The sequence below is a fragment of the Pelagicoccus sp. SDUM812003 genome, from assembly GCF_031127815.1.
Classification (GTDB): Bacteria; Verrucomicrobiota; Verrucomicrobiia; order Opitutales; family Opitutaceae; genus Pelagicoccus.
Genome location: NZ_JARXHY010000002.1, coordinates 173,015 through 288,357 on the forward strand (window position 1 = coordinate 173,015; position 115,343 = coordinate 288,357).

General features: G+C 58.0%; 97 protein-coding genes and 1 tRNA gene (2 of these 98 running past the window's edge). 54 read left to right on the forward strand and 44 right to left on the reverse strand.

Going from position 1 to position 115,343, the window contains the following annotated elements; genetic code table 11:
* The 4 genes from QEH54_RS02965 to QEH54_RS02980 form a co-directional block, all read left to right on the forward strand.
* Positions 1–2,942, forward strand: the 3' portion of a protein-coding gene (locus tag QEH54_RS02965; protein ID WP_309017132.1) for a TonB-dependent receptor plug domain-containing protein. It extends 634 nt beyond the left edge of the window; only the last 2,942 of its 3,576 coding nucleotides appear in the window; its start codon lies off the left edge, out of view; it ends in the stop codon at positions 2,940–2,942.
* A 248-nt stretch (positions 2,943–3,190) separates the two neighbouring features.
* The gene (locus QEH54_RS02970) at positions 3,191–4,447 is read left to right on the forward strand and encodes a VCBS repeat-containing protein (RefSeq protein WP_309017133.1); all 1,257 of its coding nucleotides are present in this window, start codon (positions 3,191–3,193) and stop codon (positions 4,445–4,447) included.
* An 8-nt stretch (positions 4,448–4,455) separates the two neighbouring features.
* Positions 4,456–5,835 carry a tetratricopeptide repeat protein gene (locus tag QEH54_RS02975; protein WP_309017134.1) on the forward strand — a complete coding sequence of 460 codons (1,380 nt, stop codon included), beginning with the start codon at positions 4,456–4,458 and terminating at the stop codon, positions 5,833–5,835.
* 1,152 nt (positions 5,836–6,987) lie between these two features.
* Positions 6,988–10,743, forward strand: coding sequence for a TonB-dependent receptor plug domain-containing protein (locus QEH54_RS02980; RefSeq protein ID WP_309017135.1), 3,756 nt, complete (start codon positions 6,988–6,990; stop codon positions 10,741–10,743).
* A gap of 81 nt (positions 10,744–10,824) precedes the next feature.
* Here QEH54_RS02980 and QEH54_RS02985 read toward each other — a convergent pair whose 3' ends face one another.
* From QEH54_RS02985 to QEH54_RS03005, 5 genes are all read right to left on the reverse strand, one after another.
* Entirely contained in the window at positions 10,825–11,745 is a 921-nt protein-coding gene (locus tag QEH54_RS02985; protein ID WP_309017136.1) for an aldo/keto reductase, read from the reverse strand.
* A 110-nt stretch (positions 11,746–11,855) separates the two neighbouring features.
* Positions 11,856–12,596, reverse strand: a complete 741-nt coding sequence (locus QEH54_RS02990) for a tetratricopeptide repeat protein (protein WP_309017137.1) — start codon at positions 12,594–12,596, stop codon at positions 11,856–11,858.
* 21 nt (positions 12,597–12,617) lie between these two features.
* Positions 12,618–15,044: an ABC transporter permease gene (locus tag QEH54_RS02995; RefSeq protein WP_309017138.1), complete on the reverse strand. Its 2,427-nt coding sequence runs from the start codon at positions 15,042–15,044 to the stop codon at positions 12,618–12,620.
* 130 nt (positions 15,045–15,174) lie between these two features.
* Positions 15,175–15,834, reverse strand: a complete 660-nt coding sequence (locus QEH54_RS03000) for a response regulator transcription factor (RefSeq protein ID WP_309017139.1) — start codon at positions 15,832–15,834, stop codon at positions 15,175–15,177.
* Positions 15,831–17,126, reverse strand: a complete 1,296-nt coding sequence (locus QEH54_RS03005) for a sensor histidine kinase (protein WP_309017140.1) — start codon at positions 17,124–17,126, stop codon at positions 15,831–15,833. The genes QEH54_RS03000 and QEH54_RS03005 overlap by 4 nt, the downstream gene beginning before the upstream one ends.
* 128 nt (positions 17,127–17,254) lie before the next feature.
* On the opposite strand from QEH54_RS03005, the gene nhaC reads away from it, so the two are divergent.
* The 3 genes from nhaC (at position 17,255) to QEH54_RS03020 (ending at position 19,876) form a co-directional block, all read left to right on the forward strand.
* Positions 17,255–18,655 carry a Na+/H+ antiporter NhaC gene (gene nhaC / locus QEH54_RS03010; protein ID WP_309017141.1) on the forward strand — a complete coding sequence of 467 codons (1,401 nt, stop codon included), beginning with the start codon at positions 17,255–17,257 and terminating at the stop codon, positions 18,653–18,655.
* Between the two features lie 108 nt (positions 18,656–18,763).
* The gene (locus QEH54_RS03015; RefSeq protein WP_309017142.1) at positions 18,764–19,243 is read left to right on the forward strand and encodes a hypothetical protein; all 480 of its coding nucleotides are present in this window, start codon (positions 18,764–18,766) and stop codon (positions 19,241–19,243) included.
* A gap of 153 nt (positions 19,244–19,396) precedes the next feature.
* The gene (locus tag QEH54_RS03020; RefSeq protein WP_309017143.1) at positions 19,397–19,876 is read left to right on the forward strand and encodes a hypothetical protein; all 480 of its coding nucleotides are present in this window, start codon (positions 19,397–19,399) and stop codon (positions 19,874–19,876) included.
* A gap of 41 nt (positions 19,877–19,917) precedes the next feature.
* On the opposite strand, the gene kdsA is transcribed toward QEH54_RS03020, so the two are convergent.
* On the reverse strand, positions 19,918–20,760 hold the full coding sequence (gene kdsA, locus QEH54_RS03025) for a 3-deoxy-8-phosphooctulonate synthase (RefSeq protein ID WP_345785636.1): 843 nt from the start codon (positions 20,758–20,760) through the stop codon (positions 19,918–19,920).
* 140 nt (positions 20,761–20,900) lie between these two features.
* On the opposite strand from kdsA, the gene orn reads away from it, so the two are divergent.
* Together orn and QEH54_RS03035 are read left to right on the forward strand one after the other, a co-directional pair.
* A complete protein-coding gene (gene orn / locus QEH54_RS03030; protein ID WP_309017145.1) occupies positions 20,901–21,491 on the forward strand; it encodes an oligoribonuclease in 591 nt (196 codons plus the stop codon).
* Entirely contained in the window at positions 21,491–22,696 is a 1,206-nt protein-coding gene (locus tag QEH54_RS03035) for a S41 family peptidase (RefSeq protein ID WP_309017146.1), read from the forward strand. Before orn ends, QEH54_RS03035 begins: the two co-directional genes overlap by 1 nt.
* Here QEH54_RS03035 and QEH54_RS03040 read toward each other — a convergent pair.
* From QEH54_RS03040 to trpD, 3 genes are read right to left on the reverse strand one after another with little or no spacing between them, the layout of a single operon-like run.
* Entirely contained in the window at positions 22,693–24,111 is a 1,419-nt protein-coding gene (locus QEH54_RS03040; RefSeq protein ID WP_309017147.1) for a hypothetical protein, read from the reverse strand. The two genes, QEH54_RS03035 and QEH54_RS03040, sit on opposite strands and share 4 nt — an antisense overlap.
* Before the next feature lie 14 nt (positions 24,112–24,125).
* Positions 24,126–25,481, reverse strand: coding sequence for a hypothetical protein (locus QEH54_RS03045; RefSeq protein ID WP_309017148.1), 1,356 nt, complete (start codon positions 25,479–25,481; stop codon positions 24,126–24,128).
* 6 nt (positions 25,482–25,487) lie between these two features.
* On the reverse strand, positions 25,488–26,531 hold the full coding sequence (gene trpD, locus QEH54_RS03050) for an anthranilate phosphoribosyltransferase (RefSeq protein ID WP_309017149.1): 1,044 nt from the start codon (positions 26,529–26,531) through the stop codon (positions 25,488–25,490).
* Between the two features lie 211 nt (positions 26,532–26,742).
* Here trpD and rpmF point away from each other — a divergent pair, with 211 nt between their 5' ends.
* From rpmF to QEH54_RS03100, 10 genes are all read left to right on the forward strand, one after another.
* Positions 26,743–26,922 (forward strand): 50S ribosomal protein L32, encoded by a 180-nt coding sequence (gene rpmF / locus QEH54_RS03055; RefSeq protein WP_191617571.1) that lies wholly within the window; start codon positions 26,743–26,745, stop codon positions 26,920–26,922.
* Between the two features lie 45 nt (positions 26,923–26,967).
* A complete protein-coding gene (gene plsX / locus QEH54_RS03060) occupies positions 26,968–28,002 on the forward strand; it encodes a phosphate acyltransferase PlsX (RefSeq protein ID WP_309017150.1) in 1,035 nt (344 codons plus the stop codon).
* 71 nt (positions 28,003–28,073) lie between these two features.
* Positions 28,074–29,072 (forward strand): beta-ketoacyl-ACP synthase III, encoded by a 999-nt coding sequence (locus QEH54_RS03065; RefSeq protein ID WP_309017151.1) that lies wholly within the window; start codon positions 28,074–28,076, stop codon positions 29,070–29,072.
* A gap of 58 nt (positions 29,073–29,130) precedes the next feature.
* Positions 29,131–30,240, forward strand: coding sequence for a tetratricopeptide repeat protein (locus tag QEH54_RS03070; RefSeq protein ID WP_309017152.1), 1,110 nt, complete (start codon positions 29,131–29,133; stop codon positions 30,238–30,240).
* Between the two features lie 37 nt (positions 30,241–30,277).
* Entirely contained in the window at positions 30,278–30,787 is a 510-nt protein-coding gene (lptE, locus tag QEH54_RS03075) for an LPS assembly lipoprotein LptE (protein ID WP_309017153.1), read from the forward strand.
* Between the two features lie 98 nt (positions 30,788–30,885).
* Entirely contained in the window at positions 30,886–31,548 is a 663-nt protein-coding gene (gene rpe / locus QEH54_RS03080; RefSeq protein ID WP_309017154.1) for a ribulose-phosphate 3-epimerase, read from the forward strand.
* Positions 31,545–32,120: a hypoxanthine phosphoribosyltransferase gene (gene hpt, locus QEH54_RS03085; RefSeq protein WP_309017155.1), complete on the forward strand. Its 576-nt coding sequence runs from the start codon at positions 31,545–31,547 to the stop codon at positions 32,118–32,120. The genes rpe and hpt overlap by 4 nt, the downstream gene beginning before the upstream one ends.
* Positions 32,121–32,163: 43 nt before the next feature.
* Complete coding sequence (locus tag QEH54_RS03090) at positions 32,164–33,024, forward strand: class I SAM-dependent methyltransferase (RefSeq protein WP_309017156.1); 861 nt, start codon at positions 32,164–32,166, stop codon at positions 33,022–33,024.
* A 150-nt stretch (positions 33,025–33,174) separates the two neighbouring features.
* Positions 33,175–34,032 (forward strand): polyphosphate kinase 2, encoded by an 858-nt coding sequence (locus QEH54_RS03095; protein ID WP_309017157.1) that lies wholly within the window; start codon positions 33,175–33,177, stop codon positions 34,030–34,032.
* On the forward strand, positions 34,025–34,474 hold the full coding sequence (locus QEH54_RS03100) for an NUDIX domain-containing protein (protein WP_309017158.1): 450 nt from the start codon (positions 34,025–34,027) through the stop codon (positions 34,472–34,474). The genes QEH54_RS03095 and QEH54_RS03100 overlap by 8 nt, the downstream gene beginning before the upstream one ends.
* 112 nt (positions 34,475–34,586) lie before the next feature.
* Here the strand turns inward: QEH54_RS03100 and QEH54_RS03105 are convergent.
* Positions 34,587–34,663 (reverse strand) — tRNA-Arg (locus tag QEH54_RS03105).
* 140 nt (positions 34,664–34,803) lie between these two features.
* Entirely contained in the window at positions 34,804–35,175 is a 372-nt protein-coding gene (gene raiA, locus QEH54_RS03110; protein ID WP_309017159.1) for a ribosome-associated translation inhibitor RaiA, read from the reverse strand.
* Positions 35,176–35,210: 35 nt separating this feature from the next.
* Here raiA and QEH54_RS03115 point away from each other — a divergent pair, with 35 nt between their 5' ends.
* The 3 genes from QEH54_RS03115 to QEH54_RS03125 all read left to right on the forward strand — a co-directional run bounded on the left by QEH54_RS03115 (position 35,211) and on the right by QEH54_RS03125 (position 38,637).
* On the forward strand, positions 35,211–36,035 hold the full coding sequence (locus tag QEH54_RS03115) for an SDR family NAD(P)-dependent oxidoreductase (RefSeq protein ID WP_309017160.1): 825 nt from the start codon (positions 35,211–35,213) through the stop codon (positions 36,033–36,035).
* 5 nt (positions 36,036–36,040) lie between these two features.
* Entirely contained in the window at positions 36,041–36,829 is a 789-nt protein-coding gene (locus QEH54_RS03120) for an RNA pseudouridine synthase (RefSeq protein ID WP_309017161.1), read from the forward strand.
* A gap of 461 nt (positions 36,830–37,290) precedes the next feature.
* On the forward strand, positions 37,291–38,637 hold the full coding sequence (locus QEH54_RS03125; protein WP_309017162.1) for an MFS transporter: 1,347 nt from the start codon (positions 37,291–37,293) through the stop codon (positions 38,635–38,637).
* On the opposite strand, the gene QEH54_RS03130 is transcribed toward QEH54_RS03125, so the two are convergent.
* From QEH54_RS03130 to lpxK, 9 genes are all read right to left on the reverse strand, one after another.
* Positions 38,634–39,677: a hypothetical protein gene (locus QEH54_RS03130; protein WP_309017163.1), complete on the reverse strand. Its 1,044-nt coding sequence runs from the start codon at positions 39,675–39,677 to the stop codon at positions 38,634–38,636. The two genes, QEH54_RS03125 and QEH54_RS03130, sit on opposite strands and share 4 nt — an antisense overlap.
* 149 nt (positions 39,678–39,826) lie before the next feature.
* Entirely contained in the window at positions 39,827–40,102 is a 276-nt protein-coding gene (locus tag QEH54_RS03135) for a hypothetical protein (protein WP_309017164.1), read from the reverse strand.
* Between the two features lie 47 nt (positions 40,103–40,149).
* Complete coding sequence (hrpB, locus tag QEH54_RS03140; protein ID WP_309017165.1) at positions 40,150–42,696, reverse strand: ATP-dependent helicase HrpB; 2,547 nt, start codon at positions 42,694–42,696, stop codon at positions 40,150–40,152.
* Between the two features lie 32 nt (positions 42,697–42,728).
* Positions 42,729–43,988, reverse strand: coding sequence for a diaminopimelate decarboxylase (locus QEH54_RS03145; protein ID WP_309017166.1), 1,260 nt, complete (start codon positions 43,986–43,988; stop codon positions 42,729–42,731).
* 74 nt (positions 43,989–44,062) lie between these two features.
* Complete coding sequence (menB, locus tag QEH54_RS03150) at positions 44,063–44,899, reverse strand: 1,4-dihydroxy-2-naphthoyl-CoA synthase (protein ID WP_309017167.1); 837 nt, start codon at positions 44,897–44,899, stop codon at positions 44,063–44,065.
* A 95-nt stretch (positions 44,900–44,994) separates the two neighbouring features.
* Positions 44,995–45,918: an RluA family pseudouridine synthase gene (locus tag QEH54_RS03155; protein WP_309017168.1), complete on the reverse strand. Its 924-nt coding sequence runs from the start codon at positions 45,916–45,918 to the stop codon at positions 44,995–44,997.
* The gene (locus QEH54_RS03160; protein WP_309017169.1) at positions 45,915–46,910 is read right to left on the reverse strand and encodes an adenosine deaminase family protein; all 996 of its coding nucleotides are present in this window, start codon (positions 46,908–46,910) and stop codon (positions 45,915–45,917) included. The genes QEH54_RS03155 and QEH54_RS03160 overlap by 4 nt, the downstream gene beginning before the upstream one ends.
* Positions 46,911–46,915: 5 nt before the next feature.
* Positions 46,916–48,028, reverse strand: coding sequence for an aminopeptidase (locus QEH54_RS03165; RefSeq protein WP_309017170.1), 1,113 nt, complete (start codon positions 48,026–48,028; stop codon positions 46,916–46,918).
* A gap of 107 nt (positions 48,029–48,135) precedes the next feature.
* Complete coding sequence (gene lpxK / locus QEH54_RS03170) at positions 48,136–49,371, reverse strand: tetraacyldisaccharide 4'-kinase (RefSeq protein ID WP_309017171.1); 1,236 nt, start codon at positions 49,369–49,371, stop codon at positions 48,136–48,138.
* A 390-nt stretch (positions 49,372–49,761) separates the two neighbouring features.
* On the opposite strand from lpxK, the gene QEH54_RS03175 reads away from it, so the two are divergent.
* Complete coding sequence (locus QEH54_RS03175; protein ID WP_309017172.1) at positions 49,762–52,269, forward strand: DNA topoisomerase III; 2,508 nt, start codon at positions 49,762–49,764, stop codon at positions 52,267–52,269.
* A gap of 45 nt (positions 52,270–52,314) precedes the next feature.
* Here the strand turns inward: QEH54_RS03175 and QEH54_RS03180 are convergent, their stop codons facing one another.
* Both QEH54_RS03180 and QEH54_RS03185 read right to left on the reverse strand, forming a co-directional pair.
* Positions 52,315–52,638, reverse strand: coding sequence for a hypothetical protein (locus tag QEH54_RS03180; RefSeq protein WP_309017173.1), 324 nt, complete (start codon positions 52,636–52,638; stop codon positions 52,315–52,317).
* Between the two features lie 193 nt (positions 52,639–52,831).
* Entirely contained in the window at positions 52,832–54,214 is a 1,383-nt protein-coding gene (locus QEH54_RS03185; RefSeq protein ID WP_309017174.1) for a UDP-glucose 6-dehydrogenase, read from the reverse strand.
* A gap of 246 nt (positions 54,215–54,460) precedes the next feature.
* Between QEH54_RS03185 and QEH54_RS03190 the strand changes: the two genes are divergently transcribed.
* The 3 genes from QEH54_RS03190 (at position 54,461) to QEH54_RS03200 (ending at position 56,304) form a co-directional block, all read left to right on the forward strand.
* Positions 54,461–55,234 (forward strand): M14 family metallocarboxypeptidase, encoded by a 774-nt coding sequence (locus QEH54_RS03190; RefSeq protein WP_309017175.1) that lies wholly within the window; start codon positions 54,461–54,463, stop codon positions 55,232–55,234.
* Positions 55,235–55,300: 66 nt separating this feature from the next.
* Positions 55,301–55,873, forward strand: a complete 573-nt coding sequence (locus QEH54_RS03195) for a sigma-70 family RNA polymerase sigma factor (RefSeq protein ID WP_309017176.1) — start codon at positions 55,301–55,303, stop codon at positions 55,871–55,873.
* A complete protein-coding gene (locus QEH54_RS03200) occupies positions 55,870–56,304 on the forward strand; it encodes a hypothetical protein (protein WP_309017177.1) in 435 nt (144 codons plus the stop codon). The genes QEH54_RS03195 and QEH54_RS03200 overlap by 4 nt, the downstream gene beginning before the upstream one ends.
* Before the next feature lie 5 nt (positions 56,305–56,309).
* Here QEH54_RS03200 and QEH54_RS03205 read toward each other — a convergent pair whose 3' ends face one another.
* Entirely contained in the window at positions 56,310–57,437 is a 1,128-nt protein-coding gene (locus QEH54_RS03205) for an LptF/LptG family permease (protein WP_309017418.1), read from the reverse strand.
* 194 nt (positions 57,438–57,631) lie between these two features.
* Between QEH54_RS03205 and rlmN the strand changes: the two genes are divergently transcribed.
* Together rlmN and metF are read left to right on the forward strand one after the other, a co-directional pair.
* The gene (gene rlmN / locus QEH54_RS03210; protein ID WP_309017178.1) at positions 57,632–58,735 is read left to right on the forward strand and encodes a 23S rRNA (adenine(2503)-C(2))-methyltransferase RlmN; all 1,104 of its coding nucleotides are present in this window, start codon (positions 57,632–57,634) and stop codon (positions 58,733–58,735) included.
* A gap of 130 nt (positions 58,736–58,865) precedes the next feature.
* Complete coding sequence (gene metF / locus QEH54_RS03215) at positions 58,866–59,756, forward strand: methylenetetrahydrofolate reductase [NAD(P)H] (protein WP_309017179.1); 891 nt, start codon at positions 58,866–58,868, stop codon at positions 59,754–59,756.
* Positions 59,757–59,793: 37 nt separating this feature from the next.
* Here the strand turns inward: metF and QEH54_RS03220 are convergent, their stop codons facing one another.
* Complete coding sequence (locus QEH54_RS03220) at positions 59,794–60,189, reverse strand: translation initiation factor (protein ID WP_309017180.1); 396 nt, start codon at positions 60,187–60,189, stop codon at positions 59,794–59,796.
* A 2-nt stretch (positions 60,190–60,191) separates the two neighbouring features.
* Entirely contained in the window at positions 60,192–60,575 is a 384-nt protein-coding gene (locus tag QEH54_RS03225) for a hypothetical protein (protein ID WP_309017181.1), read from the reverse strand.
* Positions 60,576–60,751: 176 nt separating this feature from the next.
* Between QEH54_RS03225 and QEH54_RS03230 the strand changes: the two genes are divergently transcribed.
* The 9 genes from QEH54_RS03230 (at position 60,752) to QEH54_RS03270 (ending at position 72,060) form a co-directional block, all read left to right on the forward strand.
* Positions 60,752–63,499 (forward strand): 2-oxoglutarate dehydrogenase E1 component, encoded by a 2,748-nt coding sequence (locus tag QEH54_RS03230; protein ID WP_309017182.1) that lies wholly within the window; start codon positions 60,752–60,754, stop codon positions 63,497–63,499.
* Positions 63,500–63,520: 21 nt separating this feature from the next.
* Entirely contained in the window at positions 63,521–64,771 is a 1,251-nt protein-coding gene (gene odhB / locus QEH54_RS03235) for a 2-oxoglutarate dehydrogenase complex dihydrolipoyllysine-residue succinyltransferase (protein ID WP_309017183.1), read from the forward strand.
* Positions 64,772–64,824: 53 nt separating this feature from the next.
* On the forward strand, positions 64,825–66,225 hold the full coding sequence (lpdA, locus tag QEH54_RS03240) for a dihydrolipoyl dehydrogenase (RefSeq protein WP_309017184.1): 1,401 nt from the start codon (positions 64,825–64,827) through the stop codon (positions 66,223–66,225).
* A 371-nt stretch (positions 66,226–66,596) separates the two neighbouring features.
* The gene (locus tag QEH54_RS03245; RefSeq protein WP_309017185.1) at positions 66,597–67,028 is read left to right on the forward strand and encodes a transcriptional repressor; all 432 of its coding nucleotides are present in this window, start codon (positions 66,597–66,599) and stop codon (positions 67,026–67,028) included.
* A gap of 32 nt (positions 67,029–67,060) precedes the next feature.
* Positions 67,061–67,825: a Fe-S cluster assembly ATPase SufC gene (gene sufC, locus QEH54_RS03250; protein WP_309017186.1), complete on the forward strand. Its 765-nt coding sequence runs from the start codon at positions 67,061–67,063 to the stop codon at positions 67,823–67,825.
* A 42-nt stretch (positions 67,826–67,867) separates the two neighbouring features.
* Complete coding sequence (gene sufB, locus QEH54_RS03255; RefSeq protein ID WP_309017187.1) at positions 67,868–69,277, forward strand: Fe-S cluster assembly protein SufB; 1,410 nt, start codon at positions 67,868–67,870, stop codon at positions 69,275–69,277.
* An 80-nt stretch (positions 69,278–69,357) separates the two neighbouring features.
* A complete protein-coding gene (gene sufD, locus QEH54_RS03260) occupies positions 69,358–70,686 on the forward strand; it encodes a Fe-S cluster assembly protein SufD (protein ID WP_309017188.1) in 1,329 nt (442 codons plus the stop codon).
* Positions 70,687–70,743: 57 nt separating this feature from the next.
* Positions 70,744–71,325 carry a putative Fe-S cluster assembly protein SufT gene (gene sufT, locus QEH54_RS03265; protein WP_309017189.1) on the forward strand — a complete coding sequence of 194 codons (582 nt, stop codon included), beginning with the start codon at positions 70,744–70,746 and terminating at the stop codon, positions 71,323–71,325.
* 156 nt (positions 71,326–71,481) lie between these two features.
* Positions 71,482–72,060 (forward strand): ATP-dependent Clp protease proteolytic subunit, encoded by a 579-nt coding sequence (locus tag QEH54_RS03270; protein ID WP_309017190.1) that lies wholly within the window; start codon positions 71,482–71,484, stop codon positions 72,058–72,060.
* Positions 72,061–72,154: 94 nt separating this feature from the next.
* Here the strand turns inward: QEH54_RS03270 and crcB are convergent, their stop codons facing one another.
* From crcB to QEH54_RS03305, 7 genes are all read right to left on the reverse strand, one after another.
* The gene (crcB, locus tag QEH54_RS03275; RefSeq protein ID WP_345785630.1) at positions 72,155–72,544 is read right to left on the reverse strand and encodes a fluoride efflux transporter CrcB; all 390 of its coding nucleotides are present in this window, start codon (positions 72,542–72,544) and stop codon (positions 72,155–72,157) included.
* Entirely contained in the window at positions 72,534–73,655 is a 1,122-nt protein-coding gene (locus QEH54_RS03280) for an N-acetylmuramoyl-L-alanine amidase (RefSeq protein WP_309017192.1), read from the reverse strand. Before QEH54_RS03280 ends, crcB begins: the two co-directional genes overlap by 11 nt.
* An 87-nt stretch (positions 73,656–73,742) precedes the next feature.
* Entirely contained in the window at positions 73,743–74,405 is a 663-nt protein-coding gene (gene infC / locus QEH54_RS03285) for a translation initiation factor IF-3 (RefSeq protein WP_309017193.1), read from the reverse strand.
* Between the two features lie 140 nt (positions 74,406–74,545).
* A complete protein-coding gene (locus tag QEH54_RS03290) occupies positions 74,546–74,917 on the reverse strand; it encodes an iron-sulfur cluster assembly accessory protein (protein WP_309017194.1) in 372 nt (123 codons plus the stop codon).
* An 86-nt stretch (positions 74,918–75,003) separates the two neighbouring features.
* Positions 75,004–75,918, reverse strand: a complete 915-nt coding sequence (pdxA, locus tag QEH54_RS03295) for a 4-hydroxythreonine-4-phosphate dehydrogenase PdxA (RefSeq protein ID WP_309017195.1) — start codon at positions 75,916–75,918, stop codon at positions 75,004–75,006.
* A gap of 6 nt (positions 75,919–75,924) precedes the next feature.
* Complete coding sequence (gene lpxA / locus QEH54_RS03300) at positions 75,925–76,713, reverse strand: acyl-ACP--UDP-N-acetylglucosamine O-acyltransferase (RefSeq protein ID WP_309017196.1); 789 nt, start codon at positions 76,711–76,713, stop codon at positions 75,925–75,927.
* A 46-nt stretch (positions 76,714–76,759) separates the two neighbouring features.
* On the reverse strand, positions 76,760–77,278 hold the full coding sequence (locus QEH54_RS03305; protein ID WP_309017197.1) for an NUDIX domain-containing protein: 519 nt from the start codon (positions 77,276–77,278) through the stop codon (positions 76,760–76,762).
* 93 nt (positions 77,279–77,371) lie between these two features.
* Here QEH54_RS03305 and QEH54_RS03310 point away from each other — a divergent pair, with 93 nt between their 5' ends.
* Both QEH54_RS03310 and ovoA read left to right on the forward strand, forming a co-directional pair.
* Complete coding sequence (locus QEH54_RS03310) at positions 77,372–77,827, forward strand: hypothetical protein (RefSeq protein WP_309017198.1); 456 nt, start codon at positions 77,372–77,374, stop codon at positions 77,825–77,827.
* A 295-nt stretch (positions 77,828–78,122) separates the two neighbouring features.
* Positions 78,123–80,255: a 5-histidylcysteine sulfoxide synthase gene (ovoA, locus tag QEH54_RS03315; protein WP_309017199.1), complete on the forward strand. Its 2,133-nt coding sequence runs from the start codon at positions 78,123–78,125 to the stop codon at positions 80,253–80,255.
* 199 nt (positions 80,256–80,454) lie between these two features.
* Here the strand turns inward: ovoA and QEH54_RS03320 are convergent, their stop codons facing one another.
* Together QEH54_RS03320 and QEH54_RS03325 are read right to left on the reverse strand one after the other, a co-directional pair.
* Entirely contained in the window at positions 80,455–82,155 is a 1,701-nt protein-coding gene (locus QEH54_RS03320) for a sodium:solute symporter (RefSeq protein ID WP_309017200.1), read from the reverse strand.
* A gap of 18 nt (positions 82,156–82,173) precedes the next feature.
* Entirely contained in the window at positions 82,174–83,337 is a 1,164-nt protein-coding gene (locus tag QEH54_RS03325; RefSeq protein WP_309017201.1) for an aldose epimerase family protein, read from the reverse strand.
* A 1,042-nt stretch (positions 83,338–84,379) separates the two neighbouring features.
* Here QEH54_RS03325 and QEH54_RS03330 point away from each other — a divergent pair.
* Entirely contained in the window at positions 84,380–91,366 is a 6,987-nt protein-coding gene (locus tag QEH54_RS03330) for a putative Ig domain-containing protein (protein WP_309017202.1), read from the forward strand.
* A 63-nt stretch (positions 91,367–91,429) separates the two neighbouring features.
* Entirely contained in the window at positions 91,430–92,857 is a 1,428-nt protein-coding gene (locus QEH54_RS03335) for an Ig domain-containing protein (RefSeq protein WP_309017203.1), read from the forward strand.
* Between the two features lie 82 nt (positions 92,858–92,939).
* Here QEH54_RS03335 and QEH54_RS03340 read toward each other — a convergent pair whose 3' ends face one another.
* Together QEH54_RS03340 and galK are read right to left on the reverse strand one after the other, a co-directional pair.
* Positions 92,940–93,629 (reverse strand): hypothetical protein, encoded by a 690-nt coding sequence (locus tag QEH54_RS03340; protein WP_309017204.1) that lies wholly within the window; start codon positions 93,627–93,629, stop codon positions 92,940–92,942.
* Between the two features lie 279 nt (positions 93,630–93,908).
* Positions 93,909–95,087, reverse strand: coding sequence for a galactokinase (gene galK / locus QEH54_RS03345; RefSeq protein ID WP_309017205.1), 1,179 nt, complete (start codon positions 95,085–95,087; stop codon positions 93,909–93,911).
* A 113-nt stretch (positions 95,088–95,200) separates the two neighbouring features.
* Here galK and QEH54_RS03350 point away from each other — a divergent pair, with 113 nt between their 5' ends.
* Positions 95,201–96,364 (forward strand): XylR family transcriptional regulator, encoded by a 1,164-nt coding sequence (locus QEH54_RS03350; RefSeq protein WP_309017206.1) that lies wholly within the window; start codon positions 95,201–95,203, stop codon positions 96,362–96,364.
* A gap of 125 nt (positions 96,365–96,489) precedes the next feature.
* The gene (locus QEH54_RS03355) at positions 96,490–97,614 is read left to right on the forward strand and encodes a TlpA disulfide reductase family protein (protein ID WP_309017207.1); all 1,125 of its coding nucleotides are present in this window, start codon (positions 96,490–96,492) and stop codon (positions 97,612–97,614) included.
* Positions 97,615–97,629: 15 nt separating this feature from the next.
* Here the strand turns inward: QEH54_RS03355 and QEH54_RS03360 are convergent, their stop codons facing one another.
* On the reverse strand, positions 97,630–100,110 hold the full coding sequence (locus QEH54_RS03360) for a DEAD/DEAH box helicase (RefSeq protein WP_309017208.1): 2,481 nt from the start codon (positions 100,108–100,110) through the stop codon (positions 97,630–97,632).
* A gap of 363 nt (positions 100,111–100,473) precedes the next feature.
* Here QEH54_RS03360 and QEH54_RS03365 point away from each other — a divergent pair, with 363 nt between their 5' ends.
* Positions 100,474–101,559 (forward strand): hemolysin family protein, encoded by a 1,086-nt coding sequence (locus QEH54_RS03365; RefSeq protein WP_309017209.1) that lies wholly within the window; start codon positions 100,474–100,476, stop codon positions 101,557–101,559.
* Positions 101,560–101,594: 35 nt separating this feature from the next.
* Positions 101,595–102,422, forward strand: coding sequence for a prolipoprotein diacylglyceryl transferase (gene lgt / locus QEH54_RS03370; RefSeq protein ID WP_309017210.1), 828 nt, complete (start codon positions 101,595–101,597; stop codon positions 102,420–102,422).
* On the opposite strand, the gene QEH54_RS03375 is transcribed toward lgt, so the two are convergent.
* Complete coding sequence (locus QEH54_RS03375; protein WP_309017211.1) at positions 102,419–102,922, reverse strand: phosphatidylglycerophosphatase A; 504 nt, start codon at positions 102,920–102,922, stop codon at positions 102,419–102,421. The two genes, lgt and QEH54_RS03375, sit on opposite strands and share 4 nt — an antisense overlap.
* 14 nt (positions 102,923–102,936) lie before the next feature.
* Positions 102,937–103,518: a CDP-diacylglycerol--glycerol-3-phosphate 3-phosphatidyltransferase gene (gene pgsA / locus QEH54_RS03380; protein WP_309017212.1), complete on the reverse strand. Its 582-nt coding sequence runs from the start codon at positions 103,516–103,518 to the stop codon at positions 102,937–102,939.
* Positions 103,519–103,695: 177 nt separating this feature from the next.
* Here pgsA and coaD point away from each other — a divergent pair, with 177 nt between their 5' ends.
* The 7 genes from coaD to QEH54_RS03415 all read left to right on the forward strand — a co-directional run bounded on the left by coaD (position 103,696) and on the right by QEH54_RS03415 (position 110,721).
* On the forward strand, positions 103,696–104,178 hold the full coding sequence (gene coaD / locus QEH54_RS03385) for a pantetheine-phosphate adenylyltransferase (protein WP_309017213.1): 483 nt from the start codon (positions 103,696–103,698) through the stop codon (positions 104,176–104,178).
* A gap of 27 nt (positions 104,179–104,205) precedes the next feature.
* Entirely contained in the window at positions 104,206–105,360 is a 1,155-nt protein-coding gene (locus tag QEH54_RS03390) for an iron-containing alcohol dehydrogenase (protein WP_309017214.1), read from the forward strand.
* 524 nt (positions 105,361–105,884) lie between these two features.
* On the forward strand, positions 105,885–106,397 hold the full coding sequence (locus tag QEH54_RS03395) for a hypothetical protein (RefSeq protein WP_309017215.1): 513 nt from the start codon (positions 105,885–105,887) through the stop codon (positions 106,395–106,397).
* Positions 106,398–106,413: 16 nt separating this feature from the next.
* Positions 106,414–106,923, forward strand: a complete 510-nt coding sequence (locus QEH54_RS03400) for a hypothetical protein (RefSeq protein WP_309017216.1) — start codon at positions 106,414–106,416, stop codon at positions 106,921–106,923.
* A gap of 71 nt (positions 106,924–106,994) precedes the next feature.
* Complete coding sequence (locus QEH54_RS03405) at positions 106,995–107,435, forward strand: hypothetical protein (RefSeq protein WP_309017217.1); 441 nt, start codon at positions 106,995–106,997, stop codon at positions 107,433–107,435.
* Between the two features lie 32 nt (positions 107,436–107,467).
* A complete protein-coding gene (locus tag QEH54_RS03410; protein WP_309017218.1) occupies positions 107,468–108,280 on the forward strand; it encodes a fimbria/pilus periplasmic chaperone in 813 nt (270 codons plus the stop codon).
* Positions 108,277–110,721 carry a fimbria/pilus outer membrane usher protein gene (locus QEH54_RS03415; protein ID WP_309017219.1) on the forward strand — a complete coding sequence of 815 codons (2,445 nt, stop codon included), beginning with the start codon at positions 108,277–108,279 and terminating at the stop codon, positions 110,719–110,721. The genes QEH54_RS03410 and QEH54_RS03415 overlap by 4 nt, the downstream gene beginning before the upstream one ends.
* A gap of 86 nt (positions 110,722–110,807) precedes the next feature.
* Here QEH54_RS03415 and recF read toward each other — a convergent pair whose 3' ends face one another.
* Genes recF through queC form a run of 4 tightly spaced genes read right to left on the reverse strand, consistent with a single transcriptional unit; the run spans position 110,808 to position 113,848 of the window.
* Positions 110,808–111,884, reverse strand: coding sequence for a DNA replication and repair protein RecF (recF, locus tag QEH54_RS03420; RefSeq protein ID WP_309017220.1), 1,077 nt, complete (start codon positions 111,882–111,884; stop codon positions 110,808–110,810).
* 30 nt (positions 111,885–111,914) lie between these two features.
* Entirely contained in the window at positions 111,915–112,610 is a 696-nt protein-coding gene (locus tag QEH54_RS03425) for a 7-carboxy-7-deazaguanine synthase QueE (RefSeq protein ID WP_309017221.1), read from the reverse strand.
* Positions 112,611–112,643: 33 nt separating this feature from the next.
* Positions 112,644–113,093 (reverse strand): 6-carboxytetrahydropterin synthase, encoded by a 450-nt coding sequence (locus QEH54_RS03430; RefSeq protein WP_309017222.1) that lies wholly within the window; start codon positions 113,091–113,093, stop codon positions 112,644–112,646.
* Between the two features lie 23 nt (positions 113,094–113,116).
* The gene (queC, locus tag QEH54_RS03435) at positions 113,117–113,848 is read right to left on the reverse strand and encodes a 7-cyano-7-deazaguanine synthase QueC (RefSeq protein ID WP_309017223.1); all 732 of its coding nucleotides are present in this window, start codon (positions 113,846–113,848) and stop codon (positions 113,117–113,119) included.
* A gap of 142 nt (positions 113,849–113,990) precedes the next feature.
* On the opposite strand from queC, the gene QEH54_RS03440 reads away from it, so the two are divergent.
* Both QEH54_RS03440 and QEH54_RS03445 read left to right on the forward strand, forming a co-directional pair.
* Positions 113,991–114,272 (forward strand): DUF2103 domain-containing protein, encoded by a 282-nt coding sequence (locus QEH54_RS03440; protein ID WP_309017224.1) that lies wholly within the window; start codon positions 113,991–113,993, stop codon positions 114,270–114,272.
* Between the two features lie 69 nt (positions 114,273–114,341).
* Positions 114,342–114,890: a redoxin domain-containing protein gene (locus QEH54_RS03445; protein ID WP_309017225.1), complete on the forward strand. Its 549-nt coding sequence runs from the start codon at positions 114,342–114,344 to the stop codon at positions 114,888–114,890.
* A gap of 20 nt (positions 114,891–114,910) precedes the next feature.
* On the opposite strand, the gene QEH54_RS03450 is transcribed toward QEH54_RS03445, so the two are convergent.
* Positions 114,911–115,343, reverse strand: the end of a protein-coding gene (locus QEH54_RS03450; RefSeq protein ID WP_309017226.1) for an alpha/beta hydrolase. The gene runs 470 nt beyond the window's last position; 433 of the gene's 903 nt are visible here — the last part of the coding sequence; the start codon falls outside the window, past its right edge — the gene reads right to left on this strand; it ends in the stop codon at positions 114,911–114,913.

The window sequence follows — 115,343 nt, forward strand, 5'->3', positions numbered from 1 at the left end:
CTCTAGATAAGAACTTCGTCATCTTGGAAGACGAGCTCGCGTTGCGAGTATCGGTTCTCGATAGCAATACCAAGTACCAGCAGGATCCCGCTTTCAACGAAGACCAGCGCATCTTCACCGCTGTCCGCTACGAACCAAAGTTCCTGCAGTCGGAAAGCATGTCGACGCAGTTGAATGTGAAGTACGAAAACGGCCAGATCGACGCGAACCGCCCTCGCATCATGCCGCCAGGAGACTTGATCTCACCATGGTGGACCAATGCGGATCTCGCAGCTGTTCGCCAAGCGGGAGGCATGAATCCCCTAACCCTGGGTGAAAGCGATGGACCGACCATTGCGGCCCTGCGCGCGGCGGGCGACCTCGGAGCAGGCATCCGCGGCGACAACTCCAAGTACTTCAACAAAGCAGTTGGCGCCTTCGGCCGAAACTACGGCGGTATCGTAGCTGTCTTCGATGATCCAACCAGCGGAGAGCACTCTCTGATGACCACGGATATTTCGAAGAACGTAACTTCAGTGGTCACCCTGCCATGGACGATCATGTCGGGCGTGATTGGCCGCAAGGATCTCGAGGGGACTTTGCAGACCGCCGACAACTACGACTTCTACAAGGACGAGCGTTTGCAGGACACTTCCATCTTCGACTTCCGCAACAAGCTGATCGACGGTCCCAACAAGAGCGAATGGTCGAACTTCGACGTGCTCAATGCGAGCTTCTCGCAGACATTCCTCAACAATAAGGTCGGCTACGATCTTGCTGTGTATGAGGAGAGTCTTGACCGCGGCCAGACCAACCTCACCTCCGATTTCGGGCAGGCCATCACCATCGACCTGAACAACCACCTCGTCGACGGTTCGGTCAATCCGAACTACGGACGCGCCGCAATGATCTCTGATCAGTTCGCCAACAACAGCTACGATTCGGAAAGGTCCGCTCAGAGACTCACCCTCTTCGGGGAGTTTGATGCCGTCGACAGCATGGGAGATAGCGCACTCTCGAACTTCATAGGTCGTCACGTGTTCACAGGCCTCCTAAGCAATGACGAGCACCAGTGGGAGAATCGCAACTGGTTCCGCTACGCCGCTCCGCTCGAATACGGATTGGAGTACATCGGAGGCGATCCTCTTCTCCGAAACAGAACCGTCAATGTGCTCACCTATCTATCCGACAATATAGCCGACCGATCGAGCATCCGAGGCGCCAACATCGGCCGCTTGTACGCTCCACAGATTCCTAAGAACGGTCCTCTGCCGGTCTTCGATCTGACTTGGAACTCAGACGTCGACCCGGACGCCGTGTGGGTCAACCAGTACGGAGATGAGTCAACACAGGCCCAAAATCCAGCAAACTACCTGGGTTGGAACGGTTCCGACTACATGCTCGACCTGATAAGCGACGTGGAAGGAGATCGCGATCTTCTCACGACCAACGCGTCGCTTAACAAGACAAAAACCGAGTCGTGGGCTCTCAACTGGCAAGGCTACTTCCTCAACGGGCACGTAGTTCCCAGCATAGGCATCCGTCACGACGAGCAGGAGTCCTACTCTCTCGGCGGCGGCGACTTGCCGCGACGAGCAAATGGCAGCGATACCATTGCGGTTGAATCTCCAGACTACCGTCTACCTTACTCGCCCGATGTCATCGTCGCGGACGACAGCGAAAGCTACAGCATGGTCGTTCACGTCCCAGATGCCTGGACTGAAGCCCTTCCATGGGACACCGGAATATCGTTCTCGTACAACAAATCCGAGAACTTTCAGCCGTCCGCCGGAAGAATCGATGTCTACGGCAACCCGATCGCTTCCCCGAAAGGCAGCACCGAGGACTACGGTTTCAGAATCTCTATGCTAGAGGATAGAATCTCGTTCCGTGCCACATGGTATGAGACCGACGTTTCCGACGCAAAACTCGACAGCTTCGGTGGCGCATACATGATCTGGGGCGCAGAGGCTTGGGGATATGGCTTCGCTCGAGGCAACCTCCTTCGCGCCAACGTTGGCGGATGGGCAAACTATACCGAAGGCTATGATCCACTCGGTATCGCTGGCGACGAAACACCTGAGGATGGATGGTCCGACGAGGATATTGCTTACGCTCAAGCCGTTGGCGACGCCATCACACAGGCCTACATGGACACCCGACTGGAAGACTCCTGGTATAAGCTCTGGGCAATCGACATCGCATCGGCCGACCAAGGCAACTTCATCGCTGGTTCAGAACCCAACGGCTTCACCGTAACTGGCGATACGCACTCCGAAGGTCTCGAGTTGGAATTCGCTGCTCAGCCCACCAACAACTGGAATATCACCGCGAACGCCTCCAAAACCGAAGCCCAGCGCATCAATATGGCGGGATCTCTGGTTGAATGGACGGAAAATCGCTACGAAATCTACAACACGCCAGTCATGCTCGACGGTGAGCAAGTCGGTGTCGTCGGTGACGTACGCTTCTGGAATGGTGGATACAATCCGAACGAAACCCTGCTGGGCAAATTCACTCGCGAATACATGTCGGGCTACTGGCTCTACCGAATGCAGGAAGGCGCCAACGTGCCAGAACTACGCCCATGGCGCTTCAACCTCATCACCAACTACTCGTTCGAAGACGGAGCTCTCGGCGGCCTGAACATTGGCGGCGCTTACCGTTGGCAGGACGGACAGGTCGTCGGCTACCCGATTCTCGACGGAGCGACGATCGACGATCCTCGCGCGTTCGATCTGACCGATCCGTATACCAGCCCTGCTGAAAAGAATATCGATATGTGGGTGGGCTACAGTCGCCCTCTCAATGATCGAGTCGATTGGAGGATCCAGCTTAACGTGCGCAACGTGCTCGACGATGACGACCTTATCCCGATCACGGTGCAGCCAGACGGCAGTCCCGCCGCCGTACGTATCCCCGAAGGAAGGACTTGGCAGATCTCCAACACCTTCACCTTCTAGGCGGCCCAAAGCGTATTCGAAAACCCTTTCAAAGACCCCTCGCGCGAGGGGTCTTTTTTCTTCGATCGCTTCAGCTAAAAAGCCCAGACAATCAAGCGCCACGATTGACAGGATTCCAATCCTCCAAGATTCTCGATTCACGATCGTCAGCCTGATACAACAAGGATGCGCCTGAATCGCACCATCTCCTACCCCCATTATACAAACGAATTCGCTGAACCTTCGTCATGACTCTTTCAATACACCGAATGCTCAAAGCAATATCCTTTCGCATCGTCGCAGGATTGGCCACGCTTCTGCTGGGCGGATGTTCTGCAGAGAAGCAGAATCACCAAGCGAAGTCCGGTGAAGATGGAGCGATCTCATACTCGAATCGAGAAGTGGGCATCCCCAGCACCGACCGGCCGTGGATTACCCATGTGAACGTGGTTGATCTCGATGGAGACGGCTTGACTGACATCCTCGCATGCGACGCCCAGACGAACACCGTCGGCTGGATACGCCAAACCGCTAAAGGGCGCTACCACGAGCGCATAGTCGCAAAGGACCTGCCCGGACCCGTGCATGTGGAAGCGGTCGATATGGACGGGGACTCCGATCTCGATCTACTGCTCTCCTGCATGGGACAAGTCTTCCCGAACAACGATCTTATCGGCTCCGTGATCATCCTAGAAAATCTGGGCAAGGAGACCTTCAAACGACACGACATCATCACCGACACCTACCGGGTAACCGACGTCCGAGCAGGTGACTTCACTGGTGACGGCCTGCTCGATCTAGCTGTAGGAAAATTTGGATACCAGCAAGGAGAAGTCACTTGGCTGAAAAACAACGGAGGCTGGAATTTCGAGGAAAACGATCTATCCAGTCTGCCCGGAGCGGTCAATGTCTGTATCGAAGATCTCAATGGCGATGGCTCACTCGATATTGTAGCTATTATTTCACAGCAGTACGAAGAGCTTCACCTCTTTGAGAATGATGGACAGGGCAGCTTTAGCGACCGAATAATCTTTGGGTCCACCAACGAAGACTTTGGAAGCAGCGGAATCAGCTTGTGCGATCTCAATCAGGATGGAAGCACTGATATCCTCTACACCAATGGCGACGGTTTCGACTACGCTCAGCCTGGCTCTCGTCCGTGGCATGGTGTGCAATGGCTTGAAAACGATGGAAAAGGTAATTTCCAGTATCATCGGATTGCCGACTTCGCCGGAGCGTACAGCCCCGTCGGCTCAGATCTGGATCTCGATGGAGATATCGACATTGTTTGCGTGAGCGGCTTCAACGATTGGGACAATCCAGCCTCAGTATCCATAACGGCATACATCAATGACGGAAATCAAACATTCACTCCACAAGTCATCGCCCATACTCCAACTCATCTTGTAAGCGTCGTCGCCGCCGATCTAGAGGGCGACGCGTATCCGGAATTTGTGACAGGTGGTTTTCTCGCCTACCCGCCATGGGGGCACGTCAGCCGTGTACACATTTGGAGCAAGAGATAGATTTTTGTATGCCTTTTTCTCGAAAGCCCAATCAATTTGTAGCGTGCCTGCTCGTTTCTCTTTTTGTCTTCGGGTGCGGAAACGGACCGGACTCTCGAAACATCGACACCCCCCTTCCCGAAGCTCTCTACCACTCCGAAGTTGAAGCGGCAAAAGAAAGCTCGCTAACCCCTGAGGGAAGACTCGAAGGTCTCAAACGTCTCGCACGCCTGTACCATGCTAATGGATACCAATCAAAAGCGATTGATGTCTACCGCGAACTCTGCGAGCTCGATCCTCGAAATCCGGTTTGGCCGCATTCCCTCGCAAACCTGCTCGCAGGGTACGGTCGCTTGCAGGAAGCGCTACCGCTTCAAGCCAAAGCTGTCGAACTCGCCCCAAACGAGCGAGCCCCCAGACTCCGACTCGCCGAAATGCGCCTCAAGAATAACCAGGTCGACCAAGCCGAAGAAATCCTTCAGTCCATCCTTGAGAGCGATCCAAATGAAAAATACGCGCTGCTCGGACTTGCTCGCTGCGACGTAGCGAAAGAGAACTGGGCATCCGCTCGAGGTCGCCTCGAAAACGCAGTCTCCATAGACCCGAATTTTACCGGAGCATGGGCCTTGCTTTCCACCGCGCTCGAGAAGCTGGGCGTGGATCAGCTTGCGGAAATAGCGCGCGTCAAATCGTTTGGCCGATACGTCGACTTTCCGGATCCCTGGCTGAACGACCTCTGGAAAGACTGCTTCGACCCCTACCAGCTCAGCGTGGCCGCCGCTGTCACTACCGATCGAGAACTCTCGAAATCGCTGCTCGAAAAAGCGATATCCCTCTCCCCTTCGTCAGGCGCCTACCACCGCCAACTTGGCAATATCCATCTACAGGAGGGCGAGATGCTGGAAGCGAAAAAACGCTTTGAAATAGCGGTTGAAGCCGACCCGAAGGATGCAGAATCTTGGTCGTCACTTGTCAACGTCTTGATGCAGCTTGATGACTACAAAGCTCTGAGCCTAGCGCTCGACACCGCCCTTCCGCTTTGTCCGAACTCCGCTTACCTGCACTACATGAACGGCAGGCGCTACGCTATGGTCGGTCTCTATCAGCAAGCTCAGCGTGAATTCGAAGAATCCAAACGCATCCAGCCACACGAGGGGCGCTCCTACGTTCAGCTCGCCATGATTTCTCTGATGCAGGGAAACCTTCTCGAAGCGAAGCGCGAAGCTGAGGCTGCAATGATGCGCGAACCTTCCAATCCCGACATTTACGTGGTGCTCGCTAAAGCTAGCATCATGGCCAAGAGGCGGGCCGAAGCGCGATTGTGGATCAGCAAGCTGATGGAGCTTCCAAATCACTCTCCTGAGGACCTCAGAATCCTTAAGGAAAATTTCGAGCAGGCATTCCGATAAACGCCTCCTGCTACACTCCCCCTTCACCTATGGGGCCCAAGGCTCCGCCTTCACGTCCCCTGCGTGCGACCATCGACGCTGCAGAGCCTACGATCATCTCAACGATCCCTGAAGGCAATGGTTTGTTCGTATCTTGTTTTTCGATACACAGGCATTCCTCCAAGTTCCCTATTCAACTGCAGGAACCAACCGTCGCTTTCACGTTGGAGGAGCTGAAGGAAAACCGCACGCAAACCTCCACCCAGCTTTCGATGCCGTAGGCTTCAAGGATCGGCGCCATTTCTTCCGCGCGCTTTTGCATGTACTGCGTCCAGGCCGCCCGGGCAGGTCTCGGAGCTTTTGGCACGGAGCGCCACATACCGGTCAGATGGAAGCAGTGTGTCTCTGGCTTGGTTAGGAATTGCAGGCCCCCACTCGTCGCACAGAGCAAACAGTTCTCAGCGAGACGGAAGCCCTATGCGGCTGCGAACTAGAAAGCCGTCTTTCAGCTCAGACTATTTCAAGGCGGAACAATCGCTCTTGTTGACACCGGGCCCGCTCATCGAAACGCAAACCCGGAGGAGCCCTCACTTCGCTCGCATTCAGGAAATATCCAGGCTCGGACCAATCTACTACGCCAGGAGGAAATCAGCCAATCACTACAGCGCCCGCCTTGTCACCGTAAAAAGACGCCTCGTCCAGCCGAGAGAAGAAACCAGATCCCGCTTCATGCCCGACCCGATTTCTACAAACAGATGCTCAATCGAGATCAAGAATTGTATGCCAGCAAATACTTATCTTCGAAACCGCGCTTTTCCGGGGAAGACCCTCGTTATTTCACTCTAACAATAGCTTTGACTTGCCGCATCTTTTCGGTGTTTTGATTTATCGTTATTCCATTGCAAAAGACTAATTTCTACTAGTACTTAGGTTATACTTCGATTTTTCGAAACTCCCCACCCCACGCTTGAAATATCCCTCTCCCGGCTCAGAAACCCACCGATTGAGCTAGCCTTGATAGCTTAAAGCAAATCTCTCCGCCTAGAGGGCGTCCCTTCCACTGTACCCCGTTTCGATTTAGTCATCCACATTCTACACCTTACTGATTTATCGCAACACCCCAATTTAGCGATATATTCCCCATCTCACCAGTCAGACACACAAACACAAAATATGAATAACAACCCATGCTACCCTTGGAAGAGCCGTTGCGGCTACTTCCTGCTGGCTTGCGCCGCCCCCTTTGCAGCGCAATTCGGCGTCGCGCAGGACGAGGTTGACGACGAAGATGAAATCTTCGAACTCTCGCCCTTCGAAGTCACGGCTGATGACTCTGCCGGCTATCGAGCCACAGCGTCCTTGGCCGGTACTCGTATCAAAACCGACCTGAAGGACATCGCTTCGTCAATCAGCGTCGTCACCAAGGACTTCCTCAAGGACACCAACGCGACCGACAACCAGTCGCTGCTGACCTACACCACCAATACTGAAGTTGGCGGCGTGGGCGGAAACTTCGCTGGTGTCGGCAACACCTACATCGATGGTGTGAGCGAAAGCGCCAATTTCGTAGCGCCCAACAACAACACCCGCGTGCGCGGTCTGGACTCCGCCGACAACACCCGCGACTACTTCCAGTCCGACATCCCTTGGGACTCCTTCAACGTGGAGCGCGTCGAACTTCAGCGTGGACCGAATTCCATCCTTTTCGGCATCGGCTCTCCAGCTGGCATCATCAATACCGGCATCAACCGGGCGTTCTTCGGGAACGAGACCATAGCGGAGCTCGGTTTCGGAAGCTTCGGCTCCATCCGCACCACCTTCGATATGAATAGAACCATCATCGAAGACGAGCTCGCTGTGCGCGTGGCCCTCCTGAACGAGAACCAGAAGTACCGCCAGAAACCCGCGTTCGAAGACGACAAGCGTATTTTCGTATCGCTTCGCTACAAGCCAAGCGCCCTGCAGACCGACAGCATCTCGACCCAGATCCGAGGCACCTTCGAAAGCGGAGAAATCGAGGCGAACCGCCCCCGAGTCCTCCCGCCCCAGGACCGCATCTCACCGTTCTTCGACCCTAATGCCATCAACAGGCAGACATGGGATCCCTACTACGCTTGGGAAGCGGGCATCATCGGCTACGCCACCACCACAATCGAAGGCGAGACTCAGAACTACTGGACCGTGCAGTACCCTGGTCCGGGCATTCAGTCCACGGCGAACCCGATTTTCACCTTCGACAGCTACGATTCCGCCAGCCCCTCCCGCTGGGAACAGGCCAGCGCCACGACCTTCTTCGGACTCGGGGCCAACGGTTCCTTGGACGCCGCCATTGACGGCTTCCCCTACGGCTCGAACATCGGTATCGGCAGCTACAACGAGTTTGCGAAAAACGCCAACCAGGCGGGCGTGCCAGGTTTCGAGTCGGCCGACTCCGGCTTCTACAAGACGAAGTCGCTCACCGATGACACCGTATTCGACTTCTTCAACGTGTTGATCGACGGACCCAACAAGAGGGAATGGCAGAACTGGGACGCTTACAACCTGTCCTGGGAGCAGACCTTCTTCAACAACAAGCTCGGTTACGAGCTCGTGCTCGACCGCCAGAAGTACGACGACGGCCAAACCCGCAATCTCAACGGCTCCTACATCTCCGTGGATATTCGCGAGAACCTCATGTACTACCCATGGTACATGGAGGATCAGGTCGTGCCGAATCCGAACGCTGGACGCGCCTTCGTCGGATCAAGCACCCGTGGAACCAACAGCGCTCGCCTCACCGATCGCGAAAACGATCGTTTGACCGCATTCGCCGACGTGGACTTCCGCGACATCATCGGTCAGGACGGGCTTGGCAAATGGCTCGGTCGCCACGTTTTCAACGCGGTCTACAGCGAAGAAACCTACGAGACGGAATCGCGCGACTGGGTACGCTACGGCGTTGAAGGCGACTGGATGGAAAACTACACCACCGTCGCTTCCAACAAAGGTCTCATCAACGGCGATACCATCGTCGACTGGATGACCTACCTCAGCGGCGACCTTCGCGGACGCAGCAGCGCCTCCGGACTCAACCTGCCAGGCGTAACCGCAAAGCAGTCCATCGGAGGCGTATACGATATTCCGTACTTCGATTCGCACTGGGACTCCAACGTGGATCCAGGAGCGCCTTGGACCGATGGCTCCATCATCAATGGCGAAAGCCAGGATAGCACTCAGGCCGAGAATCCGCTCAACTACGTCGGCTGGGTCTCGGAGCCTTTTAACATCCTCAACGCCGACGCAGGCGACATCGACAAGCTGTACACGAACATCTCGAAGAATGAAGTCACCACCGAGTCCAAGGGTATCACTTGGCAGGGCAAGTTCTTCGACGGTGTTTTGGTTCCCACCTGGGGCTACCGCGAAGACACGCAATCCCTGCGCGACGCCTCATCGTCCTCTTCCTTCCTGGATGACGGCAAGACTGAAAACCCATACGGCTACGCCCTCCCGGACCCGCGCTACCTGAAGAGCTCTTTCGAGGTCTCCGACGACAGCACGAGCTGGGGCGTTGTGCTGCATACGCCGAAGAATATCGCCGACATGCTCCCATGGGGTACCAGCATCTCCCTCTCCTACAACGAGGGTCGCAACACTCGCGTGCAAAACCGCTTCGGATTCGGCGGAGCCGCTCTTCCCAACTCGAAGGGCTACACCGAAGACTACGGATTCGTGATCAACACGCTCGACGATCGTCTGACCTTTAAGACGACCTTCTACGAAACCACCGTCACCGACGCGAACATCTCCAGCGTCAGCAGCGAAACTGCTACCCTCGGAAACAACACCTACTACCTCCGCAACCTCGAGGCGTGGGGCACCGCTTCCGCGCTGCTCGACCTCGCGGGACGCGAAGTACAGGCCAACCCAGATGCTTACACCGACGCGGAAAAAGGCGTTCTTGGATGGAACTGGTACTGGAACTGGGCTCTCGTCGACGGCAATTCCGTTGCCGGCGCCGAGGAATTCCCCGGAGCATGGGACGGCGCCTACAACGACGTCACCAGCGAAACCTTCCTGAACCACCCGTCGACGGTCAAGCAGACTGCCGCAATCGAAAGCTGGCTGTCCCAGATGAACGATCAATCCTGGTTCGACGCTTACGGTTTCCCGGTCGATGTGGACCTAGCTGCAGCAGGCGACTGGCAGGGAGCTATCAACAGCTGGACGCCAACGTCTGGCGTTGGCGGCGTGCAACCAGCAGGCGGCGGACGCATCAACGGCGTTTGGCCAACCGGTACCGTCGACTACGTATCCAAGGGGGTCGAATACGAGCTCCTCGGAAACCTCACCGACAACTGGTCCATCTCCGTGAACGCCTCCAAGACGGACGCCTATCAGACCAAACTCGGTGACGATCTGGTAGCCTACATCGAAGACGCGTACGAAAAGTACTCCAGCCCGGCAGGCGATCTCCGCCTCTGGTGGGGCGGCGACAACAGCCTCCGTACCTACTTCAACCAGAACATCTGGTCAGCCTACCAGTTCCAGCTCCAAACCAACGGCAAGCTCGCAGCTGAGCTTTCTCCTTGGAGCTTCAACATGGTGACCAACTACAACTTCACCGACGGCAAGTTCGCTGGCCTCAATGTCGGTGGTGGCTATCGTTGGAAAGACGGAAAGATCATCGGTTACGGTCTAAACGACGCGAAGGACAACCTCGATATCAACAAGCCACACTGGAGCGACGACGAGCAGCACTTCGACCTCTGGGCAGGTAAGGACTTCCGTCTCACCGACGGCCTCACCTGGCGCATTCAGCTCAACCTGCGCAATATCGGCGAGGAACCCGAGCTGAAGCCTCTCAGCGTTCAGCCAGACGGCTCTCCCGGCGTATACAGCATCCAGGAAGGCATGACCTGGCAGGTGACCAACACCTTTACGTTCTAAGCGGTAGCAAGCTATAGAACTCTCACGAAAGGCTCCTCCGTTCCGGGGGAGCCTTTTTGTATCCAGAATACCTGATCCACGCTACATGGTCCAAGGCTCCGCCTTCACGTCCACTTCGTCCGACCAGCGACGCTGCAAAGCTTCGATGCTCTCAACGATCTCCGAAGGCAACGGCTCGATCGTATCCTGCTTTCCGATACGCAGGTATTCCTCCAAGTTCTCCACTCGACTGCAGGAGCCCACCGTCGCTTTCACGTTGGGAAAACTGAAGGAAAACCGCATGCAAAACTCCACCCAGCTTTCGATGCCGGAGGCTTCAAAGATCGGCGCGACCTCTACCGCGCGCTCCTGCAAGTACGGCGTCCACGCCGCGCCGGGCACGTCCCGGAGCTTATGGACCGGAGCTCCGCATACCGCTCGCATGCCCACCACCGGAAAATTCCTCTCCCGTATCAGATCCCAAAGCCTGTTGTCGGCGAATCGCTGCAATGGATTGAGATAGAAAATGAAAGCGTCTATCAGCTCGTGCCCATGTCCCGACGCCAGGGCCTCGTACGGCGCCTCGGAAGTCCAAGGAAACACTTCGTAGAAGAACGAGCGCACCAATCCGTCCTCCTTGAGGCGACGCAGCTCGTCTTGCGCTTTGCCTCCCGTCGCAAAGGATTTCGCGAAATCTCCTCCAAGGCAGAGCTGCCCCACGTCGATGTGATCTACGCCCAACGGCTCTATGTTCTCTTTTATGGTATTGCGAATTTCATCGATGCTGTTGTTACCCAGCTTCACGATGAGTGGCGGCGCCTTGCTTCGATCCTCGTAGAAGGCCTTGCCCAGCGTCTCCAGCGCGTCGTCATACTGGCGGCTGGTGTGGAACCAGACGCCGGAGTCGATTGCCGCCCGAGCGATGCGCATGCGATCGCCCATCGCTACGTCGGCGTGGCCTAAACGCGTGGTGCCATAGACGAATTTGCTGAGCGGTGGAAAGTTTCGTTTCGATTCGTTCATATCCAGAGAGAGGGCTGCGAGAAGTCTTAAACCGACTCAGCAAACCCAGGCTCCGCGGACATGCAACGCCTCGACTCGCTATTACCTAAGAAGACCTTCGACGGGCGAGTCTAGCTGTTCTCCAGAGCTTCCTTCGCTTCCCGGTAGTCGGGATTCAGCTCCAACGCTCGCTTGAATTCGGAGACAGCGCCCTCCACATCCTCCAATTCCCGAAGCGATCGACCGAGCTGAAAGTGAAGCTCCGCGTCGTGGTCGTTCAACTCCACCGCCTTACGGAAAAGGCCGACGGCCTCTGCGTGCTGCTTCTGCAGCTGAAGCACCAATCCCTTTTCCTTGTATCCGAGAAACGGATTCAACCGAAGGACCTCTTCAGCATGGGCAAGCGCCTTTTTCATACTGCCACCGCCAATCGCTGGAGCGTTGCTATAGTAGCGACTCAGTCCGATGTGAGCGCTTAAGCAGTCGGGATCGATTGCGATCGCCTTCTTGTAGTCGTCCATGGAGCGCATGAAGACCGGCCCCGCAGCGAACATGTTCATACCCATCCCCTTGTAGGTCCTGGCGAGCGCCCGCTGCGAATAGGCGTCCGCGAAGCCTCCATCGACTTCAATTGAAGCGCCTAAGGTCTTGATCGCGTCATCGTACCTGCCGAGCCCGATCTCCGCCTTCCCTAGGATGTACAAGGCCATGGCGTTGTCCCCGCTTTCCACCAGTGGAGCAAGCGCCTCGGCCGCCTTGTCGAACGCTCCCGCCGCCACCGCTTCCTTAGCTTGCGATAGTATGGTTTCATCCGAAGCGGACAGGCTGAGGGAAGTGGCGAAAGCCAGCAGAATAATCGTCAGTGTTTTCATTTTGTATCGATGATTTGGATTCTAGTTGGATTTGATAATGTCTTGAGGGTTTGTCCGTGTGATGCGATCGGACACGAACCAGGTCGTGCCCACACTCGCCAAAGCCACCAGAGCGACCAACGCTAAGCCGCTAAGGTAGAACGCGGTGTCTAGAGTGCCTCCGAATCGACCGTAGTACCGAAACGCCCCTGCAAACAGGGCGACCCCGAGGGCCATGCCCAAACCGAGTGGTCCGATAAGCTTCAATACCACCAGGCGGTTCAGCTGTCCGATGCGGGCGCCCAGCACCAACCGGATTCCCCATTCCCGAGCGCGTTCCGATACGTTGAAAGCCATTTGCGAGCCAATTCCGAATAGTGAAAGAAAAAGCGTGATCAGCCCGAACGCCATGAATACAAGATACATCAGCGACTGGATGGAAAGGTGACGATCAAGCACGCTTTCGATGGTCTCGACGGTGATGCCCAGGTCCGGATAGCGATCGCTCATCTCGGTTCGGAATCGGTCCACACTGAACGTATCCAAGTTTCGAGCGCGCGCTAAAATCGTAGTGAAGATCCATGGGCTTTGCGTGGCAGGTACCAGCACTTGCGGCTTCGGCGGGTCGCTCACCGTGACCTGCGCGTAATCGTCCACCACTCCGACCACTTGGCGAAATCCCGGCGACATCCAAGGCATGATCTGAATCTGCTGGCTCAAGGGATCCGAGCCGTCGCTCAGAAACGCTTCCACAAAGGCTTGATTCACCATCGCTACGCGTTGCGACTCCAAGTTATCCCATGCGTTGAAGCTGCGGCCGTGGAGCAGTTTGATTCCTAGCGTATCGACGTAGTTCAAACTGACGCTGTTGTAACCGGCTGTGACTGCTTCGTCACGCTCCGCTACGAGATCCCTCCCCTGTAGTTGAAATCCGAATTCGAGTTCGATTCCCGTCAACGGAGCGCTCGAAGCGGAGGTCGTATTCAGTATCTCTTCACGCCCGCCGATCCATTCCTCGAGCTCGCGGTAGTATTCCGATAGCCCTGGCAGATCGAACATCCGGCTTTCCCCCGGAGATATGGTGATCATTACAAGGTTGTTTTCGTCAAACCCGAGATCCAAATCCCTCAAGCGCTGGTATTCGTACACCACCACCAATGCCGATAGCAGAATCGCGATCGCGATGCCGATTTGCGCCGCGAGCAGAGCGTTGCGGCTTCGGCCGCTCTCCTTGCTCAAACCGTGGCGAGCTTCCCCGCTTCTCAAGGCGTCGTTGGGATCGCCTCGGGTTACTTGTATCGCCGGCAATATGCCGAAACTGACGCTGGCGACCAACGCGATCACTAGGATTGTCCATCCCAAGTGATTCGAAATTCCCACCTCGTGCAAGCGAGGAAGAAACATATCGGGTAGCAGCGATCCGATATTCAGGAGAGTCAAGGAGGCCAGGAGCCAACCGAGACCGCACCCCAGCAGGCAGACTACGCTCGATTCGACGAACGCTCGGGTGAAGGCCTGGTGCACGCTTTCGCCGATGGCCTGCCGGATCCCTAGGTCCGTTTTCCGCTGCAGTCCGCTGATCATCTGTATGTTCGCGAGATTCAGACAAGTGGCCAGCATCACCAGACTCACCGCGACGAATATCAGGATCAGGGGCGTCGTGAAATCTCCTACGATTATGGTCTGCAAGGCGTCAATGGTGGCGCCTCGACCGCGATTGGTGGCTGGATACTGCTCGGCCAGATCGCTCGCGATCTGCTGCACGTCTCGCTTCGCCTCGGCCTCAGACACTCCGCTCTTCAGGCGACCTACGACGCTCCAGTATCGAGAATCTCTGATAAAATACTCGCCCGTCACATCGGGAAACGGAGACCAAACGTCGGCGAAGGATGGTTCGTTGAACGACTTGGGCATGACCCCGACAATGGTGTAGACCTCGTCATCAAACCAAATCGACGAACCAACAATATCCTCGCGGCCGGAAAACTCGTTCTGCCAGAGATCAAAGGAAATCACCGCGGATCGGGCGTTTTCGGAAGCGAAATCCTCCTCGCCAAAAAACGACCCCATTTCCGGGTGGATTCTCAATACCTGCGCGAAGTCGCGCGTCACCTTGGCTCCAAAGAGCTGGCGTGTGGTGCCGCCCTCTTCCTTGTAGTTCAAAAACTGCCCCCGATAAGCGAACAGACCATCGAAGCTCTCCTGGTTCTCTCGAAAGTCCCTAAAGTCAGCCAAGGCCATGTAGTTGACGATCTTGCCAGTCTTCTGGTCGACGGACTGGATTCCGTAAAGCTGCTCGCTTTGCGGAAACGGCAGTGGTTGTCGCACCACCGTGTCGGTGACAGTCCAGAGCACCGCCACAGCCGCCGTGCCAATCGAGAGAAGGATAATGGAAAAAAGCGCCTGCCAAGGCTTGCGCTTCCAGTAGCGAACGCTGTCGCGAAACAGAAGGTAAGGATGAATTTCCATGGGGAGGAAGGTAGATGATTGCGGGACAAACGACATGTGCCATTGGTCACGGCCAATGGTCACGATCCGGCATCTATCGCTTACCCGAAGCGTCGCTCCGGGTTACATTTTCCCTAAGTTCGGAAACGCTTCAGACCAACCCCAGCTCCCGCCCCAGCAAGGCGGCCTGCGTGCGATCGAGCACGCCCAGTTTTCCCAAGATATTGGATACATGGTTCTTCACCGTGCCCTCAGCGAGATCGAGCGTCGAAGCGATTTCCTTGTTGCTCTGCCCCTTGGCCAGGCAGCGCAGCACTTCGCGTTCACGACTCGAGAGCGATTCCACCATGCGAGGATCCGCCTTTGGAGTTTTCGGTTCAGCGAGACGATTGAATTCAGCCAGCACTTTCGCTGCGATGGACGGCTGGAGAAACGAATTGCCCGCATGCACAGTCTTGATGGCGTCCACCAGGCTCTCCGAAGGCGTATCCTTCAAAAGATAGCCTGCGGCTCCGGCCCGCAAGGCCTCGAAAACCCGCTCATCGTCGTCGAAGGTGGTCAAGGTGAGCACGCGACAGCGGGGAAAGCTCCCTGCGATCAGGCGCGTCGCTTCCACTCCATCCATTTCCGGCATGTTCAAATCCATCAGCACCACGTCCGGCGAAAGCTCCCCACATGCCTTCAAAGCCTCGCGCCCATTGGCCCGCTCTGCCACGACTTCGAGGTCCTGATGCAGGGAGAGCAAGGTCCGAAGCCCCTCCAGAAACAGCGGCTGATCGTCGACCAGCAAGACTCTGATCGCCCCACTCATCGCGGAAGATCGATGGTCAGCTTAAATCCATTTCCAGGACTGGTATCGATCTGAACCGTTCCCTTCAACAGATGAGTTCGCTCCTTGATGCCCATAATGCCAAATCCTCCATTAGTATCCACGCACCCGATACCGTCGTCTGCGATGACCAGTCGAACTGTTTGAGGGTGGCTACAGTCAAGCGTCACCTCGATCTGGCTGGCCTGCGAGTGCTTGCGAGTATTGGTCAGCGACTCCTGAGCGATACGATAGAGCGCAGCAGAAATCTTCGCATCCAGCTCCTTGAGCTCGCCTATCCGTCTAAATTCGGTACGTATTCCGGTGCTCTCAAGCTCCTCAAGCAAGCCCTCGATCGAAGCGGCCACTCCCTTGTCCACCAATCTCGCGGTGCGCAGCGAAGCCACCGACGAGCGCACCTCCGCCAAGCCGCTCTTGGTCATTTGCTGAGCCTTCTCCAAAAATTCCCTGGACTGGACGGGATCGCGCTCCAGGAGGGCTTTCGCCGACTCGATCTGCACGTTGACCACGGTCAGAGAGTGTCCCAGCGTATCGTGGATTTCGCGGGCGATTCGATTTCGCTCCTGCGTCGCCGCAAGCTCTTCCGCCTGGGCGCTGTAGCGACGCAACCGGGCGTTCGCCTGGTCCAGGCTTTGACTCAACGTCTCCGCTCGGAAGCGGGAGTTTCGCTCTCGCCGCAGCAGGATGAACATCATCATGGAGAAACCGTAGCCCGAAGCCGCGGTGAAGATATCGTCGATCCGCAGCCAGACATCCCACATGAAATAGGCCAGCAAAACCCAGCCGCCGATCTGGCCCACGATGTAGAGCACGCAGAACTTGAGCGGAAAGACGTAGACCGAGAAACTGGCGAGAATGAAAAAGTTCACGTAGTTGAAACCTAGATACCCAGTATTCTCGTGGGCGACGTACGCATAAAGAAAACAGGACGGAACAAATCCGAAGAGAAAGACAAGCATCTCGGCGACCGTCCCGTGCTCTCGCGGCGGGCGACCGTTTTTTGGCATTCCCACGAAGCCACTGCCCGAGCGCTCCATCATGCCGCCCAGAACGATCCAAGAACCGGCGAAACCGCCCCAGAGCAGCACCTGCAGCAGCGTCAGCCCAAACCGCATTTCCCGATCCGCGAAAACGAAAGGCAATACGAGCGAGAGCAGCATCATGGTTGCCGCAAAAGCACCGGCGATCATCCCAGTGCGCGCTTCGCGACTCATCGGCGCCTTCTTCCCGCCCTGCTCCACGCACGCGACTTCTCCTGTAGTGGCTGCTTGCATACTATTCGAAAAAGCTTAGCGCGATACGCATCTAGAAGTCATGTGCCAAAAGTCACGTTTCCATCATTTTCAACCACCAGATCTTGGTCGTGACCCGCGGCGCGCCTTTTGCTAGGATTAGCCGCTTCATGAAGGACGCCAAATCTCCCTCCCTCGGCCTTTCCATTCTCCCCACGCTCGCTTTGATCGCCTTTCTGGCCATCGGCGTGCTCGCGTTGAAAACTTCGCCTCACATTCCCTTGATGCTTGGATGTGTGGTGGCAGCCTGCTGTTCCCTGCGTCTAGGCCACTCGTGGGACGACGTGCTCAAAGCTTGCGTAAACGGAATCTCGCTCGCGATGCCTGCCATTCTGATCCTGATGGCAGTGGGAATCCTCATCGGATCGTGGGTGGCGAGCGGAGTCGTGCCCTTGCTGGTGAGTTACGGATTGAACCTGCTTTCCCCGAGCTTCTTTCTCGTCGCCGCCTGCTGCATCACCTCCATCGTGGCCTTCTCCACTGGCAGCTCGTGGTCGACCGCAGGCACTATCGGCGTGGCTCTTGTCGGTGTCGGACAAGGGTTGGGCATCGATTCCGCCATGGTGGCGGGCGCCATCGTTTCCGGAGCCTATTTCGGCGACAAGCTCTCTCCTCTGTCCGATACCACCAATCTCGCTTCAGGCGTCGTTGGCGTCCCCCTCTTCGAGCACATTCGACACATGCTCTACACCACGATTCCGAGCATGCTGATCGCTCTGTTGCTCTACGCCTTTATCGGACATGGCTCCACGGACGCGGCGAGCGACGCGAAGGTAGCGGAGCTGCTCGCCGCGCTGGATGAGCAGTTTCGACTCAGTCCTTGGCTGCTGCTGGCGCCTGCAAGCGTACTGGCTCTTATCGCATTTCGCGTGCCAGCCCTGCCGTCTATGCTGGGAGGAGCGTTCGCGGGAGCGGCGATCGGACTGACTACCCAAGACATAGGCCTGAGCTCCATGTTCGAAGCCATGCAGTCGGGCTACGTTTCGACGAGCGGAAACGCCCAGATCGACGAGCTCCTCTCCCGAGGCGGGCTGGAGAGCATGTTCTGGACGATCGGTCTGATCATTTGCGCCATGGCCTTCGGAGGCATCATGGAGCGCGCCGGCATGCTGAACCGGATCGCCAACGCGGTACTCAGCTTCGCGACATCCAGCGGCAAGCTGGTCAGCTCCACGCTCGCGACCTGCATCGGCATGAACATCGTGGCCCCAGACCAATACCTCGCCATCGTGGTCCCAGGCCGCATGTACCGCAGCGCCTTCGCAAAAAGCGGACTGGCTGCCAAAAACCTCTCTCGCTGTCTCGAGGATTCAGGGACCCTTTTCTCCCCCCTCGTGCCTTGGAACAGCTGCGGGGCTTTCATGATGGGAGCTCTTGGCGTCAGTCCGTGGCTCTACCTGCCCTACGCCTTTCTAAACCTATTATGCCCATTGATTTCCGCGATCTACGGATTCACCGGGTTCAGCATGGAAAAGACGGCCGAGAGCTCAGGTGACGAAGCCGAGCGTTGAAGCCCCTGTTCGAATCTCAAAAAAAAAACAAAAACAGTGAATAGCGACGCCGCTGGCCTCGTCTCAAGGCGCGAAACAACACTTTCAACCCCTGAGACCATGAGACCTATGAAAAGCATATCTATTCTGACCGCGATTGCGCTTTGCGCCGCCCTCCTTACTCCCAATACCGCCAAAGCCGGCGATAGCGAAGACGCCCTCATCGGCGGACTGGTCGGAGGACTGATCATCGGCGCCGTGCTCGCCGACAACGACGTCGACACTCGATTCGAAGTGGGCTACCGCTCTCATCGAGGCCACCACGATGGCTACTGGACCTGGGTCTCCCGCAAAAAGTGGGTGCCCGGCTATTACGAGCGTCGCCGCGACCATTGCGGCAACCGCATCAAGGTCTGGGTTTCCGGCCACTACACCTACGTAAAGGAAAAAGTCTGGGTATCGCATCGCGACCACCGAGGCCACGACCGCTACGACCGCTGCGACCGACGCGGCCATCACGACAACTGCAGAAGCTGTAGTCACGACAGCAGACACCGAGACGACCGCTATCGCGATAGACACCACCGCGACTACGCCAACCGCTTCTAGTCGCGAAAGCCGATTTGTCTCCCCTCAGGGCCCGCGGCCCACCAGATCTTTTCGGGTCGCGGGCTTGAAACGAGCCCGCTCGCGGCTTCATTCACCTTGCGCCGCATACCGAGCCCTCCTAGAACCACACACCCTGCCAAACGCATCAAAACCATGAACGAGTCGCCATCCATCGACAAACGGAAAGCCCAGCTTCTCATGACGCAGCTCATGGACGGGGAGCTTTCCGCGGCCGACGCGGATCGTCTCGAGCGCTACCTGAAGCAGCATCCGGAGGAAATCGATTGGATGGAGTCGGCCGATCTTTTGCGCCAGCTTCATCAGGAATGCCAAGCAACGACGATAGCTAAGGAGACTATCCAAGAAGCGGATACAGGCGGGACTCTGCTTTCCTTCGCCTCCTACCTGCGACCGCTCGCCGCCGCCGCTGCCATCGCCATCGTAGGCGTCGCCGCATGGATAGGGTTCGACCAGACCGAGTCGGCATCCGCTTCGATCGAACCCGCCGTGGTGGAATTCGTCTCCACCGACCTTCCAGACGCCAGCACCTTCGTCTACTCCGACGAGGAATCCGGCTGGACCGTGGTCTGGGTGGAGACCGATAACGCTCCTAAAACCGAAGATCACGGCTAGGACGGCTCAGCCCACGGCTCGCTCGGAACCCTACTCAGCGACTACTGGATCTCGATCTTAGGCTGACTCTTGACCAGATCGTCGATCTGCTTCATCTGGCTAAGAAACGGTTCCAACCGGTCGAGCGGCAACGCGCACGGCCCATCGCACTTGGCCTTTTCCGGATCGGGATGCGCTTCCAGAAACAGCCCAGCGATGCCCACCGCCAGCCCCGCTTTCGCCAGGTCGAATACTTGCTTGCGACGTCCTCCCGCGGCCGTAGCAGTCCCACCAGGAATCTGCAGCGAATGCGTCACGTCGAAGATAACTGGATACGTGGTCTCCTTCATGATTCCGAATCCCAGCATGTCCACTACAAGATTGTTGTATCCAAAACTTGAACCGCGTTCGCACAGCATGATCCTGTCGTTTCCAGCCTCCTTGATCTTTCGGATGATGTGCTCCATCTCTCGCGGGGCGATGAATTGAGCTTTCTTCACGTTGATGATCGCGCCAGTCTTGGCCATGGCGACGACCAGATCCGTCTGGCGGCAGAGAAATGCGGGGAGCTGAATAATGTCGCACACCTCAGCCACGGGGGCGGCTTGGTAAGGCTCGTGCACGTCGGTTATCACCGGCACGCCGAAGGTCTTCTTGATCTCCGCCAGAATCTCCAGCCCCTTCTCCATGCCCGGTCCGCGAAAGCTGGAGATCGATGAGCGATTGGCCTTGTCGAACGAGGCCTTGAAAACGTAGGGGATGCCGAGCTTGTCAGTGACCCGCTTGTACTCGCTGGCGATTTCGAGCGCCAGATCGCGAGATTCCAGCACGTTCATCCCAGCAAGGAGCGTGAACGGCATTTCGTTGCTGCATTTGATGTCACCAATTTCGATCACCTTGGACATGGAGCCGTTCTTCAGGCTTTCACCCATCTCGCCAACAAAAAACGCTCGGAAACGAAAAACCTTTTTGAGGTTGCCGTGTCGGTGGCTTTTCCAGTCCCTTAGGAGGCCAACGCACACCGCTCCCTCATCACTTCGCATCGATGTCTAAACGAAAATACTGCTGGATAGACCTGGAAATGACTGGGCTCGACCCTGAAACCGACCGTATCGTGGAAGCCGCGGTCATCGTCACCAACAAGCAGCTCGAACCGGTCTTCGAATGGGAGACCGCGGTGAAGCAGAGCCCCGAGACACTCGACGCCATGAACGAATGGTGCAAACACCACCACACCGAGAGCGGTCTCATCGAACGCATACCGTACGGCATCAGCGAAGAAGCTCTCGACGACAAACTCGCCGAAATCACCCTGAAATACTTCAAGAAGAAGAACCCGGTGGTCATCTGCGGAAACTCCATCGCCCAGGATCGCAAGTTCATAGATCGCTACTTGCCCAAGTTCGCCCAGCGATTGCACTACCGCATGCTCGACGTCTCCAGCTTCAAGATCGTCTTCCGCGAGATGCTGGGCCGCGAGTTCAAGAAGCAGAATACCCATCGCGCCTTGGACGACATACGAGAATCCATCGCCGAGCTGAAATACTACATGAGCGCCATCGACCCCAGCTGCCTCGCCCTCATCGACAATACGCCGAAAGCGGAACGCAGCGAAGAGGAAGCGGCCGCAAACTGATGCCTCGCGCCTCGCAGTTCGGCAGATTCGCCCTGCTCCTCTGCGCGGGGTTTTGCCTGGTCCTCTCGTTGGAAGCCAGGCCTGCTTTCGAGGAAAAAACGCAACGCCTCGTCGAGGCGATCGGAAAGCGACTGCAACGATCAGCCGTCGTCTTCGGACAGGATTTCTCCGACTGGGAGCAACACGTCGCCGCGAAGGCATCCGCCTTGAGCTCCGCAACGAGCGACGAAGAGATCGCCCAAACCCTTGGCGAAATTCTCGAAAGCTACGAGTTGAGCCACCTGGCGATCTTTTCGCCCGACTCCGCCAAGCTTCTGAAAAAAGGCCTTCGCTCCGGCATCGGAATCTCCCTCCATCCGATCGAAGAAGGAAAACTCATCAGCTACGTGGTGCCGAGCAGCCCTGCCGATGCGTGCGGACTGCAAAAAGGCGATGTCCTGACTCAGATCGACGGAGCTCCCATAGATAACGTGGAACAGCTCCGCGGCGAGATCGGTCAACGCCGCGAGCTTACATGGATCCGTGGGGGAGAACGCATGTCATGCGAGATCGAATACGCCGTCTTCGAATCGACCGAGCGAAGCTCCATGTATTGGCTAAACGACGACATCGTCGTCATTCGCATCGCGAGTTTCCAGTACCGTTTCTACCAGGCCCATCGAATCAACCGATTCTTTCGAGAAGCCAGGCATGCCAAAGCCGTCGTGATCGACCTTCGAAACAATCGAGGCGGACTCTCCTTCTATTCGCGGCACTTGGCGTCCAAGGTCTCCCCTTGCGACTCGACCTACGCCCTTCTCGCCAAGCGAAAGCACCTGAAGCGTAGCGATTCGCTGGAGGAGCTTGCGCGAATGGCCAAGCCGATACGACCGCTCCCCTTCTCCCGTGCCTACCGAGGAAAAATCATCGTGCTCGTCGATTCCCTGTCCTCCTCCGCTGCGGACATTTTCCCCGCCTTCATCCAGGAGACCGGACGAGGAACCGTCATCGGGCAAACCACCTCTGGCTCCCTGCAGCTGGCCCGCACCTTTCGCCTGCCCTATGGCTTCAAGCTGTATGTACCCATTTCTGAAATACTGACTCCCAATGGAAACCGCCTTGAGGGCCGCGGTTTTTCTCCGGACATCTCTCTCAGTTTAGAGCAAATCGTGAACGACGACTTCGTCTTTCAGCGAATCAAGGAACTGGTACCGTCCAGCGATTAGCTGCCGCTATCCGAATAGAACTGGTCGATCTTTTCCGCGACGTCCCGAAACCCGATATCGCTGGCGTAGATGATCTTGTAGCGACGTATCGCCTCCTCCCGTCTCCCAAGCCGCTCGCAGCACTCCGCAGAGGAATACAAGACGTCCTTCTTGAACTCGTCCATGGACAGGGAGCCCTCGATCGCTTGGTCGAACTGCTGCAAAGCGATGTCGAAAAGGCTTTTCTTGAAAAAGGCTCTCCCCAACAGCACGCTAGAGCGCTGGCGCAAGCTGGTGCTTCGCTGTGACACCTGAAACTGCTTGATGGCCTCGTCGTAGCGGTCCATCCGAAGCAGCAATTCACCGTACTTCAGCCGCTGCGCGTAGTCGTTTGGAAACTGCTCCACCATCTTTCGAGTCTCCTCCAGACGCAGCGTTTCCAACTCGCTCTCCAAAATTCGGATACGCTTCTGGTTGCGTTTGCGCTTTTCAGGTCGGTTGACGTTGTCGGTCTGCAGCTTCTGCAGCTCGCGCTCGGTCGCCTTGATCGCGATTTCGCTGCGCGTCTGCTTCAGGGCCAAATCAGATTCCGCCTGCGGCAGCAATGCCGCCTTGTCGAGCCAATGCAGGGCGTTCTCGAAATCGTCCCCTTTCACAAGCGTTTTCACCAGGCGCTTGTACAAGTCCAGGTTTTGTGGGTCGCGCTGAATCGCGTCCTCAAGCTCGCGCTCATGGGCCAAGGCCGCTCCTTCGTCCTGTCTCAGGCGACTTTCCCGCTCCAAGCTGTCCGCCTGCTCTTCGTCTCTCAGCTTGGAGCGAAAGTCCCGCTCCTTCTCCGCCCACTTCCCTTGATTGATGGAGTGCGCCACCGAAGCGGATTTGACCAGCTCCTGGATCGCGCCGCTCTCCGGCTTCAACCGGCTAAGCCGTTCCGCCACTTCCACCGCCTTCTTGGTTTCGCCAACTTTGGTCAGGGCTTCGCAGTAGCGCTTCAGCAACTCGATGTCTTCGGAATCCCGATCGCAAATGCCATCGAGGCAAAAGACCGCAGTGCGATAGAGTTCCAACGCTTCGGCGCCTTCAGCGACTAGCGAAAGGCCGCCTTTGTGAAACGGATTTCGATTCAGGGCCCTCTCCCCATACGCCATCGCCATCGACGGATTCTTCTTGAGGTATGGCTTGCCGTAGACGAGGCACAAAAAGGCTGCTATAGAATTTTGAATACGCTTCGGTATGCGTTTTCTCTGATTCGCATAGATGCACTGCTGAGCCTGACGCAAAAGCTGACGCGCCTCCAAGAAAGCTGGCTTCTCGAGCAAGAGGCTTGAACAAATCTCGACCGCGTATTCGTAGTTTCCTCTCTCCACCGCAAGCTGAGCCACATCGAACTGCTTTCGCATTCGAGAATCCAGCTCTTTGATGGAAACTTCGCTCATCGTGATGGGTGTCGCTAGACGCGCTGCAAGTCCCGCTCGACCGCGCGCTCCAAATCAGCCATCGCGGCCCCGACCGCCTCCTCGGAACGCGCCTCCACCAAAAGGCGAATCTTCGCCTCAGTGCCCGAGTACCGAACCAGCAAACGACCATCGCCGGCCAGCTCGCGTTCCCATTTTCGAATGCAATCTGAAAGGTGAGCGCACCTGTCGAGCGGTGGCTTGCTCGCAATCCTGATGGCTCTGGTGAGTTGAGGAAACGCCTGATAAAGCCCCGCCCACGAACTGATTGGCTGGGCTGACTGCGCGATCAGAGCCGAGAGGGCTAAAGCGGCGCAAAGGCCATCGCCAGTGACCGCGAATCTACCGATCACCACATGCCCCGACTCTTCGCCGCCAAGCGAATACCCCTTCGACAGCATCAGGCGAGCGATATGCTTGTCCCCGACATCCGTGCGAAGCGCCGTGATGCCTCTTTCGCTTAGGGCCGCGTCGAGCCCGAGATTGCTCTGCACCGTGGTTACCAAAACGTTATCGTGAAGCGCTCCCTTTTCCTTGGCATCAATGGCCAGAGCTGCGAGCAAAGCCTCCCCTGACACGCGGTCACCGTTTTCATCCGAAAGGATGACTCGGTCGCCATCGCCATCGAATGCGAAACCTAGGTCGTATTCGTTTTTCTCGTACAGCGACTTCAGCGACCCTGGATGCTCGCTGCCCACGCCTTTGTTGATGTTCGAGCCGTCCGGCCGGTTTGCGACCACATCCACGCTGGCTCCGAGGGTTTCGAAAAGCTTGGGAGCGATTTCCGACATCGCACCGTGAGCGCAGTCCAGGGCTACCCGCTTCCCCGCCAGCATCGCCTGCGGAAAGTGGGCAGCGAGCCCTTCTATATAAAGCTGCTTCAAATCCGAGCCGTCTTGGACGGAGCTTGCGACATCGTCACCAAGACCCTGATCCCCGGCGGCGCCGATCGCGTCGTCCAAAGCCTGTTCCAAGGCCTCCGACGGCTTGACCCCTGTCCCTTCGAAAAACTTGATCCCATTGTCGGACGCCGGATTGTGGGAGGCGGTCAGCGAGCAGGCCAACGACGCCTGACTACGTTTCGCCGCGTAAGCGACGCAGGGCGTGGGAGCGATTCCGAGATCGATCGTGATGCCACCTTCCGCTGACACGCCTTTGGCGAAGGCAGCCAGCAGGGCCTCACCTGAAGCTCGCGTATCCCTCCCTACCACGATTTCCGGGACCTCGTCGCCGACGAAATCGCGAGCGACGCTCACAGCGGCTCTCCCCGCTCGGAATGCGACTTTTTCATTGAGAGAATCGCCGCCCCAAGGACCGCGAATTCCGTCCGTTCCAAAATACGTCAAAGACATGCTGGGCTAGGAAGCGTAGAATTCCTTGGTCTGTTGAAGCTTTTTCCTGACACCGCCGCCTACGATCAAGTCGCGAGCTTCCGGGACTCCTGCAGGGATGCTGGGGTAGCGGCCGATGGCGTAGAACGCGCTGGCCACGTTGAGAGCCACCGTGTCCTCCAAACCTTTGGGCGCTTTTCCATCTAAAAGAGCATCCAGAATCCGCAGATTCTCTTCGATCTCCCCGCCAATCAAATCGTCCAATGGAGCGGGATCGAGTCCAAGGCTCGCGGCATCCCAATCCGCGCTCATCTCGCTCAGCAAGCCAAAGCCTTTGACCCGATTCACCCCTACCACGCTAAGCTCATCCAGACCGCGCCCATCGTCGAGCACGCAGTGGGCGACCAATCCCGACTTGAGGCCTAGTTGGCCCAAGGTCGCAGCCAGCATTTCGACCACCGAGGGAGAGAATACGCCGAGCAGCTGATGGGCAGGTTGGGCGGGGTTGATCAGCGGGCCGAGAATGTTGAACACCGACCGCTGCCCCTTAGCGGCGAGCGCTTGGCGCACCGGCATGATTTCCTTGAAGGCCGGATGGAAAGCCGGAGCGAACATGAAACAGAAACCGAGCTCCTCCATGGATCGAGCCAAGGTCGCGTCGTCGGCCATCAGATCAACTCCGAGAGCCTCCAAGAGATTGGCGCTGCCGCATTTGGAAGTGATGGAGCGATTGCCATGCTTGAAAACCGGCACCCCCGCCGCCGCGAGGGCGAACACCACCGTGGTGCTAATGTTGAAGCTGCCGATCTTATCGCCCCCGGTGCCGCACACGTCGATGGCGGAGTCGCGCCATTTTTCCAGCCCTGGGTTGCGGGCCAAGGACCGGAAGCGCTGGGCGATTCCGGACACCTCCGACGCGACCTCCCCCTTCTGGGCGAGACGCGTCAAGAATGCCTCCTTCTCGGCTGCCGGCACCTCGGCCGACGCCAGCAAGTCGGCCGCCGCTCCCGCCTGCTCCAGAGATAGGTGGGATCCTTCAGCGACTTGCGCGGTTAGCTCGTTCAATTCCATAGGCGAAAGTCCTAGGTTGCTTGACCTTGCAAAACAATGCTAAACAGACGCTTATCCCCATGAGCTCCGCGCAGCCCCCGTCTGGCCCTTGCCTCGCCCGGGCCACGGAGGTTATTTTGAAACAATAACTTGACGGGCTATGACCCAAGAGTTATCAAGCGCAGCTTTTCATTTCAACAAGCACAGTATCTGAACAGGGAATTTACGCAAAATGGCTAACCCAAAACGCAAGCAATCCAAGCGCCGCAGTCGCCTCCGCAGAGGAGCAAATCGTTTCGAAGCTCCCGAGCTCGCGAAGGACCCGATCGACGGTTCCGCATTTCGCCCGCACCGCGTGAATCCGAACAACGGAATGTACCGCGGTCGCCAAGTTCTCGACGCCTCCATCTAAGGAAGCGTTTCTACAATACAGCGACAAGCTGACGATATAGCGAGTATGCTCGATCAGGCTAGCTCCGGCATCGCCGTTGACGCAATGGGCTCAGACAAGGGTCCGGCCGAAATGGTAGCCGCCGTGAAAATGGCGGTGGAAACGCTGGCGAACCTAAGGCCGATCATCCTCGTTGGCGACGAAGCAATCTTGAAGCCCTTGCTCGAAGAAGCGGGGCTTTCTTCGCATCCAAAGGTCTCGACCTTCCACGCGTCGGAGGTGATCGCGATGGACGACAAGCCGCTCATCGCCCTCAAGCGCAAGAAGGACGCCAGCATGGTGCGGGCGATCGAGCTGGTCAAAGACGGCCACGCCGGCTGCGTGGTGAGCTGTGGAAACACCGGCAGTCTGATGGCCGGAGGCACCTTGAAGCTCCGCACCCTCGACGGCGTCGACCGCCCGGCTCTCGCTTCGGTCATGCCGCGCAAGACGGGACACTTCGTGCTCATCGACGCCGGAGCCAATCCGCTGGCCAAGGCTGAGCATCTCGTGCACAACGCCATCCTCGGCAGCAACTACTGCAAGCACGTGCTCGGCGTGGAGCGCCCCAAGGTGGGGCTCATGACCATCGGGACCGAGGAAGGGAAAGGCACCGACCTGACAAACCAGGCTCACGCGCTGCTCAAGAAGATTCCCGATCTCATCGACTACCATGGCCCTATCGAGGGATTCCAAACCTTCGAGGAGGGCGTCGACGTGGTGGTTTGCGACGGATTCACCGGGAACATTCTGCTGAAGGCATCCGAGTCGCTTTTCATGCTACTGAAGGACTTCGTGAGCGAAGAGCTCAAGAAAAACGCGGTGCGAAAGCTCGGCTATCTGCTTTCCAAAGGAGCGTTTGACGCCATCAAGAATCAGCTGAAGCCGGAGCGCTACGGCGGTGCGCCGCTTCTCGGCCTGAAGGGCAACGTACTCAAGGCTCACGGCTCCAGCAACCGCGAAGCCGTCATGAACGCCATCCGCATCGCCAACGAGATCATCAGCAACGATCTCAAAGGCCACATCCTTTCGGATATCGAAACTGCGAATAGCCTTATCTAACAGGCGTAGTTTCAAGTATTTGCAATTTGCGAATTGCCTGCGTCCGCTCCCATCCTCATTCACACAAACGCATGAGTACCGCGACAAGACCCGTAAAAATAAGAGGAACCGGTTCCTTCACACCATCCAAGGTACTCACCAACGAAGATCTCTCCAAAATCGTCGATACCTCGGACGAATGGATCTACACGCGAACCGGCATCAAGGAGCGCCGCATCGCTAGCGAGGAAGAGACGACTTCCACCATGGGAGCGGAAGCGGCCAAAAAGGCCATCGCCGCTGCCGGCCTGACCGTCGACGACATCGACATGATCATCGTGGGCACCATGAGCCCTGACATGCCGTTCCCCTCCACCGCATGCTTGGTGCAGACCCAGCTCGGCGCCCGGAAAGCCGTGTGCATGGACCTGCAAGCGGCCTGCTCCGGGTTTCTCTACATCATGGAGGCGGCCACCGGCTTTCTCTGCACCGGTCGCTATCGAAACGTTCTGGTGATCGGTTCGGAAAAACTCTCCAGCATCCTGGATTGGCAGGATCGGACCACCTGCGTGCTCTTCGGAGACGGCGCCGGGGCGGCAGTGCTTTCCCTAGCCGAAGAAGGCGAAAGCGGCGGCATCATCGATTTTTCGCTCGGGGCCGACGGATCCAACGCCGAACTGCTGTACATGCCGGGCGGGGGCTGCGCCATACCGGCTTCGGAAAGCTCCATCCAGCAACGCCATCATTTCCTAAAGATGCGTGGGAGAGAGGTTTATAAGCACGCGGTTCGAGTGATGAGCCAAGCCGCTATCGAAATAGTTGAACAAAACGGACTGCGGGCGGATCAACTATCATGTGTGATCCCTCACCAGGCCAACATGCGCATCATCGAGGCCCTTTCGACACGACTTTCGATTCCAATTGAACGCTTTTATCTAAATTTAGACAAATACGGAAACACCTCTGCCGCATCTATACCCATCGCGCTCGACGAGGCCGTCCGCGCCGGGAAGGTGAAGCAGGGCGACAAGATCCTACTTGTCGCGTTCGGCGCAGGCCTCACCTGGGGCGCAGCGCTTGTCGAATGGTGAGAAAAGACTAGCCCACCGATCCCATACCAGGCTCCCGACCTCCCGAACAACTTAGATTATGACTCATTCGTTACAGATAGCACCGCCCGCGCGAACCCTCACTCTTTTCTTCACCCTACTCGCAACCCTTTTTCTGACCACGCTCAACGCCGGCGAGATTCGCTGGTCCCCGGAAACCGGCTACCAGGCGGAAGAGCTAGATCTCTCCGGCCTGCTCCCTGAGGAGATCCAGCAGATTCAGAACTGGATGAACAAAGCCCGCAAAGCGGAGGAAGCAGGCCGCTACCGGTCCGCTCTTAAAAACTACAAGAAGGTCACAAAGCGCTTTCCGAAAAGCCAATACTCGCCCGAAGCGCTCTATCGACGCGCCCAGATCCAACTGGAACGCAACAAGGTCGACAAGGCCTTCGAATCCTTCAACACCATCGCCTGGGTCTACCCCAACTACGGAAGCTTCAATGAAATCCTCGGCGAGATGTACAAGATCGCCGTGGCCCGCCTGGAGACCCATCGCGACAAGATCCTGTTCGTTTTCCCAGGCTTCAAAAACACCGACCGAGCCATCCAGTACTTCGAGCGCATCGTCTCGATCGCTCCCTACAGCGACTACGCCCCCCTTTCCCTCATGAACATCGCCAAGGCTTGGTCCGACAAGAACAGCGACTCCATGACCATCTACGCCTTGGATCGACTCGTCACCAACTATCCCAACAGCTTTCTAACCGCGGACGCATACCTGAAGCTGGCCCAGACCCACTACGGCGTCATCAAAGGTCCCCAGTACGACCAACGCGCCACCGAAGACGCCATCACCTTCTTCGAGGACTTCCTGATCCAGTACCCGAACAACGAGAACGTCGCCCAAGCGGAGACCGGACTTTCTGGCGCCAAGAACATCCTGGCTATGAGCAAGGTCAAGATGGGCGATTTCTACAACTACAAGCGAGCCAAGTACGACTCGGCGAAGGTGATGTACAACGAGGCCATCACCATCGCGCCTCTCTCCGAGGCTGCCGAAATGTCGAAGAGGCGCTTGGAGAAGATCGACACCATTTTGGCCCAAAACGGCGAAGAGTCGGAAGCGGTGGAAGCCACGGCGCCGACCAACGAGGAAATCCAGGAAAAGGCTCGCAAGCGGGCCAAGCGCAAGCTGCTCGGCATTTTCTAGCTGGAACTTGGAGCAAGAGTCTGTTTGCTCCCTCCTCATGCCTCGCATCGCCGTTCTATTCTGGGCTCTGACCCTCCTGTCGCTCTCTGGCTGCGCTAGCTACCAGCTCGGAAGTTCGACAGACCTGCCCTACTCCGTCATCAGGATCGACACGCCCAAGAACCTGACGGAACTGGCCCAAGTGGAAGCCCCGCTCAATGCGGCGCTGCGCGAGGCCGTCAGCAGAAGCGCCACCCTCCAACTCAACGAAGGCCAACGCTACGACGCCCTGCTCGAGACCACCGTGATCGAAGCGAAACGCGAAATCGCCGGCGTTCAGTCCGAAGACGTAGGACGCGGACGAAAGTTCGAGCTGCGCATCACCGTTTCCCTCTCGCTGCGCTCGTCCAGCCAGCCGGACCGTTTTTTCATCCGCGATCGGCAGTTCGAAATCCGACAGGATGTCTACAGCGATTCCGGCCTCGTAGAAGCGGAGTACCAAGCGATGCCGGAAATCAGCCGCGAAATCGCGGAGCGCGCCGTCGAAATCATCGAAGACCTTTGGTAGATAACCCCTAAGGCCACGGCGATTCGACAGCGGCCACGCGTCTTTTCTCGGCTCTAGACTTGTGCAAACGGAGGCAGTGCAACTAGCTTAGCCGCCTCATGGCAAAACCGATCTTAGCTCCTTCCATGCTCGCGGCCGATCACTCGCGTTTGGCCGAAGACGTTCTCGGCGTGCAAGCCGCCGGAGCGTCTTGGCTGCATATCGACATCATGGATGGCCACTTCGTGCCGAACTTGACCTTCGGTCCTCAGACCGTCGCCGATCTGCGGCCCAAGACCTCGCTCTTCTTCGATGTTCACCTGATGCTCGACAATCCTCAGGACTACGTCGAAGCCTTCGTGAAAGCGGGCGCCGACCAAGTTTCGATCCACGTCGAGCCCGATTACGATATCGCGGGCACGCTCAAGAAGATCAAATCGCTGGGAGCCAGAGCCGGCATCGTGCTGAACCCGCCTACTCCTCTGGAAGACGTGATTCCGTATCTCGAGCAGGTCGACATCGTCTTGGCGATGACCGTGCAACCCGGCTTCGGAGGACAGTCCTTTCAAGAAGACGTGTTGAAGAAAACCGCTCGTCTGGCAGAACTTCGCAAGCAGCGTGGACTCGAATTTCGCATCGAAGTCGATGGAGGCGTGAACCAGGAGAACGCGGCGCTCTGCCGTCAATCCGGCGTGGACACGCTTGTCGCGGGCACCGCCTTTTTCAAAGCCCAAGACCGCATCGCATTTCTCAGAGCCATCGAAACCGAAGAGCAATCATGATCGCCGCAACGCCTCGCTACACAGAAGCCGACCTCGAGACGATACTCGTATCGAAAGAGCAAATACGCAAAAGAGTCGAAGAGCTCGGACGCGATCTTTCCAAACATTTCGAAGGCAAGGACGTTACAGTGGTCTCCATCCTCAGCGGAGCCCTCGTCTTCACCGCGGACCTGATCCGCTCCTGCGATTTCGCCACCCGGCTGGACTGCCTGCGGGCCGAGAGCTACGGCAACCTGATGTCCGCCGATGCCCCGCCACGCATCACCAATCCCCTCAAGACCGACATCAGCGGGCGCCACGTGCTGGTGGTCGACGACATTCTCGACTCGGGAAACACCTTGCGCGCCATCATCAAGTACCTTTCCCAGGCCGAACCCGCTTCGCTCTCTACCTGCGTGCTGTTGGACAAGCCATCCCGCCATTCCAGCGAATTCACCGCCGACTTCAAAGGGTTTACCATCCCCGACGAATTCGTGGTCGGCTACGGACTCGACTTCGCCGAGCGCTACCGCAATCTTTCCTGCATCGGCGTGCTGAAGAAGGACTTGCAGAAACAGGAGTCGCACGCGTAGCGGGCACGCTCCAGAAACGCGGCACAGAAAAGCAGGAACGCACATGATTCTAGCGGACAGCTGGGAAGACTACGAAATACTCGAATGCGGCGAAGGCATGAAAAAGGAGCGATGGGGGGACATCGTTTTGGTGCGCCCCGACCCGCAGGTCATCTGGCCTCTATCGAGTCGAGACTGGGGCAAGTACGACGCCTACTACCACCGCAGCTCCAAAGGCGGGGGCAATTGGGACTTTCGCAAAGCCCTGCCCGAAAGCTGGACCATCCGATACAAGGACCGGCGATTCAAGATTCGCCCCACCAGCTTCAAGCACACTGGGCTTTTTCCTGAGCAGGCCGTCAACTGGGACTGGTGCGCGAACATCATATCCCAGACGAAAAAGCCCTTCAAAGTGCTCAACCTTTTTGGATACACCGGAGGAGCGACGGTGGCGGCCGCTTCCGCCGGGGCTGAGGTCTGCCACGTGGACGCCGCCAAAGGCATGGTCGCCTGGTGTCGCGAAAACGCGGCCTTGAGCAATCTGTCCGACGCCCCGATTCGCTACATCGTGGACGATTGCATGAAGTTCGTGGACCGCGAGATTCGGCGGGGCAATCGCTACCATGGCATCATTATGGATCCGCCATCCTACGGGCGCGGCAGCAAAGGCGAAGTCTGGCAGTTCGAGCGCGACCTCTACGGCCTGCTGCAGAAATGCGCCCAGATCTTCGACCCCAGCGGAAGATTCTTTCTCGTAAACGCCTACACCACCGGCATCTCGCCAACCGTAGTGGGAAACCTGCTACGAGAAGCCATGGCCGAGTTTTCGGGCGAAGTCACTTCAGGCGAGGTTGGCATACCGATCACCGGCTCGCTCAACACTCTGCCCTGCGGCCTCTACGCGCGTTGGCAGCGTCCAGCCTAGCGCCAGAGCCCACATCGCCCCCTGACGGGGCCGAGCTGCGTTTTGGTAACGCTTGCGATTAGGTTACATTTGAGAAACATAAGGGCTTCTCAATTGCATGGAAACTGCTGCCCTGCCAGAAACCCAACTCTTTTTCGATCCAAACACCAAATGCCGCGCCAAGACTTCGTAAAGAGCAAGTTCTTCGATTTCTACCGAAACATCGACTACTCGAGCTACAAGCAAGAGAAGGAACGCCTACAAATCGAACTCTTGAAGCTGCAGCACTGGGTGTTCGAGAACAACAAGCGCGTCGCCATCGTCTTCGAAGGGCGAGATGCCGCGGGCAAGGGCTCATCCATCAAGCGCTTCATCGAATACATGATGCCCAAGCACTTTCGAGTGGTGGAGCTGGGCATCCCTACGCCCTCGGAGTCCAAGTATTGGTTTCGCCGATACGAAAAGCATTTTCCCGAGCCGGGCGAGATCGTGTTCTTCGATCGCTCCTGGTACAATAGAGCCATGATCGAGCCCACCATGGGCTACTGCAAGCGCTCCCAGTACCGGTACTTCATGAGCAAGGTTCTGGATTGGGAGGAAAAGCACATCGACAATGGTCTCATCCTGATAAAGCTCTACCTTTCCGTAGACAAGGAAACCCAGCTGGTTCGCTTCGAGGAGAGACAGCGGGATCCACTCAAGTATTGGAAGTACTCCAAAAACGACGAAAAAGTGCGCGAGTACTGGGACGTGCTCACCAAGTACAAGAACCAGATGTTCGAGCGCACGTCCTCCAACAAGAGTCCTTGGGTGGTCATCGGCTCGAACAACAAGCTGGAGGCTCGGCTCAAATCCATGCTCTACGTGCTGTCAGTCATCGACTACGATGGAGGCAACAAGTTCGTCCCGCTGGCAAAGACAGAAAAGCGCGTGCGCTACAGCATCACCATCGAAGGCGTGCAGTTCAACAACCTGAACTATCGACAGTTCAAGCTGCTGGAGACCTTGAACGACCTCTACAATGCTTGACCTCAAGCGAGTCGAGGCCGCTGGGGGGCTGACCGTCGACGACCAGGAACGCGTCCTTTTCATCTTCAAGGACGGCCGGTGGGACCTTCCCAAGGGATTGGTCGAGAGGAAGCAAAGCCCAGAGGAAACCGCTCTCTCCGAGGTGTCCGAGGAAACGGGCCTCTCCGCCAAGCAGATCAAGCTCGTCTGCGAACTCATCCCTACCAGCCATATTTCCAAATACGCCAAAACGAAGTCCCTCAAAACCACCCGTTGGTTTCTCCTGCGCTACCTCGGTAGCGAATCTCGGTTTCAGCCGCAGACGGAGGAAGGGATCGAGCACTGCGAGTGGATTCCGACCTGGGACCTCGAACGTCCGCTCGCCAACTGTCCAGCGCGTATCCGTTATCTGGTTTCATTTTGGCTTAAAGCTCGCCGCCACATTAGAGGCGATCTGGCCTAGCTGCACCGCCACGGACACCTACTGGAAAAAGTCGCCCCACGTGTAGACTTTTCATACCCAGGCTCTGGATACACAAATGGCGACCCGTTGATAAACGAGCCGCCATCTGAAGTGGCACGGGGCAAGGGAGTCGAACCCCTAACCTCCTGATCCGTAGTCAGGTGCTCTATCCAATTGAGCTAGCCCCGCTTCAGGTTTCTACCGCCGTGAGGCGGTCGAGGGTCGAGAAGAAAGATGCTTTGATGCCTCCTTTCAAGGACTTTTTTCAAAAAAAAGCGACCCGCTTCATCTACGGGTCGCAACCTAGTCGTCACTTAACTGATACCAGCCTAAACCTTCGGCAGGCTCGCTGGAATCTCGACATCGTGAGTGTCTTTTCGCTTCACTCGCTGCAAGCGGGAGCGGCGTCTCAACATTCGATCAAGCTTGTCCACTAGCAGATCGACCGCCTTGTAGCAATCCGGGTCGGAAACCGAGACGTTCAGGCTCGGCCCGTTGATTTCTATGTGTCCCTTGGCGGTGAACTCGTGTTCCTTGCCGCCCTTGCCATAGTCGCATTCCAGTTCAACCTTGACCCGAATGATGCGCTCTTCATGCCTGAAAAGTCGCTCCACCTTATCCCTTACGCCTTGCTTGATTGACTCAGTCAGGTCCATGTGGATGCCGGTGATGATCAGATCGTGGTTGTTATCAGTGTACATAGTTATCCTTTGTTTATTTGTGTTACTTCGACGAAATGTCCCAAACATCCAGAGCAAACGAAAAGGACTCTAGATACGGCCTCGCCATCATTTCAGGGGGCTCTTCTGGGATTGGAAAATCAATCATCGAACTGTTGGGTAATTTAGGAACGGCTCATCGAGTTTTCAATCTTTCTCGGAAAAAACCGGCCCATTTTACAAACGACAAACGGAGGCTTCACCTTGAGTGCGATCTAGGTGATCGCGCCAAGAGAAAGCAGGCGTTCTCCTCCCTGGAGCATGAGATAGACCAATCGCCGGAGAGCGGACCGATTCTCCTGATAAACAACGCGGGATTCGGCCTTTACGGTGAAATAGGAGACCAATCTCCGGAACGTCACCTGGAGCTTCTAGAGGTAAACATCTGCGCCTTGGTCGAACTAACGACTCGCCTCCTGCCTAGAATTAAGCAGCGTGGCGGATCGATCATGAACATCGCCTCCACCTCCGCATTTCAGCCCACGCCCTACCTCTCCACATACGGGGCGAGCAAAGCCTTCGTGCTCAACTGGACCCTTGCGCTCAACCAGGAGCTCAAGGGCTCTGGAGCCTCCGCCCACGCCCTTTGTCCAGGCCCCACACGCACCGAGTTCTTCGATCGGGCGGGACTCTCGAAAATCCCCGGCGGCTTTTCCCAAAGCCCCGAGGAGGTGGCCAAAGTCGCCCTTTCCATGATCGAGAAAGGACAGAGCTACCGCGTCCCTGGCCTGCTGAACAAGCTGGCCGTCCTCGCTACCAGCCTGCTTCCGCCCGCAACGCGAACGGCGCTCGCGGCCAGCGTACTCAAACGCTGGCGGTCCACCTCTAGCTCAAACCGCTGACCATTATGCCCGCTACGGAATGGGGATGGCTCGTCACGCCCGACGAGCTCGAAGAATGGATCCTGCAAAACGACGAGCATGTGCTGCTGGTGAACAAGCCGGCCCTCCTGGTTTGCCATCCGTCTAAAAACGGCCCTTGGTCCTCCCTCGCAGGCGCCTGTCGCGAATACTTGGATTCGGTTCGCTCTCACCTCGTATCCCGCCTGGATCGCGAGACCAGCGGCATCGTCCTATTCGCCAAGCACCGCCTCAAGGCCCGTCACCTGCAAATGGCCCTGGAACGGCGAAAGGTGGACAAGACCTACCTGGCGATCATGGAGGGGGAGCTGAAAGCGGAAATTCTAGTGGACGAGCCGCTCGGCCCGGATACCCGCAGCATCGTGCACAGCAAGACCACCGTTCGCTACGACGGACGCAAGCAAGCCGCCCAAACGCGCTACACGCCGCTGCACAGCAATGGACGCTACACCTTGGCGAAAGTCGATCCCATCACCGGTCGCAAGCACCAGATCAGAGCCCACGCCTTGCACCTCGGCCACAGCATCGTCGGCGACAAGCTCTACGGGCCGGACGAGGGCTTGTTTCTCGATTTCATCGAGGACGGCTGGACGGACAAGATGGCGTCCATCCTACCGATCAATCGCCACGCCCTGCACGCCTATCGCATGACCTTCCACCTCGAGGACGGCGTGGAAACCTACACCGCTCCGCTCACCGACGATCTGCGAGAGTTCTGTTTCCAGCGCCTCGATCTCGACGCGCAGCGACTCGACGGCCTGATCGAAGCCCTTTGACCGCGTTCGAGCCCCCTCTGCAGTGCACCTAGTCGGGACGCATGGGGTCTTTGTCCTAAGCCTCGAATAAGGCATCCTTCCTTGACGAAACCCGGGCCCAGAGTCCTGCCCCTAATCGATTCCCTGATTTGTAAAGCGATTGTGAATTTACACTTTATTCAAAAGGCCGAATAGGTTCTAGTCGCAACATGCGATTTAACATGTTCGGCGTCATTTCACTCATGATCTCTGCGATCTTCATTTGGATCTACGTCATCGATTCCGTCTGGACGCTCGCCCGGAGTTTTGTCGCATAGTGCTAAGCGCTGCTATCCCCTCCCAAACCTTGATTTTTCCCGAACGCCACCTCTTCGCAGGTGGCGTTTTCTCGTATCCGATCGGGCCACTGCGGTACTCCTGAGCCATCGATCCGCTCGGTCCCGGCACAATCGAACTGAAGCCCAAAGCGTTGTCGCTTCGAGATGAGCGACTCCTCCGCCTCCAATCCCTTCGCCTATTCGAACGTTCGGCGCTTCATCGCGTTTAGAATCCTCTTCAACGCCCGTTTCTACTATCCGATCTTCACCATCCTCTTTTTGGATTTCGGACTAAGTCTCGAGCAATTCGCGATCCTCAACAGCATTTGGGCCGTCAGCATCGTTTGCCTCGAAGTGCCCTCTGGGGCCCTCGCCGACACCATCGGTCGGCGAAACCTAGTCGTCGCAGCGGCTGTGATCATGGTGATCGAGATGCTGGTCATCGCCTTCGCCCCGATCGGGGCTTCCCCGCTGCTGTTCACGCTCTTCGCCATCAATCGCATCCTTAGCGGCGCCGCGGAAGCCGCCGCTAGCGGAGCGGACGAAGCTCTCGCCTACGACACTCTGCAGGAAAACGGTCTCGAGAAAAAATGGGGAGAGGTCCTGGAGCGTCAGATGAAACTGCAGTCCGCCGCGTTCGTGGCAGCCATGAGCTTGGGAGCGATTCTCTACGATCACCAAAAGCTGAACGGCATTTTCGATTTCTTCGGATTGCCATTTGAAATCAGCAAAGCGGTCGCAATTCGACTTCCCATTTTCGGTACCCTAGCTCTCGGTGTCGCAGCCGTCTTCGTGACGCTTGGAATGAGAGAAACCGATTCGCAAAGCGCGCTGGGCTCCTCGTGGTCCGCGATACGCGAATCGTTCGCCCGCACCTTAAGAGCGGGACGCTGGATACTGAGAACGCCTTTGGCGTTTGTCATCATTCTTTCGGGACTTCTCTTCGATCATATCGTTCGAATGGTCCTCACCCTCAACAGCGAGTTCTATCGCCAAATTCAGCTGCCCGAGTACAGCTACGGCTTTATCGGCGCCTCCTTGGCCTTGCTTGGCACCGTCATGCCCAAGCTGGGTCGACGTCTCGCCGAGAACCATGGGAAAGCGTTCAACTACCTGACCCTCACCGCATTGATAGCGATCGGTCTTTGGCTGATGGCTCGATTCATACCCTACTGGAGCGCCATTCCGATGGCCATCGTCTACGCGGGCATTTTTCTAAACGGATTCTTTGTCAGCCACTACTTGAACGAGATCACCGAATCCAGTCATCGCGCCACCGTGCTGAGCTTCAAGGGGCTTTCCTTCAACCTTGCGTATGGCCTTATCGGATACCTCTACGCGAGCGTGATCGCGGGATTGAGGGAAACATCTCAAATACAGGAGCTGCCTGAGGAAGAAGTCGAAGGAGCGCTCTTTCAGACCGTCTTCTCCTGGTTCCCCTACTACTTCCTCGGTTTGGCCGCCGTCGTATTCATTTATTCAGCGCAAAAGCTGAAACGAGCAGCCGACTAGCGAACCGGTTTAGCGGGGCGCTTGGAAGAATCTTCCTTGGACGTCTGCTGAGTCTGCGGCACTTCCGGCCTATCGTAGCATGCAAACCAATCCGTAATATTGGCGAGGATACGCAGCAGCGCGCCGATGTAGATTATCTGACTCAGAGCGAGGCTTTCCTGATTGATGCGCTGCGTATTCTGGCCGATGCGCTCGGTGATGCAGGTGATCATCTCCAAATGGTTCTTCAGCTGCCTCACCCGATCGTAATACGGCGTATCGCTGAGACGCACGCCCTGGTGCCGATTCCGCATCTCGCTATTCACCTTGCTCAGCATGTCCTGAACCGGTTTCTTGAGCTCCTTCTCGTAGTGAGAGCTGAACTCCTGCGCGACCGACAGAGTGGTTTCCTGAAAGGGTCTCACCTTCTCCTTGGTCACCACGCGCAGGAGAGCCACCAACTCCTGCGTGCGCAGGATTTCTGGAGAAACCTCCATCGACGCCATGTCGCCAGACGCGTTCTGATTGGAAAACATGCGATGGTTTTCGAGGATGTGCTTCAGATGCTCCTGCACGTCCATATGCGTCATGAACGCAATATCGCTTCGAAAGTAGCTCCACTGACGCTCGCAAACCGCGGCGAACTTCGATGAACGAACGGCTGAATTCTCGCCTTCAAGACCATAGGAATTGGCGGAATAAGCGGACGCCAACTGATCGAAAGTGCCATCGGCCAGCACGCTGAGCTCCTCGAGCACCTCCTGGCTCATCTCCACCAATCCGTCGTAAAAGTCTGCGAAATGCCGTTCCGCAATTAACTTGGAAGAGTCGATCTGCTGCTCCGTCGCCTTTGGCTTGGCTGGGTGGGCCTGTGCATCGATGCCCCCAATCGACTTTCCGGTCACCGTGATCGGCTTGCGGGTCGCCGTTTCGCGAAGCATCAGCACTCCGATGTAAATCGCGACGCCGATAAAGGCGCACACCGCAACCACTCCCAACACATCGGTGATGGCGTTGTTCACTGTATTGCCCATCAGGGCTGCGATGACGTGTCGATCCATATTCCTCCAATCCGACAACGATGGTCGGACCTCTTCTCGTTCGGCGGTCGCCGACGCGAGTTTAGCCTAAGGCCCCCGATGTATGCCTCCCAATTCGTTAACCACCGTTATTAGCAAGTATTTAGCGATCGAGCTCCAGATCGCTCACGTTAGCGTTTCACATCGATGAGCATGCCCAGCATCTGGTCCTTCGTTCTAATGACGCTCGCATTCGCAGCGTACATTTTTTCCGAAACGATCAGGTCCACCATGCGAGAACTCGTGATATCGCCCTGCGAGATTGCGGACGCGGCCTCGCCTAACTTTCGCTCGGCACGCTGCATTCCTTGCCGGGCGCTGCTGAAGGTATCGTAGCCGTTCGCTGGTGAAATCGGAGAAATCGACATGGCCCATTTTAGCATGAGGGCCACGGTTCCCACTATCACGTATGCTGCTCAAATTGCGCCTGAGCGCATTCCTCTACAAACCCTCGCTAGCGCCACTCGTGTTTCGGGTAGCGGCCTTTCAATTCCTTCTTGATCCCTTCATAGGAACCCTTCCAAAACGCTTGCAAGTCTTCCGTTGTTTGGATCGGGCGCATATTCGGAGCTAACAGCTCGATGCGTGGAGCGACCCTCCCTTGGCAAAATTTCGGCGTATCCGGCAAATCATACAAACACTGGATCTTCGCCGAGAGCGTCAGTCGCCCGTCCTCTTCCGCTCGCAAGGCGGCCGGCCGATCGTTGGCGAGTCGGACGCGGTCCGGAAGCTCCTTGTCCACCAATGAGCAAACCTCTCGCCCAACCCAATCGCGCACCGTGGGCAGGACATCGAGTTTCTTCAAATCCCTCAAGCTACGAGCGCCCTGACAGCACTGTTCGACGATCAAGGCGCGCGCGTCTTCATCGATGGGATCGATTTCGTATTCAGGATAAACTGACGCGATGAGGTTCACCTTGCGGATGAAATGCTCCACCTTGTCGTCCCACTGCCCGAGCTGGGCCTTGCCCTCGCTGATGAGAGCCGCAAGCGCTTCCGCCGCCGCGCCGGAATCCACCTCCGGACTTTCTACGGTTTCTATGTCCAGATCCTGAAAGCGAACCGAACGACGCGAAACAACGCGCTTTTGTCGCTCGTCGAAAACGGTTTCGGAAACATCGCGAAACAAGCGAGGAAAAAGGTCCTCAAGCCATTCGCGCTCGATAGCGGTGCACTGATTGAAAACCGTCGTCACCTCGCCCCCTTGCCTACCGATTTCATTGACTTCGCAGGCAACGAGAAGCGTGGCGTCGCCCACAACGCTTTCACGAGCGAGATTGCCTCGTCTTCCACCGACCATGGCGCAGCGCAAGGTTCCCCTATCCAATCGCTTGCATACCCTGTCCGGAAAACCGTACAGCACGCAACGCCGCACCGCTTCGTCCACTTCTTGGGGCGTCTTTTTTCCTTCGATACTCTCCGATAGACCGCAGGCTTCCGCGTATTGAGAAAGCTGATTCGCTATTTGCAGCGCCTGGCGTGAGCTTTGCGCATGAATGCCATGCTCCTGGCAAAACCTCATATCGAAACGCGCGTTGAACGCCGCTTGCCAAGCTTTTGTCTGGGCGATCAAATCGCTCTCTGAGGCGCCGTCCCAAAGGGCCTCGCGTCGCTTCGCCACCGGTTTGTCCACCTTGCGCAGCAAAATGCTCTTGGATTGCGCCAACGCCGCAACCAACGCGATCTCTTCCACACAGCCCAGCCGACCAGCCTCGATCAGCATCGATGCATATCTGGGATGAAGCGGAAACGCGCTCATCACCCGTCCGCGCTCCGTCAAACGACCTGATTCGTCGATCGCTCCCAAGGCATTTAGCAGGCCGACCGCATCCTTCAAGCGTTCTTCGCTCGGCGCTTCGAACCAGTCGAACGCATCCACAGATTCAATACCAGTTGCCAAAAGCGATAGCAGCATTTCGGAAAGATCAACTCTCCGTACCTCCGGCTCCTCGAAGGGAGCACGGTCCGCTTGCTCTTGCTCGGACCAAAGTCTCAGAGCGATACCGGGAGCGGTACGCCCCGCCCGACCTGCTCGCTGCCGAGCCGACGCGTCGCTGATCTTCTCGATCCAGAGCGTATTGATTCCGCGCACATGATCATAGCGAGCCACCCGGGCCTGACCGCTGTCGACCACGATTCGAACGTCGTCGATGGTCAGCGAGGTTTCAGCCACGTTGGTAGCCACTATCACCTTTCGTCGATCGCCGCCTTCCACCGCCCGGTCCTGATCTTTGGGACTGAGTTCGCTATGCAGAGGCAAAAGCTCGAACTCATGGCTGGATAACTTGCTTCCAAGAGCGGCGATCGTTTTCCCGATTTCGAAAGCTCCTGGCATGAAGACCAAAGCATGCCCTTCCGGCTGCTCGCGAACAAGACAGCTCACTTGCTCCGCAGCCAAATCCCAGATGGCTCGCCCGGAAACCGAGCTACGCCGATCCAGGTACCGCGTATCCACCGGGTAGGTACGCCCTTCCGACTTCACTATCTCGCAAGGAGCTAGGTAAGTCTCCAGCTGTTGCGAATCTAACGTCGCCGACATGACGATCAGTTTCAAATCCCTACGTCGCGTCCGCTGCAGCATCATTGACCGGGCTAGCGTCAGATCGGCGTGCAGACTGCGTTCATGAAACTCATCGAAAACGATGCACGAGACGCCCTGCAGATCCGGGTCGGAGATCATGCGACGCAGCAAAACGCCCTCCGTCACGAAAAGGATTTTCGTCTGTTTTGAAAATACCCGTTCATGTCGAACTTGATAACCAACCGTTTCGCCGAGGGAGGAGCCTAGCTCCCATGCCACTCGTTTAGCTAGCATGCGAGCGGCGATGCGTCGCGGCTGGAGCACGATGGCGATCCCATCGTCTAGAAATCCGCCTTTGAGCAGGAACTGAGGTGTTTGCGTCGACTTGCCCGAACCAGTTGGAGCTTCGAGCACCAACCGATTCGTATTCGCAAGTTTAGTACGAAACGCTTCTTCGATTTCCAGTATCGGCAGCGACATTTAGGCAAGAGAGGATGGCGCGAAAGCCCGGTCTAAAGCACCGGGACCTCGTTCGCCCAAACCTGCTCGATGGGCTGAATGTTCCGGATAACCGCGACATCGCCATTTTCGCGAAGCAAGACTTCCGCCGACTCGGGAAAACTGTTGTAGTTCTTCGAAGCCATGGACGAGCAGTAGGCGCCAGAACCGCCGATCACCATGTAATCGCCAATCTTTCCCTCGGTCAGACGGCGTGGAGACAGAGCTTCCGGGTCGCCCGGGGCGGGAGTCAAAATATCGCCTGATTCGCAGCAATGCCCTACCACGACGTACTCCTTTTCTCCTCGCTCCGAATCGTCGGCGGGGATCAGCCACATCGGATGCTGGGCTCCATACATCGAGGGACGGGTGTTGTCAGTCATGCCGGTGTTCAGCTTCAAAAACGCGTATCCATCCGCTCCGGTATCTGTCATGTCCTGCACCTTCGAAAGGATGGCGCACGCGTTGGCGACGAGATAGGTGCCAGGCTCGACTTCCAAATGGATCCGACGTCCTGTGCGCTGCGCGAACTGCTCGAATTCGCCACGCATCTTCTGGCCGATAACCTGAAGGTCCGTTGTCTTTTCACCTTCAACACGTCCGACCTTGTATCCACCGCCGAGATTCAAGTTCGTAACGTTAGGGAACTGGTTCACCAGATCCAAATTCATACCAACCACTCGTATCCAAACTTCGGGGTCACTTCCGCTTCCGATGTGCGAGTGAATTCTGAATACATCGAGATCATACTTGGCTACAAGCTCCTGAGCGCGAGCGATCTGCTCATGCCAGATTCCAAACGATGACGCTGGTCCACCAACGTTTGTGCGTTGCGTGCCTCCGGAACCAAGCCCCGGATTGAACCGCAATCCGACCTTAGTTCCCGGCAAGGCCTCTCCGTAGCGCTCCACTTGGCTGAGCGAGCAAAGGTTTACGGAAATGCCGAGTTCCATCAACTCAGCGATGTCCTCCGGCAGTTCCTGAGTGCTCAGTGAGATGCGCTCCGCAGCGACGCCAGCCGCAATCGCGCGGCGAACCTCGAAACCTGAGCTGGCATCGAAATGCAACCCCATGGAAGCGAACAAGCGCAGGATGTTAGAGTTCGGGCTAGCCTTCATGGCGTAGCGAGCGGTCAGACCGTAAGCGTTGGGAAAGGCCAGCACCTTTTCCGCAGACTGGCGCAAGGCTGCTTCGCTGTAGACGTAGCAAGGAGCGCCTACTGATTCTTGGATACGATCCGCGACCTCGCGGGTAATGAAATTCTGGAAACTCATGTTTAGAAAGGAACTGAAATTGGAAAAACGGATACAGGTCATGAAAGCGACCTGCTAACTAGGAAAAGCGAAACCTACGGCATCCACGGATACTGCGTGAAGTCCGGTTTTCGTTTCTCCAAGAACGAGCGTTTTCCTTCCGTGCCCTCCTCGGTCATGTAGTACAAATAGGTGGCGTTTCCAGCGAGCTCCTGAATGCCAGCCTGACCGTCGAGCTCCGCGTTGAAGGCCGACTTCAAGCAGCGAATGGCGATCGGGCTATGCTGCAGCACATCCTTCGCCCACGCCACGCCTTCCGCTTCGAGCTGCTCTACCGGTACGACCTTGTTCACCAAGCCCATGTCCTGGGCTTCCTGAGCATTGTATTGGCGGCAGGTGTACCAAATCTCGCGGGCCTTCTTCTGTCCCACGATGCGCGCCAGGTAGCTGGCGCCAAATCCACCGTCGAAGCTTCCTACACGCGGACCGGTTTGCCCGAAAATCGCATTGTCCGCCGCGATAGTCATGTCGCAGATAACGTGCAGCACGTGCCCACCACCGATGGCGTAACCAGCCACCAAGGCGATCACCACCTTCGGGATGGAGCGAATCAGCTTCTGAAGATCGAGCACATTCAGACGGGGCACCCCATCGTCGCCCACGTAGCCCGCGTGGCCGCGCACGCTCTGGTCTCCGCCCGAGCAAAACGCGTACTTGCCATCAGTGTGAGGACCGGCGCCGGTCAGCAGAATGACTCCGATCTTCTGATCCTCGCGAGCGTCGCAAAAGGCGTCGAACATCTCGCTCACGGTCTGAGGCCGGAAGGCGTTTCGCTTTTCCGGTCGGTTGATCGTAATCTTGGCCATTCCGTTCCACTTGTGGTAGGTGATGTCCTGATACTCCTTTACGACTTGCCATTCTGCTTCAGACATAGGCGTGGAATTCTGAAAACCTTGCTGGAGCCTGCAAGCACGAAGCGACCCAAAGGGAAAAGGAGGCAAATCCGCCGGCGCCGTTCGAAATCGGTTCAGACGAACGCCTTAAAATCCTCGGGTAGAGGGGCTTCCAATTCCAAGTCCTCGCCGGTCAGCGGATGCTCGAATCTCAGGAAGGCGCTGTGCAGCATGACGCGCTTGGGCTGCTGGGCGAGACGCGGCAGGTCCTTGAAGCCGTAGGTACGGTCTCCCAGAATGATGTGTCCCGCGCTTTTGAGGTGAACGCGTATCTGATGCGTGCGCCCCGTGTGGATGCGGCAGCGAAAGAGCGAATAACCCGCCTCGTAAGTCTCAACCAGCGTCCAGTCCGTGCGGGACTCGCGGGCTCGACCACGTCCTTCCGTGCCCACGCGCATCTTGTGGCGCTGGTTTGGATTTCGCTCGATGGGACGATCGATCACGCCCGACATCAGTTCCGGCGTCCCGCAGGCCAAGGCGAGGTACTCTTTCACCAGGGAACGCGATTGAAACAGTTCACTCAGCGCCCGATGGGCCACGTCGGTTTTCGCCGCCATGATCAAGCCAGAAGTCTCCCGGTCCAAGCGATGCACGATGCCCGGACGTTCCACGCCGCCTATGCCGCTGAGCTGTCCCTGACAATGATGCAGCAATCCATGAGCAAGCGTCGGCTCGGACGGACCCGCGCCTGGATGGACCACCAATCCCGCCGGCTTGTCGACCACGATCAGGTGCTCGTCTTCAAAGATCACCGACAGCTCCATCTCCACCGGACTCATATCGAGCTTCTGGATACTTGGCATCTCGAAGCGAATCACTCCACCCTCGGAGACCTTGCGATTCTTGGAAATCGGCGATCCGTCCAACGTAACCAGATCCGACTCGAAGGCTCGTTGAAAATCCGAGCGGCTATGATCGGGAAACGCTTCCGCGAGCAGCTTGTCGATGCGTTGCTTATACGTTCCGTCAGGAACGATCCATTCTATCGGTTCACTCACTGGGTGAGAGCGGCGTCAATTTCCGCTATGTATTGAGATTTCTTAGACTCGCTCATGCGAGCATGTACGAAACCGTTTTTCGCTAGCTGAGCAAGCTCCTCCTTGGAAAAGCCAAGCCGCGAGTGAAGCGCGATGTACTCGTCGACAATGTCGTTGGCGAAACAAAGCGGGTCGTCGGTGCTGATGGTGCATGGAATGCCAGCGTCGATCAGCCGTCGAAGCGAATGATCCTCCAGACTTGGGAAAACGCCCAACTTCTCGTTGCTCAGCGGACACACGTCCAACACGCAGTTTTCCTCCGCCAGACGAGCGACCAGCTTTTCGTCCTCCACCGCGCGCACGCCATGCTGAATGCGGCGAGATCCTAGCACGTCGATCGCTTCGTAAACCTTGTCCGGCCCGCCGAACTCGCCCGCATGGGCCTTGATGATCTTGCCCGCATCGGCGCAGCGGCGCCACACTGGCGGCGCCCACTCTTCCAGATCGAGCCACTCCTGTCCGTGCAGATCGATGCCGTCAAGCTCGTCCCACTGATGCAGAGTTTCGATGATCGGCTTCATGACCTCGGTGTATCCATTTCTCACCATACCGCCGATGACCCGCACCTCCATGCCCTCTGGCACGGCAGACTTGATAGCGGAGAGGATATCACGTCCATCGACGCCGATGAATTCCACCATATGCAGGTGAAAGCTCGTTTCCACGTATTTGACATTCAACGACGCCATGCTTTCGAACATTCGCTTGCAAGCGACGTGGTAGCGCTCCGCGGAATCAAACCACTGCACGGCGTGATCGATCAGCAGGGTTTCGAAATTTACGAAATCTGGATACTTGTAGGCTCGTTCGCGGAAGAAGGGCTGAGACGGGAAGCGCGAATCATCGAGCTCCACGAGCAAATCGTACGGCAGAGCCCCCTCGATATGAAGATGCGTCTCCGTTTTCGGGATACGTCGAATGAACGACTCCACTGAATCCATTGGTTTGATCATCGCTTCTATCCCACCAGGTTCTCCGGATTCAATGGCAGCAATTCCTCGACGACGAACATGCCATCCTTGCGAATGAGCCTTCCATCAAACCAGATCTCACCACCGCCGTAGTCCGGTCGCTGGATACAGACCATATCCCAATGGATCTGCGACTTGTTTCCATTGTTCGCCTCCTCGTATGCCTGACCGGGCGTGAAGTGGAACGAGCCAGCGATCTTCTCGTCGAAGAGGATGTCCCGCATGGGCTCCTTGATGTAGGGATTGAATCCGATGGCGAACTCGCCGATGTAGCGAGCGCCTTTGTCGGAGTCGAGTATCTCGTTTAAGCGCCTGCTATTGTTGGCGGTGGCATTCACGATGCGCCCGTCCTTGAACTCCAGTCGGATGTCGTCGAATGAGACGCCTTGGTAAACCGTCGGAGCGTTGAACTGCACTACCCCCTGGACACTGTCGATGACGGGACAGGAAAAGACCTCGCCGTCCGGTATGTTGAAGGTCCCAATGCACGGGACTGCGTCGATGCCTTTGAGAGAAAAGCTTAAATCCGTGCCCTGACCTTTGATCTCCACCTTGTCGGTCCGACGCATCAGGTCAGCCAAGGCTTCGCTCCCATCTTCCATGCGGGCGTAGTTGAGATTGCAGACCTTGAAAAAGAAGTCCTCGAAGGCTTCGGTGCTCATCATCGCCTGCTGAGCCATGGCCGAAGTGGGCCAGCGCAGCACGCACCACTTGGTCTTGTTAACCCGCCAGTCGAGAACGGGCTTCATGACCTGCGAAACCAGTTGAGCCTGCTCCGCTGGCACGTCGGACGCTTCGAAGATATTGTTCGACCCACGCAGGGCGATGTACGCATCCATATTCTTCATACGCTGGAGCTCGATCGCGCTCTGCACGCGAAGCGATTCCTCCGTCGTTTCGAGCGAAAGCTCGCGATTGACGCGGGCGTGGTTGAGGTTGACGTAGGGAATGGCACCGATTTCACGGGCCGCCCGGATGAGCTCCACAATGATTTCATCCGGCACGTCAAAAGCGTCGATCAAGACGCGCTCGCCCTCTTTGAGATTGGTCGAGTAGCGCGTAAGATTCTTGGCCAGTTGCGAAAGGCGAGGGTCAATCATGCCTTTCTAGCAATGCAAATTTGACGCTTATGCAACGCTATTAACTCTCAACAGCACGGGGCGGATCGAGAACGCTGCGGGAAACAAATGCCTCGCAGGATGCCGCCCTACTCAGGCCGTCCTCTTGAGGCCGCCTCCGCGGCACGCCCCTCCAGGCGCTCGGAAAAGCAGATTTTGGATACGGCTTCATCGAAGTCGTCCGCTCCCCTCATAATGTCGATTTCCAACCGAAGGTAGTACAGCGGTATGGAGAAACTGATGGTGTCCGGAATGCGAACCGCGTCCTTTTCCGTAGTCACGATGAAGTCTAGTCCGCCGCCCTTGGCCTCGTCGAAGATCTCCAAGAGTTCGTTTCCATCGAAGCGGTGGTGGTCCAAAAAGCGGCGGGTGTAGATGAGATTCGCCCCGAGTCCTCTCAGGAACCCTTCGAAACTCTCCGGCACCGCGATGCCGCTGAACGCCCCGATCCGCCGACCCTTGAGCTGGCTCAATTCCAGACGTCGCTCGCCATTCACCTCCTGCAGGTACTGCGGCTTGTGGGCGCACTCGATCACGTCGACCCCCGGATTGTGACGCTGGATCAAGGCTTCCAGTTCCGGATCCGGGCGACCGTCGGACTTTGTAAGAAAAACATACGAGGCTCGTTTCAGGTGCCGCACCGGTTCGCGCAGGATGCCGCGCGGCAGCAGTTGCCGGTTTCCGAAGGGGTTGGTCTTGTCCACCAGCAGCAGATTGAGACGTCCCTTCAAAGGAAGATACTGGAGCCCATCGTCCAATATCAGCGTATCGCAGCCGAAATGGCGGATGGCGTAGAGCCCGCTCTTGACCCGGTCCTTGTCCACTAGCACCACGACGCCGGGCAGATTCTTGGCTAGCATATAAGGCTCGTCGCCCGCGACTTCGGAGTCCAGCAGCAGCGATTCCCCATCGCTCACCACTTTGGGCGGAGGCGCATCCGCCCCGGTCACGTAGGTGCGCCAGAGCTTGCTCTTGAGCGATTCCTTCTTGACCGTCTTGCTCTTGTATCCGCGGCTCAGGATACCGACTTTGCGACCTCGGTTGCGCAAAGAGCGGGCGAATTTCTCCACGACCGGCGTTTTCCCTGTGCCTCCCACAGTGAGATTGCCCACGACCACCACCAGGCATCCTAGCGGCTGGTCCTTGAGAATCCGGTTGCGATAGAGAAAGAATCGCAGCTTCACCAGGCTCCCGAAAAGCATCGAGAGGGCTCGCAGGAAAACTTTGAAGGCGAAGGCCCGTTTTCCTCGACGGCGATCGTAGACCACGTCGACGGCAAACTCCTCCAGCTGGTTCAAAAGGCGTCTAGATGGCTTTACTCCCATCTTCTATCGGACGGATTGGCTTCGCTCTGCTGCTCGTAACGGCATAAAATCCAAATGCTTAGACCAGCCTGATAGCTCCGCCAAGTCCAATCGCCCGCCACCCTGCTATAGTTGCGTCGTTGCTACTATATTAGTAGCGCCCAAGCTCGCTTCTTTCGACGAAGCGCAAGCCCGACTGCGCAAAATTGTACTTGCCAGCGGCGAAATTTGTCCTCATCGACCCGAAAACAGCGAGATTTTAGCAAATACGAGCTGCCGCCTGACTGTGATTCCCTGCGAACAGAGACCAATCCCTAGCGATCCAAGGAGGATCGGAGGAATAGGCGGCCCCAAACCAAGCGCCCCGAAGCGCTGGAATTCAACCGTTTCCAATCAACGAGCAGATTATAAATGAAGTCCCTAGTCATCGCCGAGAAGCCCAGTGTCGCACGAGATCTTTGCAAAGCCATCGGAGGAAAATTCGAAAAGCACGACGAATACTTCGAGAACGATGACTACGTCGTCACCTCCGCCGTGGGCCACATCGTGGAGCTCTGCATGCCGGAAGACTACGACAAGCGCGACGCCTTCTGGCGCCTCGCCAATCTGCCGATCGTTCCCGACACCTTTAAGCTCAAGCCCATCGAGCGCACCGAATCGAAGTTCAAAGCGATCAAGAAGATCCTGAAGCGCAAGGACATCGGCACCGTCATCAACGCTTGTGACGCCGGGCGCGAGGGCGAGCTGATCTTTAACTATCTGTACAAGCTGGCCAAGTGCACGCTGCCCGTAAAGCGGCTGTGGATGCTGTCCATGACGCCTACCGCCATTCGCGAAGCCTTCAAAAACATGCGCGATGGGGAGGCGATGGAGCACCTCGCCGAAGCGGCTCAGTCCCGCTCCGAGGCGGACTGGCTGATCGGCATCAACTGCACGCGTGGGGTGACAAAGCGCCTCTACGGCTCCCGAGCCGGAAACGTGGCGGGCGTAGGTCGCGTCCAGACTCCCACTCTCGCCATCGTAGTGGAACGCGAGCGGCTTATCGAGGGCTTCAAGCCGCGCGACTACTGGCGCATCGTGGCCGATTTCGGCATCGCCAATGGCAGCTACCAAGGCAACTACCAGAAAGCGGATTTCAAGAAAAACGACGACGAGCACGACCGCATCGATCGCATCTGGGACGAGGAACGCGCCAAGGCCATCATCGCGGACCTCGAAGCCGCCGATAGGGCGGAGGTGAGCGAGGAGAAGAAGAAATCGCGCCAGGCCGCCCCTCGTCTCTACGACCTGACCACCCTACAGCGCGAAGCGAACAACCGCTTCGGCTACTCCGCACGTCGCACGCTGCAGCTCGCCCAGTCCCTCTACGAAAAGCACAAGATGATCACCTACCCGCGTACGGACTCGCGGGCCCTTCCCGAGGACTATCCGGACACCGTGCGCAAGACCTTGCTCGGCTTCGACGACACCCTAGGCGATCTCGCCGCCCGCGTCGTATCCAACAAGTGGATAAATCCGGGCAACAAGCGCATTTTCAACAACAAGCAGGTCTCCGATCACTTCGCCATCATCCCGACCAACGAATCGCCCAAGAAGCTCAACGACGACGAAATGAAGATCTACGATATGATCGTGCGTCGCTTCATCTCGATCTTCTACCCGAGCGCCGAGTTCGATATCACCACCCGCTTCAGCGTCATTGGCGAGCACCGCTTCAAGACCGAGGGCAAGGTTCTGGTATCGCCGGGCTGGCTCGAAGTCTACGGCAAGGACAACGCAATCGGCGAAGAAACCCTGCCCGCCCTCAGCGAAGAAGACGGCTCGCCCGCGACCGCCAAGCTGGAAAGCTTCGAAAATATAAAGGAAGAAACCAAGCCGCCGCCCCGCTACACGGAAGCCACCCTGCTCTCCGCCATGGAAGGCGCCGGCAAGCTGGTGGAAGACGACGAACTGGCCGACGCCATGAAGGAAAAGGGCCTCGGCACGCCGGCCACGCGGGCGCAGATCATCGAACGCTTGATCGCGGAGCGCTACATCGAGCGCGAACACCGCGCTTTGGTGCCCACTCCGAAAGCGGAGACGCTGCTCGATTTTCTATCCCACCTCAATGCCGAGGCTCTCACCAAGCCCGAGCTAACCGGCGAATGGGAGTACAAGCTCCACAAGATCGAGGACGGCGAGCTGGACCGCGACGCGTTCATGAAGGAGATCGTCGATATGACCAAGGAAATCGTCGACCGCATAAAAAACTTCCAGGAAGACGAGGACGCCATGCCGGAGACCGAGCTTCGCTCGCCCATCGACCAGCAGCCGCTCTACGAGTCCATGCGGGCCTACCGCACCAAGGATAACAGTTTCGCCATCTACAAGATCATCGGGAACCGCAAGATGCAGGTTTCCGAACTGAAGGAGCTGCTGGAAAAGCGACGCATCGGCCCAGTGGACAATTTCCGCTCCAAGGCCGGAAAAAGCTTTTCCGCCAACCTGCTGCTGGACGAGGAAACCAACAAGGTGAAGTTCGACTTCGGCGGCGAGGAGGAAGGCTCCAACGGGACCGTCGACTTTTCGCAACTCACTCCGATCGCCAAGTGTCCGCGCACCGGTGGCGACGTCTTCGAAACGCCTGCCGCCTACGTGGTTCGCGTCATGGAAGATGGAAAGGAAACCACTCCCATCCGCGTCTCCCGCAAGATCCTCGATCGCGAGATTCCGCGCGAGCAGATGCTCAAGCTGCTGGAAAACGGCAAGACCGATCTGCTGGACAAGTTTTGGTCCAAGCGCACGAAGCGCCCCTTCGACGCCTACCTGGTTCTACAGAAAAGCGGACAGACCAAATTCGAGTTTCCGCCTCGGGCGGCCAAGAAAGGCGCCAAGAAAGCAGCAAAAAAGGCCGCCAAGAAAGCGGCCAGCAAGAGCTGAAGCGACAAGAGCTCCGGTCGGGGCGGCGAAGAACGCGTCCCGCTCCTAGAGCTGGGTCACTACGATCGTCTCGAACATGCTGGTGAGAAAGGTCACCACCGCGAGGGCCGTAGTAGCGAACATGTATTTCCAATCCTGGGAGTGCTTCACCACCAAGTAGGCGATACCAAGGCCGAGCAGCGTATTGATCGTGAACTGAGAGCTCGCCAGCACCACCACTCCAGCATCCGTCAATTCGCTCTCCGCCATGGTGTAGAAGCAGGACGCCACCGCCTTGAGGGATCCGAAAAGCAGGGCGGGCAAAAGAATCTTCCGACTCTGGAAAGCCATCACTGCAAGAATGATAAGGAAAAGCAGGCTAATGAGCATCGTAACGGAGGCTTGGGTTTGGAAACGCGAATTCTGATGCCAGCATCGGAGCGCCAAGGAGTTATTGAAGAACCACTTCGGCGCGGAACGGCGTTTACTTTCGTTTTTACAAATCGCTGAGTAGGGCTCCCCATAAAAAAGCGAGAAAGCCTAAGGCTTTCTCGCGCAAATGGTTGGAGGCTTCGTACCGCGGCTATTTGCGGCCGATGGCAAAAACCTGGAAGCCGATCTGGCGCAGTTTCTCGTGATCGAGGATGTTGCGCCCATCGAAGATGAAGGCCGGCTTCATCATGCTGTCGTAGATCTTTTGATAGTCCAGATCCTTGAAGGCGTCCCATTCGGTGAGAATGGCAAGACCATGGGCCCCTTTGGCCGCCTCGTAGGGATCCTCGCAAAGATCGATGTGCGGGTTTGGCTTTCCGTCAGCGTCGGTCTGCGGCTGCTGCAGATCGTAGTAGATCTGCGAGGCCGCGACCTTCGGATCGTGAATCGCCAGCACCGCCTGCTCCGCCAGCAGATCGCGCCCGACGTAGATGGCCGCCGATTCGCGGGTGTCATTGGTATCCTTCTTGAAGGCGAAGCCGAAAAACGCGATGCGCTTGCCTGTGACCGTGTTGAATAGCGTGTTGATGATCTGCTGGGAAAAGCGGCGCTTCTGCCAGTCGTTCATCTTGATGACCTGATGCCAGTACTCCGCCACCTCCGGCAGACCGAAATGCTCGCAGAGATAGACGAGATTCAAGATATCCTTCTGGAAGCAGGAACCGCCAAAGCCCACGGAGGCCTTGAGAAACTTGGGACCGATGCGCGAATCGCGTCCTATGGCGTAGGCCACTTGATCGACATTCGCTTCGGTGCGCTCGCAGAGAGCCGAAATGGCGTTGATGCTGGAAATGCGCTGCGCGAGAAAGGCGTTGGCGACCAGCTTCGAGAGCTCGGAGGACCAGAGGTTGGTGGTGATGATGTTCTCCGGCTTCACCCAGTTCGCGTAGACGCTGACGAGCGTTTCGATCGCCTTGCGCCCAGCTTCCGTTTCCTCCTCACCGCCAATCAAGACGCGATCCGGAGCCATCAAGTCCTCAATAGCCGTACCCTCCGCAAGGAACTCCGGGTTGGAGAGAACCTGAAACTCCAGCCCAGGCTTGGAGTTGGCGGTCAGCACCGTCTTCAGCGACTGGGCCGTGCGCACCGGGATGGTGGACTTTTCCACCACGATCTTCGAGCCCTCGGCGATTTCCGCGATATCGCGGGCGCAAAGCTCCACGTACTTCAGGTCGGCCGCCTTTCCCGCGCCGGCTCCATAGGTTTTAGTCGGGGTGCCGACGCTCACGAAAATGATGTCCGCCTCCCGAATGGCCTTGGCTTTGTCGGTGGTGAAAAACAGGTTTCGACCGCGGGCTTCTTTCACCACATCGTCGAGTCCAGGCTCGTAGACCGGCAAGGTCTCGGAATTCCAGGCGGCGATGCGCGCTTCGTTGATGTCGGCCACCGTGACGGTGATGTCCGGACACTTATAGGCGATCATCGCCATTGTTGGGCCGCCTACGTAGCCAGCTCCTAAACAACAAATTTTCATCGGGCTTTTCAATAAGGTTATCGAGAGTCAGGATCGGATAGCGCCAATCGCATGGGCACCGCAAATCGCGGCACGCGAATGAGACCGTCGCAATGAATGTGATGCATGATCGGCCATGCAATGATTTTACTTAGCGATTTACCACCTTCCGCGCCATATCGGTGCAATTCCTTCGATAAGCAGCCTCATCATCAATATTTTAGCGCCACTATACGTTCGCTTACGCAGACCATCCCCGCACGCCAAATGCTCGATCCCGCCTCCCATCTCCAGTCCCTCGTCGACGCAGCTCGCGCTGACGGCTTCGCGATCCACGAAATCGGAAAAAGCTCCGCGTTTGAGCATCCGATCTACCTATTCAAACGGTCCGCCTCCCACAGCGTGGGCCAGGGTACCCCGCCTCGCATCTACCTTTCGGCAGGCGTGCACGGCGACGAACCGGCGCCCCCCTTGGCCTTGCTTGCCCTCTTGCGCGAACAACGGCTGCCCAGGACCATCGATATCAGCCTGTGCCCCCTTCTCAATCCCGACGGTTTCGTTCGCAACTGCCGGGAAAACGGAAACCAGGTGGACCTCAATCGCGACTTCAAGCGTCTGAGCCAACCGGAGAGCCGAGCTCTGGCTGACTATCTCGAGCGCGAACCCGCTCGCTTCGATGCTTCCATTTGCATGCACGAGGACTGGGAAAGCGAGGGTTTCTACATCTACTGCCAAGACGAAGAGCAGGAACGATCCATCGCCGCCGAAATCCTGAAATCCATCGTCCCCATCGGCCCGATCGAGAGGGCCGAGGAAATCGACGGGCACGCCGCCCGCGATGGCATCATCGCCAAACCCATCCTCCAGGAACTCGCTGACCGCGACGATTGGCCGGAGGCGTTTCTGCTGGTCTCGCGCTCTCCCAAACTCCATTTCACCATCGAAAGCCCGAGCTCTCTCGACCTCTCGCTGCGCATCCGCATGCAGATAGCGGCTGTCACCCGGCTGGTCCAGACCCTCGCTCGCGAAAGCGGCGAATAAAATACCCGCAAGCCACGTCAAAGCTTGCGACCGAGGCCTTATTCACCTCCCTCACATAGCTAGCGAGTGAACTCCGACACCGAATCCGAACTCATCCGCCGCGGCCAGGCGGGCGACAGAAAAGCTTTCGATCAACTGGTCCGCATGCATCAGGACAAGGTCTACGGCCAGGCCCTGCGCATGCTCAAATCGGAAACGGAAGCCCAAGACGTCGCCCAACTCGCCTGGATCAAAGCCTGGAACAAGCTCGACACCTTCCGCCAGGATTCCGCCTTCTCCACCTGGCTCTACCGCATCACCACCTTCACCGCCCTAGACGCCATCCGCAAGCGCGACAGCCGCCGCGAATCCCTGGCGGATCAGGAATTTCTCGAACACGCCTCCCAAAGCGAGGTTTCTCCCGTTGCCTCCGCCCAGCAAATCCGTAGCCTCGAACGAAAAGAACTCCACCAGCGCCTGCTGCAAGCCATCGAACAGCTTCCAGAAAAACTGAAAACCGCCCTCAAGCTCCGCGAGCTGGAAGGACTGACCTACGAAGAAATCGCCAAAAAACTGAACTGCAAAACCGGCACCGTGATGTCCCGCCTTTTCAACGCGCGAAAATCCATTCAAAAACACCTCATCGACCTTCTGCCATGAAACGCATTTCCCAAACGCTCCTGCTCGTCGCCACCCTGTTCCTCGCCGCGGGCATCGCGACCGATTCGCACGCGGCCGACGACGCCCGCATCCAGGCGACGCTCATCCTCGGCACCAACGATGGCGGCGGCGTGGACTCCCAGCTCAAGCGCTACGAAAAGAACCTCAAACGCGTTCTACGCTTCGACACCTTTCGCCAAAAAGGCTCCGGCAGCGCCAGCGTCTCCCTGCCGGGCAAGGCCTCGATCAACGTCGGCCAAGGCCAGAGCGTTTCCATTGAAGCCTCCGACGCAGGCGGCGGAAAGCTGCGCATCGCGGCTCGTTGGGCTCAGATCTCCACCACTGTAGTGACGCCCCGAGGACAGCCCACGGTGCTGGTCGGTCCCGCATCCGGCAGCGGAAAGCTGATTCTGCTGCTAGTGGCGAATTAGAGCCCCTAGGCTCGCTTCGCCCGAGCGGGCTTCGTTTTGCTCTTCTTGCCGTGGTCCGCCCGGATAAACATCCAGGTCCCAATGCCTTGGTAAAGGAAGTTCGGCACCCAAAACAGCAATTCGGGCCGCAGTTGAGGGCTTCCGTCCATGAAGTCGATGGAGATCATGGTCAGGTAGTAGAGCAGCCCCATGGCGACCCCCACCCCCACGTTGGCTGAAGTCTCCTTGCGCGAAGTCTTCAGCCCGAGCGGGATGGCCACGCAGGCGAAGGAAAGCACCGCGAAGCCCATGGCGAAGTTCTTGTGAAACACCATCTTCGTCTTCAGCAGCGACGCCTGAGCCTCCTGCTTCACTTCGCCGCTCGATGTATCCACAATTTCCTGCCAGCGACGCTGTTCCGCCCGCAGCTCGTCAAAGGTCATCCAGCTAAGCTTTCGCTGCAGCGTCTCCTTTCCGAGGATGCGCTCGAGCGAAAAGCTGAAGGTCGTGCTGCCGATGAACACCGGGATGTAGCGCCGGGTGCGGAAGTTCTCCGGATCATCCTCGTCGCGAATCTCGATGGCCACGTTCTCCGCCTGCAGCTCAAGGTCGCTGCTATCCTCGTGGAACTTGAAGCGTCCCCGCTCCGCCCGGCTGAACTGTGTCACCCGACCCAGCTCGTCCTGCTTCCAAATCCAGATGTCGCTCAGCAGCTCCCCATCCTTCTTGCCCACGTAGACCACGGTGCCAGGAAAGTCCTTCACGAAGGTTTTCTCCACGATGAAGCCGAGCGGATTGGTCTGGATGGTATTCTTCAGCTCGTTGCGGTATTCGGTCTTGGCCAAGGGACCGTAGTAGAAGTTGACCACCAAGGATGCAGCGGTGCCGAGTATCGCCAACGCGAATACGGAACTGGAAAGGCGAAAAATGCTCACGCCAGCCGCGCGCAGCGAGGTGATCTCGTTTTCCGCCGAAAGGCGGCCCATGGTCAGCAAAGCTCCGGTGATGAATCCCATGGGCAGGGCATAGATGAAGACGAAGGGCAGCAGGAGCCAAGTCAGCTTGAAGAAGGCGTTTACGGTCAGCTGCCCTTCCGCGAGCAGATTGAGCATGTCCTTGACCACGCTCATGGTCAGAATCAGAAACGCGAACATCGCCACCGAAGCGAAACAGGAAGCGAAAACGTTTTTGAAAATGTATCTGTGGATCAGCGTCACCTGGCGCTACACTTAAAGAGCCAGCCCGTTCCGCAAGCCGAAATCTTCGACTTGCCAGATCCCGCCTAGATCCCCAAGCAACTTCCCGCTTCCTCTCGCTGTCATCAGCCCCAAGCCTCACGCCTAAGAAAATGAAATACGTCCCGCAAAAGAAGCCCATCTTCGGTGAAACGCTCGAATCGCTGCAAAACAGCCTGGCGGAGCTTGGCGAGCCCAAGTTTCGAGCCAAGCAGGTCATGGACTGGCTCTATAAGAAAAGAGCCCGGACCTGGGACGCCATGACCAACCTGCCAAAGCCGCTGCGCGAAAAGCTGGCGGAAACGTTCGAAATCGCCCCCAGCAAACGACTCCTGGCCAAGGAATCCGCCGACGAGACCGAAAAGCTCCTGCTGCAGATGGGCGACAACGCCATGATCGAGACCGTGGTCATCCGAGCTCCTCAAGTCGGTGTCGGCCAGGAAAACTCCCGCAAGACCATCTGCATCTCCACCCAGGTCGGCTGCGCCTACGGCTGCAAGTTCTGCGCGTCGGGCCTGGCAGGCTGGAAGCGCGACCTCTCCACCGGCGAGATCGTCTCCCAGCTGATTCACGTCTGCCACCAGGAGGACGCCACCACCGAGCGGGCCAGCGAGGAAATCGCCTCCTTCGACAACATCGTGGTCATGGGCATGGGCGAGCCGATGGCCAACTACAAGAACCTGCTGCCCGCTCTGCGCATCCTCAACGCCCCATGGGGGCTCAACTTCGGGGCTCGGCGCATCACCATCTCCACCTCGGGCGTAGTGCCGCGCATTCGCGAGCTGGCGGCCGAGCCGGAACAGTTTCGCCTCGCGGTCAGCCTGCACGGGGCCACCAACCCGGTGCGCGACCAGATCATGCCGGTCAATCGCAAGTATCCGCTGGAAGAGCTCATCCCCGCCATCAAGACCTACGGCGAAAGCAAAGGCCGCATGGTCACGCTGGAGTTCATCCTGATCGAGGAGGTGAACGACACCTTGGAGCAAGCGGACGAGCTGACGAAGATCGCTCTCGACCTGCGGGCCCACGTCAACCTCATCCCCTACAATACGGTTGACGGTCTCGAGTGGAGACGCCCCTCCATCGCCCGGCAGGACACCTTCTACAATCGACTGAAAAACAAAGGGGTGAGCGTCACCATCCGCCGCGAAAAGGGACACGACATCGCCGCCGCCTGCGGTCAGCTGAAGCTGAAAACGGAAGAGGTCGGCTCGTAGCTCCTACACCAAAGGCCAGCCTCGAATCCTACCAGGGACGTTCCGGTCCGGCCCTTGCCTTTCGCGAATTTTAGAGTTGATTTCAACGCCCAACAGCTCATATCAACAAATCCACATACGTTGATATTTTATGATCGCACAACAACGCATCGACGACCTTCTCGCCACCAAGGGCCAACTGCTTTCCGTGGAGTTCTTTCCACCCAAGTCGGAGGAGGCCATTGACTCTCTCGTTTCCTCCTCGCTGGAGCTGAAGGCGCTGGAGCCGGATTTCGTTTCGGTGACCTATGGAGCGGGAGGCAGCACGCGCGATCGGTCGTCCCGGGTCAGCGCCCAGATGCGCGACGACCTGGGCTTCAACGTCATGCCTCACCTCACCTGCGTAGGGGCGAGCAAGGATGAGCTCGGGGAAATCATAGACGGCTTCTATGCCGAGGGCTACCGCAACATCATGGCTCTGCGTGGGGATCCGCCGAAGGACCAGACCGAGTTCGTGGTGGCCGAGGGTGGTTTCGCTTTCGCGACCGACTTGGTCTCCTTCATCTCCGAACGCTATCCTGACATTTGCATCGGGGTGGCGGGCTATCCGGAAAAGCATCCGGAGGCCAGCAGCATGGAGAAGGATCTCGAGCACTTGAAGGTCAAGGTCGACGCTGGCGCTTCCTTCATCACCACGCAGCTCTTTTTCGACAACCAGCGTTTCTACGACTTCGTTGAGAAGGCCCAGAAACAGGGCGTTTCGCTGCCGATCTTTCCCGGCCTGATGCCAGTGCTGGCCACCAAGCAAATCAAGCGCATCGTCAGCATGTGCGGCTCATCGCTGCCGGACGCCCTCGATCGCGAGCTGGAGAAAGCGGGCGAAGATGCGGAAGCGGTCAAGGAGATCGGCACCAACTGGGCACTGAACCAGCTGGAGGATCTGGCGAAAAACGGCGTGCCTGGCGTGCACCTCTACGCCCTCAATCGCAGCGATGCGGCAAAGACGCTGATGAGCGCCTTCCGCTCCAAGCAAAGCTGCTAGGCTATCGCTCGGCGGTCGGTCCGCCAAAGGACGCTTCCTAACCGCCGGCGAGCACCACCTGAAATCCAGCCGCTTCCAGGGTGGCCTTCACTTCCTCGCGCTTGTCGCCTTGGATTTCGATGTTGCCGCCTTTCACCGCGCCGCCCACGCCGCAGCGCTTCTGTATGGACTTGGCGAGCTGGACCTTCTCCTCGGCAGCGATTCCCTTCCAGCCGTAGACGACGGTCACCGTCTTCCCACCCCGGCCCGACTTTTCCCGTTTCACGTCCAGGCGACCGCGATTTCCGCTTCCGGTTCTGCCGGAAGGAGCCGAAGCGTTGGCGGCGGGCTGAGACGGAGCGGCAGGCAGGTTTCCAAGATCCAAGGAGCCAAAGGGGTTCGACCCGATATCCTGTCCCCCTTCCGTGGATACGCGATCGCGCTTCTTGCCCATTTCTAGGAAAAGTCGGTTCGCCCTTGGCACCTGCCCCTAGGGATGTCGGTCTGATGGTTGAGAAGCATCAGAGCTTTCTGGTAGCTCCGATTCTTCAGAAAATGCTTCAGCTGCGGATCGATCGCTCGTCGGTGGTCGGACAAGGTCTTGTCCAGCGAGGCGATGCTCTTTTTCACCGCGTCCCCGTCCCCCGACTCGATTCCGCGCTGCAGCCGCTCCAGGTCCGCTTTCATGTACGCATTCAATTCCGCTTCCAGCATGGAGCCAGCTTCTGCCGAATTCTCGTCATCGCGCAAGCGGTTTGTTCGTTCGATCCGGTAGCTCGCCGACGACAGTTGAAAAAACGTCGAAACGGGGTCCTGTATCTTTGGCGAGCCCGTTTCCATAAGAGATTGTCGTTCGAATACGGAAAACTATGAAAATCCTTACTAGTTAAGGTCATACCTCCATTCTGACAGGCAGAAAACCGAGCGTTTTTCTTTACTCGCTCAGAGGGGGGGCTTAACCCTCATACATTCTAAAACCCGATCCTCCACCAGGATCCACACCAGGAACATCAGGAATGGTCACATTCGCAACGCGTTCGAACGCAGACTTAATCGACCTCAACTACGAGAAGTGGAAGGCCGACCCCCAATCGGTAGACGAGAACTGGAGAGCGTTCTTCGAAGGCTTCGAGCTCGCGCTCGCATCCGCCCCCGTAAGGAAAACAGGCTCGACCGCCAAGGGCGGCGCCTCGCTGGGAAGCGCTTCGAAGCAGATGAATGTTTCGAGCCTGATCTACGCCTACCGCAGTCTCGGGCACACTCAAGCCTGGCTCGATCCGCTCTCGGAAAAGCCGCCGGCCAACGATGACTTGCGCATCGAGGAGTTCGGACTCAACGAAGCGGACCTCGACACCGCCTTCGACTCCGGCCACTTCCTCGACGGTCAGCCGCTCAAGCTGCGCGATCTCATCGAAGCCCTGCGCAAAACCTACTGCTCCAACATCGGCTACGAGTACATCCACATGCAGAACACGGACGCTCGTCGCTGGATACAGCGCAAGATCGAGCCGCTGCAGGGCAAGATCGACTTTTCCGAGAAGGTCAAAACCCGCATCCTGCGCAAGGTCTTCGCCGCGGAGTCGTTCGAGAGTTTTCTCCACACCCGCTACGCCGGACAAAAGCGTTTTTCGCTCGAGGGCGGCGAGACGCTTATCCCTTGCTTGGACAACCTGCTGGAACACTGCGGGCGCCTCGGCATCAAGGAAGTGGTCATGGGCATGGCCCACCGCGGTCGCCTCAACGTGCTCGCCAACACGCTCAAGAAATCCTACGAGTTCATCTTCGAGGAATTTGGCGATACCTACATACCGGACACGGTGGGCGGCGACGGCGACGTCAAGTACCACCTTGGCTACGAGAAAGTGATCGAAACCAAGGAGGGCCACTACGTCGAAATCCGGCTCGCCTCCAATCCAAGCCACCTCGAAGCGGTCAACCCGGTGGTCGAAGGCAAAGCCCGAGCTCGTCAACGCATCCTAAACGATTCCCAGCGCAAGAAGGTCCTGCCGGTTCTCGTTCACGGAGACGCGGCCTTCGCCGGACAAGGCATGGTGGCGGAAGTCCTTAACTTCTCGCAGCTCCCCGGCTACCGAACTGGCGGCACCGTGCACATCATCGTCAACAACCAGATCGGCTTCACCACCACCCCCAAGGAAGCGCGCTCCACTCGCTACTGCACCGACATCGCCAAGATGATCGAAGCGCCGATCTTCCACGTCAACGGCGACGATCCCCTAGCTGTGGTGTTCGTCACCCTGCTGGCCATCGAATACCGCCAAGCCTTCGGCGCCGATGTGGTCATCGACATGTATTGCTACCGCAAGCACGGCCACAACGAGTCGGACGAGCCGATGTTCACCAACCCGGATCTCTACGACAAGATTTCCAAGCACCCGCCGGTCAGCTCAGCCCTCGCCAAGCGACTCACGAGCGACGGCACGCTTTCGGAAAAGCAGATCGAAAGCATCCGCAAGGAATACGAAAGCTCGCTCGCCAACTCGCTGGAACGCGTCAAGAAAGCGGCGGAAACACAGATCCAGGCCCGCAAGGCCTTCGCGGGCTCCAACGCCGTTTTCCAACCGCAATACAGCTTCAACCCCGTGGAAACCGGCGTGCCGCGCGAAACGCTGGAGGTCATCGTGCGCGGACTGACCTCTCTTCCGACCCACATAAAGCCGAATCGCAAAATCAAGCGCTTCCTCGACAATCGAAAGACCGCCTTCGAAAACAACGAACCAATCGACTGGTCCTACGCGGAGGCGCTGGCCTTCGGAAGCCTGCTCAATCAAGGCACTCCCGTTCGCCTCTCCGGTCAGGACTCGGAGCGCGGCACCTTCAGCCAACGTCACGCCGTTATCCACGATGTGGATACGGACGAACGCTACATCCCGCTGCTGCATATCGACAAGGACCAGGCGCGATTCTGCGTGTACAATTCCCTGCTCTCCGAAGCGGGCGTGCTAGGCTTCGACTTCGGCTATTCGCTCGACTACCCGCGCATGCTCTGCCTCTGGGAGGCCCAGTTCGGCGACTTCGCCAACGGCGCCCAGGTCATCATCGACCAGTTCATCACCAGCAGCGAATCCAAGTGGGGCCGCGTGTCCGGACTGGTGATGCTCCTCCCGCACGGATACGAAGGCCAAGGCCCCGAGCACTCCTCCGCTCGACTGGAACGCTTCCTCCAAGCCTGCGCCGAGGACAATATCCAAGTCGCTAATCTCTCCTCCCCCGCTCAGTATTTCCACATCCTCCGACGCCAAATGATGCGCGAGTTCCGCAAGCCGCTCGTCATCATGGCTCCGAAGTCGATGCTGCGCTTGAAGGAAGCCGCCTCGGATTGGTCCGATATCGAATCCGGCTCCTTCCTCGAAATCATCGACGACGCGAACGCGAAACCTGCCAAGGTCAACCGCCTCATCCTTTGCTCCGGCAAGGTGTACTTCGACCTGATCAAAAAAAGAGAGGAGCTGAAGGACAACTCCGCCGCCATCGTAAGAGTCGAGCAACTCTACCCGCTGCACGCCGAGCGCCTAAAGGAAATCGCCGAAAAGTATTCAAAAATCGATACACTGGTCTGGAGCCAGGAAGAGTCTCAAAACATGGGCCCCTACACCTTCATCGCTCCTCGTTTGGAAAAAATATTCGACAAGAAGGTCGTGTACGCAGGTCGCGACGAAAGCGCCAGCCCAGCCGTTGGCGTTATGGCCTTGCACAAGAAGGAACTTGCCCAGCTTCTCGACGAAGCGTTCACCCTCAAATCGTAACGACTCTTTCAATACACCAACATGGCGACTGAAGTAATAGTGCCCACACTTGGCGAATCGATCACCTCCGGGATCATCGCCGCATGGAACGTCCAAGACGGCGACTACGTCGAAAAGGACCAAGTCATCTACGAGCTCGAGACCGACAAGATCACCTCCGAGGGGATCGCCGAGGTGTCCGGTGTCGTTTCTCTGTCCGCCTCCGAAGGCGACGAAGTAGAAATCGGTCAGGTCATCGCTACCATCGACGAATCCGCGGAAGCGCCGTCCGACAACTCGGAGAAAAAGGAATCGGCCGAAGAGCCCGAAGTCAAATCCGAGGAATCGGGCGAATCCGAAGAAGCGAAACCGTCCGCCGAATCCTCCGACGCCGTCTCGCCTGCCGTGCGACGCATCGCCGCAGAAGAGGATCTCGATCCGGCAAGCGTGGAAGGATCCGGCAAGGCCGGCCGCGTGACCAAGGGAGACATGCTGAAAGCCCTCTCTGATCGCCCCTCGGTCAAGGAAAGCAAGCCTGCCAAAAAAACCGCTGCCGAAACTCCCAAACCAGCCGCCAAATCGAAGCCGGCTGGCGAGCGTACGACTCGCAAGCGCATGACGCCGCTGCGCAAGAAGATCGCCGAGCGACTCGTTTCCGCCCAGCAGGACGCGGCCATGCTGACCACTTTCAACGAAGCGGACATGACCGCCATCAAGGAGCTCCGCGCCAAGTACCAGGACAGTTTCGTCAAGAAGCACGGCATCAAGCTGGGCTTCATGTCTTTCTTCGTAAAGGCAGTGGTGCAAGCGCTGCAGGAGGTACCTGGAATCAACGCTCAGATCGATGGCGACGAAATCATCCAAAATCACTACTTCGACATCGGGGTCGCTGTATCCACAGAAAAAGGACTGATGGTCCCCGTCATTCGCGATTGCGATCAGCTCAACCTGGCTGGCATCGAAAAATCCATCATCGAATACGCCAAAAAAGCTCGGGAAGGAAAGATCCAGATCGACGACCTACAGGGCGGCGTATTCACCATCACCAACGGGGGCATCTTCGGCTCCATGCTTTCCACTCCCATCCTCAATGCTCCGCAAAGCGGCATCCTCGGCATGCATGCCATCCAGGAACGCCCTGTCGCTGTGAAGGGCCAAGTGGAAATACGCCCGATGATGTATTTGGCCGTCTCATACGATCACCGCATCGTCGACGGTAAGGAAGCGGTCACCTTCCTCGTCAAGGTGAAGGAAGCCCTGGAGGATCCGACTCGCTTGCTTCTCGACGTCTAACCTTGCCTGTTCACCGACCGTCCCGATAGAGACGATCCGTAGCTCAAACTGTAATGTCTGATAAAAACTCTTTCGATGTGGCCGTTATCGGCGGCGGACCCGGCGGCTATGTTGCGGCCATCCGCTGCGCCCAGCTTGGGCTGAAAACCGCCTTGGTGGAAAAACGCAAGGCGCTCGGCGGCACCTGTCTGAACATCGGCTGCATTCCTAGCAAAGCCCTCCTCCACACTAGCGAGCAGTTCCTTTTCGCCAAGAAGCACGCCAAGGAGTCCGGCGTGGAAATCTCGGGCGATGTATCGTTGAATTTGGATACAGTGATGAAAAAGAAGGACAAGGTGGTCAAGCAGCTCACTGGCGGCGTAGACATGCTCGTGAAGAAACGCGGCATCACTCGCTTCAATGGCCACGGAAAGCTTCTGGGAGACGGCAAGATCAGCGTGGACGAAAAGGACGAGCTTTCCGCTAAGCACATCATTTTGGCCACAGGATCGGTCCCGGTGGAGCTTCCATTCATGAAGTTCGACGGCGAGACGATCGTGTCGAGCGATCACGCGCTTTCCTTCGACAAGGTGCCCGAAGAATTCGTGGTCATCGGCGCCGGTGCCATCGGCTTGGAACTGGGATCCGTCTGGAGCCGCTACGGTTCAAAGGTCACCGTCCTAGAGTTTCTACCGAAGATCGCGGCCGGATCGGATGACGATGTATCCAAATTCCTGGAACGCTGCTTCAAGAAGCAGGGCATGACCATTCACACCGAAACCAAGGTGACCGGCTCGAAGGAGATCGACGGAAAGCTCAACGTGGTGGCGGAAAAGAAAGGCAAGGAAATCACCGTGCCCGCCGACAAGGTTCTCGTGGCGGTAGGACGCAAGCCCTACACGGAAAACCTCGGCCTCGACAAGGTCGGCATCGAGCCCGACAAGCGTGGCTTCATCGAAATCGACGATCACTTTAAGACCTCCGCAGACGGCGTCTACGCTATCGGCGACATCGTGCGCGGGCCCATGCTCGCCCACAAGGCCGAGGAAGAAGGCGTGGCCATTGCCGAGATGATCGCAGGCAAAGCGGGCCACGTGAACTACGATGTCATCCCAGGCGTCATCTACACCGAGCCCGAAGTGGCGACCGTCGGCCTCACCGAGGCTCAAGCCAAGGAAAAGGACATCAAGGTGAAGGTCGGAAAGTTCCCTCTCGCCGCCAACGGTCGGGCCATCGCCTCCGACGCCACCGACGGCATGGTCAAGATCATCGCCTGCGCCGAAACCGACAAGATCCTCGGCGGCCAAGTCGTGGCAAAAGGCGCCAGCGAAATGATCGCCGAAATCGTGACCCACATGGAGTACGGCGGAAGCGCCGAAGACCTCGGCCGCACCGTTCACGCCCATCCGACCATTTCCGAATCCATCAAGGAAGCCGGACTGGCGGTAGACGGAGCAGCGATCCACTCCTTGTAAACGAGCAGCTGGCGGCGGCTCGCCAGCCCCAACCGCGCGACAATGCCCGCCAGGCCAGCAGGTTGCGATTCCGATCTTTAAACCTGTCGGCTGGCCCCGCCGCCCCCTGGCATCGCTCCCAAAATCGGAGCACCAGGCCGCCGCATCCGCCATCCAACGCTCACCAGGCCGCCGCATCGACCGCCACCGGTCACGCAACTCGTTTTTGCAACGTTACAAAGATTAGTTGCACGACTCCCGGCGCCCTATCGCTCCCGCGACGCTCCGGTTTCGAAAATTTATTTGGAACGATTCCAATTTTCACTTGATATTTAGAATTATTCTCATTTGATCCTGCGACTTAGAGTTATTCTAAATAACCCCGCCAACAGATGAACAACGAAATCGACACAGAGGTACTCAACCGGAAGCTTGCCGCTTCGGGGCTGCGGTCGACTCGCCAGCGCGAAGTCGTCTATGGCGCCATTCTGTCAAAGCGCGATCATCCGACCGCCGACGAGATCTTCGCCCGGGCCAAGCTGGAGATGCCGACCATCTCCCTAGCCACTGTCTACAACTGCCTCGAAACCTTGGTGCAGTGCGATCTGATCAAGCAGGTCCATTTGGAGCGCGAATCCACCCGCTACTGCCCCAACCTCACCGAGCACGCCCATTTTCACGACAACGAAAGCGGCGACATCTACGACGTGCAGCTAGACGCTGCCACCATCCAGAAGCTGACCTCCCTGCTCCCCTCCGGCTTCGTGGTCGGCTCCATAGACATCACCTTTCGCGGCAAGGCCGCCGCTTCATCGACGTCCTAATTCTCAACCACCACTTCTCAAATTTTAGATCAATGAGCAATACACTCGAAATCAAGAACCTCAGCGTAAGCATCGGCGACAAGCAGATCCTAAAGGACTTCAACCTCGTGGTACCGAAGGGCGAAGTGCATGCCATCATGGGGCCGAACGGCACCGGAAAGAGCACCCTTGCCAAAGCCATGGCCGGCCACCCCGACTACGAAGTCACTAGCGGCGAGATCATCATAGACGGCGTTAGCATCCTGGAGATGGAGCCGGACGAGCGGGCGCGCGAAGGGCTCTTCCTCGCTTTCCAGTACCCGATGGAAATCCCAGGCGTGACCATCGCCAACTTCATCCGGGCCGCCCTCAACGCCCGACTCCCCGAGGATCAGGAGCTCAACGCTCCCGACTACTACAAGTCCCTCTACGCGAAGATGGACATGCTGAAAATCGACCGCAAGTTCACCTCCCGCGCCGTAAACGACGGCTTCTCCGGCGGGGAAAAGAAGCGCTGCGAAATCCTGCAGATGGCCATGCTCGACCCGAAGTACGCCGTGCTCGACGAGACCGATTCCGGCCTCGACATCGACGCCTTGAAGGTGGTTTCCGAAGGGGTCAACTCCCTGCGAGGACCCAATCTCGGCGCTTTGGTCATCACTCACTACCAACGCTTGCTCAACTACATCGTGCCGGACGTGGTTCACGTCATGTACGACGGCCGTATCATCAAGAGCGGCGACAAGGATCTCGCCCTCCAGTTGGAGGAAAGGGGTTACGATTGGGTCAAGGAACTGGCTGGCGAGGTAGTGGCGTAACGCCGCCCCCCGAAGCCTCAACCAAGAAAGGCGATTCAAAATATGTCCACTGAAACACCAGATATCCAAATCGATCGGGACAAGGGGAATTTCCGCTACACCGAAAGCCACAAGTACGACGCGGGCGTCGGCCTTAACGAAGGTGTCATCGACTACATCTGCGACGTAAAGGAGGAAGACGATTGGATTCGCGAGTTCCGCAAGAAGGCGCTCAAAGTCTTCCATTCCAAGCCCATGCCCACCCACTGGGCGACCAAGGATCTCGAAAACATCGACTTCGACAAGATCCGCTACTACCTCGCCGGAGCCAACCGAGCCAGCAAGAGCTGGGACGACGTGCCGGACGACGTGAAACAGACCTTCGAACGCCTCGGCATTCCGGAAAACGAGCGCAAGTTCCTCGCCGGCGTGGAGGCTCAATTCGACTCGGAAGCGGCCTACTCCAACATCAAGGAGAGCGTGGGCAAACAGGGCGTCATCTTCGTCGGCTCCACCGAAGGACTGCTCAAGCACCCGGAAATCTTCCGCAAGTGGTTCGGAAAGGTCATCCCGACCGGCGACAACAAGTTCTCCGCCCTGAACAGCGCCGTCTTCTCCGGTGGCTCCTTCATTTACGTGCCGCCAGGCGTGAAGGTGAAGCACCCGCTGCAGGCCTACTTCCGCATCAACGCGGAAAACTTCGGCCAGTTCGAGCGCACGCTGATCATCGCCGACGAGGGCTCGGAAGTCACCTACATGGAAGGCTGCACCGCCCCGAAGTTCGACACCGCCACCTTGCACTCCGCAGTGGTGGAGCTGGTGGCCATGCCGGGCGCCAAGATCGAGTACATCACCGTACAGAACTGGGCATCCAACGTCTACAATCTGGTCACCAAGCGCGCCATCGCCCACGAGAACGCCACCGTGAAGTGGATCGACTGCAACATCGGCAGCCGCCTCACCATGAAGTACCCAGGCGTTGTGCTTAAGGGCAAGAAGGCTCGCGGAGAGGTGCTCTCCATCGCTCTGGCAAACGACGGCCAGCACCAGGACACCGGCGCCAAGATGATCCACGCCGCGGACGAGACGACTTCAAACATCATCTCGAAGTCCATCTCCATCGGCAAGGGACGCTCCACCTATCGCGGTCAGGTTCACATGCCGAAGAACCTTAAGGGCTGCAAAAACAACACCGAGTGCGACGCCTTGCTGATCAACAACAACTCGCGCACCGACACCTACCCGGCCATCACCGTTCGCGGCGATAAAAACGCCGTGCAGCACGAGGCTTCGGTCTCAAAGGTGTCCGCCGAGCAGATCTTCTACATGCAGCAGCGCGGCCTCAGCGAGGGCGAAGCCATGAGCCTCTCGGTCAACGGTTTCGTGAACGACCTCACACGCCAGTTCCCCATGGAGTACAGCGTGGAGCTCAAGCGTCTCATCGAACTGGAAATGGAAGGCTCCGTCGGTTAGTCGGACCTCGTCCGGATCTCAAATTTCAAACCACAAATTTCAAATTTATACCTGTGAGTTCCCTAACAGAAGACACTCCCATGAGCGAAAGCAGCGAGGTCGTGAGCAAGATTCGCGAGGCCTTCGGGCGTCATATCGAAGATCTGGATACCGCGCCAAGCTGGTGGAAAGACGCCAAGAACGAGGCGTTCGAGCAGTTCTCGACGTTGCCGATGCCGACTCGCAAGGACGAGTCCTGGCGCTTCGCCAACGTGAAGAACCTCGGACTCGACGCCTTCAAGTTCGCCGCACTTCCCTCCATCGCGGACGCCGCCAAGCTGGTCGAGCGCTCCGACTTCCTCGACGCCTACTCAGGCCGCTTCGTTTTCGGCGAAGACCAGACCTTGAAGGCGGACCGCGTCTCGCCCGAGCTCGCCGAAAAAGGCGTGATCTGGGCCCCTCTCAAGGAAGCGATTTCCAAACACGGCGAAATCCTCAAGGACTACTTCATGAAGCAGGAAGCCGACTTGGGGTCCGCCAAGTTCGCCGCCTTGCATCACGCCTTCCTAGAAAACGGCGCCCTGCTCTACGTGCCCAAGGGCGTGGAGATCGAAGATCCTTTCGTCGTCTACAACTGGAGCATCAACGAGGGCTCGGCCATTTTCCCGCACACGCTTATCATCGCCGAAGAGTTCTCAAAAGTGCGGGTGGTGGAAGCCAACCTTTCCGCCTCCGACGAAACCACCGCCTACTCGTGCGGGGTCAACCACATCTTCGCCGGCGTCGGGGCCTCAGTCGACTACACGCTGCTGCAGAACTTCAACGAGAAGACTCTCGGCTTCCAAATCAACTCCAACATCGCCGGCAAGGATTCGAACGTTAAGACCCTTAGCGTCAACGTGGGCTGCGAGCACTACCGCTCCGAAACCCACGGTCAAATCAAGGGCCCGGGCTCGAAGGTGGAGATGCTCTCCCTCGCCGTGGCGGACTACGATCAGGAGATCGACCAGCGCACCCTGCAGACCCACTCCGCGCCCAACGCGGTGTCCGATCTGCTCTTCAAAAACGCCCTCGTCGACAACGCCAAGACCATCTTCTCCGGCCTCATCAAGGTGGATCCAGGCGCCCAGCAGACCGACGCCTACCAGACCAACCGCAACCTGCTTCTCAGCAACTCCGCCGAAGCGAACTCTCTGCCAGGACTGGAGATCGACGCCAACGATGTGAAGTGTAGTCACGGAGCCACTACAGCCCAGATCGACGATGAGGAGATCTTCTACATGAAGGCGCGTGGCATTCCGGAAAATCGGGCTCAAGAGCTCATCGTGTACGGTTTCTTCGAAGAGATCCTCAATCGCATCGACTGCGAGAAGCTGGCCGATCGCGCCCGCGAAATTATCCAGGACAAGTTCCGCAAACGCCTGCGGTAACCCTTGCCTCGGCAGACGATCTCATACGATTGATTCACACAACCACTTCATAGCCACATGCAACAAACCGAAGAGCAAAAGCAACGCAGCCTCACCCGAGAAGTCGAAGCGGTGCAGATCCCCAGCGGAGAGCCGCTCCAGCTCCCCGCCCTCTCGAAAGTATACATCACCCAGCAACTGGGCGGAAGCTACACCGTGATGACCGACTTCGGCCTGGCCCGCATCGACGGTCGCGACGCGGATGCGCTCGGACAGGACATCGCCGACGAGCAGGCCGCCGCTCAGGAGGCTGCCGAGAAGAAAAAGACGCAGCCCTCCGACGAAACGCCCGACGAGGAAGCGATCTGGCAACAACTCCGCAACGTCTACGACCCCGAGATCCCAGTCAACATCGTGGACCTCGGACTGGTCTACTCCATGGTGGTCGAAGAAACGGAGAACAAGGCCAGCAAAGTGGTGGTGCAGATGACGCTCACCGCTCCGGGCTGCGGCATGGGACCGGCCATCGCCGAGGACGCCCGCAGCAAGGTCATGCTGGTGCCCGGCGTCGACGAAGCGGAGGTCAACCTCGTGTGGGAGCCAGCGTGGGATCAGAGTATGATCAGCGAAGAGGGCCGCATGATTCTCGGCCTGGTCTAAGGCCTAAGCGCAGGAAACGCTTTCCACGCCGGATTTCCGATCACTTCGAGATCCGGCGTTTTTTTCATCGCTCCGCTTTCGTCGAGTAATTTCGCACCGAATTCCTTGCCATTGCTAGCGTGTTGGCTACCAACGACGAAGATACTGATACTAACTATGCCATGTAACGACGATAAACCTCAAGAGTCCCCAGTCGGCTCGCAAATCCAGAAGAAGTTCCTCGAGGAGCGTAAGATCTTCCTGTGGGGCCAGGTTTCGGACGATTCGGCGAAGGACGTCACCGAAAAGCTTCTCTACCTCGAAGCGGACGCGCCCGGGAAGCCTATCACTTTCTACATCAACACTCCGGGTGGCTCCGTCACAGCTGGCCTCGCGATCTACGACACCATCAAAATGATCTCCTCGGAGGTCACCGTGGTGGTCACCGGTCTCGCCGCTAGCATGGGCTCCATCCTGCTCTCGGCCCCGAAAAAAGGGAACCGCCTGCTCTATCCGCATGCCAAGGTTCTGATCCACCAGCCGCTCATCGGCGGGCAGTTCCAAGGCCCCGCGGTGGATATCCACATTTTCGCCCAGGACATGGAAAAGACCCGCGAGGAGCTCAACCGCATCCTTTCCGAAGCCTCCGGCCAGCCGCTGGAGAAGATCCAGACCGATACCGATCGCGACTTCTACATGAGCGCTCAGGAAGCCATCGACTACGGTCTGGCCGACAAGATCGTCGATTCGCTCTAAGCGAAAAACGAAAAAAGCTTTCTCAAGCCGCGTATCCGATTTCCGGAGCGCGGCTTTTTCGTCCTCAAAATGGCTCTTCGTCCGGAGATGTGTCCTAACTCCAGATCACTTCGCCCAAGCGCCAGCCTAGGTAGACCGAAAGGAGACAGGAAAGCACGCTGCCAACGGCATTCAGACCAGCGAGCGCGAGATGTCCGCTTTGCATCAAACGCAAGGTTTGCAGAGAAAAGGTGGAGAACGTGGTGAAACCGCCCATCATCCCCACCGAGATCATCAGTGGCAGCGCGTCATCTCGGCTCCATCCAAACTTTGAATACATGGGCAATAGAAATCCGATCAAAAAGGAGCCGACCACATTGACGAACAGGGTGCTCCACGGAAACTCGCTTCTCATCCTATGATCGATCAGCCAGGCGGAAACGTAGCGCAGGCTCCCGCCCATGAAACTTCCGATTCCTACCCATAAAAGCGCTCTAACGTCCATTCGAATCCTGCTCCTCGATACGTCCCTGGAATCGCTCATTCGCCGCAAAAGACTTGATCGCGTCGGCCAGACTGAGAGCGACACGCTCGCGGTAGCCTGCGGTGCTGATCAGCAAGGCCTCGTCCTTATGAGAGAGAAAGCCGCATTCGACCAGGATCCCAGGGCACTTCAATCCGCGAAGCACGACGAACCGCCCTTTCTTCACCCCACGGTCTTCGCGTTTGAGTCGCTCCAAAAGATTGATCTGAACCCGTAAACCGAGTTCGAAGCTCTCCAAATCATATTCGTTTCCTGGATACGCCACTGCGTCATCGCCAGCCTTGCCGTCGCCCGTCGAGGGCTGCCCTTGGGGAGTCAGCAGATAGGTCTCCACGCCGTTTGCCTGCTTATTAGGAGCCGCATTGAAGTGCACGCTGACAAAGAGATCCGCCTTGACGCCGTTGGCGATCTCGGACCGCTCCTCCAGCGTGACGAGTCGATCCTCGTATCTGGTGAGCACCGCCTTGAATCCCGCCTCTTCCAAGTGAGCCTGCAATCGCAGGCTTACGTCCAGATTCAGATCCTTTTCAAGGAGACCAAGAGTGGCGTTACGCGTTCCCGGCTCGGAGCCGCCATGCCCAGGATCGATCACGATGGTCTTTATCTCGCGCGGCTCTCCCCCTTCGTCGGCTAGGGCGCTCGGCAGGACGATCGCTTCATCGGACGCTCCGAGCAGCCATTGCCCCATGCGACGGGAGAACGGCGCATCGAGGAAAACCTTCGTCCCATCGATCCACGCCATCCGGCTCTTCTCCTTGAGTACGAGCTCGCGAGCGCCCACCGACACTTTCCAAAGGTCGTCGTTGCCGGTAGGTTCCGTAACCTGCGCCCCGAAATGAGAGACCTGCCGCTTCAGGGAGTTCAAACCAAAGCTGAGACTGCTTTCGCTCGGAGCGGGCTGGGCGGCGCTTGTTTCGCTCGCCAGCTCCTCCTCCTTCGGCACCTCCATCTTCGGCTCGGGAGCGGCGGTCTCCACCGCCGTTTCCTCAGTTGGCGCCGAGTCTTCGGGCTTCGCGGAATCGCCTCCCGTGGTCTGACAGCCCCACAAAAAAAGCGAAGCAACTGCCGCCATTATAAAAAGCAGTAGGCCTCGCTTCGGGGTTAGCATCCGCGTGTCTAGTTTAAATCAGCGCTCGGGAGCAAAAGGACCGAACTCAAATCAATCGCGATCCTCTTCGTCGTCGTGATCGTCATCATGCTCTTCGTCATGATCATCGTCATCATGATCGTCGTGCTCGTCATCCGGATGCATGAACTTCGGCTTGCGCTTGTTCGCCGGTAGTGGAGAAACCATTACATTGATGTTTCGTCCCACGAGCCTGGGCTGATTGTCCGCATGTCCCATGGTTTCGAGATCCGCGATGGCGCGCTTCATGGTTTCGAACCCGATCTCGGTGTGAGACATCTCGCGGCCACGGAAAGAGAGCGTGAGCTTAAGCTTGTTGCCCTTGGAGAGGAACTGCTCCGCACGACGCAGTTTCGTCTCGTAGTCGTGCTGCTCCACGCGAGGACGGAACTTGACCTCCTTGGTCTTGCTGGAAGTGCCCTTGCTATCCTTGGACTTTTTCTGCTGCTCGTAGACATACTTGCCGAAGTCCATGATGCGACAGACGGGAGGACGGGCTTGAGCCGCCACTTCCACCAGGTCCAAGCCAGCGCCTTGCGCGATCTCCAAAGCCGCCTTTGTATCCATTATTCCGAACTGCTTACCATCCGGTCCTACGACTCGAATCTTCGGTACCCGTATTCGTTGATTGCGGCGTATAGCAGCGAACGGATCTTGTTTTCTTTGGGGTCTACGTCTACCTCGTGGCTTTGGCATTCAGAATTTTCTTCGATTAAAACAAATAAGAATCTGAATCTAATCAGACCTTTCAAGCGCATTATCAACACTATTTACGGATAAACGCTTGAAAACCAATCATCAAAAGGGCGTTTCGGACTTTGGGCGCGACACCGTGCTCAAACGCTGAAACTCTCGCCGCAGGAGCAACTGGAGGTCGCGTTCGGATTGCTGAACTTGAATCCGCCCGAGATGAGAGCGTTGGAGTAATCCAGCTGCGTGCCTTTCAAATACAGAGCGCTTTTACTATCCACAATCACCCCCACGCCTCCGAAGTCGACTAGGATATCCCCTTTTCGGGCAGCGGATTCGAAGCGCATCTTGTAGGAAAGACCATTGCAGCCGCCACCGGAGATGCCCACTCGCAGAAACTGCTTATCGGACTCGCGCTCCAGCAAGGAAGCCACTTTCTTCACCGCATCGTCGCTGAGCTTGATCAGACGATCATCCCCACGTCTCACCCCTTCGGGCAACTCTACTGCTGTTCCCATAGACACGTAACAAGTATCGAACGATCCTCGCCCGAAATCAAGCAGAGCGTGCGAGCGATTCACATCCTGCCTGGCAAACGCCTCGCCTACAATCGAATAGCGAGCTCTATCGCCTTCGATGTGCTGCCCGGGCTCGCGATCCCCTTGCCGGCGATTCCGAAACCGGTGCCATGGTCCGGACTAACCCTCAGGTGCGGCAATCCTAGCGTCACGTTCACGCCGCTGTCGAAATCCACCGCCTTGAAGGGAGCCAATCCCTGATCGTGATAGGTCGCCACCACCACATCGGCCTCTCCTTTCATAGCCCGAGCGAAGGCCGTGTCGCCCGGCACGCAGCCTTCGATACTCCCGGTCAAACGAGCTCGCAAGGCATCCAGCCATGGATTGAGTCGCTCCTTCTCCTCCGACCCAAGCAAGCCGTCCTCGCCAGCGTGCGGATTGAGCCCACAGACGATCACTCTCGGCTCCATGCGACCGAGTCGCTTCCCCAGCATGTGGGCAGCCTCTACCGCTCGCTCGAAGACCGGACGCGTCAAAGCCTCCGGCACCTCGGCCAAAGGGATGTGCCAAGTAGCGAGGCACAGGGCTAGGCGTTCACCCACGAAGGCCATAGTCGGCTCGCCGCCCCAACGATAGGCGAAAAACTCGGTCTGACCGGGAAACTCGTACCCGACCTCGGCGCAGAGCGATTTGGCGATCGGGCCAGTCACTACCGCGTCGCAACGCCCTTCCAAGCAGGATCGAGCCGCCGCTTCCATGGCAGCCATGGCGACCTTGGCACCTTTGGGATTCGGTTGGCCAGCTTCGAAAACCTGTTCGCTCAGGCTTTCCCCACTCACCGCGAGATCGGAGCGTCGAACGATGCTGTCGATCCAGTTTCCCGGGCCGAACAGGACGAACTCCGCGCCTTCGTAGCGATTTTCCACCAAGCAGCGCTCGATGAGCTCCGGTCCAAGCCCGGAGGGATCGCCACAGGTGATCGCGATGCGTTTGCGGCCCATACGCGCTTAGTCCTTGGCCCGCCCCGGGCGGGAAAAGCCCCGTTTTCCGCTGGCGAAAAACTCCAGAAAAGTCCTCAGCTCGGGACTCGGATCCCCTGCTTCCGCCAGCAACTCCTCCGCCTTCTGCCGAAGGTTTCCCGAGTGGGCGAAAACGGACTTGTACGCCTGCTGCAGCTGGCGAATCGCCTCGCGGGCCACGCCTCGACGACGCAGCCCCACCACGTTCAAACCGAACAGCGCGCTGCGCTCCGCAAGCATGGTGAAAGGCGCCACATCCATAGTGATCGCGGACAAACCGCCAACCATGCATCCCTGACCGATGCGACAAAACTGATGACTGGCGGCGCTGCCGCCGAAAAACGAGAAGTCACCCACCGTCACGTGCCCGGCCAGCAACACCCCGTTTGCGAGAACCACCTTGTTTCCCAACTGGCAGTCGTGCCCTAGGTGGGAGTTAGCCATCAAAAAACAGTCCGAACCCACCGTGGTCGCCCCATTCTCCTTCGTGGCTCGGTTGATCGTCACCCCCTCGCGCAATGTAGTTCCATCGCCGATACGAACAAACGTCCTCCTGCTCGGGTCGAATCCTAGATCCTGCGGCAGTCCAGCCACCACCGCCGCGTTGCCGATCGTAACTCGATGGCCGATACGCGCCCCGTCCTTGATAACCGCGTGCGATTCCACCTTCACTCCATCGCCGATCTCCACATCCGCCTCGATGACCGCGAACGGTCCGATCTCGGCCTGCTGGCCGATCTTTGCTTCCGACGAAACGACAGCGCTTGGGTGTATCATAGCGGGCGGTTTATAGCGTGCCCGCATCGCGGGCCAAGTCCAATGTTCAAGCGGAAGGAATCAGCTGCAGGGCCTGCAGTCGGGTCAGCACCAGACGAAAGGCGCTGGTGAAGCGCTTAGGCGTGTATTCCACCCGCTCAAGCAGGTTCGGGACGTTCATCCACTCTCCAATTTCGATCTCATCGTGATTGAGTCGAAACGGTCCGCTGCCGGTCACGCGATAGACATTGATGAACTCCTGTCCCGTCTCCTCGCTCGGCAGGAGCTTAAACAAGAGCTCCAGCTCCTGCTTCGGCTGGTAGCCAAGCTCTTCCTCCAGTTCCCTCAGCGCCGCCTCCAAGTAGTCCTCTCCGCTATCCACATGCCCGGAGCATGAGGAATCCCACGCCCCCGGCCAAGTGTCCTTGGTCTTGCAGCGCTTCTGCATGAAGATTTCCCCTTCCTTGTTGAAGACCAGAACGTGCACGGCTCGATGGCGAAGCTTCTTGGCATGGGCCTCGGAACGAGGGGCTTGGCCGACTACCCGGTCGTTTTCATCAACGATGTCGAAAATATCTTCTTGCATGGTGTGAGCGATGGAGAAATCTGAGTGCCTCTGGCTCCAAAAATGGAGCAGAGCCTCCCCCGCACTACGAGAAAAAATTTGTAAAAACCCGCTATGGCCAAAGTTTCCGTCGAACTGATTCACGAAGTCCTCTCCAGCAACGAGCTCGAGCCAGAGGTCATCCAAAAAGTGCTGAAACAAATCGAGGAACAGGCCGCCGCCGAAGCGGAGGCGGAAAAAGCCAACCGCGAGCCGCCGGTCAAGAAGCAGTTCGTGATGATCGTCTCCGACCCGCGCGGCACCCTGCCAGACGAAGACTACGTCGGCTGGGTGGCCCAAATCCCTGAGGACGACAACGTCGGCACCACTCTGGAGAAACTGATCCGAGCGTCCTACGAATACAACATCTCCAAAAAGGGTCGCAAGTACCCGGTCAAGTCCATCGGCGAAGCCTGCGAGGCCGTCGGAGCCCGTTTCCTCAAGGAGCAGGGCATCGCTATCAAAACCAAGATCCCGGTCACCGTCCTGAAGACCGACAACAAGATTCCGGAAATCGAGAGCGACTTCTAACCGCCCTCGGAGGCAGACTGGCCCGCCAGGATTCGCGAGGTCGCCCTACGGGCCGAAGAAGGCCTACGCTTGAACAGGTTCACGTGTATCCACCTACCGGACACGAAACCTTGGCGCAATCACGCGCCAAACGATCCGGAAGCGCAACCATAGGCCCCGCGAACTCGTCTAGAAAAACTGACACAACAAAGCCGGACCTCCGCTTGTCTTCACGCCCATTTCACGCAACAGTGATGGACCGTCCGCGCTAAGTCGCCGAGCCTTGCAAACGCCAACCCTAACCGATTCGAAGCCCATGATCAGCAACCAGGCCACCACGGAAATCAAGACGCCCTACACAGTGAATCTGGCGGATGGAGATCCAGAAGCGAAACGCGAAGAAATCCGCCGCTACTTCCACCAAACCTACGACGCCTACGAAGCCCTGTTCGAGCCGATGGTGGACAAGAAAGCGTTCACCACCCGGGCCGATCCCTTGCGGCACCCACTGATCTTCTATTACGGCCACACCGCCACGTTTTTCATGAACAAGCTGGTGCTGGCGAAACTGGTCGACAGAATCAATCCTCAGTTCGAATCCACCTTCGCCATCGGAGTGGACGAAATGTCCTGGGACGACTTGAATGAAGCGCACTACGAATGGCCCGACCCCGACGCCGTGCGCGACTATCGCCAAAAGGTGCGCGAAACCATCGACCAACTCATTTCCAAGCTCCCCATCACGCTGCCGATCAGCTGGGAGAGCCCGTTCTGGCCCATCCTCATGGGCATCGAGCACGAGCGAATCCACCTCGAGACCAGCTCTGTGCTGATCCGCCAACTGCCGCTGGAAATGCTCGATGGCGCCCATCCGCTTTGGAAGGTATGCGAGAAGGACAACCCGCCTCCGTCGAACGAGCTGATCACGGTGCCCGGGGGAAAGGTCTCACTCGGAAAAAACCGCAACGACCCCTACTACGGGTGGGACAACGAGTACGGCGCTCACACCCAGGAGATCAAGGACTTCGCCGCTTCCAAGTATCTCGTATCCAATCGTGAATACATGGAATTCATCGACGACGGCGGCTATGCGACGCAGCGCTACTGGACCGATGAAGGCTGGAACTGGGTGACCTACGAAAAAGCGACCTGCCCTCGGTTCTGGCGACCCCAGCCCGACGGCAGCTACAAGCTTCGTACCATGCTCAAGGAAATCGACATGCCTTGGTCATGGCCCGCGGAAACCAACTACCTCGAAGCGAAAGCGTTTTGCAATTGGAAGGCTGAAAAGACCGGCCAACCGGTCCGTCTCCCGACAGAGGAGGAATGGTATCGACTATTCGACTACACGGAACTTCCTGACGCTCCAAGCTGGAACAAGGCGCCTGGAAACATAAACCTCGAAGGCCCAGCCTCCTCCGTGCCTGTGGACACCCACGCCTTCAAACACGGCTTTCACGACATCGTCGGAAACGTATGGCAGCACACCGAAACTCCGATCCGCGGCTTCGCCGGTTTCGAGGTCCATCCGCTCTACGACGACTTCTCCACGCCTACTTTCGACACGAAACACAACCTGATCAAAGGCGGCTCGTGGATCTCCACCGGAAACGAATGCCTGAAGGCCTCGCGCTACGCGTTTCGCCGGCATTTCTACCAACATGCCGGTTTCCGCTACATCGTCAGCGACGCTCCAGTGGAAATACCGGACGACTCTTGGGAAACCGATCCAGAAGTGATTCCGTATTGCGAATTCAATTACGGAAAGGACTATTTCGGCGTGGCCAACTATCCTGAACGCCTTGCCCAGATCTGTCTCGATCTCGCGTCAGATCGCCGACGGGAATCCGCCTTGGCGCTTGGCTGCAAGACAGGACGTTCCGCCTTCGAGCTCGCGGCGGGATTTCAGAACGTGACTGGCATGGACTTCACCGCCCGCATGATCCGCATCGGCGTGCAAATGAAGGACAAAGGCTACACTCAGTACGTGCTGCCCGAGGAAGGCGAGATCGTTTCCTTCCATCAAGCGAACCTGCAGGAGCTCGGCCTGGATGGAACACGCCAAAAGGTGGACTTCATGCAGGGCGACCCGTCGAACCTGAAGGACATCTACAAGGGCTACGATCTCATCCTTTTGGATACGGTTTTAGAGCGCACCTACAATCCCGAGAAATTCCTGGCCTCGGCCCATCAGCGGCTCAATCCAGGAGGACTGCTGGTCATTTCCTCTACCTACGACTGGCGGAGCGAGGTCACCGAAAAGGACAACTGGCTCGGCGGCTTCAAGGTGGATGGCGAGAACGTCACCAGCCTGGACTCTCTCGAGCGCGTTCTCGGGCCTGCCTTCAAGCGGATCGGCGAACCGCGCGACGTGGAATACGCGCTACGCAAGACCGCTCGCACCTTCGAGCACAACGTGACTCAAGTCACCGTTTGGGAGAAGAAGTAGCCGGAGCACAGACTACGCGAAGAGCTTCGAGGACGAACCCCAAACGGTTCGTCCTTTTTCGCGACCTCATCCCGCCCAACTCGCGAGCGCCCCGACGAAACGAATACAAAAAGCGGGCTCCGAATCGAATCGAAGCCCGCCGAAAATGGTTTCAGTTGGTTGAACGGTTTCGCCCGCTCACGAGGGGCGAAAGCCGCCTCTAACCAAGCCAGAAGCTGAAGTAGAGATAGAGGCCAACCACCAGGAACGCAATGATCGCCGTAAGCGTCTTGTTGCCGGCATCCCAGCTCGACTTGATCTCTTCCGCATCCTTGCCCTTGATCATCTCGCCATAGGTGAGAGCCGCCTTTTCAGCTGGCGGTGGTTCCGTCATGAACGAGGCTACGATGACGATGACAATGCTCAACGCGAAGAGTACGCCTGTGGCGTAGAGGAAGTTGAAATCGCCAATCGCGGCGAGGAATGCGGGATCGCTGAATTTCGCATCGCTCGCCCCAAAGAAGGTCTGGATGGTCAGCTTGAGCATGCCGAGTCCGAATCCGGCACCCAGTCCCCAGGCCGCGCCGTGGGCGTTGATCCGCTTCCAGAAGAGACCGAGTAGGAAGACCGCGGTGATCGGGGGCGCCAGGTAGCCCTGCACGCTCTGCAGGTACTGGTAGAGTCCACCGCCCGCGACAAGCTTCATGACCGGGATCCAAAGCATGCCGGCGCCAACGACCACGGTAGTCGCCACACGACCGGCGAACACGTAGTGCGCTGGAGGCATTCCCGGACGCATCTTCTCATAGATGTCCACCGTGAAGAGGGAGGCGCTTGAGTTGAACAGGGAAGCCAAGGAGCTCATCAGAGCCGCCAGCATGCTGGCTACGATCAAGCCGCGGATGCCCACCGGAAGCAGTGAAGATACGAGGGTCGGGAAAACCATGTCCCCATCGATGACCGATTCGCCCGTGGGAAGAATCTTAGACGGGATGGTGATGACACCCTCCTGATGGAGGGCCCAGCCGATCAGACCTGGGATGAGGAAGATCAGTACAGGAGTCACCTTGAGCAAACCGCCGAACAGAGCGCCCTTTCGCGCTTGCTTGAGGTTGGCCGCAGTCAGCGTACGCTGCACGATGTATTGGTCGGTACACCAGTACCAGACACCGATGATCGGGGAAGCGATAAGCACGCCGAGCCATGGGAAATCGGGATCGGAAAGCGGACGCCACAGTGCGAATTGCTCGGAGTTGGCGCTCGCCATCTCAACCAGATGGCCCCAGCCGCCGAGCTTGCTCAAGCCGTAGAAGGTGATCAGACAGGATCCGAAAATGAGGATGATGGCCTGCGGAGCGGAGGTGTAGAGCACCGCTTTCATACCGCCGAAAACGGTGTAGAGACCGGTCAGGATCACCGTCATGAACGCTCCCACCCAGAAGGCCGCTTCCGGCGAGCCGAAAGTGTCGGGCATCAGAACCTGGAAAACCAAGGCTCCGGCGTAAACAGTGACGCTGACCTTGGTGAAAATGTAAGCCACCAAGGATACCAAAGAGAGCAGCAAGCGCGACTTGGAGCTAAAACGCTTCTCCAGGAACTCCGGGATCGTGTAAACGCCGGACTTGTAATAGAACGGGACGAACACGTACGCCAGCAGGATCATCACCCAGGCGTGCAACTCCCAGTGCGCCATCGCCATACCGGTGGAGGCCCCTTGGCCCGCCAGACCGACGATGTGCTCTGAACCGATGTTCGAGGTGAAGATCGAGGCGCCGATGGCGAAGAAGCCAGCGTTGCGCCCCGCGAGAAAGTAGTCGGTCGTATCCTTCTGGTTTCGCCCAGACCACCAGGCGATCAGCCCGATCCCGACGAAGTACAGGGCGATCACCGCCCAGTCCATTAGTTCTAAGGTACTTTGCATTAGATTAATCCGTTTAGATTATTTCGCGCTGAACTTGTAGATCGTCGTCGTATCGTAGACGTCGTCCGGCGTGAGGAGGGTTGTTGGGAAATTCGGCTGATTCGGAGTGTCTGGATAGTGCTGCGTTTCCAAGCAAAAGGCGCCGCGATAGTCATAGGTCTTGCCCGACTTGCCGGTGAGCGATCCGTCTTGGAAGTTGCCGCTGTAGAGCTGAATGCCAGGCTCTTCGGTCAATACATCCATAACGCGGCCGGTGTTAGGCTCGTATACTGTGGCAGCCAAAGCCATGTCGCCATCCTGATTGTCCAGGACCCAGTTGTGATCGTATCCAAGTCCGAAGGACAACTGCTCGTTCTCGTCTCCGATGCGTTCCGCGAGGGTGTGCGGCGTGGTGAAGTCGAACGGCGTGCCGGCCACCGGACGAAGCTCGCCGGTCGGGATGAGCCCCTTGTTGACCGGCGTGAACTTGCTGGCGTAGATGGTGAACTCGTGATCCAGGATGGAGCCCTCGCCTTCGCCCTTCAGATTGAAATAGGCGTGATTGGTGAGGTTTACGTGAGTCTTCTCGTCAGTGGTCGCATGGTAGTGAATCTTCAGCGAGTCGTCATCCTGCAGCCAATAGGTCACGGTGATGTCCAAGTTTCCTGGATACCCTTCCTCGCCATCCTCGCTGAGGTAGGAAAGCTTGAGGCCTTCGATGCCGTTCTCCACCACTGGCTCAGCGTCCCAAACGACCTTGTTGTACCCTACGATGCCGCCATGCAAGTGGGCGGGCATGTCGCCGGGCTCGTCATTGGTCGCCAGCTCGTAGGTGGTCCCATCGATCTCGAATTCGCCCGCAGCGATACGGTTCCCATAGCGACCGATCAGAGCTCCCTGGAACGAGGCGTCCGCTTCGTACTCGGCCAAGGTGTTGAATCCTTGCACCACGTCCTCGTAGTTTCCGTCCCGATCCGGAGCGGTCAAACGAACGATGATTCCGCCGTAGTTGATGATATCCACTTCCATTCCATTGGCGTTGTCCAATGTGTAGAGAGTGACTTCCTTGCCGGATTCGGTGGTGCCAAAGTCGGTTTGTTTCACAACGTCACCTTCCTTTGCGCAGCCAGCTCCCATGACAAGCGCCCCGGTCAGGGCGGCCACGTAGAGCGACGTTTTCAATGATGAACCATGCAGTCTCATAAGCTTCTATTAGGGTTTTATTGGGTATAATTCTGAATGCGATCTAGGCCGTGAAATCCATCACGCAGCTAACGCTGAGATAGCGTCGGCGCGACGGCGGTCGTTTTCGAACTTCGGAACTACTGACTCTCCTGCCACAAGTTTCTCCACAGCCAGCGAACACCGCCTCTTCCATACATCGGGAAGGGTCGGCGAAGGGACTTGGGGACAAGACAAGGAAATGGAAGGGATAGCTTCGTAGTGGGATAGAGGTCAGAGGGTTAAACGATTGAACAGGTTGCTCAAGAACGAAAGCCAACTTGGGTTAAGCGGGCCGCGGATACTGTGAGTTTTGCCCTGAACTGGTCCAATCCGATTTTTACTTAACAGTAAAGTTAATACGCGACGGGACAAACGCTTTGGCAAGCGAGCAATAACATCGTTTCAGCTGCTTCCCGCCAGCATCCTTGCATCAACCCTAACTAAAGTCATAGCAACCGTCTGACCAAGCTCCAATCGGCCATTGGAATGGCCCTTCCCATCCGCATGAGCGAGGCTGGCCACCACAGCTGCCCCGCCTCTGCCATCGAACTGATTTCGCTCCGACTGGCGACGTGATTTTCCCGTCCCTCTACGGGTGCTTCATCGAGCTCTAGCGTCGAGGACGCTTCCAGCTCTTTCCCAAACCAACGCTGCGGATTCGCGAACCGGCCCGCTTTTCGTATCCATTTTTCTGTAGAACGTATGTTCTATATCAATACAGGTCCTAGGAACCGCTGGAGGACCCTACCCTTTTCTCTCTGGTAGCGAACACGTCGTGTAAACGCTCCGAGGGGAAATCCCCTCACCGTATCTGAGGTCTATGGAGCAAGTTATGTAAACTGAGCATAAAGAGGCAATAGACTCAACAAAGGGCTCTCAAGGAGGCCGCTGCCGCACCGTTTCCGATAACTCCTAAAAATTTCCTCAGGCCAAACCATGAGGGACCAACAACGCTCCAACGGGTTTTCTCCATTCCATCATCATTTCCCCGGCAAAGCGTAAACCTCAGAGACCAGACAACATGACCAAATCCGCTCCGCTACCGATTCAGGGCAAATGGCTCCAACTCCTCAGCCTCGGCATCGCTCTAATCCTCCAATCTCTGGCAATCTCCCCCGCGCTCGGGGAAGAGCCTCCTCCCGAAGGCCAGCCAGAGGAGCTCGTGATCAACGCCATCGTTTCCGAGCCAATCAACTTTCCTCTCGATGCGCCGCCGGAGGTGAGCGACATACAGGTTAGCGGACTGCCCGCCGGGCTCGAGTACGACGGCCTGGAGCAAGTCATCTTCGGTCAAATCGATCAGGTAGGAGAATACTTCGCCCAAGTCGATTTCACCGAGGGCGGCGTCACTCATGGCATGCCCATCCGCATCGGCGTCTTCACTGCGGCGGACTATCCCGGCCAGCCGGGAGACGGCTCTCAACCTCCCCCAGACGAGCAGACCTTCGAAGTCGTTATATCGATCGGCGCGGGCCAGCCAATCTATTATCAAGTGCCTGTTCCTCACGACGCCTCCAACATTCAAGCGGTCGGTCTCCCGCAAGGCGTCTCCTACAACGATCAGGAAAACGCCATCACCGGCTCCCTCAACGAACCGGGCGACTACTATGGCAGCGTCGACTTCGATCAGGCCGGCCAGCCACGCTCCATCCCGGTCACCATCTATGTGGAAGGCAGCGCTATCGGCGCCCCTGGCGACGGCACGCAAACTCCGCCAGCTGAAGACGACCTCCTTCAAATCAACGTCATCGTCGGCCAGCCGCTCGACTTTCCGCTTGATCCCGGCCCCGAGATTTCTGGCATCGTTTTCTCGGGCCTCCCCACTGGCATAGACTACGATTCGACCAATCAGAAGCTCGTTGGAACGCTGCAAGCCGAAGGTCACTACGAAGCTCAGGTCGAGTTCGTCGAATCCGGCATCACCGTGAGCATGCCCGTATTCATCGACGCGTTCCTTTCAGAAAACTTTCCGGGCGACCCCTCGAACCCGAATCCGCCGAAGGACGGGCATTCGGAGCCGCGCTACGTATCCGGCGTTGCAGGACAACCTCTTAGCTTCCCGCTTCCCTACGACTTGAATGCCGTGGGAGTCGACTACGGCATGTACGCGGACGGCACCGTTTCCATGCTGCCTCCTGGGTTGCAGATCAATTTCGAGACTAACGCGATCGACGGCGTACCCGAGTATCCAGGCTTCTATCACTTCATCCTCATCGTTTCCGACGGAGCGGAACAATACGAGGACTACTTCGATTTCGATATCGCTCCGGCGAATTTCGACGACGGCACGGGCGGATACATCCCGCCTATCAACATCATCGGAGATGTCGGAATGCCCATCGACTATTGGGTCGACATCCCGCAAGACATGCTTCGGATCCAATGGGACGTCCTGCCGGAAGGCATCGCTTGGGACCCCGAGACCCAGCGCGTTCATGGCACCCCGGTCCATCCAGGCTTCTTCGAAACGGCCATCTACGGCGTCAAGGACGGCAATGAGGCTCGCATCCCAGTTTACTTCGATATTTTCGACGCCTACCACGGTGGCGGTCCCGGCGGTACCGAAGAATACATGATCTTCGGATTCGTAGGCGAGTTCGTGAGCTTCTCCCTTCCTTTCGATCCCTCCAAGACCTCGATCGAAATCGGTTCCTACGAGGACGGACTTCCAGCCGAACTTCCGGTGGGCATTGAAATCGATTCCGAGAACGGCTTGATCGTTGGATTCCCGCAGGAAGGCGGTTTCTACCACTCCATGCTTAAGATCACCGAGGGCGAGGAATCCCGCCAAGTCCCTCTGTACTTCGATTTTCAATACAACAACTATGGTGGAGGCGCCCCTGGCGAGCACTATCCGCCGGAATACCACGAAGGTGATGACGAGACTGTGCTCTTCGGCGCCGTTGGCGTGCGTTTCTCCTTCAAGTTCCCCACAAACGAGTCGGAAACGGTCTCCCTCCCCGCTGAATGGGAAGGCCAAAGTTTCGCTCTGCCGACAGGCTTGAGCTACAACGTGGAAACCAACGCCATCGTGGGCTCTCCCACCGAATCCGGCATCTTCGACGTGCTCGTTCGCATCGAAGGAGCCGACGGCATCGAAAAGCTCAAGCGCATCCTCTTCCTTGTAAGCGACGGAGGCAGCGCCCCCAAGCTCTCCTTCTTCTCCGAAGCCGAGTTCATGGTCGGCGAGGACTTCGACTACCAGATCCTCGCATCCGGCTCGCCAACCGAGTTCGCCTTCGAGGAAACGCCAGCGGAACTCTCGCTCGATCCGAGCACAGGTTTGGTGTCAGGACGTTTCGACTACGAATCCGAAAACGACCTGATCGTGCGTGCCTCCAACGAAGCCGGCGACGCCTACGGAATCCTTTATCTCGACGTCGAGTATCCGCACGACGATCCGGGAGGAGATCCCGATGTGCCGGACGGCGTCATCGAAGACACCGAGCCTCTCGTGGGACGCGTCGGCGTGCCGTTCCGCATCGAGGCTCCTGCCGAATTCGCAGGCGCGACCTTCGAGCTAGTCGGAGAGTCCACCTTCCCTGCTGGCATCGGCTTCTCTGAAACGGAAAACGCGGTCATCGCCGGAACGCCCACCGAAGCTGGCCTCTTCCGTACCCATATTTCCATTACGCAGCCGGAAAAGGTCACCGAAGTGAAGCTCATCTTCTTCATCGGAGACAGCGCTGCAGCCCCTCAATTCATTTCGCCCGACTATCTCAACGCCAAGCTCGGCAGCCCGATCGAGTTCCCGCTGGCCCTCGCCAATGGTCCTGCCACGATCGAGATCATTGGGAAGATCCCTGGCATCAGCTACGATGCCACAAGCCGCTCGCTCAAAGGCGCGATCGCCGACCCAGGCTTCTATACCTTGCTCGCAGTGGCGTCCAATGACAATGGAAAGGGATTCCTCCTGATCGACGTGGACGTTTGGGACGATGGCTCGTTCCAGGATCCACACGAAGTCTACCCCATCAACGTTTGGGGCATGGTAGGCGAAGTATTGGATTTTCCACTACCCGCGGACCCGGCTCGCAGCGAAGTCGCTATCGTGAATGGTCCAGACGGGACGCCTTCCGTCATTCCTCCAGGCTTGGAGTATCTGCAGAACTACGCCCTCATCAAGGGAGTGCCATCGCAGGAGGGTTTCTATGACCTTCACCTCGAGGTGACTGAGTTCGGCTTCACGCGCCGCGAGCACATCATCTTCGAAATCTACACTCCGGAAACGCTGCCGGACGACCCGAACTTTCCGACCGGTCCCGGCTACGAGGAGCCTGACGACGGCCACGTCGAGCCGATCCTCGCCAAAGTGGGCGAACGCCTCTACTTCGAAGCGCCCGTCATGGGCCAAACCGTCAGCTTCGAAATCGTCGACAGCAAGGACGGAGAGGCTTCCGAACTGCCTCCTGGCGTCACCTTCAACACCACCGATGGCGTGCTATCCGGCGTGCCGACCAAGAGCGGCGTCTATCCTCTCTGGGTCAAGGTCAACGAAGACGGCCACGTTTTCACCGTGTTCGCTCCAGTAGTGGTGAGCGGTCCAGAAGGGTCGCCCGAGGTCACCAGCGTCGACTACATCTCTGCGCTTCCTGGTGAAAACTTCGAGTACCAGGTCGTGGCCACCAACGAGCCGACGGAGTCGTACATCGAGTTCTTCGACGTTCCTGGCATCCTCAGCTACGATCCGGAGAGCATGATCCTCAACGGCAAGTTCGACTTCGGCGGATTCTTCACCGTGCTGATCGTGACCAAGAACGAAACCGGCGTCGGCTACGGACTGCTGCACATCGACGTGCTCGGTCAATTCGGAGGCGGCGAGCCCATACCCGAAATCCCCTTGTTCATCAACGGCACCTCAAACGTGGAAATCGACTGGGAACTCCCGACCTTCGTTCGCGGATCTTCCTTCGTGGTCGGTGAAGACCCAGGTGGATTTGTGACCCAGCTGCCCGAGGGGCTGTCCATGGACGAAACCACAGGTCGGGTCTACGGCACTCCCCTGTATCCAGGATACCACTTCGTCTACGTGACCGTAGACCAAGGCGAGCTGCCAAGCCTCGCCCTGAATATCGGTATCGCCCCAGGACTGCCGACTCCAATCATCATCAGTCCACAGTGGTGGGTCGGTCATCAGAACGGCCAGTTCAACTACCAGATCCATGCTACGGACTTCCCAAGCGAATACTTCGCCGAAGGGCTTCCAGCAGGACTCAGTCTGAACGCCGCCACTGGAACGATCCACGGCATTCCGACCGAAGCGGGCGAATTCGAGGTGCAGCTTAGCGCCCGCAACAAGTCAGGCACCGGCGAGAGCACCACGCTCTTTCTCTTCATCGAGGAGCAGCCTCGCATGCCAGTCGTTTCCGGTCCCTACTACCTGGAGACCCAGGTCGGGGCTGAATTCAGCTTCCAAGTCAACGCTACGGAATCGCCCTTCAGCTTCGCTGCTTGGGGTCTCCCGGCAGGCGTCACTCTCGACTCTGAAACAGGACTGATTTCCGGCACGCCTCTCGTCAGCGGTTTCTTCCCAGTTCGTGTGGAAGCCTACAACGAATGGGGTATGGGATCTTTCAATACATCCGTTCTCGTGAAACGCGCGGCTCAAGCTCCGAGCTACACCGGCCCGAACAACGTCGGAGGCAAGGTAGGACAGGAGTTCTTCTTCCATCCGCCCGCATCGGGCACCGTGAGCAGCTGGTCCATCTCCGAAGGCAGCCCGAACGCGCTGCCAGCGGGCCTTAGCATCGATTCCGCTAGCGGCATGATCACCGGCAAGCCGACCAACGCCTTTGCGGGAGCGATCGAGCTAGAGATAGCTGGTCCCGGAGGCTCTTCCTACGCTAAGGTCTACTTCAAGATCGCGCCAGCTTTGGACGCGCCGGTTGTATCCAGTTCCCCATTCGCAAAGGGAACAAGCGGACAAGCTTTCAGCTACCAGATCGTAGCATCGAACAACCCGATCGAATTCGCAGTGGAAAACCTGCCTAGCGGGCTCGATTTCGATGCAAGCGCTGGTTTGATCAGCGGAACTCCGGACAAAGCCGGCTACTTCGATATGCTCATCCGAGCTCGCAACGCGGCGGGATGGGGACCGGTTCGTCTCCTGATTCTGGATATCATCCCAGGACTGGAAGCTCCGATGATCGTCAGCGCCCCCTACAAGAAGGGTCAGGTGGGACAAGCTTTCGAATATCAGATCATCGCCAACAACCAGCCTACCGGCTTCGCCCTCTCCGGCTCGCTCCCGGCTGGCCTGGCACTGGATGCCACCACGGGTCTGATTTCGGGAACTCCGACCGAAGCTGGCGTGAAGGAAGTCATCCTCAGCGCATCCAACGAAAGCGGATCCGGAAACGGCATGGTATTCATCCTTGCGATACGTCCCTCTCTGGAAATGCCGAAGATCACCTCTTCCGGCACCGCCTTCGGAAAGGTGGGAGAACCCTTCGTCTATCAGATCATCGCCACCGGTACGCCGACTGGCTACGAGGCCTCGAATCTTCCGGACGGCCTCACGCTCAACGAGTCGACCGGCTTCATCACCGGCACGCCGACCACGCCGACCAGAGAACCCGTATTGATGGTGGTCGTGGCAAGCAACGGAGCTGGACAGAGCCTCCCTCGAGGCGTCCTGCTGGAGATTCTCCCCGCAGCGGCGGCCCCTGAAATCCTCAGCGGCAGCTACGCCATCGGCAAGGTAGGAGACGATTTCGAGTTCCAGGTCTTCGCGACCAACGATCCGACTTCGTTCTTCAGCCCGAATCTGCCTCAAGGACTCAGCATCGATAGCGCGACAGGCCTCATTTCCGGATCTCCCGAACAAGCGGGCGAGTTCATCGTGACGCTTAACGCGAGCAACGAAGCTGGAGCTGGCGAACCGGCGTCACTGGCGCTCTTCATCCTTCCCGGGGCTGCAATGCCGCGGGTCACCAGCCCGTCCTACGCTCTAGGCAAGGTGGGCGAGGAATTCTCCTATCAGATCGTGGCGACCAGCGAACAGATCGACTCCTTCTCCGTGGAGGGAGACCTGCCACGCGGCATCGACTTCGATCCGACCACCGGCCTGATCTCGGGCTCTCCGGTCGAACCGGGCATCTCCAGCGTCTTCCTGCTGGCTACCAACGACGCGGGCACCAGCTTGCCGCAGCCATTGAAGATCAAGGTAGAGCCGTCTCTGGAGGCGCCGAGCATCACCTCCGCTCTGCGGACTTCCGGCACGGTTGGCGACGAGTTCAGCTACGAAATCCTCGCATCCAACATGCCGCAAGAACGCCCGCTTCCACCGAGCGCCGAGTTCGAAGCCGTTGGCCTGCCAGCAGGTTTGGGCATCAACAACGCCACCGGCATCATTAGCGGAACTCCCGAGGAGCCAGGCAGCTACACCGTGACCTTGGTCGCCACCAACGAAACTGGTCAAGGCAATGCGAAGTTCCTCGTGATCAAGATCGCTCCGTCGCTGCAAGCTCCGGTCATCACCAGCGTGACCAAGGTTCCCGCTCAGGTCGGAAAGAGCTTCAGCTACACCATCAGCGCCACCAACGACCCGACCTCCTACGACGTCGAGCATAGCATCGCCTGGCTCGGAGTGAATACCGCGACGGGTCGCCTCTCCGGTACGCCGACCAAGCCAGGAGTCTTCTACGCAGGCCTCTTCGCCTACAACGATTCCGGCGAGAGCAAGCTCGCTCCGCTCGAAATCGTGGTCTACCCGGCGGCGGAAACGCCGAAGATCACCAGCGAGCGCCAAGCGAGCGGCAAGATCGGAGAAGCCTTCTCCTATCAGATCGAAGCCAGCAACGCCCCGACCTCCTACTCGGTCAGCGGTCTGCCATCGGGCCTGACCATCGATCCGGCATCGGGTCTGATCTCCGGCACCCCGGCCGCCTCCGGCGTCTTCGAAATCGTGGCTGTGGCCAGCAACGAAAACGGAACCGGCGATCGGGCCATCATCACCCTGGAGATCGAGGCGCGTTTCGAAATCGTCATCGGCGCAACCGACGAATAATGGGCCCTGCGTTTGAAATCGATGACCTTCGACCTTTGTTAATCCCACACCCCTAAAAGAAGCATGCATTCTCTCAACGAATCCTTCTCGCGGGCGCTGGTTCGCGGCTTCCTCACGGTTGCCGCGGCCCTGGGCCTCACCCTCCACAGCCACGCAGCTCCCTCTCCCATCGACGACGGCGAGGTCGGAGCGGCCTACTCCTACGACCTGAAGGCAAACCTCAACTGGGGCGGCGGCGATCCGCCCGACGACCTCACCTACACCGAAGGAGCGAAGCCTCTGCCGGATGGACTGAGCATCAATCAGAGCTCCGGCGTCATATCCGGCGTGCCCACCACGGCTGGCAGCTACATCTCGACCATCACCCTCACCTACGAAGGTGAAGCAAACAACGTCGAGGTGTCGTTGACCATCTCGCCACAAAGCGGGACGCCCGAGATCACGAGCGCCTCCCTTTCCGTCGGCATGGTGGGAGAAGCCTACACCTACACCATCACCGCCAGCGAGAACCCGACCACCTTCAACGTGGATCCGGACGAGCTCCCGCCTGGGCTCAGCGCGGATGCTAGCACGGGGGCGATCACCGGCACGCCGAGCGAGCCCGGCTCCTACCCCTTGACCATCAGCGCCAACAACGCCATCGGCACCGGAGCGGACTTCACCCTGACCATCACCATCGATCCGGCAGGGGATCTGCCGGAGATCACCAGCAGCGCCACCCTCACCGGCGACGTAGACGAACAGATCTCCTACCAGATCGCGGCCAGCAACAATGCGACCGAATACGAGGCGGAAAACCTCCCGTTCGGCGTCACCATGGACGATAGCTCGACCGGTTTCATTTCGGGAACGCCAAGCGTGGAAGGCACGTACGAGGTAAGCATCCGAGCTCGCAACGAGTTCGGTTGGAGCCCCGTTTTCACCTTGACCATCACCATCGGAGCCGTGCCGCAGATCTCCAGTTCCCTGACCCTCTCGCTTCAACAAGGCACCGAGATGGACGAGTACCTGATCACCGCTTCCAACAGCCCGACGACCTTCTCGGTCGGGACCCTTCCGAGCGGTCTGAGCTACTCCTCCGGCACTCGCAAGATCACTGGAACTCCAACTGTGTCCGGCACTTTCGAAGTTTCGATCTACGCGATCAACGGAGTCGGCCAAGGCCCTACATCCACCTTGACCATCTCCATCAGCCCGCTTTCCGACTACTCGCCGCTACGGCCCGCAGAATTCTCCGTCACTGAAAGCGACGGCATGCTCGAGTTCTACCTCGCCTTCGAGCAAAGCGCCGAAGAACTCGCCAACTACAACTACTTCATCGAGACCAGCGCGGACCTCCAGGAGTGGCAAAGCATGGCGCTCGACTCCATGGACAACGTGGTCATCGAGGAAAACGAAGACGGCTCCACCTCGGTCTCCGTACAGTACTCCGCCCCCGCCGAAAACGGAGCGGCCCAGTTCATACGGTACCGAGTCGAAGAAAAATCATAATATCGCCTGCGGAAAGCCCGGTCCTTATTGGCCGGGCTTTTCCCTGTCCGGACCTCGAGGCGCGTAGGCGGATTCGAACCGCTCAACCCGCCTGCGAGCGAGCAACCGGCAGCCGTCGAGCCAACACTCTCGGCAAGTCGTAGTCATTGTTGTCGATCACCAGATGCGCCTGCTCAACCGGACGATGCCGCTGGGCGTAGAGGCTTTGACCTGGCAAATACCGCCTGCGGTACTTTTCCAGCAACGTATCCATTCCTCCGAGACGCTGAACATCTCGGCTCGACGCCCTGCGCAGCACCGTCTCCTCGCTCGCGTCCACGAAGATTCGAAAGTCGAAATGCGCCGCCAGTCGCTCGCAAAAGAGCATCACGCCTTCGAAGATAAGAATCGAGTCCGGCATCGCCTCCTCCAGCGAAGCCTGCGTCTCCACATCGGTCACGAAATCGAATCGACTGGGCGTGTACCTCAGCGCGCCCCCCGGTCCGAGAGGCGTCAGTAGCTGCTCCACCACCGCCTCCTTGTCGAAGGAGTCCTGCACGTACCCATCCACTGAATACTCGCCCTTGCGGTAGCGAACCTCGGAAGCGTGATGAAACCCGTCTATCGAGGCGCGGATGACATGCCGTCCGCGAGCCTGAAGCGGCTCGACGAGACTATCGGCGAAGACGGTCTTGCCGGAAGCGCTCATGCCGTCGATCCCCACCCGCACTGGATGCGGCAGGTGGATTGCGTCGATGGCCGCAACCGCTTCTTCGATCACACGTTTCCTCATGAAGACCGGCTAGAAAACGGGGATGATCCCGTAAGGCAAATAAAACCTAGCGCAGCGCGCGGCGCGCTATTCAAAATAAGCCAACCTTCCTCTGCCGGGCGGGGCTCTGACCCGCGACACTGGCGTCTCACCTCAGCCCGTCGACCCACAGCGCGTCGCAAGCGACCGCGTTTGGGACCCAATGAAAAATATAAACGAAGCAAGGGCGGTCCTACCGAGACCGCCCCCACGAACAAACGGCCCAATGGGCCTATCAAACAAATTGAATCGAAATCGTCTCTAGCAGCGCCACGAGCGGGCCCCGCCAGCTGGACGCGTCTCGAATATCCCGGCTTCGATGCCGAAACGCTCGCGGTACGCGTCCGCCACCGTTTCAGCCACCATGTCAGCCTGGTCGCGGCGCACCAAGGCGATGGCCGACCCGCCAAAGCCGCCACCGGTCATGCGACAGCCCGCCACACCCTCCAGGGCTTGAGCTGTCTTCGATATGAAATCCAGCTCTGGACAGCTCACGCGGTAGTCGTCTCGCAACGAAGCGTGGCTTTCATTGAGCAGCTGGCCGGTCAAAGCGTAGTCCCGAGCGGCCAGGGCGTCCACCGCCCGCAGCGTACGGTCGATTTCGGTGACCACGTGACGCACGTAGCGGCGCTTCTCCTCGTCCATGAAATCCTTGGCCAAGACGGCATCCAACTCCGCCAGAGGCACCTCCCGAAGCGTACCGACCTCGAGCTCCGCAGCAGCCTGGTGGCAAACGTCACGCCGACGGGCGTAGCCGCCATCGGAAAGCTCGTGGCTTACGCAGGAATTGATGATCATCAAACCCCAGTCCGGATCGTCGAAATCGGCGTACCGATACGAATCGTCCTGGCAGTCCAGCAGCAGCAGCTTGGAGTCTTCGCAGAGAATGACCGCCGCCTGATCCATCAAGCCGCACGGGACGTCCGCGTAGTCGTGCTCCGCCTTCTGGCAGAGCCGAGCCAGCTCCAGCGGTTCCATCGACTCCCCGACCAGCTCCAAGACCGCCTTGCTAAACGCCGCCTCCAAAGCCGCGCTGCTGCTCAAGCCGCCTCCCACGGGCACCGTGGACAGCACCACCGCATCGAACCCGGGAAAGGCGAAGCCCTTTCGCTTCAGGCCGGCCAAAACCCCTTTGACGTAGTTGCTCCAGCAGCGCTTCTCGGACTTTGCAAGATCCTCTACGGAAAAGCTCACCGGCTCGACCTCGCCATGGCTGGAACGCAAGTTCACCATGCCGTCCTCCCGAGCCTTGAGGGCCACGCAGGTCCAGCGATCGATCGCCGCCGGCAGTACCAATCCGCCGTTGTAGTCGATATGCTCGCCGATCACGTTCACCCGTCCGGGAGCCACCGCGCAGACATCCGGCGAGCCAAGCCCTTGGTCCGCGAACAGAGCGAGCAAATCCCGCAGTTCCTTTCGATCGAAAGACAAGGTATCCAAAGTATCCATATAAAAAGTCGGTCTGAATGAGACGGTCCTATTCTACAGGCAACTTTCGCCTTGAACAATGAGTGGAAAGGTCAACTTTTGTAGAAAATAGGTCTCTCTGCTCCATGCAAAGCAAACGCATCGCGATTCTGGTTGAAACCGCCCTCGACTCCGGGCGGCAAATCGTGCGGGGCATCGCCCGTTTCGCCAGCGAGCGCAACGACTGGTCCCTCTTCTACCATACCGGCCCTCTCGGAGCCATGGTTCCCGCTTCGTTGGAGAGCTGGGACGGCGACGGCATCATCGCTCGCATCGCCAACAACGAACTGCTCGACGTGGTGCGTCGCCATCAGGTCCCGGTGGTCGACGTCATGGGCAACGTGCCCGAAGCCGACTATCCGGTGGTCAAATGCGACGATCACGCCATTTCCGAGCTGGTGATCAACCACTTCACGGAACGCGGCTATCAGCACATCGCCTTCTTCGGATTGAAAAACGAGATTTGGTCCAGGTACCGCAAATCGGCTCTGGAGACGGCTTGCCAAGAGCGCCTCGGATCCCGATTGCACACCTTGGAGGTCGGACACACCGATCGCGATGCCAGCGGCTGGCCAAGCTACTTCAAGAAGCTTGCCTCCTGGGTGGAATCGCTTCCGAAACCGATCGGCATCATGGTGGCGAGCGACCAATTCGGCCCCGACCTCCTGGTCGCTTGCCGCCAGGCCGGCTTCACCATCCCGGACCAAGTCAGCGTGGTAGGCGTGGACAATGACGTGCCATTCTGCGAGATCAGCCAACCACACCTCAGCAGCGTCGAGCCCAACCATGAGCGCATCGGCTACGAGGCGGCAAAAATGCTTCAGAAGACCATGGAGGGATCGCCCCCGGTCCAGCGTACCGTCGAGATCCCCCCGATTCTGCTGCATGTTCGCCCATCGAGCGACGCCACCGCCCTCGCGGATCCCGTTCTGGTAAAGGCCCTGCGCTACATCAGGCAAAACGCGTGCCTTAGCATCGGAGTCGACGAAATCGCCAAGGAGGCTGGCGTATCCCGAAGCGTGCTGCAGCGCCGTTTCCGAAAGGTTCTGGACCGCACCGTCCTGGAAGCCATCCTATCCGTGCGCATGAAACGGGCCCAGGAAATGCTCACCGTGACCGATCTCCCGCTGCCCGACGTCGCTGAACGAACCGGATTCAAGCACCAAGAATACCTGGGCTACGTGTTCAAGAAGCGCATCGGCTGCACGCCCGGCCAGTTCAGGGCAAGAGCGAAAGGCAAGAGCTCGTGACCTTCCTTTGGCCTGCCTATTCGACCCGCAGCGCATAGCCTGGACGCTTCCCAAGCCTTCTGAAGAAACGCGCCCTGAAGCAGAATCGGCGCAAGCGAGCAGGCCCGCTCGTTCGTCCCTCCATCGTGACCCAGCCACGACCGATTCGCACCCTCGCCACACTATTGCTGAGCGCCCTAGCAGCAGCTTCGATCTACGCAGACTTCGCCATACGAGCTGACAAAGCCAGCTTCGAGCCGGGATCGCCGGTCTCGCTGCACCTCAACGACGTCGCGGAAAAACGGCTAACGCAAGTCGCGAGCGCTCGCATCGACGCCTCCGGAGGTCTCGATCTTTCAACCGAACTCCCGCCTGGCATCTACGAGCTAAGCATCGGCGATCTCCCCGCCCTGCCGCTCGCCATCGCCGAAGGCCAAAAAATCGAGATTTCCTACCGCGAATCGGATGAGGATCCGTGGCGCGTGGAAGGTTCCCCCGATACGGACAAGCTCCACGCCTACGAGACGTTTCGAAAGGATTCCCTGAATCGCCTCGTCTATCCCCCCCGAGTCGCCGCTCGAGCAGCCAACTCGAAAGGAAAACCTGCCGAGGAGATCGCTCGCCTCACTCAAGCGGAAGTAGACGGATATGCGGCCCATCGAAGGGAGCTCAACGACTTCACCATCGCGACCGTCGGCGACTCCATGGCGCTCTACGCCACAGCTCTTCGCTGGGACCTCGACTACCGTCCACAAGAGATTCAGAGGCTTGTGGAATCCTTTGCCGAAACGCATGGGGAACTGTCCGTAACCAAAACCTTGAGACAGAAGCTGGAAACCGGTCTCGCTTTGGCGATCGGGAAACAAGCTCCGGAGCTCGCTGGCTACGACCTGAACCAGCAGCGCCAAACCCTCTCCGACCAGCGCGGCAAGTACGTCCTGATCGACTTTTGGGCCTCGTGGTGCCCGCCCTGCCGCATAGAGAACCAACACTACCAAACGCTGGTATCGGAGCTACCCAAAGAGACGTTCACCCTCTTCGCGGTCAATCTGGATAGCGACAAACGCCTTTGGGAACAAGCGAGCCGCCGCGACCGCATTTCCTGGATACAGATATCGGACGATCGAGGGCTCTCTTCCCCTCTCGCCGAGCGCTACGCGGTCTCCTCCTTGCCGAGCAGCTTCCTGTTGGACCAGCAAGGACGCATCATCGCCAAGAACCTCCGAGGTCCCGCCCTCGACGCGAAACTGAAAGAGCTCGGCCTGCTCTAGTCATCCCGCCAGTCGCTACCGAAGCAGCTCACGCATCTCCTGCAAACCAATCGCAGCGCTCAGCTCGTCATCGCCCAGTACGGAATTCGCGAGGTCAGCCTTGCCTCGCTGAATCTCGCGAATCTTCTCTTCGATCGTATCCTTTGCGACAATACGATAAGCGATCACCTGATTTCTCTGCCCGATGCGATGGGTTCGGTCAATCGCTTGCGCTTCCACTGCCGGATTCCACCAAGGATCGAAAAGGACAACGTAGGAGGCGGCGGTCAAGTTGAGCCCGGATCCAGCCGCTTTTAGCGAGAGCAGAAACACTTGCTCGCCTCCTTGACTCTGAAATCGGTCCACCAGCTCCTTGCGGTTTCGCGTCTTCCCCGTCAGCAAAAGGCTGCCAATACCCCAGCTCGAGAGCTGCTTCTTCAGTATTTCCAGCATGGATACGAACTGGCTGAAGACGAGCGCCTTGTGCCCTTCGGCCACCAAGGGTTCCAGCACGTCCCGCAGAGCGGAGAGCTTCGCGGATTGCGCATCGCCCTCGCTGCGACCTCCCTCCTTGATCAAGCGTGGGTCGCAGCAGATTTGCCTTAGACGAAGCAACACTTGCAGCATGCCAAACCGCTGTCCCTGCCAGTCTTCCTCGCTCCGAATCGACTCCAGCGTGGAGCGAGCGTTCTCCAACTCCTCATCGTAGAGACGTCGCTGCGCCCCTTCCAAGACGCAATGGCGCTCCTCCTCGATGCGCTCCGGCAGGTCCTTCGCGACCTCGCTCTTCAAGCGCCTCAAGATGAATGGACGCACGCGACGCTTCAATCCGGCTAGCGCCTCGGGATTCTTGGCAAGTTCGTAGTTCGCCTTGAAGGCGGCTTGCGGCCCGAGCAAACGGGGCATGGCGAAACGCATCAGGCTCCAAAGGTCAGTCAGGCTGTTCTCCACCGGCGTGCCCGACAAGGCGAGCCGCGAAGCCGCGTTGAGCTGGTACGCCACCTTGGTGGTTTGCGAGCTGGGCGACTTGATGTAGTGCGCCTCGTCCAATGCAGCGACATCCCAGGACTGACTAAGAAAATACTCCGACTGCAGGCGCAGCTGAGCGTAGTTCGCCACCACGATATTGGCCTTGCCCAGGGCTTCTTCGCCCAGCAGAGCTGGCGAAAACGAAACGGAGCTCAAATCGGCGCCGAACTTCAGCGGCTCCTGTATCCAGTTATCCATCACAGACTTTGGACAGACCACCAAAGCTCTAAATGTCTGCGACGCGCCTTTGCGCCGGGCCAGCCACATGAACCAGGCCAGCGTCTGCAGCGTCTTTCCCAGTCCCATGTCGTCAGCGAGGACGCCTCCAAACCCCATCAGGCTTAGCCTACAGAGAAACCGGAAGCCTTCGACCTGATACGGCCGCAGAACCGTGCCCAGCGATCGGGGTGGACTGGGGATCTCCAACTTCGTCAATTGACGCGCCCGGCGGCGAACGATTTCCATCGTCTTCTCATCCACGTTTCGCTCGTCCAGCAAGTCCTCGAATTGCGTGACGTGGATGCGTTGCTTGTTTCCTCGCCGAGGATCTAGCCCCATAGCCCCCGCCATCCCCAGGTATTCGGAAAGCGATGACGGATCCACTCGAAACCAGCCCTTGGAGCCAAGCTGCGTCAATTCGCCATCCGCAGCCACCAACCGCGCGATTTCCTCGTCCGTGAATCCCTCGTCTCGACTCACGAACTTAGCATTGATCCGATACCAGTCGCCTTCCTCGGCGGGCTCGCATTCGTATCCAATTTTCAATGCGACAGGAGGGCGATCCCAGCTGCGCTCAGAGTGGGACACCGACTCGACCGCTCGACTCATGGCATGCTCTTTCGCCAACGCGTCGAACGCGGGGCGCGTTGCAATGCCTTTGCTTGTGAAAAAAGCCTTCAGGGCATCGACGAACGCAACCGACGTATCCGGATTCACCTTCGCAAGAGCCCGCTTCAGGTCGCGCAAGGGCTCGCGAGTAGCCACTCCTAGGTCCGTCCGCTTGGACACGACATTGTAGAGATCCCTTGGATACACGAGAAAACCGCACTTGCTGGCCTGACCAAACAATCGGGCAAGCTCCTTTGACAGCGATCGCTCCTCGTCGTCGAGGGCGCGTCCCAAACGTTGAGCGAAGGGATCGGAAGTTTGAGTCGGCGGCGCCTTAGCTGCCGGTTTCGCCGACGAAACCAAGCCCGATCGCTCGTTCAGTTTGACCCGAACCGCTCGGGCCAAGGCGTAGCTATGTCGACAGTTGAAAAACTCCTCGCAGTCGCAGCTTCCGCTCAGACCACCGGTTTCGTCGAAGGCGAGACGAACCTGGAACACGCCTCGTTTGCCTTCGGTTACGCTGCCGCGGATTTCCGCCCGTCCGAGAGCGTCCACCCGCACCTCCTCCGATTCGAAAAGCTCCGTGCCGCGGCTGATCGCCTGGCTGTTCACCTGCCGAACGTAGCGGGCAAATCTCTGATCGAAGGCAAACGCATCCATGCCCCTAGGAGGAGGAACCCGCTTCCATTTGCAATCAAGAGATTGCCCAAGCCTGCGACTATCGGTCCACGCGTGTCGCAAGCGGTTGATTATCTGGGCTTAGCCGCACACCGCCCGTCCTCTGCTTGGCGCCCAATATGCTCCTTGATTTTTTGGCCAGGCGCTTACATTTATCATATACGCAATGAGTCAACCTAACATCGATCGAACCAGCTCCGCCTCGTCGCCTATCGTCCAACTTGAACTGGACTCGGACGACGAGCCTGACCCTAGTAGCCGCCGCTACCGTTTCCATCGTCGCTTCCCCCTGCTCTCTCGTAGAGCCTCGGCATCCACACAGCTTTCATCCGGGCTGATCTCCCTATGATATCCGCCTTCATTGCCGCAGCCCTCTTCACAGTGAGCGTCTCGTTCGTCTGCTCCATGCTGGAAGCGATGATACTGAGCACCACCATCGCGGACATCGAATCGCTAAAGAAAAAGCGACCGAAGAAGGGCGAGCTGCTGGAAAAGCACAAGACCGACCTGTCGGACACGATTTCCGCCATCCTGACCCTCAACACCATCGCCAATACGGCGGGCTCCGCTCTGGTGGGCGCCCTAGCCACCGAGATTTGGGGCAGCTCCATCGTAGGTTGGGTGACGGGCATCCTCACCCTGAGCATCCTCATCTTTTCCGAAATCATCCCAAAGAACCTCGGCGTCGCCTACCGGGTCCAGATCCATCCCTGGACCGTGGGTCCGCTGCAATGGATGAAAGTCGCCCTCTGGCCGGCGACGTCCCTCACCAACCTCTCGGTGCGGCTCGTGGTGAAGGAGGACCAGAGCAACGACGACGGATCGTCGAATGAAGAGGAGATCATCCTGCTCGCCGAAAAAGGAGCCAAGGAGGGGACCTTGACCAGCAGCGAGTCGGACATGGTGACCAACGCCCTGAAGCTCGACGACGAAATGGTCTCCGCGATCATGACTCCCCGGGTGGTGGTCACCGCCTTGGAGACCACTCTGACCATCGGCGACGTTTTTCGCACGTATCCAAACATCCCTTTCGCCCGCATTCCGGTATTCGACGAGGAGATCGACCAGATCGTGGGACTCGTCCGGCGACGCGACCTGCTCAAGTACGTGGCCGAGGACCAGGACCGGGTGCGCCTTTCGGAGATCATGAACGAGGTGTTCTTCGTCCCGGAAACGGTCACCGTGGCCGCCGCCCTGCAGACGATCCTGAAGAAGCACCAGCAGCTGCTAGTGGTCGTGGACGAGTTCGGCAGCATGGCGGGTGTGGTCACCATGGAGGACATCATGGAGTACATTCTCGGTCGGGAGATCTTCGAAAAGGACGACGTGGCCATCGACATGCGAGAGCTCGCCCGCAGCGAGGCTCTGGGTAAAAAAGCTGCGGAAATCCTTGCCGACGAGGAAAGCACCTCTGAGGATCGCGACGCCTAGGCTTTCGCGTATCCACAATCTGGGCTTTCCGAACGATGCAGTTTCCCACCTGGACCCACGACCTCGACCCTTTCATCTATCAGTTTTCCGAAAGCTGGGGAATTCGCTGGTATGGACTGGCTTACGTCCTAGGATTTCTCACCGGCATCTGGCTGCTCCATATCTATTACAAAAAGGGGCTTTCGCCCTTCGACAGCAAGCAGCAGAGCGACCTGTTTTTCGCCATCGTAATCGGGGTCATCGTCGGCGGCCGTCTCGGCTACTTCCTGTTCTACTCCCGCGAAACGCTGCTCAGCGATCCGATGAGCTTCTTCCGCTTCAACGAAGGCGGCATGGCCAGCCATGGCGGCTTCGTCGGCGTGATCATCGCAGCCTGGATCATGGCCCGCCGCTTCAAGGAGTCCTTCCTCAAGGTAGGCGACATTCTGGCCACCCTGGCTCCTCCCGGCCTGCTCTTCGGTCGCGTCGCCAACTTCATCAACGGGGAGCTCTGGGGCAAGCACACCGACGGCTCCTGGGGCGTCATCTTCCCCGAAGCCAAGGACCCCTTCCCGCGACATCCCTCTCAGCTCTACGAAGCGGGCCTCGAGGGACTGGTCCTGCTGGTCTACACCCAAATGCGCATCTGGACCAGTCCTGTGCTCAAGACGCATCCAGGGCAGATTGGCGGCGAGTTTCTTCTCGGTTACTCCATCGTGCGCATCATCGGAGAGCAGTTTCGCGAACCCGACGCCCACATCGGTCTAGACTTCGGCTTCATCAATCGCGGGGCCCTGCTCTCGATCTTCACCGCTCTCGCTGGCATCGCCATCATCATCTGGGCCAGAAAACACCCAGCAGACGCTCGAAAGAGATCGGCCTAGAAAATCCAGACCCGTGCGGCTACGTTCAGAATCGCGCACACGATCAAGGCCGCGGCGACATCGTCCGCCACCACGCCAAAGCCGCCATGGTAGCGCTGCAGCTTCTTGATGCCAAGCGGCTTGAGAATGTCGAAGAAGCGAAAGAGCAGAAAGCCCGCTAGGATGACGATCCAGGACTGGCTCTGCCCCATGTGGGCATGCAATCCCAGAAAGCAGATCGGCATGGCCACGAACTCGTCCAGTATCACCTCGCCCGGATCGACCTTCTTGAGACGTTTCTCCGCTTCGCCACAAATGCCGATGGCGAAATAGGTGCCCGCGGCCAGGAGCAAAGCCGCCGCGAAGTCGCTCAGGTGCACGGTGATGGTGGCGAAAAACACCAGCCCCATCAGCGAGCCCCAGGTGCCCGGGGCCTTCAAGGAGCCAAGGCTGCCGATCGTGGCCAGTTTCACCACCACATGGTTCGGCCAATAGCGCGGCCATCTCGGGTTCTTTATCATAGTCGCTGGGGTTGCTAGGCTTTGAAGACCAGGTCGCCGTACTTCCGGAAGTATTTAGCGCCTGAATACAGAGTCATCGCTACGCACAGCCAGAAGGTCACTCGACCGATCCAATAGACCCAGACCGAAATCTCCTGAGCGTAGGGAACGCCCCATGCCGCCAAATCGTCGCTGAAGGCTACCGCCAGTAGAAAGCCGCCAACCGCGATGATCTGGGTAACGGTCTTCTGCTTGCCAGCGCTCTCCGCCGCCATGACCACTCCCTTGGTCGCAGCGACAAGCCGCAACCCAGTGATCATGAACTCGCGCCCGAGAATCAGCAGGACCAGGAAGATGTGGGCCAGGCCCTGCTCCACCAGAGCGATCATCAGCCCGAGCATGAGGATCTTGTCCGTCAAGGCGTCCATCAAGATGCCGAAATTCGAAACCAGATTGAGCTTGCGGGCATAGAAGCCATCCAGCCAGTCGGTGATGCCCGCGGCCACGAAAAGCACGAAGGCCAAGGAGGCGGCGCCTGGGAAGCTCTCGCGCATGAGCCACACGATGAGGAACATCATCGGGATACGCGACAGGGTGAGCAGATTGGGCAAGTTCATCGGCCGCACTCAAAGCCCTCCCTTCCCCAAAGTAAAGCGTTTGGAGCAGTCCAGGCCCGCTTTCGAGAGGTGCCCCGTCGAGCGCATCGACACCGTCATCGCCCACGGACGGGACGCTCGGATAATTACGCCATTGCCATCGACGCTGCGCGCTATCTATTTGCCTTTTACACGCTTATGAGGATCTGCATCTATCCCGGGACTTTCGATCCCATCACCAACGGTCATCTCGACGTGCTCAAGCGAGCGTGCCGCATGTTTGACAAGGTCATCGTCGCCATAGCCGACAATCCCAACAAGCGCCCCTTTTTTTCGGTCGAGGAGCGACTCGCCCTGCTGAACGAAAACGTGGCTCAGATCCCCAACGCCTCCACCGCAGTATTCACCGGCATGCTGGTGGATTTCGCTAAGGAGCAAGGAGCCGTGGCCATCATCCGTGGGCTCAGGGCCGTTTCCGACTTCGAATACGAGTTTCAGATGTCCCTGATGAATCGCCACCTGGCGCCTGAAATCGAAACCATCCTCGTCATGACCAAGGAAGGCTACAACTACACCAGCTCCAGCTTGATCAAGCAGGTCGCGGAATTCGGGGCGGACGTTTCGCATTTCGTCCCGCCAAGCGTGAACGCCGCCCTACGAAAACGTTTTCCAAAACGCTGACCGATCCGATCCCTCCCAACCACCGCCATGCAATTCCAGTTCGCCACCGCCACTTCCATCCACTTCGGAGCTGGAATCGCCAAATCCATCGCCAGCCTGCTACCCGACGAGCTCGGTCAGATCTTCGTGATCACCGGAGCATCGCCGTTTCGCAATCGGGCGATCCTCGATTTGCTGGAACGAAACGGCTATCCGCTGGAGCTCTACTCCGTTTCCGGCGAGCCCACGCTCGACTCGGTAAACGCGGCCACCGAAGCGGCTCGCAAGTCGGATGCCCAGGCGATCATCGCCATCGGCGGAGGCAGCGTGATCGATACCGGCAAAGCCGTAGCAGCCTTGCTGCCAAACCGCGGCAACTTGCTCGACTATCTGGAAGGCGTGGGAAAAGGCAGGGCCCTCACCTTGCCTTCTCTCCCCTTCATGGCCGTGCCGACCACTGCTGGAACCGGGTCGGAAGTCACCAAGAACAGTGTGATTGGCGTTCCAGAAGCGGGCGTGAAAGTAAGCCTGCGCAGCGATTTCATGCTTCCGCGCTGGGCCGTCGTGGACCCGGAGCTCACCTACGGGCTCAGCGGCGAGGTCGCCGCATACACTGGCATGGACGCTCTGATCCAGTGCCTGGAGGCCTACCTCTCCCGCTTTTCCAATCCTCTGACCGACGGCATCGCTCGGGAAGGACTGCGCCGGGCAGCCCGCTCCCTTCGCTCAGCTTGCAGTTCATCGCTCGACGCCGACGCCAAGAGCGACCTCTGCATGGCCAGCCTTTGCGGCGGCATCGCCCTCGCCAACGCCAAGTTGGGGTCGGTACACGGATTCGCCGGCCCGTTAGGCGGCATGATTCCCGCGCCGCATGGCGCTATTTGCGCCAGTCTGCTAACCGAGTGCTTCAAGGCCAATATGAACGCTCTCGCCACCCGCGAGCCGCGAAACCCGAGCCTCGAAAAAATGCGCGATCTCGCTACCCTCATCACCGGCAACCCGGAAGCGAAAGCCTCCTACGCCTTGGCTTGGTTCGACGCCCTCTTCAACGAGCTGCCCCTGAAGCGACTAGGAAAGCTCGGCTTGACCGCGGATCGCATCTCCGAAGCGGCACGCAAAGCCGGCAGCTCCAGCAGCATGAAGGGGAACCCTATCGAGCTTTCACGCTTCGAGCTGGAAGAGATCCTGGAAAACGCGCTCTAGCCGACCGCCGCTAGCCAGCAAGCCCCGAAGACGGGCGCATCCCCACCCGTCAAACCTCCTGACGGGAGACCTCCATACCCATACAGCTGGGGTATATTCCTACACCTGTAGGGTTTCTATTTTACATCAGAATCACCCTAGCTCTACCGACCTCATGTTCAACGAAGGGAGAAAGTATTACGTTTGTAATAGTTTTAACCAAATCCTTCGCATTTTTGAGGTATTCATGTCGGCAATCTAGGGTCTAATTCCCTTCTTCTTTTCCGTTTCTCTTAATCCCCTATGGATAATTTTTCCCTTAAGGAGACTTCATATTGTGACGATACAGGGTCTTAACCTTCCTGAAGTGAGGTTTTCACCTTCCATATAACACCCCAAATTTCCCGTTTTCACGTAGGATTCTACCCAAGCAGCCAGCTATCCCAATGTCCCCCTTTCGATCCTTTCTGCCGGTCCAACATGCCGGTGAAACAACAGGAAAATAGATAAAAAATCGTTACCAAATCCCTACTACTACTAACATCATGAAGAACCTTAAGAAACTACTTGCCGGCATCGCTGGCGTCGCAACCGCAACTGCCGCCTTCGGTGGCGCCAACGAAAGCGCCAGCCTCTCCGCTACGATCGATGCGGGCGCCCTGGAAATCGTCGCTTCCTCCCTTTCCGGCACCTACTCGCCAGTCGGAGGCGCCGTCACCATCACCGGAGCCGAGCAAGCGGACGCCCTCGTTTTCAACATCGACGGAATCACCGTAGACGACCTCGACGGAAACGGATCCGGTTGGGTGCTCTCCGCCACGCCGGCCGCCAATCTGACTGACGGATCGAACAACCTTCCCCTCGGTACGACCGCTGGCTTCAACAATCCTTCGGACTCCGGAAACACCACCATCGACAGCGCCAACCAGATCACCTACGGCAGTGGAACGGGCATCGAGGGCTACACCGTCGACTACGATGTCGCCTACACCGTTCCTGCTTACACGGATGCTGGTTCATACACAGGTGTCGTCGCTTTCGCGATCACTTCCCTCTAAGCGCCCGTCGCACTGAATGCCCCCTTTTCGAAAGTCACTGGTTTGCTTCATCAGCGCTGCTTGCTCGTCGACCCTCCAATCCGGATCGGTCGAGGAGGCCACGCTCCAGGTCACGGTCAATCCTGGGGTGTTGGAAATAGCGCCCTCATCGGTCAACGGTCCGTTCACGCCAACTAGTGGTGCAGTCAGCGTGACGAGCGCCGATCAAGCCGACGCAGTGACTTTCCAGATCCCCGACATTCTAGTCAACGATCTGAACGGAGATGGCCTGGGGTGGCGCCTAACCGCCGCCCCGGGCAATCTTAGCAACGGTTCCCTCACCCTCCCAATCGGCACTATCGCCGGCTTCCAAAACCCAAGCGACCTGTCGGGCACCTCGATAGAAGACCCCAACGCAGTGGTCTTCAGCTCCGGTTCCGGCATCGCGAACTTCACCATCGACTATCACATCTCCTACGACGTTCCGGCCTACGCCGAGGTAGGCGAATACTCAGGAGCCATCGTTTTCACCATCGTCGCAGAATGAACTGCTCCCCACACAGTTCTCTCGAAAAACAGCCATCGCCCCATCGTCACACTCTAAGAACAGCCGCGCTCTTGGCTTTGGCCGTTCTATGGCTGCCGATTTCCGGGCTGGCAGCCATCAACCTTCGCACCGATCGGAGCTTCTCCCTTCCCAGCATCGAAGTCAGGTCGACTCCCCAAAGCGTCTACTCCGGCGACCTGACGCTCGACCTCATAAACAACAACGACAGCGCCGGCTGGATTCTCACCGGAGAAGTGGACACCGGACACCTCATCGGATCAAGCAGTGGCGAACGGATTCCCGCCACCCTCGCCTTCAAATCCATCACTTGGGTCAAGGGTGGAAACGGAAACGCCGCAGGCATCACCATTTCGCCGAACGGTTCCACCATCGAAGCGGATCCGGGATTCGGCCTTGGCCAATACACCATCGTATTCGAAATCCGCTACGACGTGCCCGCCTACCCCAGAGCAGACAGCTATCAAGGAGTATCCACATTCATAATACAATAGACCTTCACCCGTCCCACGCAACCAATCGACCTATGAAACGACTCGCCTTAACCTCCCTCCTAGCGATCCTTGTCTCCAGTTTCGCCCACGCCTTCAGCGTCAGCCCCATGGTCGCTGACTTCGATCCCAACGCCCCTAGATCCCAGCAAGTTTTCGTACTAACCAACGCCAGCGACCAGGAGAAGCCGGTGGAAATCACCGTCGCCAAACCCTTGCTCGATGAAAACGGCGTCGAGACCATGGACATCGGAAATGGCGAGGACGAGTTTCTCATCATCCCGCAGCAATTCGTACTCCCTCCTAACGCCCGGCGCTCGGTCAAGGTCATCTACGTCGGCGATCCTCGCGAGACCGAAGACACCTATCGCATCGTTTTCAAGGAACTGCCAGTCGATCTCGCCCAGGACGAAGTCCTGCCCGAAGGCGAAAGCTCCTTCAGCATGCGCATCGTCATGCAGTACAATACACGAATCTGGCTCACTCCATCCGGACTGGAAGACGAGCTCGCGATCACCCGCTTCGACAAGTATGAGATGCCAAGTCCCGATTCCGTCTCCCTCCCAGACGAACGTAACGAAAACGCCACTACGGATTCCCAAACCATTCCCATGCTGCGCTTCACCGTCGCCAACACCGGCCCGGCCCATGGATACATTCGGTATCCGAAAATCAGCTTGGTGACGAAGGCGGGAAACCGATACGAGCTCGACAAGGAGGACCTGCAGTACGTGGCCGGACAAGTCGTCATGAAAGAGAGCCAGAAGGAATTCAAGATACGTTGGCAGGACGATTTTCCTGACATCGTCGACATCGAACGCATCGACCTCGTCACGAAAAAGCGGTGAGCAGGCGGCCAATAGTCCGAGCTATCGCGACGATCGCTCTGGCTTTGGCTCTCGGCATCACTAGCGAAGGGGCTTCTCTGGAAGAGGACGACAACGCCCTCTCCTTCCCGTTCGAAATCGAGATAAACGGGAAAAGCCACGGCGAAGTCGTTGCCCGAACCACCGCCACTCTAGACATCGTCGAACTGCAGGGAAGCGACCTTCGCGAGCTCGTGGTCGACTTCGTCTCCCTCGACTTCCTGCCTCTCATCGAATCGTTGCCAGACGATTTCACCTCCCTTGAAACGCTTAGAGAGCTCGGACTCGAAATCCATCTCGATCTCGAGCGACTTGTCATTGCTCTTCAAATACAGGAAAGAACGAAAAACGCAGACACCGGTCCTCGCAGCATACAGCTCGGCTACCAACGCCAGATCAACTACGATGGTCACGAGCCCCAGGCGCGCTTCAGCGGCTACGCCAACTTGCGCTTCAGATCGCAACGCTCGCAGAGGGACGGACTCGATGGCGAGCTCGAACACTCGCTGGGCATCGACCACGTGCTCAACCTGAGCGGCTACGCCCTCGAAGGGGAAAGCCTATGGAACGAGCAGGACGGGTTCTCACTGCGCGACCTGCGTCTGGTGCGCGATTTCCCAAACAAGCTGCTTCGCCTGAGCGTGGGAGATATCTCCACGCCCATCAACGACCTGCAGCGCGGCTTCCAGCTCGTCGGGGCAAGCCTATCGAAGGAGTTCGGCATTCAGCCCTATCGCACCTTCACTCCGACGAGCTCAGCGAGCTTTCGCCTCGAAGAAAGCGCCACTGTGAACGTGAAGGTAAATGGCAGGCTGGCTCGCACGCTGCAGCTGGATGCTGGCGACTACAGCATCGAGGAGTTCAAACTCGCTGCGGGGCCCAATACCATGGAACTGGAGATCCAAACCGACTCAGGGCTCCACGATTCGCTGAACGTGAGCGAGTTCGGAGCGCTGCATCTGCTCGATTCCGGCGTATCCACCTATTCACTATCCATGGGCTTTCCTAGGGCTTCGGAATCCACGCCTGACGCGACACGACTCACAAGTGTCGACTGGTTCGAACGCTACATCGAAAAGGAGCCTCTCCTGAGCGGCTACTACAAGAAGGGGTTGAGCAACCAGTTCACCGGAACTATCGATTTTCAGGGTTCCGCCGACTGGAACCGTCTCGGCGTCGGGGTCTACACCGCCAGCGAACGGTTCGGATCACTCAACCTGAGTCTGAGCCATAATCGCGTTTCTCAATCGAAAGGGGCGATCTCCTCGCGGCTTACCTGGAATCGTGACCTGTTTGGATACGGCATATCGCTTTCCTCTTTGTATTCAGGCATAGGATACTCTCAGTTTCAGAGCGACCAGCAAGCGAGCGAGCGGGACCTTCGCAGCACACACTCCCTGACGATTTCAAAGCTCTTTCGGGAAAAGCTGAACGCCTCGATCAGCTACCTGCAGCAAACGCGTCACGACGGATCGCGTCGTCAGACCACTACCGCTCGCATCGGCAGGCGATTCGGTCCGGTCTACGCTTCGCTGTCTCTTCGCTCCAATCGGGACGACCGCAGCGACGAGCACGGAGGCTTTCTCTCCCTGACCTGGAATCCAGCTCGAAAATGGCGGGCGCGGAGCCTGGCTCGGTATTCGAATGTGGAGACCGGAAATTCGCTTTCCACCTCGCTGGACTACTCGAACCGCCGAGCGAACAGCTACCTCAACGCTAGAATCAACGCCGAAAAAAGCGAAAGTGGCTTTGACTACGACGGGAGCATTACCTTCGAAAACGAGCGCTTCTCCGCAGCCTTCGCCCATACCGAAGTGTACGATACCATCGACGGTTTCGCGAACCAAGGCCGCTCCAGCTCGCTCACCATCCGCTCCGCAGTGGCGTTCGCGGATGGATCGATCGGATTCACTCGCAACATACGCGACAGTTTCGCGATCGTCGACAAGCACGCGGCATGGGGAGACGAGACGCTCGGCATCAATCCCAGCGTGAACGGCTTCGAACACTACAACAAAAGCCGTCTTTTCAGTCCTGTTCTCCCAAACCTGCGCGCCTACCGCGAAGACGTGGCCACCATCCAGACAGTAGACAGCGATCTTTTTCTCGAACGAAACGACTACTACTTCTTTCCCGGCTACCGGCGCGGCGTACGACTGGAATTGGGGGACGATGCGATCTACTCCCTGCGCAGCACCCTCACCTACAGCGATGGCGAACCGGTGAAATACAAAGCGATCCTTTTCGTACGCGAGGACGGAGAAAGCTTCAGCACCTTCACCAACGCGGTGGGACGGTTTCTGATGTCAGGCCTTACCACCGGTCGCTACCGCATCCAAGCTCCCAATACGGATGAAACCGCCATCGTAGAGATCCATGAAGGCGAAACCCTCTCCTTCGTGCCGTCCATCGCCCTCCAATAGGCCACCGTCTTTACCGCTACCAAGCCCACCGCAGCCGCGTTCATGCGAAACGCGCCCAAGCCTCCTCTCCGCGTCTAGCGCATTCCTTACGCCACTTCGAATCGCCCCTCGCTGACGCGATAGACTTTCCACGGCGAACCGCCATCCGCGCTTGGCAGCTCCGTTCCTGTCGCAATCAATTGGATACCCGAATCCAACGCCTCCCAGAAGCGTTTTTTCCGGTCAGGATCCAGCTCGCCTAGCACGTCGTCCACCAGCAGTACCGGACAGATCCCGATGCGCTGGCGCCAGTAGGCGATGATGGCGAATGCGAGTGACAACGCGATGCTACGTTGCTGACCATCGGATGCGAAATCCGCCGCCGCCCGCTCGTTCAGGGTGAGCTCGAAATCGTCGCGATGCGGACCTTTGCTGGTGCTTTGCAGGATCTGGTCACGCTTCAGGTTTCTAGCCAACAACTCCCGGTAGCCTTCCGCGTCTTTCGGTTGCACGTTGGCTCGGTAGCCCATTCCGATCGCTTCGCTAGAACCCGACAGACGTTCGTAGAAGTCGAGAGCGAGCTCCCCGAGCTCCTCGATGGCCTTCTCTCGCTTTCGAATGACCTCCAAGGCCGGCTCGATCAATTCGCGTTCGAAGGGACCGAGCAAGCTGGCGTCAGCCCCGCGCTTTAGCAAGGCGTTGCGTTCTTGGATACACTTCTGGTAGCGCTGCAGAGCCACGTAATATCCGCGATCGATGCCGCATAAAAACGTATCGATAAAACGGCGACGCCCGCCCGGCGAGCCACGCACGATGCTCAGATCTTCCGAGGAAAGCACTACGGTAGGAAACCGTCCCACAAAATCGGATGCTCTGCGGATCGCCTCCCCGTCGAGAACCACTTCCTTGCCCTTTTTCTTGATTCGCAATTGGGCGTGGCACTCGCCAAGCTCCTCGTGTTCCAGCTCGTAGGCGATTTCCGATTGAGCGCTCTTCGGCCCGATCAACGTCTCGTTTTCCCGAGCTCGAAAGGCCCGCAGCGAGGTCACGTAGCCGAGAGATTCCAGGAGGTTCGTTTTCCCCTGTCCGTTCTTGCCCACCAGAAAGACCCGGTCCGCGGAGAGATCCAGTCGAGCCATCTCGATGTTCCGATAGTTGGATACGCCTGCCGCTTTGATTCGCATGCTCGATCTCGACTCGCTCCAGCAAGCCGCTTAGTAGCCCTTGGCCTCGTCGCCTCCCAATGGGGCCGATTCGCGAGCGTTGGGATCAAGCAAGTCCGCTCGATAGTACTTGTGGGCCTGCACGCCCGCGCGAAACGGAGCCGCTCGCTCCTTGACGCAGCGAGTGATCGATTCCAGCACCGCGGGGTTGTCCCGTTGCGACCATTCGGGATGCAGCCACACGGGGCGCTGAGCATCGAGGTGAGGACCGAGCTGCTGTATCCACTTTTCGATAGAGGCTTCGTTTTCCACGATGAGCTTCAATTCGGAAGCCGCGGCGAGATTCACCTCCAGCGGCAGCTTTTGCCATTTGGGGCTGAGGGTGATCCAATCGAAGGCGCCGCGAATCTCGAAGCTTCCGCTGGTCTCCAAGTGGCGCGGCAACCCTGCCTCCGCCAAGGCTTCGCACAGCGCCGTCAAATCGTGAATCGTCGGCTCGCCGCCGGTCACCACCACGAACTCGGCACCGCTGGCCTTGGCCTGTTGAGCGAGCTCCTCGGCCCCGACGCGAGCTACGTTTTTCGGAATGTAGTCGGGATGCCAGGTCCCTGCGGAATCGCACCAGGGACAATGCACTGGGCAGCCGAACAATCGGATGAAAAACGCCGAGCGTCCGAGGTGAGCTCCCTCTCCTTGCCAGGAGTGGAAGCATTCGTGGATCGGAAGATTCGCTCCGCTCGTCGCCATTTTACAATTACAGAAAAAACGCGCGACCGTCCGCTAGTCGCGCTCCGGCGTGTAAGTGGCGCGGTTGAAGCGATCCTCCACCACTTCGACCGATAGAAGGAACGCCCGACCTTCGCTCAGCTCGCGCACGATCGGGTCCACTTTCTCGTAGAGATGGCGGGCCATGCCTTCGCTGGAACATTGGTCCACGATGTACGCTTGATAAACCTGCACGCCGCTGCGTTGGTTGATGGCGAGGATATCCTCCAGCAACGGGTCGTCGCGGTTGAAGACGCACGCGTGGTCGAGGTTTTCCTCGATCCAGTTCCTCACCGGCTTGAGTTTTCCGAAGTCCACCACGAAACCGCATTCGTCCAGCTTTTCGCAGCCGAAGGTGAAGGTGAAGGTCCAGTTATGACCATGGATCTGGGCGCAATGCCCGTCGTGCAAATGCTGCCGATGGGCAAAGGGAATGTCCGGGTAGGTCTTTTGGCAGGTGAACATCGTTTCGATATGGGGGTTCGCTTTTAGAGTTTCCAGCCTGATTTCACCAGATCCGCAATCCGCGGCGCCGTTTCCGAATAGGCCGTCGGATCCTCCAAGCCGGCCAGATAAAAGGCTTCGCGCCGCTCCACGCAGGTGCCGCAGCGCCCGCAATGCAGCTCGCCGCCCTTGTAGCAGGACCAGGTTTTCTCCAAGGGAGCCCCGAGTTGGTGGCCGAGCGCCGCGATCTCGGCCTTGTTGCTGGAAACGAACGGGCGATAGAGAAAAACCTTGCTCCAGTCGCAAAGCTGGATGGCTGCGTCGAGAGCGTCGGCAAACTCTTCGCGGCAGTCCGGATAGATGGCGTGGTCGCCGCCGTGGGCCGCGTAAGCGACCGCTTCGGCCTGCTTGCTGATGGCCCATGCGGTGGCGATGGAGAGCAGCACCATGTTTCGGTTCGGCACCACGGTGGATTTCATTTGCTCCTCCGCGTAGTGGCCTTCCGGCACGTCCTCGGAGCTGTTGGTCAGGCTGCTTTTGCCAAACAACGGCCCGATGCCGCGCATATCCGCCACCTGATGCTCGATGCCTAGCGATCGGCACACCTCGGCTGCCACCTGCAGCTCTTTGCGGTGCTTTTGCCCGTAGTCGACACTCAAGGCGCCTTTCACCGCAACGCCTCGATCCAACATGTGGTAGAGCATGACCGTCGAATCCATTCCTCCGGAATAAACGGCTACCGCGCTGCGTGGCTCTCTCTTCGCTTCCAAGCTCATCGCCGCTCGACCTAGGGCGCCTCTTGACGCAACTCAACCTCAAAAGAGCGCCTTGAATCGCCATGCCGCGCCGCCTCCATATCCAGCAGCGACTTGCCACGGAGCCGCGAAGCTCCTTGCATGCGTCGATCTAGAGAAACTCATGCCATCGCGCGGACGACATCAAAGCACCTCCAAGGAAACGCTCCAGGCCATCAAGAAGATCGAAGCCATGGATGGGGTGGTCGGCGTGATCATCGGTCGCTCCTACGGCGGGAAATCGCTCGGAAAATCCGGACGCACCGGCGCGGTCAAAATCCAGCGACAACAGCCGGGTGGCCTCAAGGCTGTTTCCCAGACCGCGAAAGGTCTGCAGGAAATCTTCATTCGCACCGAGGCCGGGCGCGAGGCGGAGGTCCAATCGGCCATCGAAAAGCTGCGCTGAGCCATATCAGCGAACGGTTTATTAGCATTTGCTGGAATAATCGAACGCCTACGCGCCTCCCAGCAAGACATGCCTCAACTGTCCGTGCAGTCCGTTATCTCTTGCCAACGCCTCGAATCCATCGAGGGAGCGAGTCTTGCCCTGCCGTCGCCCGAGCACGCGTTCACGCATCTTCAGTTTCGGCGCTTCGCCGGCTGCCCGATTTGCCACCTTCACCTGCAGCAGTTCGCGGCCCGTGCGCATGAGATTTCAAATCAAGGGATCCAAGAGATCGTGTTCTTCCATTCAACCCCGACAGCTTTGCGAAAATACAGCAAAGCGCTGCCCTTCCCGTTGGTGGCCGACTGGCGAAAACGCTACTATCGCAGCTTCGGCGTGGAAGCGTCGCTGATGTCTTTGCTGCATCCGCGAGCCGTCCTCTCCGCCGCGCGGGGCGTTTTGAGAAAAGGCCTCGGTTTATCTCTCAAAGGCGGCCCTCTGGGACTTCCGGCCGACATTTTACTCGATGCCAGCGGGACGGTTCGAGCGGTCAAATACGGGAGGCACGCGGACGATCAATGGAGTGTCGACACCTTGCTGGAGATCGCGAAAAATGCCGTCACGCCGCAGACGGATTGAAACCCACGTTGGCCCGGCCTTCACGACCCCGGCTCGGTTTCGGCTGGCGCTTGGGTCCGGGCCTGCAGGTCTGCCACCGCCTGCTTGATTTGCTCGGGACGCGTCCAGGGGATGAAGTGGTTGGCCCCACTCAGCATGCGAAGGTCGACCGGGGCGTTGAGAAATTTGCGTTTCACGTAGTCCGCGTTTCCCGGCGGCACCAGCTCGTCGCGATCCCCCTGCAGCACGATAGTCGGACACCGAATCTCAGAAAGCTCCTTCTCCAGCAGTTCCAGCTCCGATCGGTGCGGGAAAATCTCGTCGTTGCTGTTGCGCCACGCCCGCGAGAGCCCCCACCTAAAGAGCGGAAACTTCGCCAAATAGTTGTACCACTTTAGCTCCTCCAATTCCGGATCCATAGACGGCGCCACCAGAACCAGTCCGCGCGCCGCATTGGGAAAGTCGACCGCCAGA

What these genes read in the sequence shown, in the direction of transcription:
- QEH54_RS03245 (WP_309017185.1), top strand. Translation starts at nt 66,597, where the DNA reads ATGAACAACGAAATCGACACAGAGGTACTCAACCGGAAGCTTGCCGCT.
- QEH54_RS03175 (WP_309017172.1), top strand. Translation starts at nt 49,762, where the DNA reads ATGAAGTCCCTAGTCATCGCCGAGAAGCCCAGTGTCGCACGAGATCTT.
- plsX (WP_309017150.1), top strand. Translation starts at nt 26,968, where the DNA reads ATGCTCGATCAGGCTAGCTCCGGCATCGCCGTTGACGCAATGGGCTCA.
- coaD (WP_309017213.1), top strand. Translation starts at nt 103,696, where the DNA reads ATGAGGATCTGCATCTATCCCGGGACTTTCGATCCCATCACCAACGGT.
- infC (WP_309017193.1), bottom strand. Translation starts at nt 74,405, where the DNA reads ATGCCAAAGCCACGAGGTAGACGTAGACCCCAAAGAAAACAAGATCCG.
- QEH54_RS03390 (WP_309017214.1), top strand. Translation starts at nt 104,206, where the DNA reads ATGCAATTCCAGTTCGCCACCGCCACTTCCATCCACTTCGGAGCTGGA.
- kdsA (WP_345785636.1), bottom strand. Translation starts at nt 20,760, where the DNA reads ATGTCCAAGGTGATCGAAATTGGTGACATCAAATGCAGCAACGAAATG.
- QEH54_RS03280 (WP_309017192.1), bottom strand. Translation starts at nt 73,655, where the DNA reads ATGGCGGCAGTTGCTTCGCTTTTTTTGTGGGGCTGTCAGACCACGGGA.
- QEH54_RS03425 (WP_309017221.1), bottom strand. Translation starts at nt 112,610, where the DNA reads ATGGCGACGAGCGGAGCGAATCTTCCGATCCACGAATGCTTCCACTCC.
- QEH54_RS03290 (WP_309017194.1), bottom strand. Translation starts at nt 74,917, where the DNA reads ATGGGAACAGCAGTAGAGTTGCCCGAAGGGGTGAGACGTGGGGATGAT.
- QEH54_RS03125 (WP_309017162.1), top strand. Translation starts at nt 37,291, where the DNA reads ATGAGCGACTCCTCCGCCTCCAATCCCTTCGCCTATTCGAACGTTCGG.
- QEH54_RS03040 (WP_309017147.1), bottom strand. Translation starts at nt 24,111, where the DNA reads ATGAGCGAAGTTTCCATCAAAGAGCTGGATTCTCGAATGCGAAAGCAG.
- QEH54_RS03360 (WP_309017208.1), bottom strand. Translation starts at nt 100,110, where the DNA reads ATGGATGCGTTTGCCTTCGATCAGAGATTTGCCCGCTACGTTCGGCAG.
- sufB (WP_309017187.1), top strand. Translation starts at nt 67,868, where the DNA reads ATGTCCACTGAAACACCAGATATCCAAATCGATCGGGACAAGGGGAAT.
- odhB (WP_309017183.1), top strand. Translation starts at nt 63,521, where the DNA reads ATGGCGACTGAAGTAATAGTGCCCACACTTGGCGAATCGATCACCTCC.
- QEH54_RS02990 (WP_309017137.1), bottom strand. Translation starts at nt 12,596, where the DNA reads ATGAAAACACTGACGATTATTCTGCTGGCTTTCGCCACTTCCCTCAGC.
- QEH54_RS03090 (WP_309017156.1), top strand. Translation starts at nt 32,164, where the DNA reads ATGATTCTAGCGGACAGCTGGGAAGACTACGAAATACTCGAATGCGGC.
- lpxK (WP_309017171.1), bottom strand. Translation starts at nt 49,371, where the DNA reads ATGGGAGTAAAGCCATCTAGACGCCTTTTGAACCAGCTGGAGGAGTTT.
- QEH54_RS03015 (WP_309017142.1), top strand. Translation starts at nt 18,764, where the DNA reads ATGAAAAGCATATCTATTCTGACCGCGATTGCGCTTTGCGCCGCCCTC.
- pdxA (WP_309017195.1), bottom strand. Translation starts at nt 75,918, where the DNA reads ATGGGCCGCAAACGCATCGCGATCACCTGTGGCGATCCCTCCGGGCTT.
- QEH54_RS03440 (WP_309017224.1), top strand. Translation starts at nt 113,991, where the DNA reads ATGCCATCGCGCGGACGACATCAAAGCACCTCCAAGGAAACGCTCCAG.
- rlmN (WP_309017178.1), top strand. Translation starts at nt 57,632, where the DNA reads ATGAAATACGTCCCGCAAAAGAAGCCCATCTTCGGTGAAACGCTCGAA.
- lptE (WP_309017153.1), top strand. Translation starts at nt 30,278, where the DNA reads ATGCCTCGCATCGCCGTTCTATTCTGGGCTCTGACCCTCCTGTCGCTC.
- menB (WP_309017167.1), bottom strand. Translation starts at nt 44,899, where the DNA reads ATGTCTGAAGCAGAATGGCAAGTCGTAAAGGAGTATCAGGACATCACC.
- QEH54_RS03270 (WP_309017190.1), top strand. Translation starts at nt 71,482, where the DNA reads ATGCCATGTAACGACGATAAACCTCAAGAGTCCCCAGTCGGCTCGCAA.
- QEH54_RS03000 (WP_309017139.1), bottom strand. Translation starts at nt 15,834, where the DNA reads ATGAGTGGGGCGATCAGAGTCTTGCTGGTCGACGATCAGCCGCTGTTT.
- QEH54_RS03185 (WP_309017174.1), bottom strand. Translation starts at nt 54,214, where the DNA reads ATGAAAATTTGTTGTTTAGGAGCTGGCTACGTAGGCGGCCCAACAATG.
- nhaC (WP_309017141.1), top strand. Translation starts at nt 17,255, where the DNA reads ATGAAGGACGCCAAATCTCCCTCCCTCGGCCTTTCCATTCTCCCCACG.
- QEH54_RS03310 (WP_309017198.1), top strand. Translation starts at nt 77,372, where the DNA reads ATGGCCAAAGTTTCCGTCGAACTGATTCACGAAGTCCTCTCCAGCAAC.
- QEH54_RS03130 (WP_309017163.1), bottom strand. Translation starts at nt 39,677, where the DNA reads ATGGATCGACACGTCATCGCAGCCCTGATGGGCAATACAGTGAACAAC.
- QEH54_RS03070 (WP_309017152.1), top strand. Translation starts at nt 29,131, where the DNA reads ATGACTCATTCGTTACAGATAGCACCGCCCGCGCGAACCCTCACTCTT.
- QEH54_RS03375 (WP_309017211.1), bottom strand. Translation starts at nt 102,922, where the DNA reads ATGATAAAGAACCCGAGATGGCCGCGCTATTGGCCGAACCATGTGGTG.
- QEH54_RS02970 (WP_309017133.1), top strand. Translation starts at nt 3,191, where the DNA reads ATGCTCAAAGCAATATCCTTTCGCATCGTCGCAGGATTGGCCACGCTT.
- orn (WP_309017145.1), top strand. Translation starts at nt 20,901, where the DNA reads ATGTCTAAACGAAAATACTGCTGGATAGACCTGGAAATGACTGGGCTC.
- QEH54_RS03330 (WP_309017202.1), top strand. Translation starts at nt 84,380, where the DNA reads ATGACCAAATCCGCTCCGCTACCGATTCAGGGCAAATGGCTCCAACTC.
- sufD (WP_309017188.1), top strand. Translation starts at nt 69,358, where the DNA reads ATGAGCGAAAGCAGCGAGGTCGTGAGCAAGATTCGCGAGGCCTTCGGG.
- sufC (WP_309017186.1), top strand. Translation starts at nt 67,061, where the DNA reads ATGAGCAATACACTCGAAATCAAGAACCTCAGCGTAAGCATCGGCGAC.
- QEH54_RS03020 (WP_309017143.1), top strand. Translation starts at nt 19,397, where the DNA reads ATGAACGAGTCGCCATCCATCGACAAACGGAAAGCCCAGCTTCTCATG.
- QEH54_RS03005 (WP_309017140.1), bottom strand. Translation starts at nt 17,126, where the DNA reads ATGCAAGCAGCCACTACAGGAGAAGTCGCGTGCGTGGAGCAGGGCGGG.
- QEH54_RS03205 (WP_309017418.1), bottom strand. Translation starts at nt 57,437, where the DNA reads ATGTTCGCGTTTCTGATTCTGACCATGAGCGTGGTCAAGGACATGCTC.
- QEH54_RS03045 (WP_309017148.1), bottom strand. Translation starts at nt 25,481, where the DNA reads ATGTCTTTGACGTATTTTGGAACGGACGGAATTCGCGGTCCTTGGGGC.
- QEH54_RS03230 (WP_309017182.1), top strand. Translation starts at nt 60,752, where the DNA reads ATGGTCACATTCGCAACGCGTTCGAACGCAGACTTAATCGACCTCAAC.
- QEH54_RS03410 (WP_309017218.1), top strand. Translation starts at nt 107,468, where the DNA reads ATGAAACGACTCGCCTTAACCTCCCTCCTAGCGATCCTTGTCTCCAGT.
- QEH54_RS03165 (WP_309017170.1), bottom strand. Translation starts at nt 48,028, where the DNA reads ATGATTGACCCTCGCCTTTCGCAACTGGCCAAGAATCTTACGCGCTAC.
- QEH54_RS03445 (WP_309017225.1), top strand. Translation starts at nt 114,342, where the DNA reads ATGCCTCAACTGTCCGTGCAGTCCGTTATCTCTTGCCAACGCCTCGAA.
- hpt (WP_309017155.1), top strand. Translation starts at nt 31,545, where the DNA reads ATGATCGCCGCAACGCCTCGCTACACAGAAGCCGACCTCGAGACGATA.
- ovoA (WP_309017199.1), top strand. Translation starts at nt 78,123, where the DNA reads ATGATCAGCAACCAGGCCACCACGGAAATCAAGACGCCCTACACAGTG.
- QEH54_RS03220 (WP_309017180.1), bottom strand. Translation starts at nt 60,189, where the DNA reads ATGGGCAAGAAGCGCGATCGCGTATCCACGGAAGGGGGACAGGATATC.
- lpdA (WP_309017184.1), top strand. Translation starts at nt 64,825, where the DNA reads ATGTCTGATAAAAACTCTTTCGATGTGGCCGTTATCGGCGGCGGACCC.
- pgsA (WP_309017212.1), bottom strand. Translation starts at nt 103,518, where the DNA reads ATGAACTTGCCCAATCTGCTCACCCTGTCGCGTATCCCGATGATGTTC.
- QEH54_RS03340 (WP_309017204.1), bottom strand. Translation starts at nt 93,629, where the DNA reads ATGAGGAAACGTGTGATCGAAGAAGCGGTTGCGGCCATCGACGCAATC.
- QEH54_RS03095 (WP_309017157.1), top strand. Translation starts at nt 33,175, where the DNA reads ATGCCGCGCCAAGACTTCGTAAAGAGCAAGTTCTTCGATTTCTACCGA.
- sufT (WP_309017189.1), top strand. Translation starts at nt 70,744, where the DNA reads ATGCAACAAACCGAAGAGCAAAAGCAACGCAGCCTCACCCGAGAAGTC.
- QEH54_RS02980 (WP_309017135.1), top strand. Translation starts at nt 6,988, where the DNA reads ATGAATAACAACCCATGCTACCCTTGGAAGAGCCGTTGCGGCTACTTC.
- QEH54_RS03225 (WP_309017181.1), bottom strand. Translation starts at nt 60,575, where the DNA reads ATGGAAACGGGCTCGCCAAAGATACAGGACCCCGTTTCGACGTTTTTT.
- QEH54_RS03200 (WP_309017177.1), top strand. Translation starts at nt 55,870, where the DNA reads ATGAAACGCATTTCCCAAACGCTCCTGCTCGTCGCCACCCTGTTCCTC.
- QEH54_RS03115 (WP_309017160.1), top strand. Translation starts at nt 35,211, where the DNA reads ATGTCCCAAACATCCAGAGCAAACGAAAAGGACTCTAGATACGGCCTC.
- QEH54_RS02995 (WP_309017138.1), bottom strand. Translation starts at nt 15,044, where the DNA reads ATGGAAATTCATCCTTACCTTCTGTTTCGCGACAGCGTTCGCTACTGG.
- QEH54_RS03065 (WP_309017151.1), top strand. Translation starts at nt 28,074, where the DNA reads ATGAGTACCGCGACAAGACCCGTAAAAATAAGAGGAACCGGTTCCTTC.
- QEH54_RS03395 (WP_309017215.1), top strand. Translation starts at nt 105,885, where the DNA reads ATGAAGAACCTTAAGAAACTACTTGCCGGCATCGCTGGCGTCGCAACC.
- QEH54_RS03350 (WP_309017206.1), top strand. Translation starts at nt 95,201, where the DNA reads ATGCAAAGCAAACGCATCGCGATTCTGGTTGAAACCGCCCTCGACTCC.
- lpxA (WP_309017196.1), bottom strand. Translation starts at nt 76,713, where the DNA reads ATGATACACCCAAGCGCTGTCGTTTCGTCGGAAGCAAAGATCGGCCAG.
- trpD (WP_309017149.1), bottom strand. Translation starts at nt 26,531, where the DNA reads ATGGAATTGAACGAGCTAACCGCGCAAGTCGCTGAAGGATCCCACCTA.
- hrpB (WP_309017165.1), bottom strand. Translation starts at nt 42,696, where the DNA reads ATGTCGCTGCCGATACTGGAAATCGAAGAAGCGTTTCGTACTAAACTT.
- rpmF (WP_191617571.1), top strand. Translation starts at nt 26,743, where the DNA reads ATGGCTAACCCAAAACGCAAGCAATCCAAGCGCCGCAGTCGCCTCCGC.
- QEH54_RS02985 (WP_309017136.1), bottom strand. Translation starts at nt 11,745, where the DNA reads ATGAACGAATCGAAACGAAACTTTCCACCGCTCAGCAAATTCGTCTAT.
- recF (WP_309017220.1), bottom strand. Translation starts at nt 111,884, where the DNA reads ATGCGAATCAAAGCGGCAGGCGTATCCAACTATCGGAACATCGAGATG.
- QEH54_RS03160 (WP_309017169.1), bottom strand. Translation starts at nt 46,910, where the DNA reads ATGATCAAACCAATGGATTCAGTGGAGTCGTTCATTCGACGTATCCCG.
- QEH54_RS03400 (WP_309017216.1), top strand. Translation starts at nt 106,414, where the DNA reads ATGCCCCCTTTTCGAAAGTCACTGGTTTGCTTCATCAGCGCTGCTTGC.
- QEH54_RS03035 (WP_309017146.1), top strand. Translation starts at nt 21,491, where the DNA reads ATGCCTCGCGCCTCGCAGTTCGGCAGATTCGCCCTGCTCCTCTGCGCG.
- QEH54_RS03335 (WP_309017203.1), top strand. Translation starts at nt 91,430, where the DNA reads ATGCATTCTCTCAACGAATCCTTCTCGCGGGCGCTGGTTCGCGGCTTC.
- QEH54_RS03305 (WP_309017197.1), bottom strand. Translation starts at nt 77,278, where the DNA reads ATGCAAGAAGATATTTTCGACATCGTTGATGAAAACGACCGGGTAGTC.
- queC (WP_309017223.1), bottom strand. Translation starts at nt 113,848, where the DNA reads ATGAGCTTGGAAGCGAAGAGAGAGCCACGCAGCGCGGTAGCCGTTTAT.
- lgt (WP_309017210.1), top strand. Translation starts at nt 101,595, where the DNA reads ATGCAGTTTCCCACCTGGACCCACGACCTCGACCCTTTCATCTATCAG.
- crcB (WP_345785630.1), bottom strand. Translation starts at nt 72,544, where the DNA reads ATGGACGTTAGAGCGCTTTTATGGGTAGGAATCGGAAGTTTCATGGGC.
- QEH54_RS03325 (WP_309017201.1), bottom strand. Translation starts at nt 83,337, where the DNA reads ATGAGACTGCATGGTTCATCATTGAAAACGTCGCTCTACGTGGCCGCC.
- QEH54_RS03190 (WP_309017175.1), top strand. Translation starts at nt 54,461, where the DNA reads ATGCTCGATCCCGCCTCCCATCTCCAGTCCCTCGTCGACGCAGCTCGC.
- QEH54_RS03320 (WP_309017200.1), bottom strand. Translation starts at nt 82,155, where the DNA reads ATGCAAAGTACCTTAGAACTAATGGACTGGGCGGTGATCGCCCTGTAC.
- QEH54_RS03100 (WP_309017158.1), top strand. Translation starts at nt 34,025, where the DNA reads ATGCTTGACCTCAAGCGAGTCGAGGCCGCTGGGGGGCTGACCGTCGAC.
- QEH54_RS03120 (WP_309017161.1), top strand. Translation starts at nt 36,041, where the DNA reads ATGCCCGCTACGGAATGGGGATGGCTCGTCACGCCCGACGAGCTCGAA.
- QEH54_RS03365 (WP_309017209.1), top strand. Translation starts at nt 100,474, where the DNA reads ATGATATCCGCCTTCATTGCCGCAGCCCTCTTCACAGTGAGCGTCTCG.
- QEH54_RS02975 (WP_309017134.1), top strand. Translation starts at nt 4,456, where the DNA reads ATGCCTTTTTCTCGAAAGCCCAATCAATTTGTAGCGTGCCTGCTCGTT.
- metF (WP_309017179.1), top strand. Translation starts at nt 58,866, where the DNA reads ATGATCGCACAACAACGCATCGACGACCTTCTCGCCACCAAGGGCCAA.
- raiA (WP_309017159.1), bottom strand. Translation starts at nt 35,175, where the DNA reads ATGTACACTGATAACAACCACGATCTGATCATCACCGGCATCCACATG.
- rpe (WP_309017154.1), top strand. Translation starts at nt 30,886, where the DNA reads ATGGCAAAACCGATCTTAGCTCCTTCCATGCTCGCGGCCGATCACTCG.
- QEH54_RS03145 (WP_309017166.1), bottom strand. Translation starts at nt 43,988, where the DNA reads ATGAGTTTCCAGAATTTCATTACCCGCGAGGTCGCGGATCGTATCCAA.
- QEH54_RS03180 (WP_309017173.1), bottom strand. Translation starts at nt 52,638, where the DNA reads ATGCTCATTAGCCTGCTTTTCCTTATCATTCTTGCAGTGATGGCTTTC.
- QEH54_RS03430 (WP_309017222.1), bottom strand. Translation starts at nt 113,093, where the DNA reads ATGTTCACCTGCCAAAAGACCTACCCGGACATTCCCTTTGCCCATCGG.